A 115,343-nucleotide genomic window follows, 5' to 3' on the forward strand; every position below is an offset into this window, starting at 1 on the left:
CTGACCCGCACCCTGGCCGACACCGACGCCCTGCTGCGCAAGGCCGACGCGGCCCGCGCGGCGGCGGCCCCCGTACCGGCTGAAGCCCCCGCCGAGGGTGGGGAAGCGGCAACGCCACCGCCTAAGCCATAATGGCGCCGATGTCGAAACAGAACCCGCTGCCGTTCCCCGGCGAAGAATCCCAGTCGACGCCCGCCGATACGGTGCCGGCGTCCCCCTCGACCGGTACCGGCCCGAACCCGGTACCGCCGCCCGCGCACGCGCGTCCGGCTGGCCGCCGCCCGCTGTGGGCGCGGTTGCTGGGCCGCCTGGTCGAGCCGTGGCTGTCGCTGAAGATCGAGCCGGAAGACCCGGGCCAGTACAACGATGGCCGCCCGGTCATGTACGTGCTGGAAGACTACGGCCTGTCCAACGCGCTGATCCTGGACAAGGCCTGCCGCCAGGCAGGCCTGCCGTCGCCGCTGGTGCCGCTGGCCGGTGACCCGACCGGGCGCAAGCGCGCTTACCTGGCACTGTCGCGCCGCAGCTCCAGCAATTCGCTGATCCCCGAGCAGCGTGGTGCCAAGACCCACTCCGATTCGCTGGCCAAGGTGCTGCAGGCCCATCGCGTGCGCGATGACCTGGACGTGCACCTGGTGCCGGTGTCGATCTTCGTCGGCCGCGCGCCGGACAAGCAGAGCGGCTGGTTCGCGGTGCTGTTCTCGGAAAACTGGGCGCTGGTCGGCCGCTTCCGCCGCCTGCTGGCGGTGCTGCTGAATGGTCGCAGCACCATCGTCCGCTTCGCGCCGCCGATTTCGCTGCGCAACACCGTCGACGAAGGCCTGGAGCCGGAACGCACGGTGCGCAAGCTGCAGCGCGTGCTGCGTACCCATTTCCGCCGCATCCGTGAATCGGTGATCGGCCCTGACCTGTCGACCCGGCGCCTGCTGGTGGACCAGGTGCTGGCCGCCGAACCGGTGCGCGAAGCGATCGCCGCGCAGGCCAAGCGCGACAACTCGAAGCCGGCCGATGCCTGGAAGAAGGCACACGCCTACGCCTGGGAAATCGCCGCGGACTACTCCAGCCCGGTGGTGCGCTCGGCCAGCTTCATGCTCAGCCACGTGTGGAACCGCATCTATGCGGGCGTGCTGGTGCACCACCTGGACAAGTTCAAGGCTGCCGCGCCGGGCCACGAAGTGGTCTACGTGCCCAGCCACCGCAGCCACATGGACTACCTGCTGCTGTCCTACCTGCTGTACGACCGTGGCATCGTGCCGCCGCACATCGTGGCCGGCATCAACCTGAACCTGCCGGTGGTCGGCACCCTGCTGCGCAAGGGCGGTGCGTTCTTCATCCGCCGCTCGATCCGTGGCAACGCGCTGTACTCGGCGGTGCTCAGTGAATACGTCGCGCAGCTGGTTGCCGGTGGCTACTCGCTGGAGTACTTCGTCGAAGGTGGCCGTTCGCGCACCGGCCGCCTGCTGCAGCCCAAGGGCGGCATGATTTCGATGACGCTGCGTGCGTTCCTGCGCCAGCCGCGCAAGCCAGTGCTGTTCCAGCCCATCTACATCGGCTACGAGAAGCTGATGGAGGGCGGCAGCTACCTGGACGAACTGTCCGGCCGGCCGAAGGAAAAGGAATCGATCTGGTCGCTGCTGTGGGGCATCCCCAAGGTGCTCAAGCAGAACTATGGCCAGGTGGTGGTGAACTTCGGCGAGCCGATCGCGCTGAACGACGTGCTGGCCGAGAAGGCGCCGGAGTGGAAGGGCGAGGCGGTGTCCGAGGACGAGAAGCCGGCCTGGCTGTCGACCACGGTGGATACGCTGGCCGAGCGTATCCAGGTGCGCATCAACGGTGCTGCCGACGTCAACCCGATCAACCTGCTGGCGCTGGCCCTGCTGTCCACGCCGAAGCACGCGATGGGCGAGGCCGACCTGATCGCGCAGATCGAGTTGTGCAAGACCCTGCTGGTCGAGATGCCGTATTCGGACCGGGTGACGGTGACCCCGCACTCGCCGGAGCGGATCATCGCCCACGCCGAGGAAATCAACGTCCTCACCCGCGTCAAGCACCCGCTGGGCGATGTGCTCAGCGTCAGCGGCGATACCGCGGTGCTGCTGAGCTACTTCCGCAACAACGTGCTGCACCTGTTCACCGCCTCGTCGTGGGTGGCCTGCTGTTTCCAGAACAACCGCCGCATGAGCCGCACCGGCCTGGTCCAGCTGGGCCGCACGGTGTACCCGTTCCTGCAGGCCGAGCTGTTCCTGCCGTGGAGCGAGGACGAGTTCGCGCAGCGCATCGACCAGACCATCAACGTGTTCGTGCGCGAGGGCCTGCTGCAGAACGTCAACGATGACGACGGCGGCATCCTGGCGCGCAACACCGGGCAGACCGACGAGGTGTTCCGCCTGCGTGCGATCGGCCACTCGCTGCAGCAGGCGTTCGAGCGCTATTACATCGCCATCTCGGTGCTGGTGAAGAACGGCCCGGGCGTGCTGGGTGCGGCCGAGCTGGAAAGCCTGTGCCAGCAGGCGGCGCAGCGCTTGAGCCTGCTCTATGCACCGGCCGCGCCGGAGTTCTTCGACCGCACCCTGTTCCGCGGCTTCATCCAGAAGCTGCGCGAGCTGCGCCTGGTGTGGCCGGACGAGAACAGCAAGCTGCTGTTCGACGAGCGCCTGGATGCCTGGGCCAAGGACGCCAAGTTCATTCTCGGCCGCGAGCTGCGCCACACCATCGAACGGGTCAGCCCGGAAGCGGCACGCCCGGACGAGCCTGCGCCGCAGGATTGAAGGTAGCGCCGGGCCGTGCGGAGGGTGTGGACCTTGGACCACACCTTCCAGCCGTGCCAACCAAGGTTGGCACCTACCAGAGCAGTAGGCCAACCAAGGTTGGCACCCACCAGGACCGTCTTTAGGCCGGCTCGTCGGGAATCTGCAGGCTTTCCAGCTTGGCGATGCAGTCCTTCAACTGCAGCTTGCGCCGCTTCAGGCGTTTGGATTCCAGCTCGTCCTCGCCATTGGCGGCCATGCGGGTGATCTGTTCATCCAGCAGGCGATGCTCGGCGCGCAGGGCGGCGAGGCGTTCGACGATCTCGGCGGGGCTGTAGGTGTCCACAGCCTCCGAGCATACACAGCGATGATGACTGCCGGGAGAGGGGAATTCCGACCCCCGGCCGGGGCGGCTCCGAGCCGTTAGAATGGACCCCATGAGTGCCGTGATTTCCCTTCCCGATCCCCAGCCGCGCGCCGCCCGCGATCCGCGCGTGGCCGAGCGCGAGCAGCACAAGCTGGCCAAGCGCCTGCGTCGCCAGGTTGGCGAGGCGATCGCCGACTTCGGCATGATCGAGGCCGGCGACAAGGTCATGGTCTGCCTGTCCGGCGGCAAGGACAGCTACACCCTGCTGGACGTGCTGTTGCAGCTGCAGAAGAAGGCGCCGGTGCCGTTCGAGCTGGTGGCGGTGAACCTGGACCAGAAGCAGCCGGACTTCCCCGAGCACGTGCTGCCGGAGTACCTGGCCGGGCTGGGCGTGCCGTACCACATCATCGAGCAGGACACCTATTCGGTGGTCAGCCGGGTCATTCCGGAAGGAAAGACCATGTGTTCGCTGTGCTCGCGGCTGCGTCGTGGCGCGCTGTACAACTACGCCGAAACCCACGGTTTCACCAAGATCGCGCTGGGTCACCACCGCGACGACATGGTGGCCACGTTCTTCATGAACCTGTTCCACCATGCCAAGCTGTCGGGCATGCCGCCGAAGCTGCGCAGCGACGACGGCAGGCACGTGGTGATCCGGCCGCTGGCCTACGTACGCGAGAGCGACATCGTCGACTATGCGCAGGCGCGCCAGTTCCCGATCATTCCCTGCAACCTGTGCGGCAGCCAGGAGAACCTGCAGCGCCGCCAGGTCGGCCTGATGCTGAAGCAGTGGGAAAAGGACCACCCGGGCCGCATCGAGCAGATCGCGCGCGCCATGGGCGAAGTCCGGCCCTCGCAGCTGGCCGACACCACCCTGTTCGACTTCATGGCGCTGGGCCGTCGCGACGACGCGCCGCTGCCCGACGCCCATGCCTGGCTGGCCGGCTCACCGGCCGACGCCGACGCAGATCCCGAGACGCCCACCGTTTAAGGTCGGTCGCCCTTCCTCTTTGCCATCCGGAATTCCATGTTCTTTCGCAACCTGACGTTCTTCCGTTTCCCGACCACCACCGATTTTTCCGAAGTCGACACCCTGCTGCCGCACGCCCTGCTGAAGCCGGTCGGCGCGCTGGAAATGAATTCGCGCGGCTTCATCTCGCCGTTCGGCCGTGAGGAGAAGGAACTGCTCTCCCACCGCATCGCCGAACACCTGTGGCTGACCGTGGGCGGCGAGGACAAGATCCTGCCGGCGGCCGTGGTCAACGACCTGCTCGAGCGCAAGCTGGAGGAGATCGAGGAGAAGGAAGGCCGTCGGCCGGGTGGCCGCGAGCGCAAGCGCATGAAGGATGACCTGCTGCATGAACTGCTGCCGCGCGCCTTCGTGAAGTCCTCGCGCAACGACGCCTTCATCGACCTGCAGCACGGCTACGTCGCGGTGGATACCTCCAGCCGCAAGACCGGCGAGTACTTCATGTCCGACATCCGTGGCCTGCTCGGCAGCTTCCCGGCGATGCCACTGAACGCCGAAGTCGCACCGCGTTCGATCCTGACCGGCTGGATCGCCGGCGAGCCGCTGCCGACCGGACTGAGCCTGGGCGAAGAGTGCGAGATGAAGGACCCGGTGGAAGGCGGCGCGGTGGTCAAGTGCCAGCACCAGGAACTGCGCTGCGACGAGATCGACAAGCACCTCGACGCCGGCAAGCAGGTGACCAAGCTGGCGCTGATCTTCGAGGACAACCTGTCCTTCGTCATCGGCGACGACCTGATCGTGCGCAAGTTGAAGTTCCTCGACGGCGCCCTGGACCAGCTGGAGCACGCCGACGAAGACGGCCGCCGCGCCGAGTTCGACGCCCGCTTCGCCCTGCAGAGCGCCGAGATCCGCCGCCTGTTCCTGTTGCTGGAAGAAGCCTTCAAGCTCAGCAAGGCTGACTGAACAGGCAGCCCGACGGCCGCCGGTCATCCGGCGGCCCGAAGCGGCGCTATGCTGGGCGCATGAGCCGTCTGCTGCGCCGCCTGATCAGCCCGACCCCGCCCGCCACCGTACAGCGCGACACCGTTCGCCTGCGCCTGGAGGATGCCGAGATCGAGGTGCTGCGCGTGCGTGATCCACGTGCGCGCCGCATCAAGCTGAGCGTGGACGAACGCGGCGCACGCCTGACCCTGCCACCGCGGGCAAGCCTGGTGATGGGCGAACGCTTCCTGGAACAGCACCGCGACTGGCTGGCGCTGCAGCTGCGCCAGTACCAGGGGCAGGGCCTGCCGGCACCGCTGCAGCCCGGCGAAGACGGTGTGCTGCCACTACGCGGCGAACTGTTGCCGCTGCGCTGGCAGGAAGGCCGCTACGCGCGGCTGGAGATCGACGAACACGGCGCCTGCGTGCAGTGGCCGACCCGAGGCGGCGATGCCACCCTGCGCCGCCTGCTGCGCGAGTTCTACGAAGCCCAGACCCGCGCCGACGTCGGCCGCTGGTTGCCGAAGTACCTGCCTTCCCTGCCACGCGCACCCAGCCGCCTGCGACTGAAGGTGATGTCCTCGCAATGGGGCTCACTGGCCCCCGACGGCAGCATGGCACTGGACCTGGCCCTGGTGCTCGGCCGATCCGAAGCGTTCGAGTACGTGCTGGTGCATGAACTCTGCCACCTGATCCAGCCCAACCACTCGCCCGCGTTCTGGCACGAAGTGGAACAACGTTTCCCCGCCTGGCGCGAGCAGCGCGATTACTTCCAGCTGGAAGGGCGCCGACTGAAGGCGATGCTCCGCCAGCTTCTGTAACGGTAGAGCCGAGCCCACGCTCGGCTCTACAGAAGCACGCGCAGCGCGCGACCCGCTCCTGCTCTTTTTTCTTTCTTCCGTGGTGGGCACACCGGAATCTGTCCGTGGCCGGGCGGGGTGGGTTGCGCAGGGGCGTGAGCCGCATGGATGCGGCGACCGAGCTTACAAGGACGTACTTGCAGCGACCCCTGCGCAATCCACCCCGCCCGGCCAAGCACGGCTTTGCCTTCGGATACCACCCACCACGAGGGGCTCAGCCGTTGGCCGACACCATCAAACCGCCGCCCGCATCGCCGCCGCCGTCGCCCACCGCGCCGCCACCCGCGGTGCCGTAATGCACACCGCCTGGTCGGTCACCGTCGTCACCGCCCGCTCCAGCAGCTGGATATCCGCCTCGTGCTGGCGCGCCACGTGCGGATCCTCGAAGAAGATCGCGCGCTGGCAGCGTCCTTCCAGCACCCGGTCTGCAATCTGCGCGTCGCCGCCCATCGGGCCGCTCTGGTAGCGCGTCACCCAGGGTGTATCGCTGGGCCAGCCACGGCTCCAGGCCAGCTCGTTCAAGCGCTGGCCGGTAGTCCCGGTTGCCACCCGCTCACCGAACCGGGCCAGCACCTCGAAGTGCTCGTCGGCGAAGGCCAGCATCGCCGGCTTCATCGCGTCGTGGGCGATCAGCGCCAGCGTCTGCCCCTCGAACGCATGCAGGTCGTCAGCCCCGGCATCGGCGGCCAGGCCGGCGTGGATGCGCTCCACCTCCACCCAGTCGCGCGCGGTGGCCACGGTGGAAATGAACGGCTTGCCGTGGATCACGCACTGCCGCTTCAGCGCCGTGGCTTCCGGAAACACGGAGGACGGATCGACCGGGTCGATCAGGTAGATCGCGCCATCCAGCGTCCGTTCCGGCCCCATCCCAACCACCTCGGCGACCAGCTTCATCAGGCCACCCTCACGACCGTAGGGATAGCGGTGCAGGCCTGCGTATCCGGTCAGGAATCCCTGTCGCTCGATCGCGTCATGGGTGCGGCCGACCGCGTGCAGCGACACGCCCAGCTCGCGCAGGCCGGGTTCGCTGACGCGCAGCCAGCGGAACAGGGCGGCGCGCGCGTCGAGGTGATGGAGACGGTTGGCAGCCAGGCCGATGCGCATTGAATGCTCCGCAGATACGGGTGAAAGCGGCAGTGTATGTCGGCATTCCCCTTGCTTGGTGGTTTTACAACTTTCTTCATTGCGCCTCGCCCACGTGTCGTTAGCGTGAGAGGCGGCGGTACCGCTGCGCGGCCGTTCATCTCCGCCCGCGAGAAAAGGATGCCCATGGTGAACGTCGCTGGCCTGCGTGCCGCCACTGCGGTCGTGGCCAGCCTGCTGTTGCCTGCCCTGGCCGCCGCTGCAGGTTGCAGGACGCCGCTGCGCATTGCCTGGCCCGCCGACCGCGCGCCGCTGTCCTCCAGCGAGCAGGGCCAGCCGGTCGGGCTCAGCGCGGAGTACCTGAAGCTGCTGGGCACGCAGCAGCCACTGCAGATGCGGCCATTGCCGGCCGCTGACATCGCCGAAGGAACGGTGCCGCCCGGCATCCAGGCGCTGCTGGGCTGGCCGCGCTCGCAGTTGCCAGCGGGCTGGGTGGCCAGTGCTCCCTACGTGCAGCTTCCACAGGTCATCGTCCGGCGCCGGGATGCATCGCCGGTGCTGGGCCTGGAAGCGCTGCGCGGACGCACCGTGGCCAGTCCCGACCCGCTGTCGCTGATGGTGGTGCTGACCGAACAGGCACCTGGCGTGCAGTTGCTGCCCCCCGCCCCCATCGACGACGCCTTGTCACTGCTGGGCACGGGTCTGGTCGATGCCGTGGTCGCCAATCTTGGCGAGGTCGAGGCCGCGTTCCGCCACTATCAGGGCGAGCCACTGGTGATCGCCGCGCCAGCCGGAATCGACGACGCGCCGGTGCTGGCCACGGTGCCGGCCTGCGCCGACGTCATCCCGCTGTTCGAGCAGGCCGTATCGCAGCTGTCCGCGAACGAACGCGCGACGATCCGCATGGCATGGCTGCCAGACCAGCCGCGACACCCGTCGTCGGCGTCCCCCTTGCGCTGGCTGGTGCCGGCCTCGCTGACCCTGCTGGCACTCGTACTGGTGTACGCCTTCGGCTACTGGCGCGTGCATCGCGAGAGCGAGCGTCGCCGCGTGGCCGCGCAACGCCTGCAGGAGGTGACCTCGAACCTGCCAGCGGTGGTCTATCAGGCGCGCCGCTCCGCCACCGGCCGTTACAGCTTTCCCCAGATCGCAGGCGATGTGCAGGCGTTGTTCGGAATCAGCGTGGAAACCGCCCTGATCGATCAACAGCGCCTGCTGGCAGCGGTTCATCCCGATGATCGCTCGCGGCTGATGGACACCGTCGACGCCGCTGCCCTGTCGCGGGGCGCGATCGACGTCATCTTCCGCACGCGCTCGCTACAGGGCTGGCGTTGGGTCCACTCGCATGGACGGCCGCTGTCCCTGGACAGCAGCGACGTCGAGTGGAGTGGCTACTGGATCGACGTAAGCGAAGTGCAGTCGCGCACCCATGCGTTGGCCGAGGCGCGCCATGCGGCCGAGCAGGCAGCGCTGGCCAAGACCCATTTCCTGGCAACCATGAGCCACGAGATCCGTACGCCGATGAGCACCCTGCTGGGCATGCTCGAGCGGTTGGCGGGCAGCGATCTGGATCATCGCCAGCGACAGGTGCTGGTGACCGTAGGTGATGCTGCCCAGATGCTGCGCCAGATCCTGGACGATGTGCTGCACAGCCAACGGCTGCAGGCACTGCCGCTGCAGCTGCGGCCCACGAGCGTGGCGGCACTGGTGCGTGCGGTGCAGCAGTTGCTGATGCCGGTGGCGGCCAGCCGGAGCCTGCATCTTCGCATCGAACTTGATCCGGAACTGCAGGCCGGATCGCTGGCCGATGGCCTGCGCCTGCGCCAGATCCTGTTCAACCTTGCCGGCAACGCGCTCAAGTTCACCGAGCATGGCGGCGTGGACCTGCAGGTGCAGGTACTGCAGCAGCGCGATGGCGGCCAACGCCTTCGCCTGCAGGTAAGTGACAGCGGTGTGGGCATCAGTCCGGAACGGCAACAGGCGGTGTTCGCTGCCTACACGCAGGCCGAGGCATCGACAACGCGCCGTTTCGGCGGCAGCGGCCTGGGCCTGGCGATCTGCCGTGAACTGGCCGCATCGATGGAAGCAGAACTTTGCCTGCGCAGCACGCCAGGCAAGGGCACCACCGTGTGGCTGGAACTGGATCTGGACGCCTGTGAGTTGACTGCGGAGGCGTTTCCGCTTCCGGCAGAGGCGGCGCGGCCACTGTCGCCGGCCCGGGTGCTGGTGGCTGAAGATCATCCCACCAACCTGCATCTGCTGGAGCAGCGGCTGCACGATCTGGGCCTGCAGGTGCACGCCTGCGCCGATGGTCGCCAGGCCTTCGAGGCCTGGCAGGCGCGGGCGTTCGATCTGGTCATCACCGACTGCCACATGCCGCACATGGATGGCTTCGCCTTGGCACGGGCCATCCGTGCCGACGCCTGTGCGGTTCGCGCGCAGGTCCCGATCATCGCGCTCACGGCCAGCGTGCTGGACCGCACCCGCGAGGCCTGCCGCGAAGCGGGCATCGATCATTTCCTGGCCAAGCCGGTAGAGGCGCAGGAACTGCGTGGCTTGCTGGCCGTGCTGCTGGTGCCGGAATCAATGCGCCAGTAGGCGGATGATGCTGGCGGCGGCGTCGCGGCCTTCGGCCACGGCAGTCACCACCAGGTCGGCGCCACGCACTGCGTCGCCACCGGCAAACAGACGTGGGTGCGCGGTCTGGAACGGCAGGCGGTCCTTGCCTCCAGCCACGATGCGGCCGTTGGACTGGCCTTCAACGCCGTGATCAGCCAGCCAGGCCGGCACGGTCGGAGAGAAGCCGAAGGCGATGATCACCACGTCCGCCTCCAGCAGCGATTCACTGCCGTCGATCGGCACCGCATTCTGGCGGCCGTTGGCATCCGGCTCGCCCAGGCGGGTCTCGACCACGGTCACACCGATCACTTCGTCATCGGCACCGGCTTCGATCGACAGCGGCTGGCGGTTGAACAGGAAGCGCACACCTTCCTCGCGCGCATTGGCGACTTCGCGCGCGCTGCCGGGCATGTTGGCCTCGTCGCGGCGGTAGGCACAGGTCACCTTGGCCGCACCCAGGCGCACGGCGCTGCGCACGCAGTCCATGCCGGTATCGCCACCGCCGAGCACGACCACGCGCTTGCCGTTGAGGTCGGGCAGGGCGATGGTGTCCTCCCAGCCGGCAATCGGCCGGCCCTTCGGATCATCACCACCGACGATGCGGCTGTTCTGCACCAGGAACGGCAGCGCAGGCAGCACGCCCTTCAGGTCCTGGCCGTCGAGGCCGCCATCGGTGTAGCGGTAGGCGCCGGTGCCGACGAACACCGCATCATGGGCATCCAGCAGCTGCTGCACGCTGAAGTCGCGGCCGATCTCCACACCGAGGCGGAACTGCACACCCATGCCCTCAAGCACTTCGCGGCGGCGGTGGATCACGTCCTTGTCCAGCTTGAAGCTGGGAATGCCGAACTGCAGCAGGCCGCCGATCTGCTCGTAGCGGTCGTAGACCACCGCGGCAATGCCGGCGCGCGCCAGGCGGTCGGCACAGGCCAGGCCGGCCGGGCCGGCACCGATCACCGCCACGCTGTGGCCGGTCGGCTGCACCGCGCCCAGGTCCGGGCGCCAGCCTGTGGCCAGTGCGGTGTCAACGATGTACTTCTCGACCGCGCCGATGGTGACCGCGCCGAATTCCTCCAGCGTGCAGCTGCCTTCGCACAGCCGGTCCTGCGGGCAGACCCGGCCGCACACTTCCGGCAGCGGGTTGGTGCTGTGGCACAGCGTGGCCGCCTCGTGGATGCGGTTCTCCTGCACCAGCTGCAGCCACTGCGGAATGGCGTTGTGCACCGGGCACTTCCAGCTGCAGTAGGGGTTGCCGCAGTCCAGGCAGCGGCCGGCCTGGTACTGCGCGTCTTCCTTGCCGAATTTTCCGTACAGCTCACCCCAGTCGCCGGAGGTGCGCAGTTCGACCGGAATGCGCTGCGGCATGGTGCGGGGCAGGTCGAGGAACTGGAAAGCGTGCTTGCGGCTCATGGCGGGCTCTGTGGTGTTTTGCGGTTGCCGGCCAGCGGCCGGCACTACGTGATCCTGGGATGCCGGCCAGCGGCCGGCACTACCGTTACGCAGCGCGTCGCAGGGTTTCGGTCAGCGACTCGATGCTGGCGGCCTTCGGTTTGACCAGCCAGAACTTGCCGATGTAGTCGCGGAACTCGTCGAGAATCTGTTGCGCCCAGATGCTGCTGGTCAGCTCGCGATGGCGGCCGATCAGGCGGTGCAGGTGCTGGCGGTAGTTCTCGAAGCCCTCGGCCGATACGCGGTGGATGTCGATCAGCTCGTGGTTGTAGCGGTCGACGAAGTCGCGGTCGACGTCCAGCACGTAGGCCAGGCCACCGGTGAAGCCGGCGCCGAAGTTCAGGCCGACCTTGCCCAGCACCAGCACCACGCCGTCGGTCATGTACTCGCAGCAGTGATCGCCGGCACCTTCCACCACCGCCAGCGCGCCGGAATTGCGCACCGCGAAGCGCTCGCCCGCGCGGCCGGCGGCAAACAGCTCGCCCCCGGTGGCGCCGTACAGGCAGGTGTTGCCGATGATGGCGGTGCTGCGGGCCTCGAAGCGCGCGCCACGCGGCGGACGCACCACCAGGCGGCCGCCGGCCATGCCCTTGCCGACGTAGTCATTGGCTTCGCCTTCCACTTCCAGGTGCAGGCCGCCGACGTTGAAGGCACCAAAGCTCTGCCCGGCGCTGCCGCGGAAGCGCAGTTCCAGCGGCGCCTCGGCCATGCCCTGGTTGCCGTGCGCACGCGCCACCGCGCCGGCCAGGCGGGTGCCGATGCTGCGGTCGGTGTTGTGGATCAGGAAGCGATGCTCGCCACCGCGCTTGTGCTCGATGGCTGCGGCCAGCAGGCCGTCCATCTGCGTGGCCAGGCTGTCCGGCGATTCGTACAGGCGCTGCGCCGCGCAGTGGCTGCCCTCGTAGCGGCTGTCGGCCAGCAGGCGCGACAGGTCCACGCGCACGCCGTCGCGCGGCGCGGCTTCGATCTGCCGCAGCAGGTCGGTGCGGCCGACGATTTCTTCCAGCGAACGTGCGCCCAGGTAGGACAGCCAGCCACGCACTTCCTCGGCCAGCAGGCGGAAGAAGTTCTCCACGCGCTCGGGCTGGCCGGTGAAGTGGTTCTCGCGCAGGCGCTCGTCCTGGGTGGCCACGCCGGTGGCGCAGTTGTTGAGGTGGCAGATGCGCAGGTACTTGCAGCCCAGCACGATCATCGGCGCGGTGCCGAAGCCGAAGCTGTCCGCGCCCAGCAGCGCCGCCTTGACCACGTCCAGGCCGGTCTTCAGGCCGCCGTCGGTCTGAAGCAGGGTGCGCCCGCGCAGGTCGTTGGCCAGCAGTGCCTGGTGCGCTTCTGCCACGCCCAGTTCCCACGGCACGCCGGCATAGCGGATCGAGCTGACCGGCGAGGCGCCGGTACCGCCGTCATGGCCGGAAATGGTGATCAGGTCCGCACCGGCCTTGACCACGCCGGCGGCAATCGTGCCCACGCCGGCATGGCTGACCAGCTTCACCGACACCAGTGCGGTCGGGTTGACCTGCTTGAGGTCGTAGATCAGCTGCGCCAGGTCTTCGATCGAATAGATGTCGTGGTGCGGGGGCGGCGAGATCAGGCCGATGCCCGGGCGCGCGTAGCGCAGGCGTGCGATCAGTTCGTTGACCTTGTGCCCGGGCAGCTGGCCGCCCTCGCCGGGCTTGGCGCCCTGCGCGACCTTGATCTGCAGCACCTCGGCATTGACCAGATATTCGGCGGTGACGCCGAAGCGGCCCGAGGCCACCTGCTTGATCTTGCTGCGCTTTGCGGTGCCATAGCGTGCCGGGTCTTCGCCACCTTCGCCGGAATTGCTGCGGCCGCCGAGGCGGTTCATGGCGATGGCCAGCGCTTCATGCGCCTCCGGCGACAGTGCGCCGAGGCTGATGGCGGCGGTATCGAAGCGCGGGAACAGTTCGCTGGCCGGGGCCACCTCGTCCAGCGGTACCGGCGTGGCCGCCGGCACCAGTTCGAGCAGGTCGCGCAGTGCCGACGGCGGCCGTGCATGCACCGCATCGCAGTACTGCTGCCACGCACGCGGGTCAGCGCTGCGCGCGGCGCGCTGCAGGGTGGTCACCACGTCCGGGTTGTACATGTGGTACTCGCCGCCGTGCACGTACTTCAGCAGGCCGCCCACGTCCACGTCCTGCTGCGCGTCCCACGCCTGCGCGCACAGTTCGCGTGCGTCGGCATCCAGACGCGCGAAGCCGGCGCCACCGATGCGCGAGGCGGTATCCGGGAAGCACAGATCGACCACTTCCGGTTCCAGGCCGATGATCTCGAACAGCTGCGCACCGCGGTAGCTGGCCACGGTACAGATGCCCATCTTCGAGATGATCTTCGACAGGCCCTTGTAGACGCCCTTGCGGTAGCGGCGGCCGATCTGCGACTGCTCGCCACCCTTGCTGAGCTTGAGGATGCCACGGCGGCCCAGGTCGAACAGGGTCTGGTAGGCCAGGTACGGGTACACCGCAGTGGCGCCGAAGCCGAGCAGGCAGGCCATGTGGTGCGGATCGCGCGCGGTGCCGGTCTCGACGATCAGGTTGACGTCGCAGCGCAGGCCCAGGTGGGAGAGGTGGTGGTGGATGGCGCTGGTGGCCAGCAGGGCATGCACCATCGGCCGCCCGGCCACCGGGTAGCGGTCGGACAGCAGCAGCATCACCATGCCCTCGCGCGCGGCCTGTTCGGCCTCGGCACAGATGCGCTCGATGCCGGCACGCAGGCCCTCGTCTTCGCTGTAGGACAGGTCGAGCAGGCGGTTGGCCTGCACGTACTGGTCCATCTTCAGCAGCTGGCGCAGCTTGCGCTGGCTGAGCACCGGCGAATTGAGGATGACGTGGTTCACCGTCTCCGGGCCGGCATGGAAGATGTTGGTCTCCCTGCCGAGCTGGGTGGACAGCGACATCGCGCAGTCTTCGCGCAGCGGATCGATCGGCGGGTTGGTGACCTGCGCGAACGCCTGGCGGAAATAGTCGTACAGCGGGCGGCTGCGCTGGCTCAGCACCGCCATCGGCGTGTCATCGCCCATCGAGCCGGTGGCTTCCTGCTCGGTCTCGGCCAGCGGCCGCAGCACCTGCTCCACTTCCTCGCTGCTGAGCTGGTACAGCTTGTGGTAGCTGCGCAGGGTGCCCTCGTCGAAGGGTTCTTCCACCAGCGACGGGTCGATCAGTTCGGTCTGCAGGTAGGTCACGCCCTGCTGCAGCCACTGCTTGTACGGTGCGCGGCCACGGTTGATGCGGTCCACCGCGTCGGAGTCGAGCAGGTCGCCACGCTTGAGGTCGATGGCCACCATCTCGCCCGGGCCCAGCTTGCCCTTGCGCACCACACGCTCGGTCGGCACTTCCCACACGCCCGCTTCGGAGGCGACCAGGAAGTGGCGGTCGGCGGTCAGCATCCAGCGCGCCGGGCGCAGACCGTTGCGGTCCAGCGTACACACCGCATAACGGCTGTCGCAGGCGACGATGCCGGCCGGGCCATCCCACGGCTCGCTGTTCAGGCCGTGGAACTCGTAGAACGCCGCCAAGTCCGGGTCCTTGAATTCCAGTGATTGCGTAGCCGGCGGCACCAGGATGCGCAGCGCCTGGATCAGCTCCATGCCACCGGCGACCATCAGCTCCAGCATGTTGTCCAGGCTCTGCGAATCCGAACCGTGCATGGAGATGACCGGGTCGAATTCACCGATATCGAAGCGCGGCGTCTTCCACACCTTGCTGCGCGCCTGCGCCCAGCGACGGTTGCCTTCGATGGTGTTGATCTCGCCGTTGTGGGCGAGCATGCGGAACGGGTGCGCCAGCGGCCAGCGCGGCAGCGTGTTGGTGGAGAAGCGCTGATGGAACACGATGGCGCTGGAGGCCAGTTCGCGGCGTTGCAGGTCCGGGAAGAAGCGGCTGAGCTTGTCCGGCAGCACCATGCCCTTGTAGCTGATCGCATCCGGGGTGAGGGTGGTGACGTAGAAGTCGGCGTGGTCGCGCAGCTGCTGTTCGCTGCGGCGACGGGCCAGGAACAGCGCCAGCGCGAAGCCGGCTTCATCCTGGCCGACGCCTGCATCGACGAATACCTGTTCGATACGCGGCAGGGTATCGCGCGCCAGCTGGCCGCAGACGCTGTCGTCGGTCGGTACCTCGCGCCAGCCGGCAACCTTGCAGCCCACCGCTTCCACCTGCGCCTGCAGTTGTGCGCGGCAGGCCTGCGCCGCGTCGGCCCCGTGCGGCAGGAACACCAGGCCGGCGGCGAAGCGTGCGGAGACCGCGATGTCGGCTTCGCTGGCCAGCAGCTTCAGGAACGCATCGGGGCGGCGCAGCAGCAGGCCGCAGCCATCACCGGTCAGGCCATCGGCGGCGACGCCACCACGGTGGGTCATGCGCGAAAGCGCGGCGATGGCGGTATCAACCAACAGGCGTGATGGTTGATCGTCGAGCTGGGCGACCATGCCAAATCCACAGGCATCGCGCTCGGAGCGCGGGTCGTAAAGCCCTTGGCGGTTGCGGGGGGCCATCTCTACCTCGATGCGGGATGAATTGAACGGGGACACTCAAGCCCGCCCAATCCCTGGAGCGCATCGTGAGGCCACCGGATGCCTCGACTAGATCACAGGTTGCTGCAGCGCCGCAATACACGGTTGCAGGTGCAACAGAACGCGCCGGCAACCCAGTGCCGGCGCGGGGCCGGACTCAGCCGCAGCGCGCGCCGCTGACTGCGCCCTTGTCGTCCACTTCGATGTTCAGGCGGTCGCCGAGGAACTCCATCGTGGCCACATCATTGGGCTTGAGCACGCGCACCTGGCTGGCGCCGGCATCTTCCTGGGCCTGCTTGCCAAGGGCATCGGTGTACGCCTGGCCGACCAGGCTCTGCACCTGGCTGGCATCGCAGGTGCCGACCGGCGGTGCCTCGGTGGCCTTGCCGGCGTCGTCGGCCGGTGCCTTGGCGGCCTCGGCGGCCTGCTGGGCATGGGCCGTGGCCGAATCCTGTTCATCCAGCGCCGGTGCCTGGCAGGCGGTCAGGGCCAGCACGGCCGGCAGCAACAGGACGGAGAGCGAACGGGCGCGAATCGGAAACGACATCATGACTCCGGAAGGGGTTGTGAAAGCCCGAGCATAGCGGCGAACCGACCCTCACGTGTTTGTCTTGTGTTATCGACAGGATCGCTGCGCCGCACCGGTGACACTGGCGGACATGCCAACACCCGCCACTCCGGAACAACAGGCCGCGCGCGCTGCGGGCCTGCGCTATGTCGATGACACCCAGCCCGGCATCAGCCGCCGCCGCGCTGGAAAGGGCTTCAGCTACCGCGATGCCGATGGCCACGCGCTGCGCGATGCCACCACTCTGCAACGCATCCGTGCGCTGGCGATTCCGCCGGCCTACACCGCGGTGTGGATCTGCGCCCATGCCAATGGCCACCTGCAGGCGACCGGCCGCGATGCGCGCGGACGCAAGCAGTACCGCTACCACGCCGACTGGGCCAAGGAGCGCGACGCCGGCAAGTTCGACCGCATCATTGCCTTTGGTGAGGCCCTGCCTGCACTGCGGCGGCGGTTGTCGCGCGATCTCAAGCGGCCCGGCTTCCCGAAAGAGAAGGTGCTGGCCATGGTGGTCGCGCTGCTGGCCGACACGCTGGTGCGGGTCGGCAATGAAACCTATGCGCAGCAGAACCGTTCGTTCGGTCTGACCACACTGCGCAACCGCCATCTGGAACTGCTGCGCGGCGGCCGGGTGCGCATGCGCTTCCGCGGCAAGTCCGGGCAGCTGCAGGAAGTGACCGTGGGCGATCGCAGGCTGGGGCTGCTGGTACGCCGCCTGCAGCAGCTGCCGGGGCAGGCGCTGTTCCAGTACCGCGATGACGACGGCGCACCGCAGCCGGTGGATTCGGGGGCGGTGAACGACTACCTGCGCGAGGTGATGGGCGAGGACTTCACCGCCAAGGATTTCCGCACCTGGGGCGGCACCGTGGCGGCGGTGCAGGCGTTTGCCGCCACCGAGCTGCCGGAACCGGCCAGCCAGCGCGCGCTGGCGCAGGCACAGCGTGCGGTGGTGTGCGAGGTGGCAGCGCTGCTGGGCAACACGCCTGCGGTATGCCGCAAGGCCTACATCGACCCGTGCGTGTTCGCCGGCTGGGAGCGCGGCGAACTGGCCAAGCTGGCCGGCCTGCGCGGGCCGCGCCAGTGGGAACAGGCCACCCTGCGCGTGCTGCGCAGGGCGCGCAGGCTCAGCCGCAGTAGATCGCGGTGATGTTGTTGGTGCGGCCCTTCTCGATGGTCAGGCGGTCGCCGCCTTCGTGGGCCGGTGGCACCCGCGGGCCGTCGTGGCGCAGCACCCGCACGTGCAGGCTGTCGCTGTCCACGCGTGCCCGCGCCACGGTGGCGTCCGAAGCGGCCAGGCCGAGTGCGCCGCGCACCATGTCGCTGTGGCACTGCCCGGAAATCACGCCGTCGATCGGCTGCACCTGGGCCATCGGCGTGCTGCTGCAGGCGGCGAGGGCAAAGCAGACGGCGGCGGTGGCGATGGCATGTTTCATGGAGGCGTTCCTTGTGTGGTTGCGTGCAGCGTGCGACGCCGCACGTGGTGGCGGAATGAATACCGTGCACATCGTGGACACGATGCGCTCACTGCCACCAACAGCATAGGCAGAGACACTGCAGGCGCGGCGGATGCCGCCCCCGGTACTGCGGCGCATGCGCCCGGTAGTGCCGGCCGCTGGCCGGCAACCCCCTTCCACTCCGAGGAGACCTGCATGGCCACCACCAGGAAAACCCCCGTCCGCCGCAAAGCCTCGCCCAAGGTGCGCAAAGGCAGCACTGCGACGAAGACCGCAGCCGACCCCGCTCGACCGCGGGTGGTGAAGACCGCAACGCGCCAGGCGGCCGCCAGCGATCCACGGGCAGCGCGCGTCGCCGCCCGGCAGCGGCGCCTGCAGGACCAGGAAAAGGCCAAGGATGTGCGCGCGGCAAAGAAGGCCACAAGGAAGACTGCGACCCAGGCAGGCGCACGCCGTCAGCCGGAGGCGATGCCGGCGCAGCAGCTGGCCAAGCCCGGGCATGAACACGAACTGGAGCTGGCGCCGCGTTTCCTCGCACCCGATTACACCGGCAGCGGCAAGCTGCAGGGCATGCGCGCGATCATCACTGGCGGCGATTCCGGCATCGGCCGTGCGGTGGCGGTGCTGTTCGCACGCGAAGGCGCGGATGTGGCGGTACTGCACCTGGACGAGGCCGAGGACGCGGACATCACCCGCCAGCACGTGGAGCGCGAAGGCGGCCGCTGCGTGGTGATCGCCGGTGATGTGCGCGATCCGCGCTTCTGCAACAAGGCGGTCAAGCAGGTAGCCAAGGCGTTCGGCGGCATCGACATCCTGGTCAACAACGCCGCGTTCCAGCTGCATTGCGAGCGGCTGGAAGATCTGGAAGACGCGCATCTGCAGGAGACGCTGCAGACCAACATCGGCGGTTACATCCAGATGGCACGCGCGGTGTTGCCGCATCTGGGCGTGGGCGCCAGCATCATCAACACCGGTTCGGAAACGGGAATCTTCGGCAGCAAGGCGCTGATCGATTACTCGGCCACCAAGGGCGCGATCCATGCGTTCACCAAGTCGCTGGCCAGCCAGCTGCTGCCGCGCGGAATCCGCGTCAACTGCGTGGCGCCTGGGCCGGTGTGGACGCCGTTGAACCCCGCCGACAAGGCGGCGCAGGACGTCGCTGAATTCGGCAAGGACAGTGACATGGGCCGGCCCGCACAACCCGAAGAACTGTCGCCGGCCTACGTATTCCTGGCCTCGCCGGTCTGTGCCAGCTACATCAGCGGGGTGATCCTGCCGGTGATGGGTGGGCCGCGAGGCTGAACAACCCTGTTGCGTGGGATCTGCTGAATGGGGCTTCGCGCAGGTGTGTGGCGTGTGTCAAGGGCTGCGCCGGTGTGGTGGGGTAGGCTGGACGCCCACACCGATCACGTTCAAGGAAAGATCATGCCGGAGATGGATATCAACGCAGCGGCCGATGAAGTCGTCGCCCTGTTGCGGCAGAACGACGCCCGTGGCGCGGCCGCGCGCCTGGAGGCCCTTCACAACGGCCAGAGTGCGGTGGTGCAGGAATCGCTGGATCGCTACATCGCGGCGCGGGGTGCCACCGAGCTTGAGGCGCTGCGACGGAGCGGTGGCGTATCCGCTGCGGATGCGGCCACGGTCAACCCGATGCTGGAGCGCCTGGGTGAGGCGACGCGCCCTCCGCGCATGCCCGATGCAGCAGAGACCGCGGGCCTGAGCCAGGCCCAGCAGTATGACGTGTATGGCAGCATCGTGGCCCAGCGCGGCAACGCTGCGGCGAACGATGCGATGGCCACCCAGGATCGCGTGGTGCTGGGGTTGCGTGATGAGAACCGCACCACCGAGGCGCGCGGGCGTGGTGTCTACGACGACCGCATCGTGGTGCTGTGGAAGGATGCGCAGGGCCACGGCCATGTACGCGAGTTCAACCAGGCCACGACAGAGCCGACGGCCCAGTACGACGGTCACGCCAAGACCACGCCACGCAGCCCCGGCTTCGGCAACGTGGCACCGCGCACCAAGACCGAGGGCGAGGACGTCAACGGCGACCGGGTCAAGGATCTTGGACGGTTGGGCGAAGGCACCACCGAGATGCGCGCGACCACCCATCCGCGCAACGGCCATCCCGATGAGTTCGCGTTGCGCCCTTCGCAGGCGGCCATCACCGCCGGCGCTGGCCGGGTGGAGCGCGACAGCAATGGTGATGGCTGGTTCGATGCCCGCGATACCCAGGGCGTGCAGGACCTCAACGACACCTTCAAGATCCATCGTGGCAGCCGGTCCAACACCGATTCGGCGGGCTGCCAGACCATCGGCGGCGGCGAGTACGACGACTTCGTGGCGACGGTACGCGGCACCTCTGGGCAGAACCGTTGGCAGTATGTCCTGACCTCGGTTGCGCCGGGCCAGTCGCGCGAGCTGGGACAGGACGCGCCGCTCGCGGCCAATGACGATCCCCGGCAGCCGCAGCATCGCGACCATGCCCTGCAGCAGCAGATCAGCACGCACCTGCAGGCCTTGGGCGGACGCTACGCCGAGCACGCCGATGAATACAGTCTGGTGATGCTGCGCGAAGCGAAGGCCGCAGGCATCACCCGGGTCGACCAGATCGTGGCCAGCAATCCCAGTGGTGGCCGTGCTGCGGGCGAGACACTATTCCTGGTGCAGGGCAGTCCGGGCGATCCCGCGGCAGTGCGCGCAGGTGTCAATGCGGCCGAGGTGCGCGAGACTGCGGTGGAAACCAGCCTGCGCCAGCTGCAGCAGCAAGCGCGCGAACAGGGGGCACCGGCGCCTGCGGCTGCACAGCAGCAGGAAGCGCCGGCAATGGGAGGGCGCTGATCGATGGTCCGTTTACCATTGATGTCCGGTCTGCCGTTGGTGTTGCTGCTGGCCTGCAGCGCCTGTGCGCCCGCGGGGGAGCGCACCGCTGCAGCCCCAGTTGCCACGCCCGCAGCGGCGCCAACCGCGCAACCTTCTTCGCCCGATCGTGGCCTGCCCGGGTTGCCGGAAGCATCCGGCAGCGCGCATGCCGGAGGCCGTCACGGCGCGCTGCCCGAGCCCGCCCTTCGAGTACTGCAGCAGTTGAAGTGCGACGTCGCCGGCGCGCACGACGCGCTGGTGGTTTCGATTCCAGGGCAGCAGGGCGGGGCCGACGTCATGGTGACCGACCAGAGTGGACCGCGCTTCCGCTACTGGTTGCGCTCGTTCTCCGGCGGTGGCGGGAAAACCGGCTATCTGGTGCAGTTGAAGGGCTGCCCGGCCATCACCACCGGCATGCGTGCCTATATCGCTGAGGGAACCGGACCGCTGCAGGACGTCACCGACGCACTGCTGGCGCAGGCCAGCCTGCCGGATGCCACGGCATTGGCGGCCTACCAGGACAAGGGCGCGGGTGAACTGTTTGCTTTCACCGGGCAGCTGGACAAGGTGCCGGTGCTGCGCTGGGTGCTCGAAGCTGATCCAGAACAGCCGCTGGGCGAGGATGCACGCACCTTCGACCATGGCAACGCCGTGCACGCCGGATTCCTGCGCTGGAACCAGGATCATTTCGAGGTGACGCAGACCCTCCCTGCAGCGCTATGGCCGTGCAACGATGGACCGTTGCTGCCATGCACGGGCGACCGCTTTGTCATCGGCCGCTGAGGCAGCACTGGCATGGAAGTCGGCGATACGTGGAATGAAGCGCTGCGGATTGGCGCCGACCAGGTTGGTCAGCACCACCACCGCCACGCCGCGCCCGGGATAGACCACGAACGCCGAGCGCGCGCCGCCGATGCCGGCCACCTGCAGGTCGGGCGCTGCCTGCAGCACTGGCCAGCCGCCCGCCCACGGACCAGCGCGGCCGTCGGCCAGGCGCTCGGCCGACCACATGCGTGCACGCGCGGCGTCACCCAGCAGGCGGCCTTCGGTCAACGCGACCAGCCAGCGTGCGGTGTCGTCGGCGGTGGTGAGGATGCCGCCGCCGGCCCACAGTGAGGGCGGTATGTCGTAGAACCAGTGCGACAGACGTGGTGGCGTGTCGGCCGCATCGGTCGCGCGCGGCGCCAGGCTGTACATCGTCGCGGCATCCGGAATCAGGTCGTAGCTGTCACCGAAGGTGGTGCGCGCCATGCGTGCACTGCTGAACTGGGCGGTGGCGAGGAACCGCTCGTAGGGCATGCCTGATTGCCGCGCGATGATCCGCGCCAGCAGCACGTAGTTGGTCTGGTTGTAGGCAAAGCGCTGCCCGGGTGCGGCTTCGACTGGTCGCGCAGTTACCTCCGTCCATGCCTGCGCTTCGGAACCACCACCCAGCAGTCCCTTCGCATCGAGGATGTCCGGAAGGCCGGAGGTGTGGGCCAGCAGCTGGCGCAGGCCCACGTCCTTCCATGCAGCAGGAAGATCATCCAGGTAGCGCGAGGCCGGCGCGTCCAGATCCAATCGCCCCTGTTCTGCCAGTTGTGCGATGGCCACCCCGGTAAAAGCCTTGGTGGCGGAGTTGAGCGGGAAGCGGGTGTCACGCGAGGCGAGCACGCCGTTTTCTACGTTGGCCAGCCCGTAGGCTTCGGACAACACGATCTGGCCGTCCTTGACCACTGCGATCTGCAGCCCGGGAATGCGCTCATCGCGCATGATCTGCCGGATCAGGCGGCGGGTCTGGTCGTTGGCCTGATCCTGGCTGGCGGACACGGCCGGCAAGGGCGGGGCGGGCAAGGACAGGGCGGCGAACGGCAGGGCGCTGATGAGCATGAGCACGACTCGAAGCGTTGGGCGGAACATGCGGAATTCCGGCGGGCGTCGAGGATCGGATGCAGTGGGCGCGGAAAAGGTTTAAGCGGAACCTGCGTCGCGCGGTCAGGTTCAGGGCTGGCACGCAGGGCGTGCACGCGGCTAGCGGATGCGGGAGGGCGACCGTCCGAACTGCCGCTTGAACGCGGCACTGAAGCTGCTGGTATGGGCGTACCCGGCAAGGCTGGCCGCCACGTCCACCGATACCCGCCGCTGCAGCAGCGCATCGTGTGCCCGTTGCAGGCGCAGTGCACGCAGCCAGGCCGCGATGCTGCTGCCGTGCAGCTGCTGGAAGGTGCTTTGCAGGTCGACGGCGTTGGTCCCCAGCCTGCGCGCCATCTGGTTGATGGTCAGGCCATCGGCCTCGCCGCTCTGCAGCCACTGCTGCAACTGGTCCACGCAACGCCGCGGATGCGTGCTGGGGCCAGGTGCGTCGCGCTCGGCGACCACGGAACGGACAACGCTGGCTGCGACCTCCAGCGCAAAACTCTCGCGCTGCAGGCTGGCCAGCAGAGGCGGCTCCGCCGCTTCCGTCCCGAACAACGCAGCAGCTCGCCGCAGCAGCGGCGCAGGCGGCTGCCACGCCTGGTTGCGCGCGTGGCTCAGCCGCAGGCGGCTGAGACCGGCCGAGGCAATGCCATCGAGCTGGCGCGACAGCCAGTCCCGGCTGAGGTGCAGGCTGACCTTGGTTTCCTCACGACCCGCCTGCCAGTGGCGCTGGAACGCTTCCTCCTCGCGAAGGTGGACCAGCATCGCCGGGCTCCCGGCCCGGCGGCTGTCCATCTGCAGGCGCTGGTTGGCGATGACCACTTCGGCCTGTCCCTGCAGCAGGAAACTGGCGGTGAGCCCCGCAGGCAGGCAGTTCTGGCTGCGGCCGCCGACCATGTCCTGGCTGCGGCTGAGATAGAGCACCAGGCCGCTGTCCATCGACTGCACCTTCTGCCAGCCGGCCAGCACCGGCAGCGCATCGGGAAGGCCCGATTCAAAGTCGACCCGGCCGCCCAGCGCGTGGGCGGCGCTCATCAGTTCGGCGCAGGAATAGACCTGCATGCAAGGCACCCACGAATGCTGTCGTGCCTAAATTTTCTTTCGTCGCGCCTAAACTTGCAATCGTATTGCAAATTATTCTCATTTGCGGGGCTGGGCCACTGCCCCTTTCCCCTGTTCAGCAAGAAGGTCGATGGCAATGGGTCTGGTGATCAACGAGGCGGTGGTGCTGCGTGCCGTCTTCCATGGCGCGGTGGATGCGGACCAGATCCGGTACTGGCTGGACCGCGTGCAGGCGCTGATCGAGGCCCACCGTCCCTTCTACTTCATTGCCAGCACCGCGCCCGGTGCCACCTTCTGCGACGATTACCGTGCCCTGCAGGCGGTCTGGTACAAGCAGTACAAGGCCGCCTTCCGGCAGTACTGCCGGGGCCTGGTACGCATCGCCAGCGATGCCGCCGAGCGGCAGCGGCTGGGCACCCCGGCGCTGCACGCGGCCTGGGCCGTGCCTTACTTCGTCACCACCGATGCCGGCGCGGGCATGCGCTGGATTGGCGAGCACCTGGAGCAGGCCGATGCGCACTGAGCGCGCCGCCGCTTCGCCATTCGGCCTGGGGGTGATTGTCGCGCTGTACATGGCGCATGCGCTGCCCCTGTATTTCTACAACGTGGCGGTGCCCGCCATCCTGCGCAGCCAGGGCGTGGACCTGCGCTGGATCGGCATGCTGTCGCTGCTGTACCTGCCGTGGGCGCTGAAGTTCCTGTGGGCACCGCTGGTGGACCGTTGGCACCTGCCCGCCCTCGGCCGCCGCCGCAGCTGGCTGTGGCTGACGCAACTGTTGCTGCTGGCCGGCATCCTGGTGCTGGCGTTCACTGGCCTGGATCATGGCCTGGTCGTGTTCGTGCTGGTCGGCATGTGGATCTCGAGCATTGCCGCCACCCAGGACATCGCCATCGACGGTTACACCGTGGAGGCGCTGGCGCCGGCCGAGCACCGGTTGGGCAGCATGGCGCAGAGCGTGGGCGTGGCCCTGGGCAGCATGATTGGTGGCGCCGGCGTGCTGTGGCTGTATGAAACCCGCGGCTGGACCGTGGCCCTGCTGAGCCTGGCCGCGATGAGCGCACTGACCCTGCTGGCAGTGCAGCAGATCAATGAAACGCCGGCCAGGCCCGACGCGCCGCGGCCGAGCATCCTGCGCGCGCTGCGCCGTCGCGAACTGCGCTGGGCGCTGCTGCTGATCGTGCTTTACCGGTTGGTGGAAGCGCCGGCCATGGCGATGATCAACCCGCTGCTGGTCGACCAGCAGTTCAGCCTGACCGAGATCGGGTTGCTGATCTCGGTGGGCGGTGCCGGCACCGGCATGCTGGCAGCCGTGGGCGCCGCCTGGCTGCTAAAGCAGCACCGGGCCGAGCAGCTGTTGATGCATGCCGGCTGGTGGCGCACGGCGCTGTACGTGCTGCTGGCATTGATGCTGTACAGCGGCGCGCTTGCGACCTCGCGGCTTGGCCTGGGCGCGCTGGTGATCGCTCTTCTGCCGCTGCGCTATGTGGCGATGACCAGCCTGTATGCCTTGTTCATGCGGGTCAGCTCGCGTGCGCAGGCCGGCACCGACTTCACCCTGCTGGTGTGCTTCGAGCTGCTGGTCAATTTCATCGGCGGCGCATTGTCCGGCTTCCTCGCCAAGGGCATGGGCTACCCCACCTACTACATCGCGCTGGCCACGGTTTCGGCGCTTGGACTGCTGTTGTGCCGGCCGCTGATGCGCCGCTTCGCAGCACCCACGAACTCCCCCTGATACGCAACGAGGACACCATGCGGCATACCGCAGCAACCCTTCCGCTGGCTGTGCTGGCGATGGCCATCAGTGGCCAGCTGGCGGCGCAGAATGCGTCTGCTACGTCCGGCACCCGGCAACTGGATGCGGTGAGTGTCACCGCCGTGCGAGGTGCACGCAGCGTGGCTGAGATCGCCGGCACCGTGTATGCCATCGAGCACGAACAGATTGCCCAGCAGATCACCGCCGGGCGCAGCACCGCCGACATCCTCGGCCAGCTGGTGCCGTCGCTGGCGCCGGCCAGCGGTACCACCAGCAACTACGGCATGACCATGCGTGGCCGCAGCGTGCAGGTGATGATCGATGGCGTGCCGTTGACCGGCGCACGCGATGGGTCGCGCCAGCTCAACAGCATCTCGCCGACCATGATCGAGCGCATCGAGGTGATCTCCGGCGCCACCGCGCTGTATGGCGCCGGTGCCAGTGGCGGCATCATCAACATCATCACCCTGCAGCCCGGCGAGCAGCCGGTGCAGCTGGCCAGCCAGTTCGGCCTGCGCAGTCCCTCGCATCTGTCCAGTGACACGCTGGCCTGGAACGCCGCGCAGACCATGACCGTGCGCGGCGATCAGTTCAGTGGCGCGTTCGGCTTCGCCTATGGCCGGCAGGGCGCATCGCTGGATGCGCATGGCCGTCGCATCGGCCCGGAGATCGCGCAGACCGATCGGCAGGACACCGAGACCCGCGAACTCAATGCGCGCTTGGACTGGACCCCGACGGACAGCCAGCGGTTGAGCGTCGGCGTACGCTGGTTCGACGATCAGCAGGACAGTGATCACGGCCCTGACTATGGCCCGCGCCTGGCCGCGCTGTTCAACCCTGCATTCACGCCCAGCCACCAGGCGCTGCCCGGCCTGCAGCTGGAGGCGCAGCCGCGGACCCGGCACCAGGGAGTGAATGTGCAGTATCGCAACCGCGACCTGCCGGGTGGGCAGGAACTGAGCGTGGAAGCCTATTACCGCAACGAGCAGGGGCGCTGGTTCCCGTCGGTGTCGACCCTGGTGCACCCGGCGCTGCGTGGTGGCTTCGCCTATGTGGCGATGCAGTCCAACACCGACATTGATGTCTGGGGCCTGCGCAGCGCGCTGCACAAGGATTTCCAGGTCGGTGGCCGCAGCCTGCAGCTGTCGTATGGCGTGGACCATGAACGCGAGCAGGATCGCCAGCGCGGGCAGATGTATGACATCAACCGCTTCATCGCCAGCAATGGTCTCGACTACCAGCCCACCGCGCAGTACGCGATGGGGCCGGACGTGCGCGTGGATACCACCGGCCTGTTCCTGCAGGCCGATCATTCGCTGGGTGAGCGCTTCAGCGTGCAGGCCGGCGTGCGCCACCAGATCCTGCGCAACCGCGTAGAAGACTCGCTTCCCTACACCGAAGCGATCACCGCCGATGCCGTTGCCGGGTACCAGCCGCGCTTGCTGCAGGGTGGCCGCGTGCGCCACTCGCAGACCCTGTTCAATGCCGGCGTGGTGTACCGGCTGGATGCATCGCAACAGCTGTTCGCCAACGTCTCGCAGGGCTTCAGCCTGCCCGACACCCAGCGCATGCTGCGCGATGTACCGGCAAGCTTCGTCATCGACAGCCGCAATATTGGCCCGATCAAGGTCGACAGCTACGAGCTGGGCTGGCGCCGCAGCGATGCATTGCTGCAGAGCGCAGTGACCGCGTTCTACAACCGCTCGGACAAGACCGTGCAGTTCAACCGCGACTACAGCGTGTCGGTGGCCGACACCGACGAGCGGGTGTGGGGCGTGGAGGCCAACCTGCGTTACACGCCGACCGCACCGCTGGAGCTGGGCGCCAGCCTTGCCAGCACCCGTGGCCAGTACCGCGACGCTGCCGGACGCTGGCGTGAGCTCAATGCGTTCCGCGTTTCACCCTTGAAGGCGGGTGTGCACGGGCAGTGGCGCTTCGCCAACGACAGCCTGCTGCGACTGCAGGGGCAGGTCGTCGGTGGGACCGATCGCGCCTGGCGTGATGCACCGGCTGCTGCGATCAGCCCGAGCATCCGCGCAACCCCGGCCGCGAAGATCCACGGCTATGCGGTGTTCGACCTGATCGGCGAAGTACCGCTGGCCGGAGGTCGTTTCAGCGTGGGCGTCTACAACCTGGCCGATCGTGACTACCGCACGGTCTATGGCCAGCAGGCCGAGGCGACCTACGGAAAGATGTCCAGCCTGCCGGCGGCGGGGCGGACCTTCTCGATCGGGTACCGGGTGGAGTACTGAGGGAGGCGACCACCGCCCTACCGTTCGTCGGCCCATGACTTCCGGGGGGTTGACTACAGTTGTCGTCACGCAGACAGTGGCGACACGTGTAGTCAAGGGAGTGGTGTCATGCGTGGCAAGACGATCGGGGACCAGGAGCTGGCCCTGCTGCAGTACATCGATGAACATGCGCCGGCCAGCGTCGGCGAAGTCGCCAATGGCTACGGGGAGGCCCGTGGCCTGGCCCGTTCCACCGTGCTGACGATGATGGAGCGGCTGCGGGCGAAGGGGTATCTTCAGCGCCAGCAGCAGGACGGCGTCTACCGCTACCAGGCCACCCGTGGCCCGCAGAGCGTGCTGCAGGGTGCCGTGGCCCAGTTTGTCGACAACACCCTGCAGGGCTCGGTGTCGCCGTTCGTGGCCTACCTGTCGCAGCGCCAGCAGGTCAGCGACAACGAGCTGGCCGAGCTGGAAGCGCTGGTCGCCCAACTCCAATCGCGTCGCCACGAGGGCTGAGCCATGGACACCACGATGCTGATCCCGATGTTGGAACGGCTGGGCTGGACCAGCCTGCAGACCGTGCTGCTGGTGGCCCTGGTATACGGCCTGTGCCGCGCGCTGCCGTCGCTGTCGGCGGCTACCCGCTGCCGCCTGTGGTGGCTGGTGTCGCTGCAGGCCGTGCTCGGCCTGTTCTGGAGCCAGCCGTTGCAGTTGGCCTGGCTGCCGGCCCCCCAGGCCGTGGCGATGACCGCCACCGACGTTGCCGCCGATCTGGTCTATCCGCTGGCGCCGGAGGCCTCGGCGCAGCTGCTGGCGACGATGCCGATGCCTGCAGCGGACGTGCCGTCGGTGGCGTGGTGGGCCGTTGCACTGGCCGCGCTGTGGGCGTCCGGCGTGCTGCTGATGGCCGTGCGAACCTTCGGTGAGTGGCGCCGTTGCCGCGCGCTGCTGGCCGCCGCCTATCCCTGCGAGGACGAGGCGCTGGTGCAGGCCCTGCAGCTGGCCTCCGATGCGCACGGCGTGCGCCCTGCACCGCGGCTTTGGATGAGCACGCAGGTGGACTCGCCGCAGCTGGTCGGGCCGTTCCGCCCGGTGCTGCTGCTGCCGGCCGGCGACAATGCCCTGCAGGGTGACGCGCTGGACCTCGCACTGACCCACGAACTGCAGCACCTGCAGCGGCGTGACCTGCAATGGGGCCTGCTGCCCGCACTGGCCCAGCACCTGTTCTTCTTCCACCCGCTGTTGCGCCTGTCGGTGCGCGAATACGCCCAGGCCCGCGAGGAAGCCGTGGATGCGGCGGTGGTCGGCCAGCACGGCGCCAGCCGCCAGGCCTATGGCCGCCTGTTGCTGCAGCTGGGCGTGGCCCCGCAGCCGCATCTGGGCGTGGCCAGCGCCGCACCGAGCACCACCAGTCTCAAGCGTCGCCTGCTCTCGCTGCAGTCGCACCGGTCCTGCCCGCGCATCCTGGCGATGGCGCTGACCGCTGTGGTGGTGCTGGTGGGCGTGGCGCCGATGCGACTGGTCGCAGCGCCGGTGCCGCCGGCTCCGCCCGCACCACCGGCCGCCCCGAAGGCCGTGGTGCCGCCGCCGCCGAAGGCCCCGGAAGCACCGCCCGCACCGCCCTCGGCCGCGCGCGTTCCGGCCGTGCCGGTGGCTCCCGCACCGCCCGCCGAACCAGCCGATATGGAAGAACCGTCCGGTCCTGACGATGCCGACGTGGCCTACGTCGACGATGCCGCTGGCATGGATGAGGACCATGACGGCACGACCACCACGACCTCCATCACGACCTACGGTCGCCTCGATCTGGGCAAGTCGCCCCGGGAGGCCTTCGTGCTGGTCGATGGTGATTCGACCTTCGCCAACGGAGGCATGGACGACGTGACGGTGGCCCGCAGGCAGCTCGGCAAGGGCCCCGCACTGTGGTTCCGTCAGGGTGACAAGCGTTACGTGGTGCGCGACCCGATGTTGATCCAGTCGCTGCAGCGCGCCTATGCCGGTGCGGCGGACCTCGGTCGCCAGCAGAGCGAACTGGGCCGCCAGCAGAGTGCGCTGGGCCGCCAGCAGAGCGACCTCGGCAAGCAGATGGGTGAGATGGGGCGTCTGCAGGGTGAAGAGGCGCGCCGCATCGCACTGGCCGCCGCCGAGGCAGCACGCAATGCGATGGCCGCCCACGACATCAACCGTGAGGCGGCTGCGGAAGCGGCGAAGGCAGCGCGCGGTGCGACCCGCGATGTGGCCGTTGCGCGAGAGGCTGCACGCGAGGCTGCCGCCGAGGCACGTCGTGCGATGCAGGAAGCCCGCAGCGAGGCCGCGCAATCCGGCCGCACCCGTGACATGCAGCGCCTGGCCAGCCAGCAGTCTGAACTGGCCAGCCGTCAGGCGGCACTGGGCAGCCAGCAGGCCGCGTTGGGCGAGGGCCAGGCACGTGTGCATGCGCAGGCATCGCAGCAGGCACAGCAGGTGATCGCGCGCGCACTGGCCAGTGGCAAGGCCGAGCGCCTCTGATCGGTAGTGCCGGCCGCGGGCCGGCAATGTGGGGTGCCGGCCAGCGGCCGGCACTACCCTGGGGCGATCAACCGCAGCTGGCGCGCTCGATACGGTTCTGCGCATCCACCTGCACGGTCACGCGATCCTGGCGGAAGTCCATGGTCACCGCCATGCCGGGCTTGACCACCCGTGCACCGCGTGCGCCGCTGGCGCTGACCAGCTGCTTCACCGTGGCTTCGTCGGCGGTCTTGCCGGTGAATGCTTCAAGCTTGTCGGGCTGGCACTCATGCGGGCCATCGGCCGCCGGTGGCGGCGTGGTCTCATGCGCGGTACTGCTGCCGGCATGGCTGCAGGCAGCCAGTGGCAGAATGGCGAGCAGGACCAGGGGATTGAGGCGCATCGTCGGGCTCCAGGCGTGGATGGTGGCGGCAGTGTCGCCGCTGCCACCGTCAGGCCGCGTCAACGCCTACTGCCCGACCAGCGCCAGCGTCTCGCGCTCGCGCTGTTCCTCGTGCACCAACCGCTGCAGCAGCAGGGCCAGGGTTACCACATCCTGGTGGTTGTGGTCGGCCACCCGGCGCAGGTTCACCGCATCGCCCCCGCGCAGGAAGCGCAGCCAAGCGCCCGGTGCTTCAGAACCGGGCAGATCGTCCTCGCGCACCACGCGCAGCAGCTGGCGTTCGATGGTGGACAGCTTGCAGTTCTCCCACGTGCCGCGATAGCGGCGGCGGGTCGGATAGAGCAGGTCGACGTGATCCAGTGCGCTGATCGGGCAACGCTGGCGTGCCAGCCGGTAGCGGGCCTTCAGCAGCGGCGCATCGTAGCTGCGGCCGTTGTAACTGCAGAACACGGTGGAGGGCTGCAGCCAGCGGGCGAAGGTGGCCAGCATCGCGTCCTCGGCGGCCATCGTCGACATCAGCAGCTGGCGGATGCGCAGGCCTTCACCACGTTGCGGACACACGTGCCAGTCGGCCGCGCCGATCATGAAGGCACGGGTGCCGGTGCCGCCGGCCAGGCCGGTGGTCTCGGTATCGAAGAACAGCAGATCGCGTGCGGCCACGTGCTGGTCCTCGCGCTTGGCGAAGGCCAGCGACAGCGGGGCGGTGGGGATCGGTTGCGGCTGCAGCGATTCGATCAGGAACAGGCCCGGCTCGATTTCCTCACCGGGCAGCTGGCGATCCTGTGCACTGGCGCGTGCCGGCGCGGCTCCACCGCGCGAACGCAGGCCGAGCAGGCGATGCAGGCTGCCTACTTCCGGCCGCCGCAGCGTCGCCGGTGTGGAGGCCGCAGCGCCGGTCGGCTTGTGGCGGATTTCCTGTTCGACCCAGGCGAACACCGAACGCTCGGCCGGTGGTTGCCGCGCATCGTTGGCGGCCACGGGTGCCGGAGGTGCAGGAGGCACGTCCGGCGCGGCCGGTGTACTCGCCTTCGGGTCGCCGGCCTGCCTGCGCAGCAGGCGCAGCTTGTCCAGGCTCAGGCTCACGGGGCCAGCAGCTCCATCGGATCGCGCGTGGTCACCACCACGTCGGGCACATGCTGGCAGGCGTCGGCATCGAACAGGTCGAGCACGCGCAGCGCCAGCGCACGCGGCGAAGTCTCATCTTCTTCCTGAGCGGCCAGCACGGGGCCCACGCAGGCCGGGCAGCCGGCCTTGCAGTCGCAGCGCTGCACCAGTTCGCGCGCGCGCTGCACCAGCTCGGCCTGGCGTTGCCACAGCGGCTCGCTGAGGCCGACGCCACCGGGGAAGTTGTCGTACAGGTACACGGTGGGCACGAACTCCTGCAGCAGCTCCACCACACCGGGATCGCCCTCGCTGCCGCGCAGCTGGCCACGGCCGCTCTGGTCGGCGATCGCGAACCAGGAGCCATCGCCGTTGCCCACCGACTTCTGCAGGTCGCGTGCATCGGCCATCACCGCCACGGTGGCGACGATGTGCAGCGCGTACGCCGCGCCGAGGAATCCATCCAGCGCATCCTGCTTGCTGGCGAACGCGCGAAGCAGCAGCGCCTGCGGCAGCTGCCACCACACCGCAGTGGTGTGCAGTTCCTGGTCGGGCAGGTTCACCGGGCCGTAGCCGATGTTCTCGTGCGTGTAGTAGCGGATCTTCTTGTAGCCCGCCACGCGGCGCACCACGTGCACTTCGCCATGGTGCGAATCGCCACGCCCGGCCACGCCGCCATCGAAGCGGTCCAGCACCTTGAGCTTGGTAAAGTCGATGCTGTCGGTGTAGTAATCCACGTGGGTGCGCGTGACGTAGGCCTTGCGGCCTTCCCAGTCCAGCGTTTCCACCTGGTAGGGCGTGGACTGCACCATGTGGATCGCGCCTTCGTACAACGTGAGCGCGGCCGCGGAATAGTCGACCTCGGCGATGATCTGCTGGCGGCCATCGCTGCGGTCGACCACCACGAAGTTGCCATCGGCCACCGCACGCAGGCTGACCGCGTTGGCCGGGTAGCTGTCGGCGATCCATTCCCAGCGCTCGCCCTCGCGGTGGATGACTTCGGTTTCGGCCAGCGCTTCCAAAAACACTTCCGGATCGATCGGGCCGAAGCCATCGCCGACCCGGAACGGCAGCTCGAAGGCCGCGCAGCGGATGTGGTCGAACAGAATCAGCGGCTGGTCCGGCGCGATGCGCGCGTGTTCGGGCGAGGCCTCGGCGAAGAAATCCGGATGGCGTACCACGTACTGGTCCAGCGGCTGCGAGCTGGCCACCATCACCCCCAGCGCGGGCTGCTGGCGGCGACCGGCGCGGCCGAAGCGCTGCCAAGTGGCAGCGACGCTGCCGGGGTAGCCATTGAGGATGACCACGTCGAGGCTGCCGATATCCACGCCCAGCTCCAGCGCCGAGGTGCTGACGATGCCGTCGATGTTGCCGGCGCGCATCGCACGTTCGGTCTCGCGGCGTTCGGTGGGCAGGTAGCCACCGCGGTAGGCGCGGATGCGGGGCGGCTTGCGCGGGTCGTGGTCGAAGATGTCCTTCAGGTACTTGGTCAGCACTTCCACCATCAAGCGTGTCTGCGCGAACACAAGTGTCTTCAGCCCGGACTTGATCGCGATGCGCGCGATGCGGTTGCTCTGCGAGCGTGCCGAGGCGCGCAGACCCAGGTCCGGGTTGATCACCGGTGGGTTCCACAGCAGCACTTGTTTCGGCCCGCTGGGCGCGCCGGATTCGGTGATGGCGGTGACCGGTGCCTCGATCAACGCCTCGGCATGCGCCTGCGGATTGCCGATGGTGGCCGAGCACAGGATGAACTGCGGTTGCACGCCGTAGAACGCGCAGATGCGCTTGAGCCGGCGCAGCACGTTGGTGACGTGGCTGCCGAACACGCCGCGGTAGGTGTGTACCTCGTCGATGACGATGTAGCGCAGGTTCTCGAAGAACTGCGCCCACTTGGTGTGATGCGGCAGGATGGCCTGGTGCAGCATGTCCGGGTTGGACACCACGATGTCGCCGTGCAGGCGGATCGCCTGCCGCGCATCGCCGGGGGTGTCGCCATCGAAGGTGAAGGCCTTTACGCCCAGGTCGCCGGCACGGTTGAGTTCCAGCAGCTCGGCCACCTGGTCCTGGGCCAGCGCCTTGGTCGGGAACAGGTACAGCGCCTTGGCCTTGTCCTGCATCGCGGCGCTGACCACCGGCAGGGTGTAGCACAGCGACTTGCCGCTGGCGGTGGGGGTGACGATGGCCACGTGCTCGCCGCGCTGGCTGGCCTCCCACGCTTCGGCCTGGTGGCTGTAGAGCTGCTCGATGCCACGCGCCTTCAGTGCTGCGGCCAGTGCCGGTGGCACCGTGTCGGGAATGGCGGCGTAGCGGCCCTCGCGGCCGGGAATGGCGAAGCTGCCGGTGATGCGGTCCTGGTAGCGGCGCTGCAGGCGTGCACTGAGCAGGGCGCCGTCGCGGGCGGGCAGGCCATCGCGGGTGGCGAGCTTCTGCTCGGCATCGGCGGTGCGCTTGGCGAGTTCGTAAGCCATGGAAGATGGAGCCGGGACGGATTGCGAGGAGTCACATGGCACCACACTCACGTCTCAGGATGTGAGACACCGCACACGGAGGGCGTGAACCGTTCAGTGCCCGTGTCCCATGGCATCGCCGCATCGTCGCATCTCCCTGGGCTGAACAGCCGCCGGTGCGGCAACGAAATCTGAAGCCGGCATCCGTATCCTTGGGCGCTGGACGCAACCAATAGGGTGGATGGCTGTGGCACGACGTGGAACGCAGGGAGCACTCCTGGCCAGCATGCTGCTGGCGGGCATCGCACAGGCACAGCAGGCCGCGCCGGTGGCGGTGCCCGATCCTGCACCCGTTCCCCCTGCTGATGCCCCGACAGCAGCCACCGCGCCGATTTCCACCGCCTTGCCGCAGGACAACGTCACCACCCTCGGCGAAGTGCGTGCGCTCAAGCCGGAAGACGAGCCGCTGGATCTGTACCGCTTCAAGAATCCGGTGAAGTTCGGCGACAACCGCTTCAGCCGCGACTGGAGCGAACCGCCATCGCCGGAGCAGGTCAGCATGGGCGGCGGCTACATCATGATGGGCGTGGTCAAGGGCGTGCTGGCGGCGGGCCGGGGTCTGAACAAGCTCACCGGCGGCCCCGACCAGATCCAGTCCGCCATTGCACGGCCACCGCCGGAGCTGAGCGCCGAGCAGCAGCGGCGCGCGTTGCAGTTCTGCCAGGAGCAGGAAGGCTGCGGCGCGCCGCCGGTGAAGTAGGCCGGTATATCCTGCCGGTTCCTCAACCGGTAGCGCTGCCATGTTCCTGCGTTCGTTCTGCCTGCTGGCTGCATTGCTGCCTGCGTCCGCCTTCGCTGCCGGCATCGCCGGTGATGGCGCGTGCCGCAATGGCGCGTTCCCCTCCGAACAGAGCCAGTTCGCGCTGGCGCGGGTGGTCGATGCACAGCGCCTGTATCTGCTCGGCGACATGGACGGTTGCCCGGCCAAGGGCGAACCGGCCTGCCGCCAGCGCAGCTATGTGGTCAACGGCGATACCGTGGTGACCGGTCGCGACCTTGGCCGCTACCGCTGCGCGTTCTTCCCGAACAAGGTGGGTGGCAGCGCCGGTTGGGTCGACCGCAGCAAGCTGCAGCCGTTGCCGGTGGCCGTGCCAACGCTGCAGGACTGGGCGGGCGACTGGAAGGACGGCGACAACGGCCTGCGCATCACCGTGCAGGGCGGGCAACTGCATGTGGAGGGTGACGCCTACTGGCCCTCTGCCAACCCCACGCCGGAGCAGCGTCCCTACGGGCCGAACATGGGCCAGGTGGAAGCGCGCGCCGCGCCGCGTGGTGCCGATGTCGAGTTCGTCGAGGACACCTGCAAGGTGCGCGTCCGTTCGCTGGGTGAGGTGCTGATCGTGGCCGACAACAGCGAGTGCGGAGGCATGAACGTGCGCTTCAATGGCGTGTACCTGCGCGCGGGCACGCGCTGACCCCGTCGAAAGGCAACCGGTCAGTAGATCCACGCCATGCGTGGATGCGGTTCGCGGACCCATCGGCGGGGCCAGAGCCCTTTTGCGGGCGAAAGGGATCCGACCCCGAAGTTACCGCCGCCGTTCCAGCCACCACAGCAGCGATGCGCACAACACGAACGCCAACCACCACGGCCAGCGTGAGCCCGCCACGGGTTGCGTCACTGACGCATCCGGCGGCGTGCTGGCAGCCAACGCCTGCGTGGTCGCATCGATCATCACCTGCCGATGCAGCGTCGGTGCATCCTTCGGGTCGAACACATAGCGCCAGACAACGCTGTCGCCATGCTGCAGGCGCTGCCAGCCTGCCTCACGGGGCCACCAGCCGGCGCAGCGCAGTGCCGACGTCGCGCCATCGATGATCAGGGGTATATCGTCGCCGCGCTTGTTGAAGACCTGCAGCGGCGCCTGCACGCCGCACAGCATCTGCCGTTCGCCTGCCCAGCTGATCGGCTGCGGTGACCACAGTGCATCACCGCTGCCCTGTGCGCGTGCCAGGGTGGCCACCACACTGCTCCACAGTTCGCCGTGGCGATCATCGCGACCGGCCAGCACCCAGCGCCAGCTGTCGGTGAGTGGCAGCAGGCCGACGCGCCCCTTGCCGGCCGCGCGCCAGCCGCCGACGGCCTTGCCGCCCCGATCGTGCAGCAGTGCGTTGCTGCCCGGTGCCTGCAACGCCAGTGCTTCCAGCGAAGGCAGCGCAGCGCTGTGCGAGCTGCGGTCGGCTTCTTCGCCGTAGCCGGTTGGCAGTGTGCCGGCGGCAAGCGGGCCACGCCGTGCGGCGAGGATCGCGCTTTCGCCATCACCGGGAAGTGCGAGGGTGTGGCTGCTGCCATCGCCCTGCACTGGCAGGCCAAGATCGAGCAGGCGCTGGCGCGCACTGGCCGAAGGTGCCCCGGCACTTCGTACCAGTACACCCAGACCCTCGCGCAGCGCATGGCGCACGACGGCCAGCTGGCCTGCACTCAGGGCCGCCAGGCTGCGTTCGTCCAGCAGCAGCAGGTCGCTGCGCGCCAGCGTTGCAGCATCGATCGAGACCACGCCATCGCCCACGCTGAGCCCGGCCCCGGTATCGGCCTGCACCTGCATGCGGAGGCCGGCATCGGCGGCCCAGCGGCGCAGGTACTTCAGTTCCGGGCCGGGTGCGCTGGCACGCACCAACAGGCGCAAGGGCGTTGCCGGCAAGGTCTGCTGCGGCACCGGTACGGTATCCACCACATGGCCTTCGGTGTCGAGCAGGCGCAGCCGGAACACGCTGCGGCCTTCGGCACGGGCGATGCCGGTGAGCTGGACGCGACCGTCGTCGGCAACGTCCATGCGATCGACCACGCTGTCGGCCGGGTCCAGCAGCTCGGCCTTCGCCTTTGCCGCGCCACGCGCCTGCGCCTGTACCTCGAAGCGTCCGCCGGGAGCGACGTCGGCCGGTGGCTGCAGCGCGACCCAGCCGCGCGGTGCGGGTGCTGCCTGCCAACGCACGTCGCCCGGCAACGCCGCGTCGCGATCGCGTGCGACCAGTCCGGCGCCAACGAGCGTGAGCGTGGAGGCCGGGTGTTGGCGCAGCGCGGTGGCCAGGTCGGGAACGCGCTGTGCGCCGGGCACATCGGCAGCTTCCGGCAACAGCAACAGCGGGCCTTCGCTGGCCGGAAGTGCGCCGGCCTTGCCGGCATCGATTCCGAGCACGACCAGCCCGCCTGCGGGTTGCTGGCGGGTGGGTGGCACCAGGCAGAAATACAGCAGCGTGGCGACGACGATCTGCAGTGCGATCACGCTCCACCGGCGGCCCGGGTGCGCGGTGCTTCCACGCAACTGGCGCACGCTGGCGATGACCACGACCACAGCGAGTGCCAGCGCAATCCACAGGTTCAGGCTGGAGGCGTTCATGGCTGCGCCTCCAGCGCATCGAGGTAGCGCTGGCCCATCGCATCGGCCGCACTGCGCCGCATCGCCTGCGGCAGTGGACGCTGCAGCGCCCGCCACAGCTGCGCGCGCAGGCGCTGACGACAGTCGCCGCAGTCGGGCTCGATGCGCAGCTGCTCGATGGCCGCGGCCAGATCCAGTGCATCGGGCAGGTAGGCCGCGTTGCGTTGCTGCCAGGCCGCGAGCGCATCGAGATCCGGTGCGCCGTTGTCATCACCGAGGCGTTGCCAGGCTTCAACGATGGCCGGATCTGGCGGAGTGCGCGCAGTCAACGGCAGTTCACGACTGGCCAGCCCGGCGCGATCACCGCCGAGGCGACGGCCTTCATCGATCGGCGGCAGCTCCGGCCCAACCCGGGCCAGATAGATGCGTTCGGCCTGCTGTACCTGCTTGATGAAGCCCAACGCCTTGTAGGCGAAGGGCAATGCCTGTTCCGGACGGCCCTGGCGCAGCTCGCCTTCGGCCGACCACATCTGGTCCAGCGCGGCCTTCAACGTGGCGCGGGTCTGCGGATCGAGCAGGGTGGCCGCTTCGGCGTGGTCATGGGTGTGTCCGTATTCGGAGAGCACGTCGGTGTCGCTGCCGAATACCGGCGGCGTATCGCGGTTGTCCGCCTTGCCGCCGTGATCATGGCCATGCGCGTCGTGCGCCCCACCATCGGCGCCATGGTCGTGATCGTGATCGTGATCGCTGTCGTGATCGTCTGCGGCCGGCGTATCGCTGGTGGGCAGGTCGCTGGTCGGCGGCGGCTTCGGCGCACCTTCGCTTTCCTCGCCCAGGAACTGGCCGTAGCGCAGGCGCAGGATGCGCTGGTCGACACCGATCGCATCGCTGCGCTTCACGAAGTCCTCGGCGGCCAGGCTGCGTCGCTGGCGGATCAGCGCTTCGGCATCGATGATGATCTGCCGCTGGCTGCGGAAGTACGCAGGCAGGGTTTTCCTGATTCGGCCTTCCAGCTCTGCACCGAGCGCGACTTCGGCGCTGGGCAGGCGCAGGATCACGCTGCTGCTGCGCCCGGTCTGCGGCGTGGGTGCATGGTTGTCGCGTACCTCCAGCTGGGCGATCACATCGTTGCCGGGCTGCGCGCCCAGCGCAGCCAGATCAAGGGTGTGGGCGAAGCGCCGCGCGGTGGCTTCGCCGCTGCCGGCAAGCGTGACGCTGCGCTTCACGAAGGTGATGTTCTCACCGCTGCCCTGGGTGGTGGTGATCGACAGCGTTGCCTGCGCCGCGACACCGTAATCGTCGCTGGCCTCGAAGCGCAGCGCCCACTGCCGTTGCCCCGGCGTGCCCAGCACCAGGCTGGCCGTGGGCTCCAGTACGCGCACGCTGGGTGCACGGTCGGCCACCACATCCAGCCGATGCAGGCGGGTCTCTGCCAGTGCCGGTTCGCTCACCACGCGGTACAGCACTGGCGTGCGTGCCACATCCTGCGCCTGCCACTGTCCTTCGTGCTCGCTCAGTGGCAACCGGCGACCATCGTGGAACTGCAGCCATGCCTTGTCCGGGGCGCGGTCGAAGCGCAGGGACCAGGACAGCCGGCTGTCGGCGGCGACCTTGGCGTCCAGTGCATTCCGGGTAAGCGTGGCCTGGCCGGTATAGGCCGGCGCGTCGATGCGCAGGCGGGTGGACTGCAGGCGCAGCGGGCCTGCGGCAGCCGTGCTGCCAGGTGCCGACGTGTGGGCAGGCGCGGAACCGGGGTTCGAACGCGGCCAGCCGAGTGTCAGCACAACAATGGCCAGGCCTGCGATCCAGCACAGCGCCAATGCCCCGCGCGGCCAGCGCGGACGCAGCTCCGGCATCGCGCGTTCCAGCGTGGCCAGCACATGCGCACGCTGGCGCTGCTGCAGCGGATTGAGCGTGGCGGCATCGGCGAACAGCAGGTCGGCACTGTCCTCGCTGGCACCGCTGCCATCGAGCTGGCGCTGCAGCCATTGCCGGTCCAGCTGGCGGGCATGCGCGGTGGCGAAGGCCGCACACACGAGCAGGCTGACCGTACCGACGACGCAGGCGATATCGAAGCCTGCCAGACGCAGGGCCAGCACCGCCGCAGCCAGTGCCCATGGCAGGCCCAGCAGCAGGGTGATGAGCGCACGGCGACGGCGTGCGCGTTGCCAGGCGTGCTGCAGGGTGTTCATGCGCCCACCCTGCGCTGGGCACTGCTGGCCATCCAGCGTTCCAGCGCGAACAGCAGCACGATGGCCAGCAACAGCCAAGGTGTCGGCTCACGCAGCGGCGGTGTTGCAGCAGGCAATACGGCCCGGCGCGGTGCGTGGTCACGTGCGTCGCCCAGGCGCGGGGCCGTGGGCGGCTGCAACGCCAGCAGCAGGGCACGTGGCAGGCGCGGATCGCGCAGCGCAGCGTTGCTGGCGGCATTCCAGTCGCCCGGCAGCGCCAGCAGAGAGCCGTGGCCGATGCGTTGCTGCCACAGCAGCGGTGCGCCCTCGGCGTCGCGCAGCAGGATGCGGGCGCTGGCAGCAGGCTTGCCGGCGGTTACGATACGACCGCCGTCGCGCAACCACGCCTGCCAGTTTGCTGGCAGTGCATCGCTGCGGCTCCACACGCCGATCTCGCCGCGTTCGGGCAGGGCATCCCCCGCCAAGGGCGAGGGCAGTGCCTGCACGCCCCACGCGCGCTGCAGTGCGTTCAACCAGTGCTGGGCAGTGGCGGATGCCTCGCCGTGTACGCGTAGCCGCGGCAGTGCCGCTGCAATCTGCGGCGGGGTGACCGGCATCGGCTGCGTGTGCCATCGCACCTCGCGCGACAGCTGCAGGCGGGCGCCATCCAGGCCGGGCAGGGGATCGGGAACGTGCACGGCCAACGCGGTGCCCGCTGGCAGCTGCGCGTCCAGTTCGCGCAACAGGCTGGGCAGGGACGCGCTGGACGCAGGCGGTGCTTGGTCGATGGCGGGGAAGCCGGGTGCCAGCCAGTGCCAGGTGCGGTCCGCAGCGGAACCACGCAGTGCAGCGGCGTCCAGCCCAGGGGCCACCACCGTCCACGCATCGGGGGCGGGAGCGGGGCCGGTCAGCGCAGGTCGTGCCAACAGCAAGGCCAATGCAGCCAGCAGCAACAGGCGCACCAGCAGCAACGGCCAGTCATCGAAGCGGATGCGTTGGCGCGGCCGGATCTGTGCACGCAGCCAGCGCAGCGCGGCGAAATCCAGTGGCGTATACGGATGGCGGCGGGCGAGGTGGATCAGCAGCGGCAGCAGCCCTGCGGCGAGCGCGGCGAGGCCGAGCGGGAACAGCAGGGTCATGCACCGCCCCCACGGCCGAACAGCGCCTGCAGCGCCTGGTCCAGAGGCTGGTCGAGCCAGCCGGTGGCACTGGCGATGCCGCTGGCCTGCAGGCGCGCATGCAATGCGCTGCGTGCATCAGCGAAGCGCTGCAGGTAGTCGGCGCGGATCGCCGCGCCGTCGCCCAACAGTTCCTCGCCGGTTTCCGGGTCGCGGAAGCGATGGCCGGCGTCGAACGGGAAGTCGCGCTCGTCGGCGGTCAGGATCTGCAGCAGTGCCACTTCGCGGCGTGCGCTGGCCAGTTGTTCCAGCAGCACGATGCCGGCATCGTCGAAGCCGTCGCCGATCGCCAGCAACAGGTCGCCCGGGCGCACGCGCTCCCACAGCGGCCGAAGGCGATCGGCCGCAGGCCAGGCGCCGCGCGCCTGCAAGGAATGCAGTTGCAGATGCACGCGATCACGCTGGCGTGCGCCATTCGCCGCGGGGACCAGCTGCAGGCCATCGCCATTGATCGCCAGCAGGCCGAAACGGTCACCCTGCTGCAGGGCCAGCTCAACCACGCAGGCGGCCACGCCGCGCATATGGTCCAGACGTGTGCGCGGCGGTGCCGCGCGATCCGCCTGGTTGGCCGAAGCGGTGGCGTCGAGCAGCAGCCAGACCGTGATCGGGCTTTCGCGTTCGGACTCGCGCACGAAGAAGCGGTCCGAGCGGGCGTACAGCTTCCAGTCGATCTGGCGCAGTTCGTCGCCGGGCTCGTAGGCACGGTACTGGGCGAATTCGAGACCGGCACCGCGGCTGCGGCTGGCGTGCTGGCCGATGCCACTGGCACCGCTGGCCAGGCGCGGCCGCAACCGCAGCAGGCGCAGGCGCGCACGCAGTTCCGGTGGCAAGGTCAGCGGGGTACCGGCGTTCACGCGTGGATCAACCCGGGAACGGCACGGCCTGCAGGAGGGCGGCGACCACGTCGTCGGCACGCTTCTGCTCGGCCTCGGCGGCGAATGACAGCAGCAGGCGATGGCGCATCACCGGCGCGGCCAGTGCCTGCACATCCTCGCGGGTGGCGGCGAACCGGCCCTGCAGCAGCGCACGTGCTTTCGCAGCGAGCACCAGCGACTGCCCGGCACGTGGACCAGCGCCCCATTTCACCCACTGGTTGATCGCCGCCGGCGCGCCGGCGCCCGGACGGCTGGCACGCACCAGGCGGGTGATCCAGGCCAGCACGTCCGGGCTGACATGCACTTGGCGCACCGCGGCCTGCAGAGCGATCACGGACTCGGCATCCATCACCTTCGGCACCGCGTCGGTGGCACCGCCGGTGGTCTGTTCCAGGATCTGCCGCTCTTCGTCTTCGCTCGGGTAATCCACCAGAACGTGCAGCAGGAAGCGGTCCAGCTGTGCTTCCGGCAGCGGGTAGGTGCCGGCCTGCTCGATCGGGTTCTGCGTGGCCAGCACGAAGAACGGCGCGGGCAGCGCATAGGTGATGCCGGCGTAGCTGACCGTGCGCTCCTGCATGGCTTCCAGCAGTGCGGCCTGGGTCTTGGGCGGGGTACGGTTGAGTTCGTCGGCCAGCAGCAGGTTGGTGAAGATCGGGCCTTGCTGGAAACGGAAATGGCGATGGCCGGTGCCGTGGTCTTCCTCCAGCAGCTCGGTGCCGAGGATGTCGCTGGGCATCAGGTCCGGGGTGAACTGCACGCGCCGGAACTGCAGCTCCAGCGCCTGGCCGAGTGAGCGCACCAGCAGGGTCTTGCCGAGGCCCGGCGCCCCTTCCAGCAGGCAGTGGCCGCCGGCCAGCAGGCCGATCAGCAGCTGTTCGACCACGGTGTTCTGGCCCACCACGGCGCGTGCGAGCGCAGCGCGCAGATCGTGCAGGCGCGGCAGCAGGGAATCGAGGTCGGGGGCGGTCATGGGCGTGCAGGTCCTATCAATTGTTCAACGCGTACATCACGATGTTGACGCCGAAGCGGGTGTTGTCTTCGGCCAGGAAACGCTTGTTGCGCCAGTCGTAGTCCCACTCGCAGCCATAGTCCTTGTTGCTGTAGAGCAGGCCCAGGCGGCCACCGACCTCGATGCCCTTCAGGTAGTCGTGCACCAGGTCGTCGCCCCAGCCGTTGAGTTCGAAGCTGGTGGCGGGCGGGCCATCCGGGAAGCGGAAGAAGCTGCGGTACAGCGCGTGGCTGTTGGGCAGCTTCTGCAATGCCTTCGGGCCGAACAGGCGGCCCATCTGCGCCTCGAACGAGGTGGCGAACAGGCCGTCGATGTCATGGTTGCAGTCGTCGACGAAGACGAAGCCGCCATTGCGCACGTAGCGCACGAAGTTCTGCCGTTCGGCAGCGTTGAACTCCACCAGCGTATGCCCGGCCAGGTAGCAGAAAGGCGCCTCCAGCATGCGCGGGTCGGCCAGCGCCACCACGTGCTCCTGCGGATCCACGCGCAGCGAGGTGTAGTCGATCAGCGAGGTGATCAGGTTGGACGGCATGCGCGCGTCCACGTCCCAGTCACCGGAGTCGTACTGCAGGCGGGTGAACCAGAAGTCGTAACGCGAACTGCGCGGGCCTGCCTGCGCCCAGGCCGGCAGTGCCGCCGCCGAAGCGGCAGCGGCCAACCAGCGCAGGCAGGCCCGGCGATCCATCAGACAGCGTCGGACAGCGAGGTGAAGGTGAAATCGCGCAGCTTCATCGGCGGGATCATCATCACGTAGCTGGATTCATCACCGGCCACGCGCACCGGCTTGCCCAGCTCTTCGATGTTGTTGAGCATGATCACCGGCGATTCGTTGAAGCGGAAGTTCTTCACCGGATGCTTGATCTGGCCGTTCTCGATGTAGAAGGTGCCGTCGCGGGTCAGGCCGGTCAGCAGCACGGTCTGCGGATCGACCATGCGGATATACCAGGTGCGGGTGACCAGGATGCCCTTCTGGGTGCCGCGCACCAGCTCGGCGGTGCTCTTGTCGCCACCGCTCATCAGCAGGTTGCCCGGCGAGGCCTTGGCGGTCTTGCCCTGCTTCTGTGCCCAGAAGCGCGAGTAGTCCAGGTTGGCGATCTTGCCGTTCTCGATGATGGCGATGCGCTCGCGCGGCAGGCCCTCGTTGTCCCACGGCAGCACCGGTGCATCCGGATGCCACGGGTCGGCGATCATGGTCACGCGCGGGTCGTAGACCTGCTCGCCCAGCTTGTTGCCGCCGCCCTTCTTGGACAGGAAGCTGCGGCCTTCATCGGCCGAGCGTGCGCTGAAGAAGTTCATCATGAAGCTGATCAGGCCCGCCGCCGCAGCCGGCTCCAGGATCACCGTGTACTTGCCCGGCTCCAGCGCCTTGGCTTCGGCCGATTCAGTGGCCTTGCGCATGGCGATGCGGATGTCCTGGTCCGCCTTGAAGTCCGCCGCGTCCTTCAGGTTGCGGCCGACCCAGCCCGAACCACGGCCATCTTCAGTGCGCACGGTGCAGGTGTAATCGAAGTTGGTGGTGCGCTGGTAGGCGAAGTTGCCGTTGCTGTTGGCGGTGGCCTGGAAGCCCTGGCCGTCCTCGAGGAAGCCGGCGGCGATCAGGCCGTGGCCACGGCACGGGGCGATCGAATCGGCGGCGACCTTGGCACGGAAGGCCGGATCGATCGCGGCGGTGGATTCGCTGAAGGTCGGGCTGGCGCGGTAGCTCTGCTTGCCGATGGCCGGCATGAACTCCGGGTTCTCCGGGGCCAGGCGGGCCAGGTCTTCGGCGCGGCGTACCACGCGCTCCAGCGCGGCATCGTCGAACTCGTTGATCGAGGCGGTGCCCACGCGCTTGCCGAAGGCGACGGTGACCGCCAGTTCGGTGTTGTCGACGATGCCGCTGGTGGAGACATTGTTCAGCGCGAAACGGATGTTGCCGCTGATCGCGCCAGCCAGCACGGCGGTGCATTCATCGGCCTTGGACAGGGCGATGACCTTGTCGAGGATGGCCTTGGCCTGGGCTTCGGTGAAGATACTCATGGTGTAAGGGCTCCTGACCGATCAGCCGAGGCTGCGTGCGGTGTTGATGACGTTGATGCCGTTGAAGCGCGCGGTGGACGAGCCGTGCGAGACCGCCGAGACCTGCCCCGGCTGGCCCTTGCCGTCGAAGAACGAACCGCCCAGGCGGTAGTCGCGCTCGTCGGCCACGGCGGTGCAGGCGTTCCAGAACTCCGGCGTGCGGATCTGGTAGGCCACGTCTTCCAGCATGCGGGTGATCTGGCCGTTCTTGATCTCGTAGAACAGCTGGCCGCCGAACTGCGCGTTGTAGCGCTGCTGGTCGATCGAGAACGAACCATCACCGATGATGTAGATGCCGTTCTCCACGTCCTTGATCAGGTCCGGCACGCTCAGTGGCTTCTTGCCCGGCGCCATCGACACGTTGGCCATGCGCTGGAACTGCACGCTGGACCACGAATCGGCATAGCAGCAACCGTCGGACTCGGTCTTGCCGAGGATGTGGGCCTGGTCGCGGATGGTCTGGTAGTCCACCAGCTTGCCGTTGCTGATCAGATCCCAGCGCTTGCACTTCACGCCTTCATCGTCGTACGCCACCGCGCCGAGGCTGCCCGGCTGGGTCTTGTCGGCGAAGATGTTGACCAGCTCGCTGCCGTACTGGAAATGCTGCTCGCGCTTGTCCAGGGTGGCGAAGCTGGTACCGGCGTAGTTGGCTTCGTAGCCGAGCACGCGGTCCAGTTCCAGCGGGTGGCCGATCGACTCGTGGATGGTCAGCCAGGTGTGTGACGGGTCCAGCACCAGGTCGTACTTGCCTGGCTTCACCGACGGCGCCTTCAGCTTCTCCTGCGCCTGCCTGGCGGCGGCGATGGCGTCCTCCTTCATGTCGTAGGAGGAGCTGTAATTGACCACGCCATTGGGGCCGACCACCTTGCCGGCGGCGGCGCCATCCAGGTACTCGTAGCCCAGGCCCATCGGCGAGGACAGGCCCGAACGGGTACGGAACTTGCCGCTGGACTTGTCGATGGCGGTGACCGTCATCGGGGCCCAGATGCGGTGCACGTCCTGGTCGATGTAGGAACCGTCCGTGGAGGCGAAGTACTTCTGCTCGTTGACCAGGAACAGCATCGAATTGACGAAGCTGGCACCGGCACCCATCGCCGCAGCGTTGACGTCCAGCAGCAGGCCGACCTTGTCCTTGATCGGCACCTCCATCGCGTTCTTGCGGATCGGCGTGCGCCAGCTCACCTCGCCCACGCCTGGCGCCTTGGCCAGCTGCACCGGCGCGGTCTGCACGCCGGCGTTGGCCTTGGCGATTGCTGCCGCCTGCTGTGCGGCCTTGGCCACATCGGCAGTGCCCAACGCGTTGGTGGCGGCGAAGCCCCACGCACCGTTGACGATCACACGGATGCCCACGCCGGTGGACTCGGTGTTCACCACGTTCTGCACCTTGTCCTCGCGGGTGATCACGAACTGCCGCAGGTAGCGGCCGATGCGCACGTCGCAGTAGGTGGCGCCAGCGCTGCGTGCGGCCTGCAGGGCGGCGTCGGCCAGGCGCTTCTTGAGCGCCGGGTCGAGGCTGGACTGCAGCTGCTCGGCGGCGATCACCTTGCCGAAGAAGGAGGGCACGATCAGCCCGCCCGCGGTAAGCCCGGTCAGGGCCAGGAAGTCACGTCTTTGCAAGGCTGCTCTCCATGTCGAAGGATGGGTGGCTCAAGCGCCGAGACTGCGCGCGGTGTTGATGATGTTGATGCCGTTGAAGCGGGTGGTGGACGAACCGTGCGAGACCGCCGAGACCTGGCCGGGCTGGCCCTTGCCGTCGAAGAACGAACCGCCGAGACGGAAGTCACGCTCGTCGCAGATGGCGGAGCAGGCGTTCCAGAACTCCGGCGTACGGATCTGGTAGGCCGCATCCTCGACCATGCCGGCGATCTTTCCGTCCTTGATCTGGTAGTACAGCTGGCCACCAAACTGCGCGTTGTAGCGCTGCTGGTCGATCGAGTACGAGCCCCGGCCGTGGATGTAGATGCCGTTCTCCACGTCCTTGATCATGTCTTCGACGCTGAGTGGCTGCTTGCCCGGTGCCAGCGAGACATTGGCCATGCGCTGGAACTGCACGCTGGACCACGAATCGGCATAGCTGCAGCCATGCGATGCATCGCGGCCGAGGATGTGTGCTTCATCACGGGTGGCCTGGTAATCGACCAGCACGCCGTCGCGCACCAGGTCCCAGCGCTGGGTCTTCACCCCTTCATCGTCGTAGCCGACCGCACCGAGGCTGCCCGGCTGGGTCTTGTCGGCGAAGAAGGTGACGATGTCGCTGCCCCAGCGGAAGCCGGCATCGCGCTTGTCCAGCGTAGCGAAGCTGGTGCCGGCGTAGTTGGCCTCGTAGCCGAGCACGCGGTCCAGCTCCAGCGGGTGGCCGACGTTCTCGTGGATGGTCAGGAACAGGTTGGACGGGTCCAGCACCAGGTCGTACTTGCCGGGCTTCACCGACGGCGCCTTCAGTTTCTCGCGGGCGTGGCGGGCGGCGGCGATGGCGTCCTCGACCGGGTCGTAGGAATCGCGGTAGGCGGTGATGCCACCGGGCAGCTGCACCTTGCCGCGTGCATCGCCATCAAGGAACTCATAGCCCATGCCCATCGGCGACGACAGGCCGGCGCGGGTGCGGAACCTGCCGCTTGCCTTGTCGATGGCGGTGGCGGTGAACGGCAACCAGATGCGGTGGATGTCCTGGTCGATGAACGAGCCGTCGCTGGATGCGAAGTACTTCTGTTCGTTGACCAGGAACAGGGTGGAATTGATGTAGTCGGCGCCCGCATTCAGCGCGGCGGCATTGAGTGCCAGCAGCAGCTCGACCTTGTCCTGGATCGGCACTGCCATCGCATTGCGGCGCACCGGCGTCTGCCAGCGTACCTCGCCGACCGAAGGCGTCGGTGCCAGCTGTACCGGCCGGGTCTGGATGGCGGCATTGGCGCGCGCGATCGCGACGGCCTGCTCGACCGCGGCGCGCACCGCGGCTTCGGTCTGTTGATGGGTTGCCGCAAAGCCCCAGGCGCCGTTGACGATCACCCGCACGCCCACACCGGACGACTCGCGGTTGGTCACATTGCCGACCTGGTGCTCGCGGGTGATGACCGACTGGTTGAGGTAGCGGCCAATGCGCACATCGCAGTAGCTGGCCTTGGCGGTGCGTGCGGCTGTCAGCGCGACCTCGGCCAGGCGCCGCCGCTGGGCGGTATCAACCGGCGCCAGCAGCTGCTCGGCAGCGATGGCACGGGAATGCGGCAGCAGCAGGCCCGCCAGGCCCAGACCGGAAAAAGCCAGGAACTCACGTCGTTGCACAGCGTTTCTCTCTCTCGCTTGCGTGCGGTTGGCAACGGGCCGGACCGATCACGTCAACTGCCCGACTTTCGCCAGCGCGGCGGCTTCGGGCAAGTGACTGCAGTCATGGTTGGGGAGGGTTTCGGCAGGGCTGCGCCCTGCACCTGCTCAATGCAACGGCAACGGCCAAAGCCAGAGCCAGAGCGGCATTCCGTGGGATGGCGGGGCGGTGTGGGTGGGCAGGACACGCCGTAAACCCGTCCATGGGGGCTCGATGGCGCCATTCATGGCGCCAACGGTCCTGCCCACCCACACCGCCCCACCTTCGACAGATCTCCGCGGCTGTTGGTAGGTGTCGACCTTGGTCGACGCAATCTGTCAGATATCGAAATGAATCCGGGGTCAGATCCGTTTTCCTGCGGAAAACGGATCTGACCCCAAGAGCCGTTCCAACCGACCGCAGAAAACTGTCGAAGGCGGGGTGGGTCCGGTTGCGGGGGTGTCCGCGGCATGGATGCCGCGGCCAAGGCTACATGGAGGTACTTGCGCCGTCCCCCGCAATCGGACCCACCCCGCCATCCCCCAGGAAGCCCGCTGTTGCTGTTGCTTTGGCTGTTGCTTTGGCTGTTGCCGTTGCTCCGGCTTCTGCGGGTGCAGGGCGCAGCCCTGCTCAGAACACCCCCCTCGTGCACAATGGGGCCGACCCCGCCTGGACCCCGTCCTGATGTCGAGCAAGCCGTATTCAGAAGCCTGCGAGCGCAACCGCGAACCGATCGCCGCCGCACTCGACCCGTGGATGGGCGACCGTCATCGGCTGCTGGAAATCGGCAGCGGCACCGGCCAGCACGCGGCCTTCTTCGCCGAGCGCTGGCCGTGGCTGCGCTGGCAGCCCAGCGACCACCCGGACCACCTGCCCGGCATCGAGGCCTGGCGCGCGGAGGCGGCGCTGCTCAACCTGTTGCCGCCCGTGGCGCTGCAGGTGGAACTGCCGCCGGCACCGGGCCTGACCCTGCCCGAGGGCAGCACCTTCGATGCGGCGTTCACTGCCAATACCCTGCACATCATGGGCTGGGAGCACGTGCAGGCGTTGTTCGCCGCGCTGCCGCCGCTGCTGCGCCACGGCGCGCTGCTGGCGGTCTACGGCCCGTTCAACTACGGCGGCCGCTACACCAGCGACAGCAACGCGCAGTTCGATGCCTGGCTGAAGGCGCGTGACCCGCGCAGCGGCATCCGCGACGTGGAAGCTGTGCAGGCGCTGGCCGAGGACAACGGCTTCACCCGCCTGCGCGACGTGGCGATGCCGGCCAACAACCGCTTGCTGCTGTGGCGGTTGGGGTGATCAGGCCTCGGGGGCCATGCTGGAAAGGCGTGCTGCCGCAGCACGAAGTCCGTCGAAAATCGGTTCGGACACGGTTGAGGGGAAATCATCCGGGAGCTGACGGGTGACCTGCTGGATGGCGGGTTCGACGGCCGCGATCAATGTCTTGATCCATGGTTCTGCACCATCGGCAACGCCGCAGGCGCGCGCGGTTTCATTCCAGTGCCGCCGTCGCACAAGGTGCAGTTTCCGGTGGCGGTTCTTGCCATGTACGGCCATGGCGAGCTGTGCATTTCGTGGATCGAGTTGATTGGGTCCCCTGCCGAGGATGGGATATACCGACAGTACGTCGTAGACGGGCGTCAGGCGGAAGCGTCCACCGGCTTCCAGGTGAACACTGAAATTCTTGGCATGACCGTCGGTTGCGGCCAACATCCAGAAAAGAATCTGCGTCTTGAAGAAGATCGCGCGATCCTCGGGGTGTTCGGACTGTCGAAGCAGATCCATGATCGGAACGATGCCCGGGCCGCCATCGGATTCATACTTTCTGGCAGCCGGCAGACCAAAGACCTGGCACATGTCTTCCTGTGGCAGTCGCAGCCACCACCGGCGGTCGACAGACAGGCGACGGTCAAACCGCTCGACAATGAGGGCACGTTGGTCGTCGAAGCGACCCATCTGCGTCTCGGCCACGGGGATATCAAAGGCGGAAAGCAGATGCATGCACAGCCATTCATTCTCCACGGACTGATGCATGTCTGCGCGCATGTTGCCAACGATGCCAAGCGGCAGCTTGAAGATGTGCGTGGACGGTGTGCTGCCGGTAGGAATGCACCATTGGCCAGCATGCAGCAGAAGACCGGTTTTTTCCTGCGCACCGGCGATGGAAATACGGAATGCGTCATCACGGCTGGGTGCGCCAGGCAGGTTCCCTGTCGTTACCTGACGCAGGATCGTAGCGACACCTGCTTCATCCAACACCTCGCACGTAATCTGCTGGACGTCTTCGGGTGGATACGCAGGCGGCAACAGCTGCACTGCGCCAACACAATCTCGTCCAATGGCTTCAAGAAGATCGAACGTATCGCTACCGCGCGTGGCAAACCGGTCGCGGATCCGGTTGCGTATGGTGACGTTATCGGGAAGAAGGTTATCGAAGTAGTCGTTGACGACGTTGCCCCGATGGCTCTCGCCATCTGGGAGCAGGGGTAGCGAGAGCGACAACGGCCGGGATTGGGGCGAGCTGATCCACTGGCTGACGTACGACAACCGGGATGACCCGTTCCGGACATCATCCCAACGTGCGACCTCCACACCATTCATCCAGACCCGCAGCGTACCCATGGTTCACCACTCCAATGACGACGTGTTCTCCTGGTGACTTCGTTGCTGAAGGCTGACCTCCAGACCCAGCACAGCCCAGACCCGCATCAGGCGTTCAAAGCTTGCCGACGCAGGGTCGCGTTCCAGCGCGCCCACTGCTTGGCGGCTGATCCCGAGTTGCTCCGCCAACTGAGCCTGGCTCAGGCCCGCCTGGCGCCGGAAAGCACGCATCAGGGGCGTAAGTTGTTGGGCTGTCCTCACTGTGTGCAGCGGCCTGTCCATACCGGCAGTCCCCAAGGAAAGATGACCGTACGACAACGCGTACGCAAAGGATAGGTTGCTTTACGACAAGCAACCTATCGCTTTCCCGTTGAGGAGGCAACCTTTCGGTTGCCATTTCACTATGCAACCTATAGGTTGCCTTTCCGTTGCGCCGCGCCGCTTCAAGCCACCTGCACGATGTGCAGCGCCTTCGGGTTGCGCCACTGCGCCAGCAGCGTGGCTTCGCGCGCCTTGGCCTGCGCGAAATGCGCTTCCTTGACGTGGCCGAAGCCGCGGATGTGCTCGGGGACGCTGGCAATCTCCACCGCCAGCGCCAGGCGGTCGTCATCCAGGCCATCCAGCAGCAGCTGCACGGTGGCTTCGTAGTCGCCGATCAGCTTGCGCTCCATGCGGCGCTCCTCGGTACGGCCGAACACATCAAAGCGGCCGCCGCGCAGGAACTTCAGCTTCGCCAGCAGGCCGAAGGCCTTGAACATCCACGGGCCGTATTCCTTCTTCAGCAACCGGCCCTGCTCGTCCTTCTTCGCGAACAGCGGCGGCGCCAGGTGGAAGCGCAGCTGGTAGTCGCCCTCGAACTGCTGTTGCAGGCGGCGCTGGAAGTCGCCGCTGGTGTACAGGCGCGCCACTTCGTACTCGTCCTTGTAGGCCATCAGCTTGAACAGGTAGCGGGCCACAGTCTCGGTCAGCGCGGTGGAACCGCCGATGCGATCGGCCTCGGTGGCGCGTACGCGTGCCACCAGATCACGGTAACGCTTGGCGTAGGCGGCATCCTGGTATTCGACCAGGAAGGCGGCACGGCGCTCGATCATTTCATCCAGCGAGCGCGACAGGCGCGCGTCGTCCAGCGGCAGGAAGGCGACGTCGCCGCCATGCGAGGGCAGGCCGCGCAGCTCGCGTTCGTCAGCGGTGTTGCGCGGTGCCGCAGTTGCACCCCATTCGTTGCCTTCCCACTCGCCCGGCGGCAGCGGGTGCAGCGGGCCCGGGGTGGATTCGGTATCGGTGTGGCGGTTGCGCACCAGGCCGGCGGCCTGCTGCACGGCCTGCGGATCGACGGCGGCCAGGCGGCCCCAGGCGAACGCCTGCTGGTTCATCGCCACGGCCGCGCCATTCAACTCGATGGCGCGCATCAGCGATTCGAACGACAGCGGCACCAGGCCCTGCTGCCAGGCGTAGCCGAGGATGAACAGGTTGGCGGCGATGGCATCGCCCAGCAGCGCAGTGGCCAGCTGGGTAGCATCCAGCAGCAGCGGCTCCTGGCCGCCCAGGGCCACGCGCACACCGGCGACGATGTCGGCGGCGGGGAACTGCATGTCCGGACGGGTGGTGAACGTGCCCGGCATCGCTTCGTAGGTGTTCAGCACCACCTGCGAACGTCCGGCGCGCACCTTCGACAGGGCCCAGTAGTCATTGACTACCACCATGTCGCAGCCCAGCACCAGGTCGGCCTCACCGGCGGCGATGCGCACGGCGTGGATGTCATCCGGGCGGCGGGCGATGCGGATGTGCGTGGTCACCGCGCCACCCTTCTGCGCCAGGCCGGTCTGGTCCAGCACGGTCGCACCCTTGCCTTCCAGGTGACCGGCCATGCCCAGCAGCGCGCCGATGGTCACCACGCCGGTACCGCCGACGCCGGTGATCAGGATGTTCCAGGGCTGTTCCAGGGTGCCGCGGATGGTCGGTGCCGGCAGGTTGTCCAGCAGGGTGGAGGCATCGCGCTTGCTGCCCTTGCGCGGCTGGCCACCGTGCACGGTGACGAAGCTCGGGCAGAAGCCATTCACGCAGGAATAGTCCTTGTTGCAGTTGGACTGGTCGATCTCGCGCTTGCGCCCGAACTCGGTTTCCTTCGGCAGCACCGACACGCAGAAGCTCTTCTTGCCGCAGTCGCCGCAGCCTTCGCAGACCAGTGAATTGATCAGCACGCGCTTCTGCGGGTCTTCCAGCTTGCCGCGCTTGCGGCGGCGGCGCTTCTCGGTGGCGCAGGTCTGTTCGTAGATCAGGATCGAAACACCCTTCACTTCGCGCAGGCGCTTCTGCACCTCCTCCAGCTCGCTGCGGTCATGGAACTCCACGTCGCTGGGGAAGTGTTCGCGCTGGCCGGTCCACTTGCCGATGTTGTCCGACAGCACCACGATGGTGTGGATGCCTTCGGCGCGCATCTGCCTGGCGATGTCGGGCACGCTCAGCGGGCCGTCCACCGGCTGGCCGCCGGTCATCGCCACCGCATCGTTGTAGAGGATCTTGTAGGTGATGTTGACGCCAGCCGCGACCGCCTGGCGGATCGCCAGCGAGCCGCTGTGGAAATAGGTGCCGTCACCCAGGTTCTGGAATACGTGCGGGGTGTCGGTGAACGGCGCCTGCCCGGCCCAGGTCACGCCTTCGCCGCCCATGTGGGTGAAGGTGTCGGTGCTGCGGTCCATCCAGGTCACCATGTAATGGCAACCGATGCCGGCCAGCGCACGCGAGCCTTCCGGCACCTGGGTGGAGGTGTTGTGCGGGCAGCCGGAGCAGTAGTGCGGCACGCGCGGGAAGCTGGCGCGCGGCAATGCAAGCTCGGCTTCCTTCTCCTGCATCCACTGCAGGCGCTGCTCGATCGACTCGTTGTTGAAGAACTTCTGGATGCGGCGGCCGATCACGCCGGCGATGGTGGCCGGGGTCAGTTCACCGGTGGACGGCAGGATCCATTCGCCGCTCTCGTCGTACTTGCCGACGATGGACGGGCGCTGGCCCCAGCTGGCCGGCCAGTTGAAGAACTGTTCCTTCATCTGGCGCTCGATGAAGGCGCGCTTCTCCTCCACCACGATGATGTCTTCCAGACCCTGCGCGAAGCGTGCGATACCCTGCGGTTCCAGCGGCCAGGTCATACCGACCTTGTACACGCGGATGCCGATGTCGGCGCATGCGGCTTCATCCAGGCCCAGGTATTCCAGCGCCTGCAGCACATCCAGATAGCTCTTGCCGGTGGTGACGATGCCCAGCCGCGCGCGCGGCGCATCCATCACCACCTTGTCGATGCCGTTGGCGCGGGCAAACGCCTGCGCGGCTTTCACCGCATAGCGGTGCAGGCGCATTTCCTGGTCCAGCGGCGGGTCCGGCCAGCGGATGTTGAGGCCAGCCGACGGCATCTCGAAGTCTTCCGGCAGCACGATGCGGCGCGCCATCGGATCGACCTCGACCGAGGCCGACGACTCCACCGTCTCGGCAATGGTCTTGAAGCCGACCCAGCGGCCGGTATAGCGGCTCATGGCCCAGCCGAGCAGGCCCATGTCCAGGATGTCCTGCACGCCGGCCGGGTTCAGCACCGGCATCATCGCGCTGACGAACTCGTCCTCGCTGCCATGCGGCAGGGTCGAACTGCGGCAGGCATGGTCATCGGCGGCCAGCGCCAGCACGCCGCCGTAGCGCGAGGTACCCGCAGCATTGGCATGCTTGAACACATCGCCGCAGCGGTCCACGCCCGGGCCCTTGCCGTACCACATGCCGAACACGCCCTGCACGTTGGCGCCGGGGAACAGGTTGGTCTGCTGCGTGCCCCAGACCATGGTGGCGCCCAGGTCCTCGTTCAGGCCCGGGGTGAACTTCACCTTGGCTGCTTCAAGATGCTTGCGCGCGCGCCACAGTTCCAGGTCGAAGCCACCCAGCGGGCTGCCACGGTAGCCGCTGACGAAGCCGGCGCTGTCGATGCCTTCGGCGGCGTCGCGCAGGCGCTGCATCAGCGGCAGCCGCACCAGCGCCTGCACGCCACTCAGGTAGATCCGCCCCTCACTGCGGGTGTACTTGTGGTCGAGCGTGTAATCACGGTCGAGCAGGTCGGCGGAAGAGGGCGAAGTGAGTTGCGCGGTACTGGTCATGGCTGGCCCGGTAGGATCGGCTGGCACCGGCCGCGTGCGGGCACGCGGCGGGAAAGGCGCGAATTGTAGCAGCGGGGCCGTGGTGGTCCCGGCACTCGCGCCCGCGCCGCTGCTGGGGTTAGGATCGGAGGCGAGAGAGGGAGGCTGCGGTTGTGCAGCCTGGGGAGAAGGGATGTCAGTTCCAGGAAAGATCCTGGCCAGCGTGCTGCTGGCCTCGGGAGCGGCCACGGCGTGGGCCGCGCCGGCCATGCCGGCACCACAGGAGTTCTACTTCGACAGCGACCTGGCGGCGGCACCGATGGTGGCGATGCAGGGCGAGGGCGATGAGCTGGTCAGCCAGCTGGTGAGGCTGCGCGAGCGCGGCCGGCGCGCGGTGGAAGCCACCGTGCAGCTGGCTTCGTTGGCCAGCACCCAGGGCCGTGCCGAGCTGGCCGACCAGCTGTACGGCGAGGCTTTGAAGGAGGCGCCGGCACAGAGCAGCGCGGGCCGCAGCGTGCGCTGGAACTATGGCTGGGACCTGCTGCGCCAGGGCAAGCCGGAGGCAGCGCTGGAGCAATGGCTGTCATCGGCCGGCAATGCGCGCAGCAAGCCCAGCTGGGTGCCACCGACCTATGCACTGGCGCTGTGGCGGATGGGGCAGAAACAGGAAGCGGTGCAGTGGTATGCCGCAGCGGTGCGCACCGAGCCGTCGCAATGGAGCGCCAGCGCCAACTACGCGCAGCTGCTGCCGCAATGGCGCGAGGACGAGCGTGCGTCGTTGGCCGAAGTGCAGCAGGCGTGGGTGGCCGCACCGCCTGCCTGGCCCTGAGGGAGGGGGTCCGGCCGGGTTGCACCCGGCACCCGCAGAGGCAACGGCCGAAGCAACAGCCGGAGCAACAGCGGGCAATCTGCGGGATGGCGGGGCGGTGTGGGTTGGCAGGACACGCCGTAAACCCGTCCCTGGGGGCTCGATGGCGCCATCCATGGCGCCAACGGTCCTGCCAACCCACACCGCCCCACCTCTGACGGTTCGACGCTGCTGTTGGTAGGTGTCGACCTTGGTCGACACGGTAGATCCACGCCATGCGTGGATGAATCTGCATCGGAATCGACTATTCGATATCTGATCGAAAGGCAGCCGAGCGTGGGCTCGGCTCTACAAAGAGCGGCCAGCCAAGCGATTTTGCTTTTGCTTCTGCTTTTCTTCTTTCTTTTCCGTGGCGGACGCAGTCGGAAATTGTCAGAGGCCGGGCGGGGTGGGATCGCGGGGGTGTCCGCGGCATGGATGCCGCGGCCAAGCCCCCATGGACGGGTTCACGGCGTCCCCCGCGAATCCATCCCGCCCGGCCAAGCGCGGCTTTTGATGTTCACAGCCAACCAGCCGCCACGAGGGGCTGCGCCGTTCGCTGGAAACCGCTCAGTCGTCCGCGGACACCGTCCGCCCCGACGCCCACGCCCGCAGCGCCTCGACCTGCTCGGCCATCAGTACCGACAGCGGTCGCGTCGCACGGATCTCGTTCATCAGCAGCTCGGTATCCAGTGGCCGGCCCTCGGCATGCGCCGCATACAGCCCGGCCACGATCGCCTGCTCGATCTCGGCACCGGAGAACCCGTTGGCGGCAGCCGCCAGCGCGGGCAGTGCGAAGTCGTCGGCGTTGAGCTGGCGCCGGCCCAGGTGCAGCCGCAGCAGCTCCACGCGCACTTCAGGCGAGGGCAGGTCGACGAAGAAGATCTCGTCGAAACGGCCCTTGCGCAGCAGTTCGGCAGGCAGCTCATGTACCTGGTTGGCAGTGGCCACAATGAACACCGGTGCCTTGCGCTCGGCCATCCAGGTCAGCAGATGGCCGAGCACGCGGCGCGACACGCCGCCGTCTTTGCCACCGCTGGCCAGGCCCTTCTCGATTTCGTCCATCCACAGCACGCAGGGCGCCAGCTGCTCGGCCGAGGCCAGGGCCTGGCGCAGGTTGGCCTCGGTCTCGCCGTGGTACTTGTTGTACAGCGCGCCGACGTCCAGGCGCAGCAGCGGCACACCAAAGCCGGCAGCGGTGGCCTTGGCCAGCATCGATTTGCCGCAGCCCTGTACGCCCAGCAGCAACATGCCGCGCGGCGGGTCCAGCCCGGCCGGTGCCGAGCCAGCGATGAACGCCACACGCCGCTGGTTGATCCAGCGCTTGAGCCGGTTGGCGCCGGCCACGTCGCCGAAGCGCGCGCTGTCATGCTCGAAGAACAGGTGGCCGCTGCGGTTGAGCAGCTCGAACTTCAGCCGTGCCAGCTGCGGCAGGTCGTCATCGCGCAGCGCGCCATCGGCGTAGATCAGCTGGCGCGCGATGCGCCGGGCATCGACCAGGCTCAGCCCCTGCAGATTCTTCAGGATCTTCTTGACCGCTTCGCTGTCCACTTCCACCCGGCGGCCGCCATGCTCGCGGGCGTAGGCATCGGCCTCTTCGCGCAGCATCTTCAGCAGGGCGTTGGCGTCGGGCAGGCGCGGGTTGAAGCGTACCGCCAGCGCTTCCAGCTCGGCCGGCAGTTCGACCTTGGCGCCGATCAGAACCAGCACGTGCGGTTCGCTGTGGCGGCGCTGGATCAGGTCGCGCAGGGCGCGCTGGTGGCTGGCATAGCCCAGGTAGGGGTGGAAATCGAGGAGCAGGTAGACCCCGCGCTGCTCGGCCTGGCGGATCATCTGCAGGGCCGCGCTGGCATCGGGCGGCCCGACCGGTGGATCTTCGCTGTCCAGGTCGATGCGGCGCAGGCCTTCGGTGATCGACCAGCGGTGCAGCGCCCGCCACACGTGCATCAGCGTCTGCCGGAACAGATCGACGATGCGGCCCTCGTCCTGGGTCTCGATCACGATCAGGGGGGTGTTGGCGCGGATCAGTGCGCTCAGGTCCTGCAGCTCGCTCATGCCGGTTCGATCCTTCGGGGGCGCCACGATAGCAAAGGCGATGGCCACAGGTTCAGCGCAGTGCTACCTCCCGTCACCACCGCCGGTGTACGCTCGGGGCACGTACCCGGAAGCGAGGCTGGCATGAAGACGATCCTGGTGGCCGGTTCCAAGGGTGGGGTGGGCAAGACCACCGTCGCCACCCACCTGGCCGCGTACGCGGCATTGCAGGGCAAGGCCACGGTGATCGCCGATGCCGACCCGCAGGGCTCCAGCACCCGCTGGGCGCAACGGCGTGCCGGGCTGGAAAGCGCGGTGCTTCCCATTGATGTGTATCGAAAGAAGCAGTGGGCACAGAAGCTGCCCGACGGCACCGAAACCGTCATCATCGATGCACCGGCCGGTGCGTTGGCCGACGATATCCCCCATTTCCTTGACGCTGCCGACGCGGTGGTGGTGCCGGTGTTGCCCTCGGCGCTGGACATCGAAGCCATCGTCGGCTTCCTCAACAGCCTGGCCCAGAACCCGCGGGTGCACAGCCGCAAGCTGCCGGTCGGGCTGGTCCTGAACCGCACCAAGCCCTGGACCCAGACTTCGCAGCAGGCGTTGCAGATGCTGGCCGAATGGCCGTACCCGGTGGTCGCGCAGCTGCGTGACAGCCAGAGCTATGTGGTCATGACCGGCCTCGGCCGCAGCCTGTTCGACTACCGCTCGGCCCAGGTGCGCGAGCATCAGGCCGACTGGGAGCCGCTGCTGTCCTGGCTCAAGCTTTGATCCCTGCGTCACTCTTTCTGCTGCATCCTCTTCTTCATGGAAACCCGCGATGCGTGAATTGATACTGCTGCGCCATGCCCATGCCGAACCGGCTACCCCCGGCCAGGCCGACCTCGACCGGCCGTTGTCGCCGGTGGGGCTGGCTGAAGCCGAAGCCGCCGGCAAGTGGCTGAAGGAAAACAACCTGCTGCCGGACTGCGTGCTGTGTTCACCGGCGCGGCGTACCCGCGAAACCCTGGAAGCCGTGCTCGGCACCATCGGTTACGTGGAAAAGCGCCTGGAAGACCGCATCTACGAAGCCACTCCCGGCACCCTGGCGGCATTGGTGGACGACCGCCGTGATCTCGACCGGGTGCTGATCGTCGGCCACAACCCGGGCCTGGAGCGGCTGGTGGCGTTGATGACCGAGGGCACCAGCAGCGACTACCGCGGCATGCCGCCGGCAGGGATCGCCGTGCTCGGCTTCCCGCGTGAGGCCTCGATCGAGCCGGGCGTGGCCAGCCTGAACGCATTCTGGTGGCCGTGATCCGATGAGCCTGGCGCGGCGCAGCCGCTATCTGCTGCCCGCGCTGCTGGCACTTGGCCCGGCCTGGGCCGCCGTGCCCACGCCGACCACCCTGCCACCGGTGGTCGCCGAGGCGCACAGGGTCATGCGCCTGGATACCCAGCGTTCGCAGATCGGCTTCGAGGTGCGCACACGCTTCGGGCAGCGTATCGAAGGCCTGTTCCCGCACTTCGAGGGGCGCATCGAGATCCTCTCCGACGGCCGCCACCAGGTGCACCTGAAGATGTTCACGCGCTCGGTCGAGATTCCCGGCAAATCACGCTACACCGGCTGGATGCGCGGCGAGGAGTTCTTCGATGCCGGCCGCCATCCGGTGGTCGAGTTCGACTCGCTGCCGTACTGGCCGGAAACCGTGGAGAGCGGTGGCGACATCAACGGCCGGCTGACCCTGCGCGGGATCAGCCACCCCGAGACACTGAAGGTCGAGAAGGCGGAGTGTGCCCGACCCGGCTATGATTGCGACGTCGTCAGCCGCGGTACCGTGCAGCGAGGCCGGTACGGCATGGACAGCTGGCAGCTTGCCTTGAGTGACCGAGTGACTTTCGTACTGCGTGCGCGCCTGAGCGAGGCGCCGAAACCGTGAACCTCCTGCTGCGTGTACTGGCGCTGGCAACCGTGTTGCTGGGCAGTGGTTGTGCATCGCTGTCGAATGCCGAGCGTGACCGCGCCGAGGCAATCGCCGTGCAGGCACGTTCGACCGTGGTGGATTGCCAGCGTCCCGACCGCTGTGCACAGGACTCGCCGCTGCGTGCGCTGGCCGGCCGGGCGTTCACCGAATCCACCCCGGAACGACCGCGCCACTACGCCACCCTGCTCGATGAGGGCGAGGGCGCCCTGGTGGCGCGCCTGAACCTGCTGCGCAGTGCCACCCGCAGCATCGACCTGCAGACCTACATCTTCGACAAGGACGACAGCGCCCGCCTGGTCATCGACGAACTGCTGGCCGCATCGCGCCGCGGGGTGAAGGTACGGCTGCTGATCGACCAGCTCTCGGCGATCTCCGACCTGCAGATCCTCGGCGCCCTGTCCGGTGCCCACCAGAATTTCCAGCTTCGGGTCTACAACCCGACCTTCGGCAAGGCCCGGCTGAACTACTTCGACTATGCCGGCAGCGTGCTGTGCTGCTTCCGCCGCTTCAACCAGCGCATGCACAACAAGCTGCTGGTGATCGACGATGCGATCGGCGTGGTCGGTGGCCGCAACTACCAGGACGATTATTACGACTGGGACCGTGAGTACAACTTCCGCGACCGCGATGTGCTGATCGCCGGCCCCGAAGCACGTGCGATGGCGGCCAACTTCGACGCGTTCTGGCGCGCCCACCGCAGCGTGCCGGCCGAGCGCCTCAACGACGTGGGCCGCACCCTGCTGCGCGAAGGCGTGCCAACGCTGCCACCGGCCACCTTCCGGCGCCCGGAACGGGTACAGCGGGTCAGCGCCGAAGCCAACGACACCGAGTTCGTCACCCGTTCCTTCGTGGATACCGCGCTACCGGTGGCATCGGTGCGCTACGTGGCCGACCTGCCACGCAAGCATCGCCGCGAGAAGGCCGATGCCCCGCTGGCCGGCCAGCATGTGACCGAGCCACAGCTGGATGCGCTGATCGCCAGTGCGCAGAAGGAAGTGATCCTGCAGACGCCGTACCTGGTGTTGTCCAAGCCGGCGCAGAAGCTGTTCCGTGAACTGCGCAAGCGCCCGCAGCCACCCCGCGTGGTGGTGTCCAGCAACAGCCTGGCGGCGACCGACAACCCGATCGTGTATGCGCTGTCGTACAAGTACAAGCGGCGCAACATGCGCGAACTGGGCTTCAACATCTTCGAATACAAGCCGTTCCCGCTGGATGCGCCGGTCGACTACCGCAACCTGCTGCCGGACCCGATCGCCGCCCCCGGGGGTGAAGACGAGGGCGACCGCAATCCGCTGATCGGCGGCAGTGCCGCCGGCAGCAACGCACGCAGTGGCAGCAGCAGTGGTTCGGATGCTGGCAGCAAGCAGGGCCCGTTGAACCATCGCCACAGCGATGGTGCCTACGACAACGCACGCGCACGCCGTCGCGCCGCCGGCAGCGAGGTGGAAACGCGCCTGTTGCGCACCGAGACGCGGCCGTCGTTCCTTGGCAGCAAGGCGGTCAACAAGCCGTTGCCGGTCACCCGCAAGGGCGCGCGCATGGGCCTGCATGCCAAGTCGCTGGTGGTCGACCGCCGCATCGGCGTGGTCGGCACCCACAACTTCGATCCGCGCAGCGAGAACTACAACACCGAAGGCGCGGTGATCATCGATGACCCTGTTTTTGCCGAGGAACTGGCGCAGAGCATCCTGCGTGATACCCACCCGCAGAACTCCTGGACGGTGGCGCCACGGGCCAAGCCACCGGTGCTGTCGGGGCTGAACTACAGCGTCGGCAAGGCCTCCGAAGCGCTGCCCATCCTTGATTTCTGGCCGTGGCGCTACGCCACCGACTACGAGTTCAAGCCCGGCCCCGAGTGCCCGCGGCCGCTGCCACGGCAGGATCCTGATTTCCATCGCTGCTACGTCGCCGTCGGCGACTTCCCCGAAGTCAACGTCGGCCCGAAGTGGCTGCTGGTGCGCATGCTGACAGCATTCGGCGCCGGTCTCGTTCCCATCCTCTGAAGGTACCCGCATGACCCAGGTGTTCCGCGAAGCCGTTTCCATCGAGCAGCTCAACGCGCTCAGCCGCGACACGGCGATTGAATCCCTGGGCATCGTCTTCAGCGCCGCCGGCGAGGACTGGCTGCAGGCCACCATGCCGGTGGATGAGCGCACCCGCCAGCCCTACGGCATCCTGCATGGTGGTGCCTCGGTGGTGCTGGCCGAGACCCTGGGCAGCAGCGCCGGCAACCTGTGCGTGGATACCGGCAAGCAGATCTGCGTGGGCCTGGAGATCAACGCCAACCACGTGCGCGCCGTGCGCTCGGGCACGGTCACCGGCACCGCCCGCGCGCTGCACGTCGGCCGCAGCACCCAGCTGTGGGAGATCCGCATCGAGGACGAGCAGGGCCGCCTGGTATGCATCTCGCGGCTGACCCTGGCGGTGGTGGCTGCCGGCCACGGCTGAGCTCCGCGGGGCTCGTTGACGGCGGCGGAACCCAGCGTTCCCCGCCGATTGCCCCGGTCGATGGCTGTTATGGCCTAAATCGGCTGGCAGCGATGACGGCCCTCCGGTATCGTGCGCGGATGACTTCCCCCACTCCGGCCCCCCGTGGCGGCGTGGCGCGTGTGTGCCGTTACCTGTACCGCGTACCGCTGCTGTTGGTCCACATCATCGTGTTCCTGCCGCTCATCCTGATCGGCATGCTTCCGCCGTGGGGCGAGCTGCGCGTGGGCGAGGCGACCTTCGGCGCCAAGGTGGTCAACTGGTGGCAGGGTGGGCTGATGTGGATCTTCGGCTTCCGCCTGACGCAGATCGGCGCGCCACTGCCCGGTGCCGTGCTGTTCGTGGCCAACCATGTCAGCTGGGTCGATATCTGCATCCTGCACAGCCAGCGCATGATGGGCTTCGTCGCCAAGCGCGAGATTGCCAGCTGGCCGCTGGTGGGTTGGCTTGCCGCGCGCGGCCAGACCATCTTCCACCAGCGAGGCAACACCGAATCGCTCGGTGGCGTGATGCAGGTGATGGCCGACCGCCTGCGCGAGGGCAAGGCCGTGGGCGTGTTCCCGGAAGGGCGGACCCGCGGCGGTCACGAAGTGGGCCCGTTCCACGCCCGCATCTTCCAGGCCGCGGTCGAGACCGGCGTGCCGGTGCAGCCGGTGGCACTGGTATACGGGGTGAAGGGCGACGCGCAGACCATCGTCGCGTTCGGCCCGAACGAAAGCTTTTTCGCCAATTTCCTGCGCCTGCTCGGCGAGCCGGCGCGACGTGCGGAAGTGCACTTCCTGGCACCGATCGGCGCACAGGACCTGGAAGGCCGTCGGCGCATCGCGGAAACCTCGCGCGCGCGCATCGTGGCGGCCATGAGCACCGGGTGAGGCTGCGGTGGCCCTGATTCCGCCACCTGTCCTGGACGCCGGTACGCCGACGCTGCATGCGGCTGACTACCAGCCACCGCGCTGGCTGCGCAATCCCCACCTGCAGTCGATGCTCAGCTCCAGTCGCATGCGCCTCCAGCGTGGCCTGCTGCTGCTGGCCGCCACCGGTGCGGTCAGCGAGGAGCTGATCCTGGATGGCGGCGATGGCGTTCGCCTGCAGGGCTGGCACAGCCATGTCGAAGGCCGGGAGCCAAAGGGCATCGCGCTGCTGCTGCATGGCTGGGAAGGCAGTGCCGAATCCAGCTACATGCGGATGGCGGCCGCGCGCATGCTGGAACAGGGCTTCGACGTGGTGCGACTGAACTTCCGCGACCACGGCAACACCCATCACCTCAACCCCGGCATCTTCCACTCCAACCTGATCGACGAAGTGGTGCATGTCGCGGGTGACGTCGCCCAGCGCTGGCCGCAGCTGCCGCTGGTGGCCGCCGGCTACTCGCTGGGCGGCAACTTCGTGCTGCGCCTGGCCCTGCGTGCACCGGCCGCCGGCGTGCCGCTGCAGCGCGTGGCCTCGGTGTGCCCGGTGCTGGACCCGGCGCTGACCATGGAAAGCATCGAGAACGGACCGGCGATGTACGACTGGTACTTCCGCCGCAAGTGGGCCGGTTCGCTGCGCCGCAAGCGCGACCTGTTCCCCGAGCTGAGCGACTGCGACGACCGCGTGCTGAAGCTGGACATCCGCGCGCTGACCGCCTGGCTGGTCGAGCGCCACACCAGCTTCGGTTCGCTGCAGGCCTATTTCGACGGCTACTCGATTGCCGGCGATCGCCTGTCGACCCTGCAGGTACCGGCCGACATCCTGATGGCGCAGGATGACCCGGTGATCCCATATGCCACCTTCAACAACTGGCAGCTGCCGCGCCAGGCGCACCTGGAAACCGCCTGCTGGGGCGGCCACTGCGGTTTCATCGAGAACTGGCGTGGCGACGGTTTCTCCGAGCGCTGGGTGGCGCAGCGCCTGCGGCGGGTTCTGCGGGCCTGAACCGGCGGCAGCGCGCAGCCCGCTACAATGCGGGTTTGCACTTGAACCGGACTGCCATGCAAGACCAGATCATCCAAGCGTTGCGCCAGAACCAGGCCGACCAGGCCGTGCAGCTGGCCCAGGCGTGGACCCATGACGAACCCGGCCAGGCCAACGCCCACCGCTGGCTGGCGCTTGCGCTGCAGCAGCAGGGCAACGCCGAGGAGGCGATGGAGGCCCTGCAGCAGGCGCTGCGGCTGGCCCCGGACGACGCCCAGCTGCACCTGCAGCATGCCGGCCTGCTGCTGGCACTGCGCCAGTTCGAGGGTGCCGACGAAGCACTGGTGCGCACCACCGGCCTCGATCCGAACTCGTTCTCCGCCTATCTGATGCAGGCGCACCTGGCGATCGGCCGCAATGACTTCGACGAAGCGCAGCGCATCTCGACCCTGGCCGCGCGCGTGGAGCCGGACCATCCGGAGCTGCTGACCATCGACGGCATGGTTGCACTGCGCCGCGGTGATGCCGACCGCGCACTGGCGCTGCTGTCGGCTGCCAGCAAGGCACTGCCGGACGATACCCGCGTGCTGTACGCGCTGGGCTTCGCCTACCTGGGCAAGGACATGCTGGCGTTTGCAGAGCAGTCGTTCCGCCGCGTGCTGGAACTCAATCCGTCGCTGTCCTCGCTGCACGGCCTGGTGGTGCAGCTGGCACTGCGCCAGGGCAACGTGCCGGCCGCCGCCGAAGCGATGCAGGTGGCGCTGCAGCAGCCGGAGATGGACGTACCGTCGATGCGCCGCCTGGCGGGTGAATTGTCGCTGCGCAATGGCCAGCCGCTGCAGGCCCTGGACTACCTGCTGCCGCTGCTGGAGACGCAGCCGGAAGACCGCCAGGTGCTGCAGCTGCTGCTGATGTCATGGCAGCGCCTGGGGCGAGAGGATGAAGCACGTGCACGCCTGGATGCGGTACTGGATGCCAATGACCAGCTGCACGACGTGTGGCTGGCACGCCTGGCCATCGAGCAGGTGGGCAGCGAAAGCGCCGTGACCGCGGTCGAGCGCTGGATGGCGGCGATGCCCGCGCATCTGCCGGCCCTGGAGGCGCGCCTGCGCCTGCATGACATGGTCGGCGAACACGCTCAGGCCGAAGCGATCGCCGAACGCATCGTCAGCCTGGAACCGGGCCGCGTCAGCGGCGAGACCCGCCTGGTCGAAGGCCTGCTGCAGCGCGATCCCGCCGCCGCCGTGGCCCGCGTGCAGGCGCTGATCGAGCTGGCGCCGGAAGACCATCGTGCCGACCTGCGGACGTGGATGGGCGAGATCCAGGACCGCGCCGGGCAGCCGCAGGACGCGCTGCGCACGTGGCTGTCGCTGCAGGCCGACCAGGCGTCGCAGCGCTTGCCACTGCCGCCGCAGGCCAAGTCCCCGCCGAGCTGGCCGGACAAGGGCAGCATCGACGGCGATGCCAGCTCCGCGCCGATCTTCCTCTGGGGCGCGCCGGGTTCGGGCGTGGAGCGCGTGGCAACCGGCCTGGCTGCTGCCAGCCCGGTGCTGCGCAGCGACCGCTACACCAACACGCCGCCCGATGACGCGTTCCAGAACTACAACACGCTGCAGGACCTGGCCTCGGGCGTGCTGACGCCGGAGCGGCTGGTGCAGCGCTGGCGTGAACAGCTGCCGGCACGTGGCCTGCAGAGCGACACCGTGATCGACTGGCTGCTGTGGTGGGATAACGCGCTGCTGTGGGCGCTGCGCCCGCAGCTGCCACAGGGCCGCCTGGTGCTGGTGCTGCGCGACCCGCGCGACATGCTGCTGGACTGGGTGGCCTACGGTGCCGCCGCGCCGCTGGCGATGACGTCGTTGGCCGAAGCCAGTGAATGGCTGACCCGCGCGCTGAACCAGATCGCCACGCTGCATGAGGACGACCTGTACCCGCACGTGCTGCTGCGCATCGACCAGATCGGCAATGATCCGCAGGCGATGGCCGAACTGCTGGGTCGCCTGTTCGAGCGGCCGATGCCGCCGGCGGCACAGCTGGGAGCCCCGCGCCTGCCTGCCGGTCATTGGCGCAACTACCGCGACGTGATGAGCGCCGCCTTCGCCCAGCTCACCCCGGTTGCGGTGCGCCTGGGTTACCCGGAAGAGTGAGGAGAGTCCGATGCAGTTGACCAGCCACAGCCTGACCAACGGCGCACCGATTGATCGTGAGTTCGCCGCGGGCGACGCAAGCGGTTTCGCCCCGGACCGCAACCCGCACCTGGCCTGGAGCGGGGCGCCGGCCGGCACCCGTTCGTTCCTGCTGGTGTGCGTGGACCCGGACGTACCGACCGTGCCGGAGACGGTTGGCCGCAGCGACATGAGCGTGCCGCGCGACCAGCCGCGCTGCGATTTCGTGCATTGGGTGATGGCCGATATCCCGGCCACGGTGCAGGAGATCGCCGCTGGCAGCTGCAGCGACGGCTTCGTGGTGAAGGGCAAGCCCGCACCCGCCGGCCCGGCCGGCAGCCGCCAGGGTCTGAACGACTTCACCGGCTGGTTCGCGGGCAACCCGGACATGGCCGGTGATTACCTGGGCTATGACGGCCCGTATCCGCCGTTCAACGACGAGCGCATGCACCGCTACTTCTTCCGGGTATTCGCGCTGGACGTGGCGTCACTGGACCTGCCGCAGCGCTTCACCGCCGCCGATGCGTACCGCGCCATGCACGGCCACGTGCTGGCCGAAGCCGCACTGCACGGCACCTACACGTTGAACCCGGCGCTGGGCTGAGCAGCACACCGGATAGAGCCGGCCGCTGGCCGGCTGCTGCAGGCAATGGCGGCAACACAGGGAAGATGCCGGCCAGCGGCCGGCTCTACCTTCCATCCGCTTGCAGCGCCACCGGTTCGAACACCGCGATGTCGCCCTGCGCATTGCGCAGCACCAGCACGCCGTGGTCATCCAACGCAAGCGTCGGCGCCGAATGTCCACCGCGCATCAGCATTCCCGCGCGTTCCTGCTGCATGGTCATGCTCTGATCGATGCACTGGGCCGTGGTCTGCACGCCGTTGCGCAGGATCAGCAGGTTGCCCTGCAGCCGGTACTCGTTGCTGACGTGGTTGCAGAGGTTCAATTCGCTCATGTAACCGGGCTGGAAGCGCAGCGTATAGGGCGCGTGGCCGCGGACGAACAAGGCATCGATGCGCCGGCCCTGCGCATCTGTGGCGCGCGCCAGTTGCCACAGGCGTGTTTCGAGCCGATCGGTACCGGGCGTGCTGGCAGCGGCCACATCCGCGGACATGGCCAGCAGCGCAGCAATGATGAGGACGGGGACGTGCTTCATGCCAATCTCCCGATGCATCCGGGTAGTGCCGGCCGCTGGCCGGCAACATCCGTGTGTTGGCGGTGCCCCGCAGGGCAGCCGGCCAGCGGCCGACTCTACCGACCATGAAGAAGGGCGGCCTCTCGGCCGCCCTTCCATCGTTTTATTTCTTCTCGATGGCCGACTCGACCACCATGTCCAGCACGTACGCCTGCGACGGCGCATCGGCCGGCGGGTTCTTCACCTCGTAGCGCTTTACGCGCACCACGTTGCGCACGCCGTCTTCGTGGGTGTAGCCCTCGATGTTGCCGTAGAAGTTCTCGAACTTGCCCGGCTCACCCTGCTTCAGGCCCTTGTCGTCGAACTTGACCTCACGCACCTGCAGGCACTGGTAGTCCGGGATCAGCGGGTGCGAGCACTTCTCGGTCTTGGCGGCCACTTCCAGGAACACGGTTTCGCCGGCGCCGCCGTAGCGGGTTTCAGCGGTCGGTTCCGGATTGAAGACCAGCTTGTCGCCCTTGGCGTTGGTCAGGGTCAGCTTGCCGTCGGCGTCCTGTTCGGCCTTCAGCTCGCCCTGCAGGCGGCTCGACACGGCTTCGTCCAGCGCCATCAGCGCCTTGTCGGTGCAGGCCATCATGGTCGAGGCCATCGCACTGACCGTCAGCTTGCCGTCGGCCAGGGTGTAGCCGCCACCCATGTGGTTGCAGGCGTTGCTGACCGACAGGCGGCCATCAGCGAAGTCCAGGGTGACCGGCTTGTCTTCGCGGGCGAACAGCGCGTCGATGCGCTTGCCGTCGGCGCCGGTGGCCTGCTGCAGCAGCCAGTGCTGGCTCTGCAGGCGCTGCGCGTCCAGGTGCGCCAGCGTCTGCTGGTCTGCTGCCTTGGCCGCGGCCGGGGCCACGTCGTCGCCACCGGTGCCGGCCGGGGCCGGGGTCTGGCTGCAGGCGGCCATCAGGGCCAGCGGGAGGAGCAGGGTGAGCTTGCGGTTCATGGTGATTCTCCTTGGGGAACCGTGGGGGAAACGGGGTGGGGCCGGCAACGGGGTTACAGTGCCCCGGCGCTGTTCAGCTGCCGGACGGCAACCACAGCAGCAGTGCTGCGCCCAGTGCGATGCGGTAGATGGCGAAGGCCGTGAACCTGTGCGACTTGATGTAGCCCATCAGCCACTTCACTACGACGAAGCCGGTGACGGCCGCGGCAAGGAAGGCCACGCCCACGTCGGTCCAGTCTTCGCTGCCCAGCTGCCCGGCCCTGGCCATCTCCAGGAAGGTGTAGGCGCTGGCGGCGAACATGGTGGGAATGCCGACCAGGAACACGAACTCGGCGGCGGCCGCGCGGCGGCTCAGGCCCAGCAGCATGGCCAGGAAGATCGCCGAGGCCGAGCGCGAGGTGCCGGGGAACACACCGGCCACCACCTGCGCCAGGCCGACGCCGATCGCCACCGTCCAGGTCACCTGGTCGCGGTCGGGCAGGCGCGCGGTATAGGCCTCCACCAGCAGCATCCAGACGCCACCGATGATCAGCGCCCAGGCCACCGGGCTGACCGTCTCCGGCAGCGACCAGCCGGCCTTGCGCACCACCAGGCCGACCACGGCAGTGACCAGGAAGGCGGCGCCCAGCTTGAACACGTACTCGCGGTTCTCACGCTGGTTGAAGCCGGTGGCCAGCTGCAGCAGGCGCTGGCGGAACACCAGCACCACCGCCACGATCGCACCGGCCTGGATGACGATGTTGAAGAAGTCCGAACGGGCGCCCAGCCAGTGCTGGGCGATGAGCAGGTGGCCGGTGCTGGAGATCGGCAGGAATTCGGTCAAGCCTTCGAGGATGCCCAGCAGCAGGGCGGAGAGCAGGTCGGACATGGACGGTGCGGGCACGCGCGGCAGGAAGGAAGAAGGTCGAGAGGATAGACGATCCCTGCTGCACCAAACGGGTGCGTCTGGTGCCGGGTGCACCCGTTTGGTGCGCGCCGTTCTGCACCGCCAAGGAGCGCCCTTTTTGAAATCAATGACTTGCGGTCAGCGAAAAGTTGGCACGGTCGTTGCTGTACCTCAGCAGGCATTCATCCCCATCCGAGGTCGTACCGATGTCCGTGGAAAACGTTGAGAAGCTGATCAAGGACAACCAGATCGAGTTCGTCGACCTGCGCTTTGTCGACATGCGTGGCGTCGAGCAGCATGTGACCTTCCCGGTCAGCATCGTCGAGCCGTCGTTGTTCGAAGAAGGCAAGATGTTCGATGGCAGCTCGATCGCCGGCTGGAAGGGCATCGCCGAATCGGACATGGTGCTGCTGCCGGATACCGCCAGCGCCTACGTCGACCCGTTCTACGCCGATCCGACCATCGTGATCAGCTGCGACATCCTCGATCCGGCCACCATGCAGCCGTACGGCCGCTGCCCGCGCGGCATCGCCAAGCGCGCCGAGGCCTACCTGAAGTCCTCTGGCATCGCCGAAACCGCGTTCTTCGGCCCGGAGCCGGAATTCTTCATCTTCGACTCGGTCCGCTTCGCCAATGAAATGGGCCACACCTTCTTCCAGGTCGACTCGGAAGAAGCGGCGTGGAACAGCGGCGCCAAGTACGACGGCGCCAACAGCGGTTACCGTCCGGGCGTGAAGGGCGGCTACTTCCCCGTCCCGCCGACCGACACCCTGCACGACCTGCGCGCCGAGATGTGCAAGACCCTGGAACAGGTCGGCATCGAAGTGGAAGTGCAGCATCACGAAGTGGCCACCGCCGGCCAGTGCGAGATCGGCACCAAGTTCAGCACCTTGGTGCAGAAGGCCGACGAACTGCTGCGCATGAAGTACGTGATCAAGAACGTCGCGCACCGCAACGGCAAGACTGTCACCTTCATGCCCAAGCCGATCGTCGGCGACAACGGCAGCGGCATGCACGTGCACCAGTCGCTGTCCAAGGGCGGCACCAACCTGTTCTCCGGTGACGGCTACGGCGGCCTGAGCCAGCTGGCGCTGTGGTACATCGGCGGCATCTTCAAGCATGCCAAGGCCATCAATGCCTTCGCCAACTCGGGCACCAACAGCTACAAGCGCCTGGTGCCGGGCTACGAAGCGCCGGTGATGCTGGCCTATTCGGCCCGCAACCGCTCGGCCTCGTGCCGCATTCCGTGGGTGTCCAACCCGAAGGCACGCCGCATTGAAATGCGCTTCCCGGATCCGATCCAGTCCGGCTACCTGACCTTCACCGCGCTGATGATGGCCGGCCTGGACGGCATCAAGAACCAGATCGACCCGGGCGCACCGAGCGACAAGGACCTGTACGACCTGCCGCCGGAAGAAGAGAAGCTGATCCCGCAGGTCTGCTCCTCGCTGGACCAGGCCCTGGAAGCGCTGGACAAGGACCGCGAGTTCCTGAAGGCCGGCGGCGTGATGAGCGATGACTTCATCGATGGCTACATCGCGCTGAAGATGCAGGAAGTGACCAAGTTCCGCGCGGCCACCCACCCGCTGGAGTACCAGCTGTACTACGCGAGCTGACCGGATGCGATGGCGGTGGGCTTCCCCCTCCCACCCGCCGCCATCGCTTCCGTTTTCGCGGCTGGGGAGCCGCGGTCAGATCGGGGTCGGATCCCGTTCGTCTACGAATGGGCTCTGACCCCTGATCCAGGGGCAAGAGAAAGACCGGATACGCGACCAGGGCCGCCCTCCCTCCCGCGTCGGTCGTGCAAGGAGAGAGGCACGGCCGTCCCGGTCCTGTACGTGTCCGGTGCAACTGCCACGGCCATCACCGTGATGGCCGCTGGTTGCCTGATGCCAACGCGCGCTGGCGCGCTGGCCCCATCCACCCTCGGGACATGCGCATGAAACTGATCTCCGCCATCATCCGGCCGTTCAAGCTCGACGAGGTCCGCGAGGCCCTGTCCGACGCGGGCGTGTCGGGCATCACCGTGACCGAAGTGAAAGGCTTCGGCCGCCAGAAGGGCCACACCGAGCTGTATCGCGGCGCCGAGTACGTCGTCGACTTCCTGCCCAAGATCAAGATCGAAACCGTGGTCACCGACGAGCGTGCCGATGCGGTGATCGAAGCGATCCAATCGTCGGCAGGCACCGGCAAGATCGGTGACGGCAAGATCTTCGTCACCGCCGTCGAACAGGTCATCCGCATCCGTACCGGCGAAATCGGTGCCGACGCGCTGTAACCCCCTTCCGGAGACTCCCCCATGAAGATGCGCCTTCTCACCGGGTGGCAAGCCCGGTTCCATATCGTGTGCCTGTTGATGCTGCTCAGCGCGCTGGCTGCCGGTGCCTGGCCGGGCAATGCCCACGCCCAGGCGCAGGTGTCGCCACTGCCGAGCGAAAGCGTGGCCGTTGAACCGCTGCAGGACCCTGCGGCTGCAGCTGCTGCACCGGCCGTGGCCGAAGCGGCCGCCGCCTATGATCATGGCGACGTGGCCTGGATGCTCACCTCCACCCTGCTGGTGCTGTTGATGGTGGTGCCGGGCCTGGCCCTGTTCTACGGCGGGCTGGTGCGCTCGAAGAACGTGCTGTCGGTGCTCAGCCAGATCCTGGTGGTGTTCTCGCTGGTGCTGCTGCTGTGGGTGGCCTACGGCTACAGCGCGGTGTTCAGTGCAGGCAACCCGTTCTTCGGCTCGTTCACCGAGTTCGCCTTCCTCAAGGGCTTCACCCCCGAGTCGGTGGGCAACACGCCGATCAAGGGACTGCCGGACTATCTGTTCGTCGCCTTCCAGTCGACCTTTGCCGGCATCACCACCGCGCTGATCGTCGGTGCTTTCGCCGAACGCATCAAGTTCCGCGCGGTGCTGCTGTTCTCGGCTCTGTGGTTCACCCTCAGCTACATCCCGATGGCGCACATCGTCTGGGGTGGCGGCTACCTGGGTGAGCTGGGTGCCATCGACTTCGCCGGCGGTACCGTGGTGCACATCAACGCAGGCGTTGCAGGCCTGGTTGCCGCGTGGTTCGTCGGCAAGCGCCTGGGCTATGGCCAGACCGCGCTGAAGCCGCACAACGTGCCGTTTACCTATATCGGCGCAATGCTGCTGTGGGTGGGCTGGTTCGGCTTCAACGCCGGCTCGGCGGCGGCGGCCGATACCGTGGCCTCGCTGGCCTTCCTCAACACCGTGCTGGCCACTGCCGCGGCCGTACTCGGCTGGACGCTGGTGGAAGCAATCAGCAAGGGCAAGCCGTCGGCACTGGGCGCGGCCTCGGGCGCGGTGGCCGGCCTGGTCGGCATCACCCCGGCCTGCGGCACCGTCGGCCCACTCGGCGCGATCATCATCGGCTTCGTCGCCGGCGTGGTCTGCGTCTGGGGCGTGACCGGCCTCAAGCGCCTGCTGAAGGTGGACGACACTGCCGACGTGTTCGGTGTGCATGGTGTCGGCGGCATCGTCGGCGCGATTCTCACCGGTGTGTTCAGTGCACAGTCGCTGGGTGGTACCAAGGCCGGTCTGGATATCGCCCACCAGGTGTGGGTGCAGGTGGTCAGCGTCGGCCTCACCGTGGTGTGGTCGGCGGTGGTGACCACGCTGATCCTGCTGGTGGTGCGCAGCGTGGTCGGCCTGCGCGTGACCGAGGAAGCCGAACGCACCGGTCTGGATGTCACCTCGCATGGTGAATCGGCTTACGAGGCCTGACCGGTTTCACGGTTTCAAGGGCGCCCCGCCACTGCTGCGCTGCACGCAGTGGCGGGCGTCAGGTACAGGTTTTCCTTGTGCCACCGGCATCAGTCGACGCACTGGCGGTGCTCTGCTGGTTCCAGTGTAGATCCAGGGCGCTGCCCGCTGGCGGAATGCCCTCCGTCGGACATCACACTTTGCCTTGAAGGCTTGCGCCAGCGCGGTTCTCTGGCGCTTTTTCCTGCCACACGATTCCCTTACAGTGCTGCCTCTTCCAGCCGCATCTTCTTCGGTCTGGCAGTCATCAGCAGGGAAAAGCATCGTGGAACAAGGACGTAAAGTACGCAGCCGGGTGTTGCAGTGGCGGTTGTCCGTGGGCGTGGCATTGGCCATCACTGGCCTCCAGGCGCCGGCATGGGCACAGACGGTGTCACCGGAGCAGGAACTGCTCCGGCAGCAGGAGCGCGAGCGCGCGCTGCGTGAGCAGCAGGAGTCCACGCCGGATGTCCGCCTGCAGCCGGCTACCGAAGACCTCGGCCACCTGCCGGTGGAAGAGTTCCCCTGCTTCACCATCAACACCATCGCGCTGCAGGGGGATCTAGCGGACCGCTTCCGCTGGGCGCTGGCGGCAGCCGATCCCCGCAGCGATCCCGCCACCGGGCGCTGCCTGGGTACGGCGGGCGTGGACATCGTGATGAAGCGCGTGCAGAACGCGATCATCGAGCGCGGCTACGTCACCACCCGCATCCTGGCCGCCCCGCAGGACCTGAAGACCGGCATCCTGACGCTCACTGTCGTGCCGGGCCGCGTCAATGCCATCCGCTTTGCCGACGGCGAAGGGCGTACCCCCGCCCTCTGGAACGCGGTGCGGGTGGCACGCGGCGAAGTACTGAACCTGCGTGACATCGAACAGGCGCTGGAAAACCTGCAGCGCGTGCCGACTGCGCAGGTGGACATCCAGGTCGCGCCCCCGGCCGATGGCGCGGCGGCCAAGCCGGGCGAGAGCGATCTGGTGATCAGCTGGCAGCAGGCGCGCCTGGTACGGGTCAACCTGACCCTGGACGATGCCGGCAGCCAGTCCACCGGCAAGATGCAGGCCGGCACCACGGTGTCGGTGGACAACGCGGCCGGCCTCAGCGACCTGTTCTACATCAACGTGGGCAAATCGGTGTTCAACGGCAGCGAGCGTGGCACCGACAGCTGGGCAGTGCATTACAGCGTGCCGCTGGGCGGATGGTTGCTGGGCGCCAACGCCAGCAACTTCGACTATGAGCAGACCGTTGCCGGCGCGTTCGAGAACTACGTCTACAGTGGCTCCAGCCGCAACGCCGAGCTGCGCCTGACACGCATGCTGTTCCGCAACGCGCGCGCCAAGACCAGCATGTACGCGCGCGGCTGGTACCGCGAATCGGACAACTTCATCAACGATACCGAGATTGAAGTGCAGCGCCGCCGCATGGCGGGCTGGGAACTGGGCCTGGGCCACCGGCACTTCATCGGCAAGGCGACGCTGGATGTGAACCTGGCGTACCGCAAGGGTACCGGTGCCTTCAACGCGTTGCGTGCGCCGGAAGAGGCGTTTGGCGAAGGCACGGCGCATGGCCGCATCTATACCGCGGACGCGCAGCTGGTCCTGCCGCTGCAGTGGGGCAAGCAGAGCCTGCGCTACATCGGCAGCTGGCGTGCGCAGTGGAACCGCTCGCCATTGGTGCCGCAGGACCGGTTCTCCATTGGTGGCCGCTACACCGTGCGTGGCTTTGATGGCGAAATGTCGCTGACCGGTGAGCGTGGCTGGTTGCTGCGCAATGAAGTGGGCGTGCCCCTGGGCGGCGGCGTGGAGGCCTACGTTGCCGTTGATCACGGGCGTGTCGCCGGCCCGTCCACGGCCCGATTGCTGGGCGACCGGCTCACCGGTACGGCCCTCGGGCTTCGCGGTGGCACCCCCCACATCAACTGGGATGCGTTCGTCGGCAGCCCGCTGTCCAAGCCGCGCGGCTTCCAGACCGCCTACACCACCTTCGGAATGAACCTGGGCGTCTCGTTCTGACGCCTGCACATGACCGGCCTGCGCAGTCCCCTGCGCGGCCCACACGATGCGGTACCGCGCAGCCTGCTGCGCATACAACCCAACAGCACCGAAAGGAATCAGCGCCGTGAACAAAGTCTACCGTCTGGTCTTCAACCGTACGCTCGGCGTCATGCAGGTCGCCTCCGAGCTGGTCAACGCTGCGCACGGCGGGGTAGACCACCGTGGCGGCAACACCGTCGGTACCCTGCGGCCGATCAGTTTCGCGCTCTGGCTGGTGCTGGGCTGGGTGGGATGGGTGCAGCCGCTGTCCGCGCAGCAGGCGCCGGCCGATCCTGGCCGTATTGCCGCCGACCCCGGCGCACCGGCAAACCAGCGCCCGACGGTGATCACCTCGGCCAACGGCACGCCGCAGGTGAACATCACCACGCCCAGCGCCGGTGGCGTATCGCGCAACACCTACCAGCAGTTCGACGTCGGCCAGCAGGGTGTCATCCTCAACAACTCGCGCGGCGACGTGCAGACCCAGCTGGGTGGCTGGGTGCAGGGCAATCCGTGGCTGGCCACCGGTACCGCGCGCGTCATCCTCAACGAGGTCAACAGCAGCAACCCCAGCCACCTCAACGGCTACGTGGAGGTCGCGGGTGCGCGGGCGCAGGTGGTCATCGCCAACCCGGCCGGGATCCAGGTCAATGGCGCGGGCTTCCTCAACGCCAGCCGGGTGACCCTGACCACCGGCACGCCGATCGTCAGCAATGGCGTGCTGGAAGGCTATCGCGTCGAAGGTGGCAGCATCGGCGTCGGTGGCGCGGGCCTGGATACCAGCCGCGCCGACTACACCGACATCATCACCCGCTCGCTGCAGGTCAATGCCGGCATCTGGGCCAACCAGCTGCAGGCGAGCCTGGGCAGCAACGTGGTCAGTGCCGACCACAGCAGCGTGCAGCAGCAGAAGCCTGCGTCCGCCGCGCCCACCTTCGCGCTGGATGTGGGCGCGCTGGGCGGCATGTATGCCAACCGCATCTGGCTGGTCGGCAACGAACATGGCGTGGGCGTAAGCAATGCCGGCAAGATCGGTGCCCAGGCCGGCGAGCTGGTGGTCACCGCCGACGGCCGGCTGCAGAACACTGGTGCGATGCATGCGCAGCAGGACCTGCGCATCGACGCCAGCGCGGGCATCTCCAATGCCGGCACGCTCAGTGCCGAGCGCGAGCTGCGCGTGCAGACCCCGGCAGATGTCGACAATAGTGGCGGCACGCTCAATGCGCGACGCATCGAAGTGAATGCCGATGCGCTGCGCAACCGCGGCGGCAGCATCGAACAGCTCGGAACGCAGGCGCTGCAGCTGCAGGCGGCCGACGTCAGCAACCTGCAGGGCCGCATCGGCAACGTGGCCAGTGTTTCGCCAGGCACCGGTACCGGCGGCACCGGCACCCCGCCGGGTACGGGTACGCCAGGCACGGGTACGCCAGGTACCGGCACCCCGGGCACTGGCACTCCCGGCACCGGCGGCGGCACCCCGCCGGTCACGCCGCTTCCGCCGCTGGCGGCCGGTGTGCTCAACATCGCAGGAACGCTGGGCAACGATGGCGGCCGCATTGAAGCCAGCGGTGACCTGCAGCTCAGCGCCCGCAACAGCCTGGACAACAGCGACGGCACGCTGGGTGCAAGCACCCTGCAGGTGCAGGGAGAAGCGCTGCGCAACATGCGTGGCACCCTGCAGGTCCAGGGCGCGGCCAGCGCGCAGGTGCAACAGCTGGACAACAGCGGCGGCCGCATGACCTTCGCCCGTGGTTTCGAGTTGAAGGCACAGTCGGCGATCAATCGCGGCGGCAGCCTTGCCCACGGTGGCAGCGCCGAGACGACCTGGACGATCGGCCAGCTCGACAACAGCGAGGGCAGCATCTCCAGCAATGCCACGCGGCTCGGCCTCGACATCGGTACCCTGGTCAACACCCGGGGCAGCATCAACCACGCCGGCAGCGAGGGCCTGCTGCTGCGTGCGGAGGTACTGGATGGCGTGCAGGGCAGCATCGCCACCGCCGGCGCGGCAGACCTGCAGCTGGGCCGCGCCGACCACCGTGGTGCGCAGCTGGTCGCCCGCCAGCTGGGCCTGAGCGCACAGGACTTCGACAACCGCGGCGGCCGCGTGCTGTCCACGGGGCTGCAGGCCAGCACGCTCAACGTCCGCAATCACCTGGACAACAGCGACGGTGGCCTGCTGGCCAGCAATGCCGACCTGCAGATCGATGCAGCGTACTTCGGCAATGCCGGCGGCACCGTGCAGCAGGCGGGCACCGGCAACCTGCGCATCACCACCGCCAGCCTGCAGGGCCAGGGCGGCACCGTTCTCAGCAACGGCACCCTGCAGCTGCACGGCGATACCCTGAACCTGCGCAATGGCACCACCGCCGCGCAGCGCATCGATGTGCGCGCCGGCGACCTGACCACCGCCGGCGGCACGCTGACCTCGACCGGCGGCGATGCCCTGCAGCTGCAGGTATCGCGCACCCTGGACAATAGCGGCGGGACCGTGGGCGCCAATGGTGCGCTGGACATCAACAGCGGCATCCTCATCAACGACGGCGGCAAGCTGATCGCCGCAGGCACCGGCACCAGCCACATCCACGCCAGCCAGCGGCTGCAGAACCAGCGCGGCCTGCTGTCCGGCAATGGCGATCTGCAGATCAAGACCGATGGCCTGCTGAACGAGAGCGGCAGCATCGATCATGCCGGCACCGGCACGCTGCAGATCGACGCGACCACCGTGCAGGGAGCTGCTGGCAGCATCGCCAGCAATGGCCTGCTGCAGTTGAGTGGGCAGCAGCTGGACCTGCAGAAGGGCACCACCCGCGCCCGTGACGTGAAGATCACGGCCACCGGCCTGGACACCAGCGGCGGCAGCCTGTTGTCACTGGGAAACAACGCGATGCAGCTGCAGGTGCAGGGCCTGCTGCGCAACGACGGCGGCAGCATCAGCGCCAATGGCGCGCAGCAGATCCAGGCCGGTGCGCTGTCCAACCGCGGCGGTGCGCTCAGTTCGGCGGGAACGGCAGCTTCGCAGATCAGGGTCGACGGCACGCTCGACAACAGTGGCGGCAGCATCGCCAGCAATGCCGCCCACCTGCAGCTGAAGAGCGGCGCGCTGGTCAATGCCGGCGGTACCCTCAGCCATGCGGGCAGCGACGGCCTGGTCATCGACAGCGGGCGCCTGGACGGAGCAAAGGGGCAGATCGCCACTGCCGGTGCCCTGCAGCTTACTGCGGCCGAGGTCGATCACCAGGGTGCGTCGCTGGCTGCCGCGCAGCTGGACATCACGGCGACCGGGTTCGACAACCGCGGCGGGCGCATCATCGCCACCGGCACCGGTGGCAATACGCTGCGCGTGCAGGGCGCGCTGGACAACGGCAATGGCGGCACCCTGGCCAGCAATGGCAACCTGGATATCCACGCGCGTACCTTCGGCAATGCTGGCGGAACCGTGCAGCAGGCCGGGTCCGGCAGCCTGGTCATCACCACGCAGGACCTGACCGGCGCCGGTGGCACCCTGCTCAGCAACGGTTCGCTGGACCTGCAGGGCGACACCCTCGATCTGCGCAACGGCACCACCACCGCGCAGCGCATCAGCATCGACGGCGACACCGTGATCACCGCCGGCGGCCAGTTGAGTGCGCTTGGCACCCAGGCGCTCCAGTTGCAGGCCCGCAGCCTGCTCGACAATACCGGCGGAACGCTGGGCAGCAATGGTGCGGTCGACGTGCACGCAGGCCGCTTCGTCAACGACCATGGCAAGTTGATTGCCGCCGGTGATGCTGCGTCCGCAATCCGCGCCGCGCAGCTGGAGAACCGCAGCGGCGCGATCTCCGCCAACGGCAACCTGCGCATCGAGGCGCAAACGCTGTCGGGCCAGGGCGGCAGCATCGGTGCCGCCCGCGCGCTGTCACTGCAGGGCGGGTCATTGGATCTCCGCGGCGGCAGCGTGGCGGCCGAGCAGCTCGATATCGTGGCCGACAGCCTGGACAACAGCGCAGGCGCGCTGCGCGCAACCGGCAGCGGGACGCTGGCACTGCAGGTAAGCGGCCGCTTGGCCAACGACGCGGGCACCATCGCCAGCAACGGTGCGCAGCGTATCGAAGCCGGCGAACTCTCCAACCGTGGCGGCACGCTCAGTTCGGCAGGCAGCGCCACTACCGAGCTGCACGTAGCGGGCCTGTTCGACAACAGCAACGGCGTGCTTGCCAGCAACGGCGCCGCGCTGAAGATCGATGCCGGCCACATGGCCAACGTGAAGGGCACGCTCAGCCATGCCGGCACCCAGGGCCTGCTGCTGCGTACCGGGCAACTGGACGGCCAGGGTGGCAGCATCGCCAGCGCAGGCGGCATCACCCTGCAGGCGGGCAGCGTGGACCATCGCGGAGCCACCCTGCAGGCCGAGCGCATCGCACTGGACGCACAGTCCTTCGACAACCGTGCCGGCAAGGTCATCGCGACCGGTGCCGAGGGCAGCACGATCAACGTGGTCGGCACGCTGGACAACGGCGAGGGTGGCCTGCTGGCCAGCAACGGCGACCTTGGCATCCAGGCGGCGGTGTTCGGCAATGCCGGCGGCACCGTGCAGCACGCCGGTGAAGGCGTGCTGTCGATCGACGCCGGCACGCTCAACGGCACCGGCGGCACGCTGGTCAGCAATGGCAGCCTGTTGCTCAAGGGCACCACCACCGACCTGCGTGCGGGTGTCACCTCCGCCAAGCGGATCGAGATCGACACCGGCTCGCTGATCACCGCCGGCGGCACGCTCACCGCCACCGGCAATGACATGCTGCGGCTGAGCGCGCGCGAACGCATCGACAACAGCGGCGGTACCGTGTCCAGCAATGGCGGGCTGGACCTGCGCAGTGCCGCGCTGGTCAACGCGGGCGGCACGCTGCAGTCGGCGGGTACAGCGGCGAGCCAGCTGATCATCGGCCAGGACATCAACAACCGCGGCGGCCGCATCCTGGCCAACGGTGGGCTTGGCATCAGCTCCGGCAGCATCGACAACCAGGGTGGCACGCTGCACAGCGCCGCACGGCTGGTGGTCAAGGCCGATGGCCTGCTCGACAACAGCAACAAGGGCGTCATCGCCAGCGGCGCGGGCATGCAGGTTGCGGCGGCTTCGCTGGACAACCGCAGCGGCAGCATCGAGCAGGCCGGTGACGGCCTGCTGCAGATCGATGCCACCACGCTGCAGGGCCACGCCGGCCGCATCGTCAGCAACGGCGAGCTGCAGCTGAAGGGCGAGACCCTGGATCTCAGCGCAGGCACCACCGCCGCGCAGCAGGTCAGCATCGAGGCCGGCCAGCTGGACAACACGGCCGGTACGCTGAACGCCACCGGCAACCAGGCGATGTCGCTGCAGGTGCGCGGTGCGCTCGGCAATGACGGCGGCACCATCGCCGCCAACGGCGCACAGCAGATCAACGCCGGTTCGCTGTCGAACGCAGGCGGCACCTTGAGTTCGGCAGGGACCTCCGACAGCCGGATCACGGTCACGGGCCGCTTCAACAACGGCGGTGGCACCCTCGCCAGCAATGCTGGCAACCTGCGCCTGGACGCCGCGCAGCTGGTCAATGCCGCAGGCAGCATCGTCCATGCCGGCAAGGGTACGCTGACCGTGAAGGCTACCCAGCTGGACGGGGCCGGCGGCAGCATCGCCACGGCAGGCGCATTGCAGCTGGATGCGGTGAGCGTGGACCATCGCGGTGCCACGCTCAATGCCGATCACTTCACCGTCAACGCCGACCGCTTCGACAACCAGAACGGCAAGCTGCTGGCGACGGGCACGCAGGCCAGCACCGTGCAGGCCACCACCTCGCTGGATAACGGCGGCAACGGCCTGATCGCCAGCAATGGCGACCTGACCCTGACCAGCGCACTGTTCGGCAATGCCGGCGGTACCGTGCAGCAGGCCGGCACCGGCACGCTGGCGATCAACGCGCACACCGTGAATGGCCAGGGCGGCAAGCTGCTCAGCAATGGCGCCCTGCAGCTGACCGGCGAAACCACCGACCTGCGCGACGGCACGCTGGCCGCGGCCCGCATCGCCGTGGATACCGGCACGCTGCTCAACGCGGGCGGATCGATCATCGCCTCCGGCACCGATACGTTGAAGGTGTCCGCGCGCGACCGGCTGGACAACAGCGGGGGCACGCTGGCCGGCAACGGCTCGCTGGATCTGCGCAGCGCGCAGCTGATCAACAATCTGGGTACCCTCCAGGCCGCCGGCAGCGGCAGCAGCACCCTGGCGATCACCCATGCGCTGGAGAATCGCGGGGGTCGCATCCTGACCACGGGCGACGCAGGCCTCAGCGCCGGCACGCTCGACAATCGCGGCGGCACCGTGCACAGCGATGGCAACAGCGCGCTGACCGTGCGCGTGGACGGCCTGCTCGACAACAGCGACAAGGGCACCCTGTCTGCGGGGGGCGCGCTGCTGGCCGAGGCACAGGCCATCAACAACAGCGGCGGTACCGTGGCTGCGGGGCAGGATCTGCAGCTGACCAGCACCGATCTGCTGCGCAATGGCGGCGGCCTGGTCCAGGCCGGCAAGCACCTGCAGGTCTCGGCCGGCGGCCTGAACAACACCAGTGGCCGAATCATCGCCAACGACCTGCAGCTGGATACCCGCGGCCAGGCGCTGGACAACCGCAGCGGCATCATTGCCAGTCTTTCCGGAAATGCAGCGCTGCGCAGTGGTGCGCTGGACAACACCGGTGGCCTGCTGCAGTCGGCGGCAGCGCTCAGCATCGACACCTCCGGACAGCGGCTGACCAATGCCGCTTCCAATGGCAACGGCATCGTCAGCAGTGGCACGCTGCAGATCCGCAGTGGCGATCTGGACAATCGAGGTGGCTCGGTGTTCGCCAAGGCCGGCGCCGACGTGCAGGCCGTCAACATCGACAACAGTGGCGGCGGCTCGCTGGTGAGTGCAGCCGACCTGCTGCTGCGCGCGCAGCAGCTGGCCAACAGCGGTGGCAGCGTGACCGCCGGTGGCAATGCCGACATCGGTTTGCAGGGCGCCCTGCTCAACAGTGGCGGCCTGGTGGCGGCAACCGGCCGCCTCGACCTGCAGGCCGGTTACATCGACAACCGCAATACGCTCAGCCAGGCCAATGGCCCTGCGCTGGGCTTGCAGGGCAAGAACCTGCAGGTGACCACCGGCAACCTGGACAACCAGAACGGCCAGGTGATTGCCGACAACCTGCTGCTGCAGGTGAACCAGCGCCTGGACAACAGCGGTGGCCAGGTGTCGGCGGCGCTGACCTCCGATGTCCGCGCCGATACCCTGGTCAACAGCGGTGGCACCCTGGTGGCCGGCAGGCAGCAGACGCTCCGCACCCGCGAGATCATCGGTGATGGCCGGCTGATGTCGCAGGGTGACATGACCCTGGAGCTGGGCCAGAGCCACACCAACCGTGGCGAAATGGTGGCCAACGGCACACTGAGCCTGTCCATCCAGGGCAACCTGGACAACAGCGGCAAGCTGGCGGGTGCCAACGTCAACATCAATGCCGGCAACATCACCAACGCTTCCACTGGCGAGATCAGCAGCATCGGCCTGACCCGCCTGGCAGCGGGGGGCGCACTGGTCAACTACGGCCTGCTGGACGGCAACGTCACCCACATCACCGCAGCGAGCGTCGACAACATCGGCAGCGGCCGCATCTACGGTGACCGTGTCGCCATCCAGGCGGGCTCGCTCAACAACCTCGCCGCCAACATCGGCGGCGTGGACCGTGCAGGCACCATCGCCGCGCGCCAGCGTCTGGACCTGGGCGTCGGCACGCTGACCAACAGCGGCAAGAGCCTGATCTTCAGTGATGGCGACGCCGCCATCGGCGGGGCGCTGAACGGGCTGGCCGCGGTCGGCAGCGCGCAGCGGGTGGACAACATCGGCTCCACCATCGAGGTCAGCGGCAACCTGGACCTGTCCGCACTGGCGGTGAACAACATCCGCGAGAACGTGGTCGTGGAGAAGGTCACCACCGTGCATGCGCCGGTCCGGCTGGAGCAGCCTGGCTGGTTCAAGAACGCCACCAACAACAACCGTGATTTCCGCGCAACGTCGAACTACCAGCCGTACGAGATCTACTACCTCGATCCGTCCGACATCCTCGAAGACACCCCCTATGTCACCCCGGATGGCCAGCAGATCCGCAAGGCGGTCATCCGGCTGACCAGCAACACCAGTGCCTACGCCTTCGCCCGCGGTGGCGCGTACGGCGCGCGCGCGTCGCGCGAACGCCTGAACGTGCAGGACGGTACGGTCACGGTCTACTACGTTGGCCGTGCCGACAACCGCAACAATCCCGATCAGCTCGGTGCGGGGGCGGAAGATCCCTTCCGCGACCTGTCCGTCCGCGGGGCCGGTTCGCCGCCGATCGAGTACGTGACCGACACCCTCAGGTACAACAACGCCTACGGCACCTGCACCACCACCTGCGTGCAGATCATCACCTATCCGGACTACGACAACCCGGAATCGACGCTGATCAACATGCAGCGCCACCCGCAGGACACCAGCGGCAACGAGAAGACCCGCATCGCTACCCGTACCACCGTGGAAGACGTGGTGGTATCGGCAGGCAACAATGCGGTGATCAATGCCGGCGGCAACATGCGGATCAGCACCGATCGGCTGGAGAACCGTTTCGCCAACATCGCCGCGGGCCGCGACCTGGCCATTGTCGGCCTGAACCGTGACCGCTCCGAGGTGATCAATGCAGCCGAGCAGCTGACCCGCACCAGCACGTTCGACAACGTGTCCATCACCTACGGTGGCTCGTCCAGCCGCTGGAAGGCGGCCCCCATCACCGAGAAGACCGGTGCGCTGGGTTCGTCGATAACGGCCGGCGGCAAGCTCACCATCGATGTCGGCAACCTGCGCAACGACAACACCGGTGGCAGCAATCCCAACGCCGGTGGCGGCAAGGGCACGGCGCAGTTGGATACCGCTGGCCACGGCACAGGCGCGGTCGGTCCGGGGGCCGGCAACGTGCAGGGGCCTGGCCAGAGCAGCGGCCAGGGTGCGGACAGCGTGGATGCGCGGGGACCGGGCACGGCCGGTGCGGCACAGGGGGCCAGTGGCGGCCATCAGCAGGCGGTCGCCCAGGCCGATGGCGTGCGCGCAGATGCGGCAGGCGCACAGGGGCCCGGTCAGGCCGGCAACGCCGGCACCGGTGCCGGCACCGCGCAGGACATCACGGCGGCGCAGGCCGGGCAGGCCAACGCCAATGGCCCGGCCACGGTCCGTGCCGGTGAGCACGCCGGCAGTGGTGGCAACACCGCGGTGGCGGGCAAGCAGGCCACGACGACCACCAGTACCGACCCGCGCGTGGTGGTCACCACCAGCCCGAATGCCAGTGCGCCCACGGCCAGCCTGTTCAACGTGGACGCCAACCGTGGCAATCACATCGTGGAAACCGATCCGCGTTTTGCCAGCTACCGCGATTGGCTCAGCTCGGATTACCTGCTGCAGCGCGCGGGCTTTGAGCCCTCGCAGACGCAGAAGCGCCTGGGTGACGGCTTCTATGAGCAGAAGCTGGTACGCGAGCAGATCGGCGAGCTCACCGGCCGCCGCTTCCTTACCGGCCATGCCAGCGACGAGGAGCAGTACCGCGCGCTGCTGGAGGCCGGTGCCACGGTCGCAAGCGAATGGGGCCTGCGACCGGGCGTGGCGCTCACCGCCGAGCAGATGGCACGGCTGACCAGCGACATTGTCTGGCTGGTGGAAAAGGACGTCACCCTGGCCGATGGCTCGGTGGTCCGTGCGCTGGTCCCGCAGGTCTACCTACGGGTGATGCCGGGCGACCTCGGCAACGATGGCGCATTGCTGGCCGGCGCGGAGGTGGACGTCAAGCTGCGCGGTGACCTCGTCAACAGCGGCACGATTGCCGGTCGCCAGCTGGTCAGCATCGATGCCGGCAACATCCGCAACCTGGCCGGCGGCCAGATCAGCGGTGCCCAGGTGGGCCTGTCGGCGCGGCAGGACATCGACATCATCGGCAGTACCGTCAAGGCCACCGATGCGCTCGCACTGAAGGCCGGCGGCAACATCACCGTGGCCTCGACCACCACGGAATGGAAGGACCAGGGCGATCGCCTGTCGCAGCAGAAGACCACGCTGGATCGCGTGGCGGGCCTGTATGTCACCAATCCTGGTGGCGAAGGCGTGCTGTCGGTGGTGGCCGGCGGTGACATCGGCCTGAAGGCGGCGGAGATCCGCAATGCCGGCAAGAATGGCATCACCCAGCTGGCTGCCGGTGGCAACATCGACCTCGGCGCGCAGACGCTGGGCCAGAGCAGTGCGCTGAACCACGACAGCCGCAACCACACCAGCAACAGCCAGACCACGCACGCGGTGTCTTCGATTGAAGGCGCGGGCGATGTGGTGCTGGCCGCGGGCAAGGACATCAACCTGGCCGCAACCCGCATCAAGGCCGATGGCGGCATGGCCCTGCAGGCCGGTGGTGACATCAACAGCCAGGTGCTGGTGGACAGCCGCAGCAGTGATTTCAGTGCCGGTGGCAAGCGCAGCTCGCTGCAGATCAGCCAGAGCGATGAGACCGTGCGCGGCAGCCAGTTGCAGGCTGGCGACAATGTAGTGCTGAGGGCGAACCGCGATATCAATCTGACTGCAACCCAGGTCGCCAGCTCGGATGGCACGCTGAGCGTGGCGGCCGGACGCGACGTCAACCTGCTCTCGGCCAGCGAAACGCATGACTTCAGTCTGGACAGCTACGACAAGAAAAAGAAAACCCTGTCGAGCACCACCACCACCCGCCACGCCGAGAGCAGTGACAGCTATGCGATTGGCACCGGCTTGATGGGCGAGAGCGTGAGCGTCACCGCCGGCCGCGATCTGACCGCCGTAGGCGCGGTGGTTGATGCCACCGGCGCAGTGGTCCTCGGTGCGGGCAACAATGTGCTGATCACTTCTGCGGAAGACCATCACAGCAGCGAGTCCAGCGAAAGCAGGAAGAAGTCCGGCTTCACCGGTGGCTTCTCCAATGGAACCGCTTCGATCGGCTATGGCAGTTCGAAGAACAGCAGCAGTTCTGCCGAGCAGTCGACCACCCAGGTCGGCTCTGCGATCGCTTCGCGCGAAGGCAACGTGCTGATCAACGCCGGCAACCAGCTGACGATCGCGGCGTCCGACGTGGCCGCAGGCAAGGATCTGACCCTGGTTGGCAAGGACATCAACCTGATTGCGCGCCAGGATACGGTGGATACCCAGTCCAGTCAGTCGAGCAAATCCAGCGGCTTCTCGGTGGGCGTCACCTACGACCCAGCCAAGGCGTACCGCACCGCACGCGACAACGCCACCGAAGGCATGGCCGACAGCGGCACGATGATGGGCCGGATCACGCGTACCGCTGAAGGCGTAGCGGCTGGCGTGTCGGCGGCCGTGCTGCCGGCAATCACCGCCGGCAGCCAGCGCTCGAACAGCAACCAGAGCCACTCCACCAGTGAGGCCCGGGTCAGCAACCTCAATGCAGGCGGAAATCTCTCGCTGATCGCCAACGGCGGCTCGATCACCAGCCAGGGTGCGCAGATGACGGCCGAGGGCAATGCTGTCCTGCTGGCCACCAAGGACATCGTCTTCGATGTCGCGCACAACACAGAGCGCAGTGAAAGCGACAGCCGTGGCAAGGGTTGGGGTATCGCCACCAACTCGGCAGGCCTGCCGTTCGGCACCAACAACTCACGCAGCGATGGCGTCGGACAGAGCGACACCATCACCGGTACCCAGCTGTCGGTTGGGGGCGGCGTGCGCATGGCCACCACCGAGGGTGACATCCGCCTGACCGCCGCCAACATCGCCGCAGAGAAGGACGTCAACATCCGCGCTGCGGGCGACCTGACGATCCGTAGCGGGCAGGACACGGTCAGCAATGCCAACCGCTCAGACAGCAAGGCGATCGGCACCGTGCAGATCTCCGATACCGAGAAGTTCTCCGGCTGGCATCGCGAGCAGCATCGCGATGACAGCGCGCAGGTCTCGCAGGTGGCCAGCACCGTTGGCAGTCTCGGCGGCAACGTCAACCTCACCGCCGGTGGCAAGTACACGCAGAGTGCCAGCAATGTGGTGGCGGCCAAGGACGTGAACATCACCGCTGCCGAGATCGAGCTGCTGACCGCCGACGAAAGTGGCCACTACTCGCAGAGCGACAAGGACCTGAAGATCGGTGCCTTCGCGCGGGTGAAGTCGCCGTTGATCGATCTGCTCAACAATGTCGATGCCGCCCGCAAGTCCGACGACCGCCTGCAGAAGATGCAGGGCCTTGCCGCTGGTGCCAATGCCTATCAGGCCGCCAGTGCCATCTCCAGCATGGCCGGCAAGGGCGGAGGCGGGGCACTCCTCAGTGCCGAGGCCGGCGTCGGTTTCAAGACCTCCAGCAGCAGTGCCGATGGCAGCAGCCAGGTCTCGCGCGGCTCCACCATCCAGGGCGGTGGAAACGTCAACCTGACCAGTACCGCTGGCGACATCCACGTGGTGCAAGGCAATCTGAGCGCGGGCAACACGCTCAGTCTGGATTCGGCCGGTGACATCCTGCTGGAAGCCGGCAAGGCGCATGTGGCCGACCGTAGCAAGAGCAGCAATGCCGGCGCCGAAGTCGGCGTGGGCGTTGCGGTGGGTGCGCAGACCGGTGTGTATGTCTACGCCGAAGCGAGTGTGGGCAGCAGCAAGTCCAATGCCGAGAGCAGCACCTGGCAGAACACCACGCTGACCGGCAAGAACATCTCGATGAAGGCCGAGGGCGATACCACCCTCCGCGGCGCGACCGCCACCGCCGACCGCATCGACGTCAAGACCGGTGGCACGCTGACCATCGAATCGCTGCAGGACATCGCCGAGAGCATGTCCAAGAACAGCCAGGTGGGTGGCCGCGTGCAGGTGTCGTTCGGCACCGCGTGGAACGCCGACGGCTACGCCAGCGGAGGCAAGGCCAACGGCAGCTATCAGGGCGTCGGCCAGCAGAGTGGCCTGTTCGCAGGTGATGGCGGTTATCACGTTGATGCCGGCCAGGTGAACCTGGTAGGCGGCGCGATCGCCAGCACGAATGCGGGCAACAGTGAACTGACTGCTGATTCGCTGACGTTCACCGACCTGCAGAACCATATGGACTACAAGGCCAGCTCGGGCAGCATCAGTGGTGGCTTCGGTAACGGGGGCAAGGGACCGGCCGGCAAGGGCGTGGGGGCCGGCGAGCAGCTGAAGGGCATTGGCACGAGCATCGTGACCGGCGAGTTGGGGCGGCCGACGGGTGTCTCGATAGGTGGTGGGCTGCCCATGCATGAGAGCGGCAGCGACAGCTCCAGCACGCGTGCGACGCTGACCGAGGGCAACATCACCATCGGCGGCAGGAAGACCACCGCGGCCGAGCTGGGCGTCAACACCGATGCAGCCGCTGCACACCGCGCGCTGGAAGCGATGCCTGATGCGAACAAACTGCTGGCTGACCAGCAGGCAATGGCGAACGCAGCCAGCACGGTGCTTGCCACCAGCAAGCAGGTCTCAGTGGATGTGCAGGCCTATCAGAGCAACAAGGCGACCCAGGCGTACTACGACGGCCTGTCGCCGGAACAGAAGAACGAATTCAACGCGCTAAGCGCGGAACAACGCGATGCGGTGCTGACGGCAAACAGCCCGGCCTACGAAAATGCCAAGAAGTGGGGCACGGGCGGTGAATACAACCGCGCATTGAACGCAGTGACGACCGCCCTTGTGGGAGGCGCAGCGGGACAAGGTGCTGGTCAGGTCGCCTCCAATGCACTGGCGCCATATGCCGCCTACTTCATCGGCAGCACGCTTGACCCGAACCATGGCAGTGACCCGAACGCAACGCTGCAATTGCTGTCGCATGCGGTGCTGGGTGCGCTGCTGGCCGAAGCCAATGGTGGCAATGCGGGGACCGGTGCCGTATCGGCGGCCGGCGGCGAGTTGGCAGCGAAGGTGCTGACCGATACGTTGACCGGGGGCGATCCTTCCAGGCTGAGCCCGGAACAGAAGGAGATGGTGCTGGCGCTGTCGCAGGCGGTGGGTGCACTGGCGGGTGGCCTGTCGGGGCAGGATCTGGCTGGGATCGCGTTGAATGCGGGGATTGCCAAGAACTCGGTTGAGAACAACTTCCTTGCCGAGGATCAGGCTCGAGTAATGAAGCAGCAACTCGACGAGTGCGGCAGCGACACGTCATGTCAGAAGATGGTGCGTGACGTTGCCAAGCAACTGTCGGAGCGAATGGACTATGAGCTGCTCTCGGTTTGTACAGCGAACTCGGCGAGCCCTGCGTGTCAGGCGTTTGTGAATGCGGCCGTTTCCTACAAGTATGGCTCGTGGCCCGGAGAGCTTGGACTGTTCGATGATCTCGGCCGTAGCAGCGAGGCGCTTTCCTCGTTCGCTCACTCCATGAATGGACGTGCCTATCGCGAGCTGATTTTTGAGAACGGGGGGCTCCAGCCCGTCTATATCCTGCCTCAGGAATATACGGTGGCCGCGCTGGCGCAGTGGACCGCCGGTGTCGACACTTCCATCGATCAATATGGGCTGTGGTCCAAGGAGACTGCAGGCGAAGTAGGCCTTGGGCTGGCACAGTTGCTGGCACGACGCTATGGAATGGTCAATATAGTCGGCGGCAACGGAGGCTTTGGGAGCGGACGGAGTGATGGGACACCGAATACCTCAAGCGGGACGCAAGTGGATGCGGAGAAGTCCGCACTGGAGAGAATCGCAGGTCGCCCGGCAGGGCCCGATTTGTCTCTCAAACAACCTGAATCCGTTCTTCAGGCGTACTCGCAAAAGCGAATTGATGACCTCGCACACCAATACAATAGCAAGTCATTGGATCCTAAGGATTTTCAGCTGAATCTTGGTTCAAAGGTCTTGAAGGCCGATGCTCAAGTCAGTACGGGTGCTCCGGTTTATATTGGTGCAAGCACATCCGATGTCATGCTGTATTTCAGACAGCTGACTGGAACTGATCGCATGCCTGTCGCGAAGGTCGTACCTGGAAAGGGTCTTCTTTATACGGCAACCACGAGCTCTGGTGCAAAGATAACTCTTAGAGATTTTTCAACGAGCGCGCAGAAGACTGGTGCGAGTTGGACAATTGATGTGCAGGATAAATCCATAAATAATGGAAAGCGAGTAGAGGTGAAGTTCAAATGAAAGATGGGATTTATTGTGCAGTGGTGATTTCTTCGTTTGGGTTATCAATGGGTACCGTCTGGCAGCACATGACGATGGAAATGGGAGGTGTTGGGATCTCAGAAAGAAAAGACGCGTTCTTCGAGTTGATGGGTCGTTTGTTGAGGGAAGGGAAAGTGAGGCTTGCAACGGACGGGGTGTTCTTGCAAGGCGACTGGAGGGAGCAGCTGACGCTAATCTCAAACGCTTGGCCCGAAAATCCTGGTGAAGATGATATCGATGGATTCGGCCTCTGGTTCTTGACCGATGCTCCGGCGGGTCTGGTTTGGATCGGCGCAGATGGCCGTGAACACTGGACGTAGTAGTCCGATTCATGTCGGTGGCGCCACGATGATCCTGACGAATGGGTCAGGGCTTGTAACGACACCGAGCTTTGATGAAGCTTGCTTGAGAAGTGTTTTGCGCTCAGTACTTGCCGTGAACTGCAGGGGTGGGATGATCTATTCTCGGATATGAAGAAAATGGTCGCCTGTCATCCAAGTTTGAATCAGCTTTCAATGGAAGCATTGGCCTCGCTATTCAATTGGAGCAATCGATAGGTCAGAGGCATCACCCCCAGCAGATCCAAGAAATGTCTGGCGTAATCAGGAATGTTCTTCATTACTCTTATGGCTACTCCATGGGAGTTCTATGGAGAAATATGAACATGGAGTTTGATGCGGGGAGTGTCGCTTTTGAGCAGCAGACGGAAGAGTTCTTCTCGATGCTTAGGATGTTGATGCAGGAAGGGAAGCTGAAGCTTGCCTCGGATGGTGTCTTCGCCGATGGCGATATCGATGCGCAACTGGATGTTTTGCGTCACGCTTGGCCTGCTACAAGAGATCAGGAAGATCTCGATGAGGATGGATTCTGGTTTCTTACGGATGCACCGTTTGGATTGGTTTGGACCGCGCCTGAGGGAGACGTCTGGACCTGATTTGAGTGTGGAATTCATCGGATGAAGCGGGGATGGCTTTTTGAAGCTGAAGTCCTCTCTCGTGAGTAATTTTTCGAGATTCCGTATCGCAATGCCTCGGTGATCGAAGTCGCCGGGTGATATATGTATCTACTGTCGAAGGATGATTACTATCCACATGCGCTGTTGGGAGCCCTCGCAGAGGAAGGGGCACAAATAGCAGTTGATGCCGAAGTCGGCGAATGAAGCAATCTACAACGAAGCAATCATCAGGTCGGCTGCAGATCTATGGATGAAAGAATTAGAAAGCTCTGCGGCGAGATCTCTGCAATGGACGCTGCGGCCGCATCGGAGTGGTTGATGAACTACGCCGCCTTGAGGTCGGACAATTATCGGGATGCATTTGTTCTGATGAAGTGCCGTTCCTGGCCCAGGGCAGAGCAGAAAAAGTTGGCCAACTACTATTTGCAGGCTGTTCCTTATGCGAGCTCATATCCCTACGAGGTCTTTCTTTCGTTCATGTCGGTAAGGTCCTTCTTGAGTTGTCTTGATGCTTTTATTCCAGAGGCCGGTGCCTATCGTGACCTTCTCGCCTACCATCTTGGTCCAGTTCTGGATCGAGTGGGGAAGAATGATTCTGATCGGATGTTGATTGCGGAGTTCATGGGTGAGCTCAGCGGGTAGAGGGATCATTACGTCCGAATGCCCTGTACGCGGATGAGAACGCTCTGCCGTAGCATAAGACCTTTGACGATGGCGCCGCTGTAAAGGTTCGACGATGAGTATTTCGCTGTTTCTTGAAGTCGAGGTTGGTTCCAAACTCGAAGCCGTGCAACGAGCCTTGGATTCGATCCAGGCCGAGTATTCCGATGGTCTGGACAAGCTGCAGGGGTATCTTCCAGCGTCCAACACGGGGTTCGGGTTCCGCATCGTTGAGCCGCCGGAGGCTGTCGTCGCAGAAGGGCTGGAGGCCGAGTGGCGCGTGGGGCTGCTGGGTTCGTTCCATTTCCGCGCAAGCGGATTTGAATGCGCTTGAGAAGAAATCTGCCGTTTCATCAAGCGCTATGCTGCGGGATGTGAATCGCGCTTCGTGCTTTCCTTCCAGTTCGAGAGCATCTATGCCGCAAGATTGGGGCAGGATCTGATCTTTGCGGGCCCTGCTGCCCCATACTGCCGCTTCGCTCTTTTCATGTGATCCGCTACATCTTAATGATCAGGCACTGCCACCAGCACGTGGACTGCGGGTCATCGGCGATGTCGTTCGGCACGCTGCGTCGAACCACGGCTGCGGTCCGTGGTTACAATCTGCCCATGATCAGCCCCCGCCTTCTGGTTTCCGCACTGCTGGCGCTGGCCCTTTCGGCCTGCACGGCTACCGCGCCCGTGCAGCACAACCCGCTCGCCACCTGGGTGCCGTCACCCAACCAGAACGCGCGCACCCCGGTCATCATCGTGCTGCACCATACCGAGCAGAAGTCGGTGCAGCAGAGCTTGCATACGCTGCGCACCGCCAATAGCGGTGGCCCGGTCAGCGCGCACTACCTGATCGGCGCCGATGGCCATCGCTACCAGCTGGTGGCCGATGAGCGCCGTGCCTGGCATGCCGGTGCCGGACGCTGGGGCACCATCACTGATCTCAACTCGGCCTCGATCGGCATCGAGCTCGACAACGACGGCCGCAGCCCCTTCAGCCCGGCGCAGATCGAATCGCTGATCGTGCTGCTGCGCGACCTCACCACCCGCCTGAACATCCCGCCGCGCCAGGTGATCGGCCATGCCGACCTGGCGCCGACGCGCAAGCAGGATCCGAGCCGGTTCTTCCCCTGGCAGCAGTTGGCCGAGGCTGGCTTCGGGGTATGGCCGCGCGCCGCTGACGGCGCGGCACCGGAAGGCTTCGACGCGTGGAATGCGCTGGCCCGCTTCGGTTATCCGCTGGACAACCGCGAGGCCACCGTAGCCGCGTTCCACCGCCGCTTCCGCGGCCGCGACGACCTGCCGAAGACGCTGGATGCCGAAGATGCCCGCATCCTGCACTCGTTGCTGCTGCAGATGCCGTGACCCCGCGCATGAACGCTTGGCCCCGCGTTGGGTTGCCGCCCAGCGGCCGGCACTCCACCATGGCGGCATGATCGATTCCGCTACCTTCTTCAAGCGCAAGCACTGGACCCTGTTGGCAGCGGCCGTGCTCGCCGGCTGCTCCACCACCGCTCCCCGTACCGGATCCGAAGTGCCGACGCCGGCCACACCGCCCGCGGCCACCTACGCCAAGGCTGCATGGAGCGCACTGCCGCCGGTTTCCGACAGCGATCTGCAGGCCGGTTTCGTTGCCTGGCGCAGCAGCTGCAGCCGCCTCAAGAACGATGCGGTCTGGGCCAAGCCCTGCGCCACCGCCGCCGCGGTATCAGACAAGGACCCGGCCGCGATCCGCCAGTTCCTGCAGCGCGACCTTGATGTCTATGCGCTGCGTGCCGGCGGCCACCAGGCCGACGGGCTGATTACCGGCTACTACGAGCCGATCTACGCCGGCAGCCTGACCCGCACCGACAAGGCGACGGTGCCGGTGTACGGCACGCCGGATGATCTGGTGGTGGTGCAGCTGGAGAGCCTCTACCCGGAACTGAAAGGCAAGCGCCTGCGCGGGCGCGTCGAAGGCAAGGTGCTCAAGCCCTATGACGACGCTGGCACCATCGCGGCCAAGGGCGCCAAGGCCCCGGTGTTGGCCTGGCTGACCGACCCGATGGATCTGCAGCTGCTGCAGATCCAGGGGTCCGGCCGGGTGCGCCTGGCTGATGGCAAGCAGGTGCGGCTGGCCTATGCGGAACAGAACGGCCACCCGTACCGTGCCATCGGCCGCTGGCTGGTCGACCAGGGCCAGCTGAAGAAGGAAGACGTCACCATGGACGCCATCCGTGCCTGGGCACGGGCCAACCCCGCGCGCGTGCCGGAACTGCTGCGCAGCAACCCCAGCTACGTGTTCTTCGTGCGCAACCCGGACAGCCCGGAGGGTCCACGTGGTTCACTGAACGTGCCGCTCACCGCCGGCTACAGCGTGGCGGTGGACCGCACCGTGGTGCCGCTGGGCAGCCTGCTGTGGCTGTCGACCACGCGCCCCGATGGCACGCCCGTGGTGCGCCCGGTGGCCGCGCAGGACACCGGCGGCGCCATCGCCGGTGAAGTGCGCGCGGACCTCTACTGGGGCAGCGGCGATGCTGCTGGCAAGCTGGCCGGCGACATGAAGCAGAAGGGCAATATCTGGATGCTGTGGCCGAAGAGCGTGGCGCTGCCGCGGTAGGTTGCCCCCCGGATGCCTGATAATGGCGCCATTCCGAACTTTCCGGCCGCGCCTGCGGCCAGGACCCCTGCAATGACCTACGCAAAGCACAACGCAAAACCCGGCGCGAAGTCCGCCGCAAAGAAGTACTACAAGCACTGGGCCGAATCGGGCCTGGGCAAGGGCAACGTGCTGATGGAAGCGCGCGGCGAGAAGATCGTGCGCCAAGTGGAAATCTACGGCACCAAGATGGTCTGGGCCGACGAGCATGCCCACAGCGATGACCGCTTCCTGCTGGCCGACCAGCCGGTGTCGTTCCTGGATTTCGACGAGGACGACGAAATTTCCGCACGCGAATTCGAAAGCGCCTGGAAGAAGGCCAGGGAAGCCACCGGCTACCCGGTGTAACGCTGCCCGGCCGGGGTCAGAGCCCTTTCCTCACGGAAAGAGCTCTGACCCCGAACCCCGCGTTTTGCACTACATTGGTGCAATGTCCGACCCCGCACCCCCGCCGTCCCTCGATGCCCTGGGCACGCCGCTGGCCTGGGCCGGGGCCGATGGCTGCATCGCCGGCTGCAATCCGGCCTTCGCACGCTGGCTGGGCGTCAGCGTCCGGCGCCTGCTGGGGCGGCCGCTGGCTGCACTGGAAGTGCAGGGCGAGGCACTGGCCCATTTCCTGGCCCGCGATGAGCGCGACAGCCTGCGCCTGAACCGGCTGGCGCTGGCGGTGCCCGGCGAGGCGCCGCGCTTCGCCGAGGGCTGGATGAGCCGCCGCGACGATGGCGGCTGGCTGCTGGAGGCGCATCCGGTCGATGAATTCCCCGGGCTCGACCCGACCCAGGCCCTGCCCAGCGCGCTCAGTGCAGCGCTGAAGGGGCTGGCCCACGAGCTGCGCAACCCGCTGGCCGGGCTGAAGGGCGCGGCCCAGCTGCTGGCCCGCCGCGCGGCCCAGCGCGACGCCAGCGAACGCGAGCTGATCGAACTGATCGGCTCGGAGATCGAGCGCCTCAACGGCCTGCTCGACCAGTTGCTGTCGCCGGCCCCGGCCGCGCCGCATGCCGAACTGAACATCCATGCGGCGCTGGAGCGCGTGCTGCGCCTGGCCGAGAGCGAAGCCGGCTGGGCGGTACGGCTGCAGCGCGACTACGACCCCAGCATTCCCGAATTCCATGGCGACGCCGACCGCCTCACCCAGGCGGTCTGGAACCTGGTGCGCAACGCGATCCAGGCCGGCGCCGGCAGCATCACCCTGCGCACCCGCGTGGAGCATGGCGTGCGCATTGCCGAGCAGCTGCACACGCTGGCGTTGCGCCTGGAAATCGCCGACGACGGCCGTGGCGTGCCCGAGGAACTGGCCGAACACCTGTTCCTGCCGCTGGTCAGTGGCCGCGCCGAGGGCACCGGGCTGGGCCTGGCGCTGGCCCAGCAGGTGGCGCGCGAACACCGCGGCACGCTGACCTACCGCTCGCGCCCGGGCCATACCGTGTTCACCCTGCTGCTGCCGATCGTCAGCAGCGCCGCCCCGGCCGAGGAGGCCCCGCGCGATGTCTGAGTCTTCTTCGTCCCCGCAGCGCATCTGGGTGGTCGATGACGATCGTGCCGTGCGCTTCGTGCTGTGCACCGCGCTGCGCGAGGCGGGCTACCAGGTCGTCGATTTCGACAGCGCCACGCCCGCGTTGCAGGCCTTGAGCGAAGGCCCGCCACCGGCGTTGCTGTTCACCGATGTACGCATGCCCGGCGACGACGGCCTGGTGCTGCTGGACAAGCTCAAGGCCGCATTGCCGCAGCTGCCGGTGGTGGTGATGTCGGCCTATACCGATGTGGCCAGCACCGCCGGTGCGTTCCGCGGTGGCGCGCATGAATTCCTGTCCAAGCCGTTCGACCTGGACGATGCCGTGGCGCTGGCGCAGCGTGTGCTGCCGGCGGTGGCGCCGGCGCTGGCCGCGTCCAGCCCCGCCGCCGAAACGCCCAGCGACCAGCCGCCGCAACTGGTGGGTGATACGCCGCCGATGCGCGCGCTGTTCCGCGCCATCGGCCGCTTGGCGCAGGCACCACTGGCGGTGCTGATCACCGGCGAGACCGGTACCGGCAAGGAACTGGTGGCGAATGCGCTGCATCGCGAATCACCACGCGCGCACGGTCCGTTCGTTGCACTCAACACTGCCGCAATCCCGGCCGAGCTGCTGGAAAGCGAGCTGTTCGGCCACGAGGCCGGCGCCTTCACCGGTGCGCAGCGCCGCCATATCGGCCGCTTCGAGCAGGCCGATGGCGGCACGCTGTTCCTGGATGAGATCGGCGACATGCCGCTGCCGCTGCAGACCCGCCTGCTGCGCGTGCTGGCGCAGGGCGAGTTCTTCCGTGTCGGTGGCCGTGAACTGATCCGCGTCGATGTGCGCGTGATCGCCGCCACCCACCAGGATCTGGAAGGTCTGGTTGCACAGGGGAAGTTCCGCGCCGACCTGCTGCATCGCCTGGATGTGGTGCGCCTGCAGCTGCCGCCGCTGCGCGAGCGCCGCGAGGACATCGCGCAACTGGCCAGCACCTTCCTGGCCGCCGCCGCGCGCAAGCTGGACACGCCACCGAAGCGCCTGACCGCTGCCGCCCTGCAGGCGCTGCGGGAACACGACTGGCCGGGCAACGTGCGCGAACTGGAAAACGTGTGCTGGCGGATGGCGGCGTTGGCCGCCGCCGACACCATCGGCGTGGCCGACGTCGATACCGCGCTCAACCGTACGCGCGGTCGCCGCAGCAGCACCACCAGCGCCGATCCGGGGCAGTGGGAAGCGCTGCTGGCCGAATGGGCACGCCGTCAGCTGGCCGAAGGCGTGGAAGGGCTGCACGCGCAGGTGCGCGAGCGGGTCGACCATGCCCTGCTGGAGGCCGCGCTGCAGATCACCCATGGCCGCCGAGCCGAAGCCGCTGCCCGCCTGGGCCTCGGCCGCAATACCCTTACCCGCAAGCTGGGCGCCGGGCGCCGCCGCGGGGGCCATTGAACGGTCCCTGCACGCGATCCTCGCGCCCGCTTGCCGAACCGTTGATCGTTCATGGACGATGCCGTCCGTAGTGTCACCTGCAAGGAGTCTTCGATGCGTCTGTCCTTTGCCATCCTGCCGTTGTCCGCCGCCGTGCTGCTGTCTGCCTGTGGCAGTGCGCCGAAGAAGGCCGAGCCCACCCCGCCACCGCCGACCGTGGTCAGCGCCGCGAAACAGGGCGAGGCCAATCTGTCGCCGGCTTCGGCCAGCATCGTCAGTGGCCGCATCGCGCTGATGGTGGAGCCCGGTGGCATCCACATCACCGGCCTGATCGGTGGCCTGCAGCCGATGCAGCAGGCCGGCTTCCACATCCACGAGCGCGGCGACTGCAGCGCGGTGGATGCCAGCAGTGCCGGCAATCACTTCAATCCCGGTGGCGCTGCGCATGGTCGCGCCGGCACCGGCAAGCACCACCTGGGCGACATGGACAATCTGCGTGCCGACGCCCAGGGCCGCGCCAACGTCGATATCCACCTCAAGGGCGTTACCCTTGGCGGAGGCGCCGCCACCGATATCGCCGGACGTGCACTGGTCGTGCATGCCAACGCCGACGACTATCGCAGCCAGCCCGCCGGCAATGCCGGCGTCCGCATCGCCTGTGGCGTGATCCGGGTTGTCCGCTGATCACTGCAGGCACCATCCAGGGAGAGATTCCATGCGTTTGATCCACACTTCGCTGTTCGCGGCCATTGCTGCACTGGGCCTGGCGGCCTGCAACCAGCAGCCGGCCGCGCCGCAGGCTGAAACCCCGCCGGCCGCGCCGGCCGACGGCGCCACCACCGAACCGGCTGTGACGCCGGCCCCGGCGGCTGCACCGGCTGCCGACGCCTCGGCCAGCGCCGAGCTGGCACCGACCCAGGGCAACGAGACCAAGGGCAGCGTCACCTTCAAGGTGGTTGACGGCAAGGTCCATGTGACCGGCCAGATCAGTGGCCTGAAGCCGGGTAGCGAACACGGCTTCCACATCCACGAGAAGGGCGACTGCAGTGCCCCGGACGGCATGAGCGCCGGTGGCCACTTCAATCCGGGCAAGCAGGATCACGGCAGCGTGGCCACCGATCCGCACCACGGCGGTGACATGCCCAACATCAAGGCCGACGACAAGGGCGTGGCCACCATCGACGGCCCGGTGTCGAGCAACGTCAACATCGGCAAGGGTGATGACTTCGACATCATCGGCCGCGGCTTGATCGTCCACGCCGATGCGGACGACTACAAGACCCAGCCGACCGGCAACGCCGGCGCGCGCCTGGCGTGTGCGGTGATCCAGAAGGCCCCGTAAGGCCGATCGTGCTGGGAACAGAAAACGCCGGCGCAAGCCGGCGTTTTTCCTGATCGGTAGTGCCGGCCGCTGGCCGGCAATCGCAGATCCGGAGGTTGCCGGCCAGCGGCCGGCACTACCGGCCTTCAGCGCGCCAGCAGCTCGCGCGCGTCCTGGCCGGCCTCGCAGTGCACGAACAGCACCGGCACGCCGTGCGCTTCCAGCACTGCGGCCATCTGCCGCTGGCGCATCAGGAACTGCTCGTAGATCCCCTTCAGGCGGTCACAGTCGTTCTTGCCGTGGTTGTAGTGCGCGCACCAGCCGGCCGGGTCGAACAGCGCCATGCGCGCTTCGCCATGCGTATAGCGCAGCAGCGGCTCGGGCGCGGCGTTGAGCCACTCGTCCTCGCCCGGCGCCATGATCGCGGTCTCGATCAGCGGCCACAGCGCCGCCAGGCCCTGGTTGTCGTACTGCATCGACATCATCGCGGCCAGATCATTCACGGTGAAGTAGCGCGCGTGCTCGATGCGGGCACCGAAGGTGTTCTGCGCCATCAACGCGGTATCGGCATGCGCCATGCCGTTGGCCAGCAGTGTTTCTTCCAGCGCGTTGGCGACGGTGTTGGTGGTGGCTACGTCGCTGCCGGTCAACAGGAACGGCACCACGCGCAGGCCACCGCCCACCAGGCTGGCATCGGCCTGGAAGGGCAGGGGCACGTCACCCTGGGCATCGGTGCCGAAGGCGAGCAGGCGCGGGCCCTGGTTGCGGCCCGGGGCGCGCATCTGCAGTTCTTCCAGGCGGCGATGGATCGGCCAGCCCGGGCGCAGCACTTCGGCCGGGTCGAAATGGGCGGCGGCGAACACCAGGTCCAGCTCGGCCACCTGCGGCACCAGCTTGGACAGGTCGCGGCCGACGCGATCGGCCAGTTCACCGGCTTGTTCAGCGCTGAGCACCGCCTGGCGGGGGACTTCACCGCCGGCCAGTTCCAGGGCCAGCACGCCAAGGGCATTCATCGCGGGGTCGGGTTTGCTCATGGTTCCACGGTTGGCCCATCACAGGGCGGCAGCTACACTTGGCTCCATTATGCCTGCTCCGTCGTGCAGGCCATGTTGCAGACACCCTCATCCATGCCAGGTATCTCCATGCCCAACGCTCGTCCCGTCGCCATCCTCGGTGGCGTCCGCATTCCGTTCTGCCGCCAGAACACCGCGTATTCGGATGTCGGCAACCTCGGCATGTCGGTCCGTACGCTGGGCGCGCTGGTCGAACGGTTCGGCCTGCACGGCCAGCAGCTGGGTGAAGTGGCGATGGGTGCGGTGATCAAGCACTCCAGCGACTGGAACCTGGGCCGCGAAGCCACGCTGTCCTCCGGCCTGTCGCCGTTGACCCCCGGCATCACCCTGCAGCGCGCCTGCGGTACTTCGCTGGACAGCATCATCACTGTCGCCAACAAGATCGCGCTGGGCCAGATCGAATCCGGCATCGGCGGCGGTTCGGACACCACCTCCGACGTGCCGATCGTCTACGGCAAGAAGCTGCGCGCGCGCCTGCTGGCCGCCAACCGTGCCAAGAGCACCGGCGACAAGATCCGCGCGCTCACCGCTGGCTTCAAGTTCTCCGAGCTCAAGCCCGAGTTCCCGGGCGTGGCCGAGCCGCGCACCGGCAAGAGCATGGGCGACCACTGCGAGGACATGGCCAAGGAATGGAACATCTCGCGCGACTCGCAGGACGAGTGGGCGGTGTCGTCGCACAAGAAGCTCGCTGCCGCTTATGAGCGTGGCTTCTTCAACGACCTGATCGCACCGTTCCGTGGCGTCGAGCGCGACAACATCCTGCGCCCGGATACCTCGCTGGAAAAGCTCGCCACGCTGAAGCCGGCCTTCGACAAGGTCTCCGGCCGTGGCACGCTCACGGCTGCCAACTCGACGCCGCTGACCGACGGGGCCGCCGCGGTGCTGCTGGCCAGTGAGGAATGGGCTCGTGCGCATGGCCATGAGCCGCAGGCGTATCTGCGTGATGCCCACGTGTCGGCCGTTGATTTCGTGCATGGCGAAGGCCTGCTGATGGCGCCGACGGTGGCCGTGCCGGAGATGCTCAAGCGCAACGGCCTGACCCTGCAGGACTTCGACATCTACGAGATCCACGAAGCCTTCGCCGCGCAGGTGCTGTGCACCCTGCGTGCGTGGGAGAGCGAGGATTACTGCCGCAACCGCCTGGGCCTGGACGCACCGCTGGGTCGCATCGACCCGGACAAGATCAACCTGCTGGGCTCGTCGCTGGCCACCGGCCACCCGTTCGCCGCCACCGGCGCACGTGTGATTGCTACCGCAGCCAAGCAGCTGGCAGAACGCGGCGGTGGCCGCGCGCTGGTGTCGATCTGCACCGCCGGCGGCATGGGCGTGGTCGCGATCGTCGAACGCTGATCGCGCGACGTTCCACACATGAAAACGCCGCCCAATGGGCGGCGTTTTTTTGTTGCTCCGGTGGGTGCCGACCGTTGGTCGGCACGCTTCACGGCAACCGCGGGTTGCCGAATTCGTCGCGCTCTTCGTTGGCGTCATACACCGGCGGCTGCACCGCGATCGGCTGCTCTTCCACCGTGGCCCGCGACGGCGCTTCAATGCTGCGCACCAGCTCCACGCTGTCCTCGCCGCGCTGCAGGCGCAGCGCATTGGACAGGCACTGCGCGGCCAGTGCGTGCTCGCCACGCTGCGTGAACAGTTCTCCCAGTGCTTCCCAGGCCGGTGCACCGGCGCCCGCGGCGATGGCCTCGTGCAGGAACGCATCGGCGGCATCCCACTGCTGCTGGCCCAGTGCCACGCGGCCCTGTGCCAGGCGCAGCGCGGCCGAGCTGTCGTGCACGTTGCGCCAGCGCGCGAGGTTGGCTTGTCGCGTGGCCAGGCGCTCGGCCGGCAGGCGGCCATACAGCGCCACCAGTTCGTCGTCCCAGCGATGGTCCAGAGCCTGTTCCAGCGCCAGCAGCGCGGGCTCGTCCCAGTTCAGTGCCACCGCGCGGCTGGCATAGGCGCCGACCACGTCCGGAGTGGGGCGCAGCGCCTTCGGCGTGGCTTCCCACTGCGCGGCCAGCGCATTGACGTCGGCTGCTTCCAGCAGCGCCTGTGCGGCCAGGCGTGCCTCCAGTTCGCTGTTCGATTCGGCCGGCAGCACCTTGCTCTGGCGCAGCGCACCCAGCTGGCCATAGGCCTCGTGTGCGCGCCCGGCACGCGCCAGCGCTTCGGTGCGCAGCCACAGGCCACGCGGCGGCAGTGGCTGGATCGCCGCCACGTCCAATGCGTTGATGGCGTCCACCGGCAGATCGCGCGCCAGCAGCTGTTCCGCACGCAGCAGCGCCTGCAACGTGGCATCGCTTTCGCCCAGGCGCTGCAGCAGCGCCTCGCCCGCGGGGCCATCGGCACGCGCCTGTGCGCTGCGCACGGCATTGGCCAGCGCCACCGCACTCACTTCCGGATCCTTGGCCGCGCCGTCCAGCAGCTTTTCGGCACGCTGCCACTGGCCGTGTTCGTAGGCCTGCAGGCCATCGATCAGGCGTACCCGGCCCTGCTTGCGGCGGTAGCGGCCCCAGGCACGGAACGGTGCGGCAATCAGGCTCCACAGCAGCCACAGCACCAGCACCGCGATCACCGACAGCAGCGCCACCTTCGGCAGGTTGCTGTGGTAGTCGTAGCCGCCGTAGCGCAGCGTCACTTCGCCGAAGCGGTTGAGGTCATCGGCGCCGAGCCATTGCGCGGCGACCACGCCGATGGCCACGGCCAGCAACAGCACGACCAGGGATTGCAGGGGTTTCATGCGGGATTACCTCCGGTCGGTCTGGGTGCGCAGTTGCTGCAGGGTGCTGCCAAGAACGGCGTTGCTGGCCTGCAGCGGAAGCTCGCGCAAGGCCTTCAGTTCAGCACGTTGCGCGCGCAGGGCCGGTGAATCCGGCCAGCGTCGCTGTGCCCAGTGCTCCACGCGTGCCAACGCGGTATCGCGGCCGGCGCGGTCGCCACGTTCGATCGCGGCGCGCGCCAGGGTCAGTTCCAGTTGCAGTGCATCGTCGGCATTGCGGCGTTCGGCAGCGGTCAGCGGGCCGTTCTGGCGGCTCGGTGTGATGTCCACGAACGGGGCCAGCGTCGATTGCCACCACGGTCTTGCGGTGTCGGTCGCAGCGTTGCCGGTTACCTGCGAGGGCAACCCCTGCAGTGCCCTGGCCAAGGCATCCAGCCGCTGCAGCGACTGCACGCGCGGGCCGGCGCCCAGCGCATCGAGCGCATCGCGCTCCTGCACCAGCGCCTGGCGCAGGTTCAGGCCCTCGCTGTCGGGCAGATCGGCCAGTGCGGTGGCAGCCTGCGCGTACAGACGGCGCGCGCCGTCCACGTCGTCGGCGTAGTTGAGGCGCTGCGCGGCCTGGGTCAGCAGCAGCTCGGCCTCATCGCGCTGTACCGCCTGGCGGCCCTGGTTGGCGCTGTCGGCCAGCTTGGCCAGGTTCTCTTCCAGTAGTGCACTGCGCTGCGAGAGGCCCAGCATCTCGTCGCGCAGCACGCGGTTGGTGGCCGCCGCATCCTGCAGGCGCTGGCTGGTCGCGCGCTGGTCACGACGCAGCGCGTCCAGCGTGGCTTCCAGGCCCTGCAGCTGCACGGCGGTGGTCTGCGCCTGCGCGTGCTGTTCTTCCTGTTGCTGCTGCCAGAAGTACCAGCCGGCATAGCCGCCCGCACCAAGCACGACCACCCCGGCCAGCGGCAGCAGCCAGCGCACGGGTCGATGGGGTGGAGCAGCGGGCGGAGTGTCGTTCATCGGGCTTCCTTGTCGGCTGTGTTGCCAGTCGGTTCCGGCAGGCCGCGTTGTGCACAGCATCACTGTTGCCGACGGCAGCGGCAAGCGTGACGCACGTCCCTGTTCAGGTCGCTGCCGGGCCGGTGAGTGTGGCGTGTGCAGCGGCGACCAACTGTTCAGTGGTCGGACCGGCACTGCGCACGACCCGGTGCAGGCCCAGGTCGCGAGCCTGTTCACCGAGCCGGTCGCTGGCGACCACGATGCTGGCGTGTGCCCGCAGACGCTGCTGCAAGGCAGCCGGAATCTGCCGCCAGAAATGCTGAAGCGCTTCGCCACTGCTGACCGCAAGCACCCAGGGAGACGCTGAACGCGCCAGTCGGGCCAACACGCGTGGCTGCAGGCCCAGCAGGCAGCGCTGGTAGACGTCTGCGCGTTCGAGGGTGGCGCCGGCCGCCTGCAGCTGCGCGGCAATCAGGCCGCGTCCACCGGGAGCGGTGACCAGGCCGATGCGCAGGCCCTGCACCTGCGCCAGAACCGGCAGGGCGAGCAGGCCTTCGCTGTCCATCCGCTGCGGTGCATGCACCTGGTCAATGCCCTGCGCCCGCAACGCGCGCGCGGAGCCTTCGCCCACCGTCAGCCAGGGACTGCGCTGCGCGTCGGCCAGCGGCAGCAGCGCGGCGGCTGCGGCCACCGCAGCCGGGCTGGTGAACACCACCCGATCGCAGTTCAGCGCGCGTTGCAGCTGGCGCACCACTGGCGTGCCCTGCAGGCGTTGCAAGCGCCAGGGCGGCAGGGCCACTACATGCCCGCCCAGCCCAGCAACGGCGCGGCGCAGCGCCGCATTCTGGCCCCGCGGGCGCAGCGAAATGAAGGTCCAGCCCGCCTCGGAACCGGCAGCGCCAGTGGGTATCGTATGGTCGGCCATTGCCTGCATTATGCGGGCCCTTCGTTGTCGTGGTCGCTGCTCCGATGTCCGTTGATGCCCTGACTTCCTCGTTGGCCGCCCTGCAGGACGTGCTGGACTGCATGCCGGCGGTCCGCGCCATGCAGATCCAGCTCGACGGCTATGCCGACGGCGTGCTGCGCATCACCGCGCCGCTGGCCGCCAACGTCAACGACAAGGGCAATGCCTTCGGTGGCAGCCTGGCCTCGGTGCTGACCCTGTCGGGCTGGGCACTGGTCAGCCTGCGCCTGCGCCTTGCCGGCCACGATGCCGAGGTCTACGTGGCCGACAGCAACCTGCGCTACCTGGCCCCGGTCTACGAAGACCTGCATGCCCATGCCGAAGCGGCCGAAGCCACCGGCTGGGATGCCTTCCTGAACACCTTCCGCCAGCGCCGCAAGGCCCGCATCAGCATCATCGCCACCCAGCCCGGTGCCGATGGCAAGCCGGCCGCCGAGTTCAGCGGTCGCTTTGTTGCCTTCGCCAAAGGGTAGGATGGCAGGCTGACGTTCTGGGGAAACCACCGATGCGCCGCCTGATCCAGTTCCTGATCTGCTCCCTGCTGCTGGCCAGCGCCGCAGCCTCGGCCGACGACCTCAGCCGCAAGCAGCGAAAGCTGCTGGAAGAGACCCAGATCGCTTACGGGGCGACCATCCGCTGGGGCAGCATGGACGATGCCATCGGCTACCTCGACCCCAAGCAGCGCAAGGAAAAGCCGCCCACCGAGTTCGAGCTCAACCGCTACGCGCAGCTGCGCGTGTCGTCCTACCGCGAGCGCAGCAGCGCGGCGCTGGAAGGCGGCCTGGTCGAGCGCCGGGTCGAAATCGGGGTGATCAACCAGAACACCCAGGCCGAACGCACCGTGATGGTGGTCGAGCGCTGGCGCTGGGATCCGGAGGCCAAGCGCTGGTGGCAGACCGCCGGCCTGCCGGACCTGTGGAAGGGGCAGTGACGGGCCGCGTCCGGCTTGTGCGACAATCGGCGCCCGCTTAATCGACCCGTGACCTGAGTGAATTACGAAGAGTTGCTGGCCTTTGCAGGCCGAAACCCGATGCTGTCCGCGGCCCTGGTCGGCCTGACCGTGGCCATCATCGTCACCGAGATCCGCCGCCTGTTCCGGGGCTTCAAGGGCATCAAGCCCGCCGAACTGACCCAGCTGATGAACGCGGGCGGCACGGTGGTGGTCGACCTGTCGGCCAGCGGTGACTTCGAGAAGGGTCACATTGCCGGCAGCCGCAACGCCCAGGCCAGTGCCTTCGGCCCGGACAACAAGCTGGTGGCCAATGCCAAGCAGTCGCCGGTGGTGCTGGTATGCCGCAGCGGCAACGCCTCGGAAACCGCCGCCAAGGCACTGAAGAAGGCCGGCTTCGAGAAGGTCTACGTGCTCGACGGCGGCATTCCCGCCTGGCAGCAGGCCGAGCTGCCGCTGGTCAAGGGCCGCAACTGATTGCCGCAGGTGGCGGATCCGGCCTTGTATGGGCCTGATCCCGCCCCCATCGCAGTAGTTCGACCATCGTTTTCATTGCATTCATTGGAGTTACTGGAAATGTCCGAAGAGATCACCAACGGCGCCGCTGCGCCGGTCGATGCCGCTACCGGCCCTGCTTTCACCGTCGAGAAGATCTACGTCAAGGACGTCTCCTTCGAGTCGCCGAATGCTCCGACCATCTTCAACGACCAGGTGCAGCCGGAGCTGCAGCTGAACCTGAACCAGCAGGTGCAGCGCCTGGGTGAGAACGCCTTCGAAGTCGTGCTGGCCGTGACCCTGACCTGCCAGGCCGGTGAGCGCACCGCCTACGTGGCCGAAGTGAAGCAGGCCGGCGTGTTCGGCCTGGTCGGCCTGGACCCGCAGTCGATCGACGTGCTGCTCGGCACCCAGTGCCCGAACATCCTGTTCCCCTACGTGCGCCAGCTGGTCAGCGACCTGATCCAGGCCGGCGGCTTCCCGCCGTTCTTCCTGCAGCCGATCAACTTCGAAGGCCTGTACGCAGAAACCCTGCGCCAGCGCCAGGAGCAGGGCGACGCACCGTCGCTGGCTGACTCCGAGCCGGCTGGCAACGCCTGATTCCTGCCGCGACGTCACGGATGAGCACTACCGCTGACAAGATCGCCGTGCTGGGCGCCGGTTCCTGGGGAACCGCGCTGGCCAGCCTGCTCGCACGGCACGGTCATCCGACCGTGCTGTGGGGGCGCGATGCTGCCGTGGTCGAAGCCATCGACCAGCGCCACGAGAATCCGCGTTACCTGCCGGGCATCCCGCTGCCGGACAGCCTGCGTGCCACCACCGACCTGGCGTCGGCGGTGGAGGGCGCGGCCTGGATCCTGGTGGTGACCCCGTCGCATGCCTTCGGTGAAACCGTGCGTGCGCTGGCGCCGCTGCGTCCGGCCGGTGCCGGCGTGGCCTGGGCCACCAAGGGCTTCGAACCCGGATCAGGCCGCTTCCTGCATGAAGTGGCGCGCGAAGTGCTGGGTGAGGACGTGCCGCTGGCCGTTGTCACCGGGCCGTCGTTCGCCAAGGAAGTGACCCAGGGCCTGCCGACTGCGATCACCGTGCACGGCGACGTGCCCGAGTTCGCGCAGACGGTGGCCGAGGCGATGCATGGCCCGGCGTTCCGCGCCTATACCGGCGACGACATGGTCGGCGCCGAGCTGGGCGGCGCGATGAAGAACGTGCTGGCCGTGGCCACCGGCGTGGCCGATGGCATGCAGCTGGGCCTCAACGCCCGCGCCGGCCTGATCACCCGTGGCCTCAACGAGATGCTGCGCTTGGCTGCTGCGATCGGTGCCAAGCCGGAAACGCTGATGGGCCTGGCGGGCCTGGGCGATCTGGTGCTGACCTGCACCGGCGACCTGTCGCGCAACCGCCGCCTGGGCCTGGCCCTGGGCCGCGGCCAGACGCTGCAGGATGCCGTGCGCGAAATCGGCCAGGTGGTCGAGTCGGTGCAGACCGCCGACGAAGTGATGCGACAGGCACGCCGTCATGGCATCGACCTGCCGATCTCCGACCGCGTGCGTGCGGTGCTGCACGGCGAGCAGACGCCGGAAGAAGGCCTGCGCGCATTGCTGGCGCGGGAACAGAAACCGGAATACCCGGACACGCTGTTCAAGTGAATCGAAAAACCCCGGCTACGTGCCGGGGTTTTTTTGTGCGCGCCCCATCCACGGATGGCGTGGATCTACGACGGAACCCGCCTCTGGTAGCCGCCAACCTTGGTTGGCGCCCGATAGCGCCGGGCCATGCCCGGCGGCATTCATCACCGCGCCCGCGGCGGCGCGTTGCCGTTGTCCATGTCCGAGAAGATCAGCCACGGCCCGTCACCCACGCGCTTCAACGTGAGCGTGAATTTGCCGGTATCGCCCGCGTTGTTACCGTAGCCGTAGGCACCGATGATGTAACCCGTATTCCGCTCCACCGCATACGCCAAGGCACGCAGCCGTAACGGGCTGCTGCCCTGGCCGGTATACGCGGCCTCGATCGCGCTGCGCCCGCGCACCGGCGGCTGGTTGCTCTGCAGTACAAAGCCATCCTCGGTGAACAGCGCCGCCAGTGTCTTGGCATCACCTGTGCGCCACGCCTGTTCGTAGTCGCGCAGTACACGGTCCAGCGGTGCGGGCAGGGCTGGATCCGGGAGAGGCTGTGCACGCTTCACGCCTTCTGCATCGTGGGCAATTGCCGGCGATGCCAGCAGCAGGGCACTGGAGAAAATCATGGCGAGTCGTGTGCGGCGCATGCGTCCAGGCCCTGGCGATGGTGGGAAGGCTTCAGACGCATCCTAGCGCGCCGCTGGTTAGAATCTCGCAGGCGCCCGCGCGGCTGCATGCACCGCAGATCAGACAAGGACACGGAATGAAGATTCGAATCACAGGGATGGCGATGATGGTCGCACTGCTGGCGGCCTGCGGACAGGCACCGGCACCGGATGCAGCACCGGCCGCACCGGCACCGGCCACCGAAGCACCGGCCGCCACAGCGACGGTGGTCGAAAAGGAACCGTCCGTCGAAGACGGCGTGGACCCCTCGGTGTGGGACAACGAAGGCGAACCGGAAGACCCGAGCGCCGGCGGCGAACTCACCTGTGCGGACAACCCGCTGGCGACCCATTTCTTCACCCTGGTGGGCGGCAACACCGTGGACGACTGCGGCCGCAAGGACCCGAAGGTGCTGGCCGCGTTCAACGCCCTGATGAAGAACACGGCCGCGGCCGAATCCGCCGACAAGGAGATTCCGTCGCTGCGCGAACGCCTGTTGAGCGGGCCCAGCGGACCTGGCGAGCTGGTGGTGCTGCAGGGCGAGCCGTGGTGGTTCTACACCGCCTGCCAGGCCCACGACTGCCCCGGCACCGCGTTGGCGATGCTGTATTCGCCGACGGAAGCGAAGATGGTCGGCCGTCTTACCGCGCGCTGCCGTGTGTGGTGGCTGGGCGAGCCGACGGCGGAACAACGCGCGCAGATCGAACAGCGCCAGCCACTGCAGGATGCCGCGTTGAAGGAAGACAGCGCGCTCTGCGAGTGATGTGGCGGGCGGGCTCTGTGCCGTTCGTCCTGTTCTTTCGCCCGGAAACCGGCTGCTAAGATTTCACACCAGCCCGTTGCCCATCGGCCTCCCTGCATGGCTTTCTGGACCGTCGTCTTCGCCATTGGCGCCGCACAGGCCGCGCTGCTGGCGTTGGCCCTGTGGCGCCGCCCGGTCAATGCCGGGGCGAACCGTGTGCTGGCGGTGTGGATCGCACTGATCGGCATCGATCTTGCGGTGAAGGCAGTCTACTGGGATCCGTCCTACCCCACGGCCGGCAAGGCGCTGCGGTTCGTCGGCCTGTTCCCATTCCTGTACGGCAGCCTGTTCTATGTCTACGTCAGTGTCCTCACCGAGGCGCGGACCGCACGCTGCCGCGACAGTGTGCATCTATCCGGGTTCATCATCGTGCTGGCCCTGCACGCAGGTTTCTTCCTGCGGGGGCTGGTATCGGCTGAAGGCATCCATGCGCGCTTGCTGACGGGCATCGCGGACCTGGAATGGATGCGGCTGAACATCGTGCTGTACGCGTACAGCCTTTCCTATGTGATTGCCGGTCTGCTGCGTGTCTGGCGTTACCGGCGCGGTTTGCTGCAGCGACGTTCGGATGCGGACCGGATGTCGCTGCACTGGATCGACGCGATGGCGATCTCGCAGATTGCCATCTGGTTCGTTGCCACCCTGCAGTGGCTGGTGCGGATCCCCTGGATCGACTATCCGCTGATCTACGGCCTGGTGGCGGCCTGGGTTTTCCTGATGGGGTATTTCAGCCTCACCCAGGTGGCCGTGGTGGTGGAGTCGGTCATTGAACCCCCGCCAGCGCAGCCCGACACGGCGTCGAGCGCTGACGCCCCGCGCTTTGTCGATGTCGAGGTGCGCCTGTCGCAGCTGATGACCGATCAGCAGCTGTACCGCGAACCGGCGCTCACCATCGGCCAGCTGGCCAAACGCTGCGGCTACCCCGAATACCTGGTCTCGGTGGTCATCAACCGCCGCTTCGGCGAGAACTTCTGCGACTACATCAACCGCCAGCGGATTGAAGCCGCCGCTGCCCATCTGGCCGATGGTGCTGACGCCCGGACCATTCTGGATATCGCCTATGCCTGCGGCTTTACCTCGAAATCGACGTTCAACGCGGCGTTCAAGCGCCGGCTGGATGAAACACCCAGCGTCTTCCGCAAGCGCCATGCGATGTCTGGCGCCCCGGAATCACCGAGCCGCTGACAACGCCGTGGCCGATGAGCGCCGCGGCCATCGCAATACCAGTTCGCAGACCGTCAGGTTGAACAACCAGCAGCCCCAGGCGGCGGCCAGATAGACCGGGGCGAAGGGTAGATGCAGCACGCCCAGCCCGATGCCCAGGATCAGCCGGAACGATATCGCCGACGCGGTAAGAGCGATGCTGCGCCACATCCATTGCCGGTGCCTGGCCAGGTTGCCGGCCAGCGCGTGGCCGACGCCGATGCCGGTTGTGGCCAACCATGCCACGGCAAGCAGGCCAAAGGCGATGCCGGTAGGCGCTCCACCTTCGGCGTGGAATGCCAGGGAGAGGCCGGCCAGCCCGGCAATCAGCACCCCGCCCGCATACAGCCCGCCACTCAGCCGATGCAGGCGGGGGACGTACCGCTGGATCCATCCGTTCATCTGCAACGGCGCCAGCAACAGGGCCAGCCCGCCGCCGAAGAGGTGGGCGGGAACATCCAGGCCGGATGCTGCGAACTTCATCTGCAGGGGATTGTCCGCGTGTGGCTGGCCGTACAGCACGGCGAAGGCGTAGGCCGCCACGGCGGCGCAGAGCAGGGTGAAGACCAGCCCGGCCGTCCAGCGGGCGGCCTTGGGAAAGCGGTGTGGCATCTCGGAACCTCCTTGGGGAAATGGAGGCCCGAGCATGGGTACGACGAGGCGAAAAATCGTCCAGATCGGCGGAGTCGTACATGGGACCGGTGGAGGAGTACGGCCAGGGTGACCCGTTGACAGTGGCAACGGTGGCTGGCTGTGCTCGTTCGCTGTTTCAGATGGTCAGGCCCGGGGACCGGTTGGAAGCTATGATCAGCCAACACCGGAGCATGGAAGGACTGTCGAGCCCATGAAGATCGAGTCCATCTCTCCCATCCTTTCAGTAGACCATCTCGCGGAGTCGATAGCGTTCTACCGCAGCGTGCTCGGATTCGAACTGGCATGGTCGTGGGGCGATCCAGCGGACATTGCCGCCGTCTGCCGCGACGGGGTGGAGATCACCCTCACGCAACAGGCCGATAGCAAGCCTGCAGGCGCGGCACATGTCTATCTGGGCATATCCGGTATCGACGACTATTACGAAACGCTTGCGGGCTCGAACGTCACGATCATCGTCCCCATCGGGGACAGGCCCTACGGCATGCGCGATTTCCGCATAGCGGACCCAAGTGGCAATGAGCTCAGCATCGGGCAAGTCATGGAGAACAGGGACAACGCCCGTTAGCGTGCATTGCCCATTACTTGCTCGCGCGCCGCGCGCCTTTCTCGTCTTCGTCCTTTGCATCCCCACGGCTCTGCGCGAACTCCGGGAACGTCTTCGCGATCGAATCCTTGTCCGGCAGGATGTAGAACACACCACCCTTCTCGAACGTGGACTGCACGATCTGCTCGTAGAACGCAGGTGTGACGTTGATGCAGCCGTGCGTAACGCGGTTGTCGTCCGGCGAAGGTGATGCCAGCCGTTCGGCGCGCTTCTCTTTCGGGGTGCCTGGCGGAAGCGGGTGCATCGAGACGGCGGAATCGTAGTCCACCCACAGCACGCGACCGGCATCGTCGGAGGGGCCGTAGCCACCAATGAAACGGCCCGCCGGGGTGGTGCGGTCATGGCCTGGAATCGCACTCAACGCGAGCTTGGCAACGCCGGGGGCCGAGTGATCGCCGATGGCCGAACCGAACAGCGCCGGCGCCGCGCCACGCAGTTTGCCGTCTCCACCGAAGACCAGTACCTGCGCGGCCGCCTTGTCCATGATTGCGAACGGATAACCCTGGTTGTCCTTGCTGGCGACCACCCAGCCGGCCAGCTCGATCACTGTCTCGGAGACGCCCTGGTCAGCGGGAAGTTCATCGACTGCGGCCACCGGAGGTGCAGGTGCGTCCTTGTCCCTGGCATTGGCTACGCCGCTGCACGCAACGACCAGTGCCATGGCCAGTGCGGCATGGAGGGCGCGGCGTGCAGGGGAGGAGGAAGTGCGAATGGGACGGCTCCTTGCAATGCAATCTTGGTGGAAGGATGCCAGTGGCCGGCGAAGGCCACTGGTTCCCGATACAGAGGTGGATCAATTCAAACGGTGAGGGAGCGATTAACCGCGCGGCTTGCGGCCGGCGGGTGCCCTTTCAAGCTGCTGCACGCGGCCTTCGATCTGGTCCAGACGCTGGTTGGCCTGCTGCGCCGACTGGTTGGCGGACTCGGCACTCTGGGCGGCGCCCTGCACCTTTACATCGAGCTGGTCGAGACGCGAGTTGATCGTTGCAAACTCGTTCTTGTAAGAGGCGCAAGCGCCAAGGCTCACGGTGGCGATGAGCGCCACGCTGAGTGCACGGGCCATCTTCATGTGTTGCGAGGTCAGTTTCATTCCACTCCCTCCTTCGTCTGGGGAAGCTGGAATATAGCGGCGTTTGTTCCCGGCGCTACCAAGCGCTTTCAGCTGGAATTTGAGTACGTGGATGGGCTGTGAAGGCCTGTAAATCAACAAACCTTAACAAGCGGGATCAAGCGAGCTGATCTGCATCGGCGTATCGCCTTGTGCCTGTTAAACATCACCCATTCACCTGCATGAAGCCGGCATCACGGCATGCGCGTCTGCGTGCTTTCGCCTGCTCCGCACGCAGGTTGCCATCCACTTGCTTCCAACAGCGCTGCAGCGTTTCCAGGCTGGACATCCAGCAGTTCGGCGATGGCGTTGCGCGTGTCGGGCGCGCGCGCAACATAGGCATGGGCGATGCGGTAGCCGATCCAGTAGCCGAGATCTCCGCGGCGCGCGTCGTCGCCGGGGCCGTTGTACAGCCACCTCGAAAGATCGGTACCCATGCTGTCCTGCAGGAAGGCGCGCTCCAGCGCACACTCGCGACCCTGCGTCCAACGCTGCAGATGTGCGTTGGCCGGTTGCCCGGAGATCCGTTCGGCCACGTATTCGGCACCGCCTTCCAGCAGCGTCTGATAGAGCAGGGTGGGCTGCTCGACGTCCACACGTGCACCGGGCTGTTGCACGTGCACGTACTCATGGGCGATCAGGTGCACGAAGCGGTCACTTACATCGGCCTGCATCCAGTCGGCGTTGCACAGCGCTTCCAGTCCGATGACCACACCTGCTTCGGTGGTCACGCCACCACTGTTGCCGCGGCCCACCAGTACGGTGACCGGGGGAAAGCGCGCAGATGGCAACAGGGCGCCCAGTTGATCGACGGCAGCGGCGACGCGCGTGCGGATCGATGGCAATGCTCTCGCGCAGGTTCTCGCTTTCGCAAACAATGCCGGCTTGTCCTGGATGGCCCTGGCCAGCCGCTCCATCGAGCCGATACGGCTGTCGGTGAAGCTGCGCAGGGCATCCGTACCCGGATCCAGATAGCCGTGTTGCAGATCATCGGCGCTTGGGCGCCCGTGGTTGGCGTCCAACACCTTGAAGAAGCGCGTGACATCGTCTGTCTGTACGACGATGTACCCGGCAGCAACGACGTGATCAGCTGCCTGTGCCTGCAGCAGCGCGACCGGCGAGGCGATCAGGATCAGTGCCCGCATCAGGCATCGAGCGTGGTGAGCGTTAGAAGCCGACAGCAATGCCATGCGGAGTTCCCTGAACGCCAGCCTTATTTATACACCAGTCAGTTCAATATTCAGGGTTGATTAGACCCCCTAACGGATAATTCACACCTGTCGACCGCCTCCTCTCTCTCCCCCTCCCGGGAGGCGGTCGACGAAACCAAAATAATTAAAGGTGTGTCCCGATGAACAAGAATTCGCTGCTTGCCCTGGGTCTTCTGGCTGCTCTGCCGTTCGCTGCATCGGCAACCGATGGCCTGTCGTACAACTACGTTGAAGGCGGCTACGTGAACACCGATGCCAAGGGCGGCGACGCCGATGGCTGGAAGGTGAAGGGTTCCGTGGCGGTGCACCCGAACTTCCACATCTTCGGCGACTACAGCGCGCAGGAGACCGACAAGTTCAAGAATGACGTCGACCAGTGGCGCATCGGCGCCGGCTACAACTACGGCATCGCACCGAACACCGACCTGGTGGCTCGCGTTGCGTACCAGAAGTACGACATGAAGCATGGCCTGGACTTCAACGGCTACTCCACCGAGGTTGGCGTGCGCACCGCGTTCAACCCGTACGTGGAAGGCTACGTGATGGCCGGCTACGAGGACTACACCAAGAAGCACGGCATCAACCCGGACGGCGAGTTCTACGGCCGTGTCGGCGCCACCGCCAAGTTCAACCAGAACTGGGGCCTGAGTGGCGAAGTGAAGCTGGCCAAGGCCGGCGACCGCGAGTGGTTCGTGGGCCCGCGCTTCACCTGGTAACAAACGCCTGTCGTTAGTGCGTGTTGTGCTGGCGTGTGACTCTCTCTCTCCCACACGCCAACCGAAGCCCGGCCTCGCGCCGGGCTTCACTTTTTCCGGGACCCCTGAGGCATCGGTAATGCGCGGGCATACTGTCAGCCCACCGGATGGCGGATCCCGCATGCAGACCTCCCTTTGCGCATACGTGCAGCAGGCCGATGGCAACACCGTGCAGGTGGTGCTTGTGGATACCGCCGCGCAGCCGGCGCTGGGTGCGCTTGGTTTTCAGGGCGTGCCGCCGATCCTGCATGCCTCTGTCGCCGACGATGCCGCCAAGGCCCGCATGTTCGTCGCATTGCGCGATCTGGGCGTGGCCTTCTCGGCGGGGCGCGAGTGGTGCCCGGGCGAGGTGTTTGCCTGGCTGCGCGAGCGCGGCCTGCTGGAAGGCACGTACCTGCGCATCGCCTGGACGGGCACGCAGCAGTTCCAGTTGACCCGGGCGTAGTGCGGCGCTGCTGGCAGCGGAACGAGAACCGCTCCGGCCGCGCGCGGGTGGTTCGGCTATGATCGCCCGCACATCGCCACGCGATGCGCCCGCCTCAAGCCAGCAGGAACCGCCGTGAACTCCCAGCCCGCACCGATCACCGCCCTCAATCACACGCTCGACAACGAGCCGCAGCAGATCACTGCGCCGCTCACCCATTCGGCGGCATTCCTGGTGCTGAAGGTGAAGGATGACGAGGCGTCGATCGCCAAGGCACGCGAGGTGCTGGCCAGCACCGATGATCTGATCAAGAACACCGCCATCCGCGAGATCGAGCGCACCTTCACCTGCAACGTGGCCATCGGCCACCGCGTGTGGCAGCCGCTGGTGGGTACCACACCGCCGCGCGAGCTGAAGCCGTTCCGCGAGATCAAGGGTGCGACCCACACGGCCGTGTCCACACCCGGTGACCTGCTGTACCACGTCCGTGCACGCACGATGGACCTGATCGTGGCGTTCGAGCGCAACCTGCTGATGGCCTTTGGTGATGCGGTGGAAACGGTCGATGACGTGGCCGGCTTCCGCTACTTCGATGGCCGCGACCTGCTCGATTTCGTTGACGGCACCGCCAACCCGGAAGGGCTGTCGCTGCCGGAAGCCACCATCGTGGGCGAGGAAGACCCGGAGCATGCCGGTGGCAGCTACGTGGTGGTGCAGAAGTACCTGCACAACCTCG

The 115,343-nt window shown here is 67.3% G+C and carries 92 protein-coding genes (2 of these 92 running past the window's edge); 56 read left to right on the forward strand and 36 right to left on the reverse strand.

Annotated features, from left to right (window positions below):
• Positions 1-132, forward strand: partial view of a hypothetical protein gene (locus ACZK4H_RS00255; protein WP_099552794.1) — the end only. The gene continues 822 nt to the left of window position 1, outside the view; 132 of the gene's 954 nt are visible here — the last part of the coding sequence; its start codon lies off the left edge, out of view; the stop codon is at positions 130-132.
• Positions 132-2,768 (forward strand): glycerol-3-phosphate 1-O-acyltransferase PlsB, encoded by a 2,637-nt coding sequence (plsB, locus tag ACZK4H_RS00260; protein WP_099552793.1) that lies wholly within the window; start codon positions 132-134, stop codon positions 2,766-2,768. The genes ACZK4H_RS00255 and plsB overlap by 1 nt, the downstream gene beginning before the upstream one ends.
• A 121-nt stretch (positions 2,769-2,889) precedes the next feature.
• Here the strand turns inward: plsB and ACZK4H_RS00265 are convergent, their stop codons facing one another.
• Positions 2,890-3,093, reverse strand: a complete 204-nt coding sequence (locus ACZK4H_RS00265) for a YdcH family protein (protein ID WP_049430910.1) — start codon at positions 3,091-3,093, stop codon at positions 2,890-2,892.
• Positions 3,094-3,184: 91 nt separating this feature from the next.
• Between ACZK4H_RS00265 and ttcA the strand changes: the two genes are divergently transcribed.
• From ttcA to ACZK4H_RS00280, 3 genes are read left to right on the forward strand one after another with little or no spacing between them, the layout of a single operon-like run.
• Positions 3,185-4,105 carry a tRNA 2-thiocytidine(32) synthetase TtcA gene (gene ttcA / locus ACZK4H_RS00270; RefSeq protein ID WP_185959204.1) on the forward strand — a complete coding sequence of 307 codons (921 nt, stop codon included), beginning with the start codon at positions 3,185-3,187 and terminating at the stop codon, positions 4,103-4,105.
• Positions 4,106-4,141: 36 nt separating this feature from the next.
• A complete protein-coding gene (locus ACZK4H_RS00275; RefSeq protein ID WP_005411825.1) occupies positions 4,142-5,047 on the forward strand; it encodes a recombination-associated protein RdgC in 906 nt (301 codons plus the stop codon).
• Positions 5,048-5,106: 59 nt separating this feature from the next.
• Entirely contained in the window at positions 5,107-5,886 is a 780-nt protein-coding gene (locus ACZK4H_RS00280) for a M48 family metallopeptidase (protein WP_099552791.1), read from the forward strand.
• 273 nt (positions 5,887-6,159) lie between these two features.
• On the opposite strand, the gene ACZK4H_RS00285 is transcribed toward ACZK4H_RS00280, so the two are convergent.
• Positions 6,160-7,029 (reverse strand): methylglyoxal synthase, encoded by an 870-nt coding sequence (locus tag ACZK4H_RS00285; RefSeq protein WP_099552790.1) that lies wholly within the window; start codon positions 7,027-7,029, stop codon positions 6,160-6,162.
• Between the two features lie 168 nt (positions 7,030-7,197).
• Between ACZK4H_RS00285 and ACZK4H_RS00290 the strand changes: the two genes are divergently transcribed.
• The gene (locus ACZK4H_RS00290) at positions 7,198-9,606 is read left to right on the forward strand and encodes an ATP-binding protein (protein ID WP_099552807.1); all 2,409 of its coding nucleotides are present in this window, start codon (positions 7,198-7,200) and stop codon (positions 9,604-9,606) included.
• On the opposite strand, the gene ACZK4H_RS00295 is transcribed toward ACZK4H_RS00290, so the two are convergent.
• The 3 genes from ACZK4H_RS00295 to ACZK4H_RS00305 form a co-directional block, all read right to left on the reverse strand.
• Complete coding sequence (locus ACZK4H_RS00295) at positions 9,592-11,037, reverse strand: FAD-dependent oxidoreductase (RefSeq protein WP_099552789.1); 1,446 nt, start codon at positions 11,035-11,037, stop codon at positions 9,592-9,594. The genes ACZK4H_RS00290 and ACZK4H_RS00295 overlap by 15 nt on opposite strands.
• 85 nt (positions 11,038-11,122) lie before the next feature.
• On the reverse strand, positions 11,123-15,577 hold the full coding sequence (gltB, locus tag ACZK4H_RS00300) for a glutamate synthase large subunit (RefSeq protein WP_099552788.1): 4,455 nt from the start codon (positions 15,575-15,577) through the stop codon (positions 11,123-11,125).
• A gap of 175 nt (positions 15,578-15,752) precedes the next feature.
• Positions 15,753-16,142 (reverse strand): I78 family peptidase inhibitor, encoded by a 390-nt coding sequence (locus ACZK4H_RS00305; protein ID WP_099552806.1) that lies wholly within the window; start codon positions 16,140-16,142, stop codon positions 15,753-15,755.
• 112 nt (positions 16,143-16,254) lie between these two features.
• On the opposite strand from ACZK4H_RS00305, the gene ACZK4H_RS00310 reads away from it, so the two are divergent.
• Positions 16,255-17,310: a DNA topoisomerase IB gene (locus ACZK4H_RS00310; protein WP_099552787.1), complete on the forward strand. Its 1,056-nt coding sequence runs from the start codon at positions 16,255-16,257 to the stop codon at positions 17,308-17,310.
• Here ACZK4H_RS00310 and ACZK4H_RS00315 read toward each other — a convergent pair.
• On the reverse strand, positions 17,288-17,596 hold the full coding sequence (locus tag ACZK4H_RS00315; RefSeq protein WP_099552786.1) for a putative periplasmic lipoprotein: 309 nt from the start codon (positions 17,594-17,596) through the stop codon (positions 17,288-17,290). The genes ACZK4H_RS00310 and ACZK4H_RS00315 overlap by 23 nt on opposite strands.
• Positions 17,597-17,812: 216 nt before the next feature.
• Here ACZK4H_RS00315 and ACZK4H_RS00320 point away from each other — a divergent pair, with 216 nt between their 5' ends.
• The 3 genes from ACZK4H_RS00320 (at position 17,813) to ACZK4H_RS00330 (ending at position 21,262) form a co-directional block, all read left to right on the forward strand.
• A complete protein-coding gene (locus ACZK4H_RS00320) occupies positions 17,813-18,919 on the forward strand; it encodes an SDR family oxidoreductase (protein ID WP_099552785.1) in 1,107 nt (368 codons plus the stop codon).
• 123 nt (positions 18,920-19,042) lie between these two features.
• Positions 19,043-20,458: an XVIPCD domain-containing protein gene (locus ACZK4H_RS00325; RefSeq protein WP_099552784.1), complete on the forward strand. Its 1,416-nt coding sequence runs from the start codon at positions 19,043-19,045 to the stop codon at positions 20,456-20,458.
• 21 nt (positions 20,459-20,479) lie between these two features.
• Positions 20,480-21,262, forward strand: a complete 783-nt coding sequence (locus ACZK4H_RS00330; protein WP_239503810.1) for a hypothetical protein — start codon at positions 20,480-20,482, stop codon at positions 21,260-21,262.
• Here ACZK4H_RS00330 and ACZK4H_RS00335 read toward each other — a convergent pair.
• Entirely contained in the window at positions 21,197-22,348 is a 1,152-nt protein-coding gene (locus ACZK4H_RS00335; RefSeq protein ID WP_099552805.1) for a serine hydrolase domain-containing protein, read from the reverse strand. The two genes, ACZK4H_RS00330 and ACZK4H_RS00335, sit on opposite strands and share 66 nt — an antisense overlap.
• A gap of 141 nt (positions 22,349-22,489) precedes the next feature.
• Complete coding sequence (locus ACZK4H_RS00340) at positions 22,490-23,437, reverse strand: helix-turn-helix transcriptional regulator (protein ID WP_478473036.1); 948 nt, start codon at positions 23,435-23,437, stop codon at positions 22,490-22,492.
• 130 nt (positions 23,438-23,567) lie between these two features.
• Here ACZK4H_RS00340 and ACZK4H_RS00345 point away from each other — a divergent pair, with 130 nt between their 5' ends.
• The 5 genes from ACZK4H_RS00345 to ACZK4H_RS00365 all read left to right on the forward strand — a co-directional run bounded on the left by ACZK4H_RS00345 (position 23,568) and on the right by ACZK4H_RS00365 (position 29,930).
• Positions 23,568-23,960 carry a hypothetical protein gene (locus ACZK4H_RS00345; RefSeq protein WP_239503809.1) on the forward strand — a complete coding sequence of 131 codons (393 nt, stop codon included), beginning with the start codon at positions 23,568-23,570 and terminating at the stop codon, positions 23,958-23,960.
• On the forward strand, positions 23,950-25,170 hold the full coding sequence (locus tag ACZK4H_RS00350; RefSeq protein WP_099552781.1) for an MFS transporter: 1,221 nt from the start codon (positions 23,950-23,952) through the stop codon (positions 25,168-25,170). The genes ACZK4H_RS00345 and ACZK4H_RS00350 overlap by 11 nt, the downstream gene beginning before the upstream one ends.
• A gap of 17 nt (positions 25,171-25,187) precedes the next feature.
• Positions 25,188-27,443, forward strand: coding sequence for a TonB-dependent receptor (locus ACZK4H_RS00355; protein ID WP_099552803.1), 2,256 nt, complete (start codon positions 25,188-25,190; stop codon positions 27,441-27,443).
• Positions 27,444-27,551: 108 nt separating this feature from the next.
• On the forward strand, positions 27,552-27,938 hold the full coding sequence (locus ACZK4H_RS00360; protein WP_099552780.1) for a BlaI/MecI/CopY family transcriptional regulator: 387 nt from the start codon (positions 27,552-27,554) through the stop codon (positions 27,936-27,938).
• A 3-nt stretch (positions 27,939-27,941) separates the two neighbouring features.
• Positions 27,942-29,930 (forward strand): M56 family metallopeptidase, encoded by a 1,989-nt coding sequence (locus tag ACZK4H_RS00365; protein ID WP_099552779.1) that lies wholly within the window; start codon positions 27,942-27,944, stop codon positions 29,928-29,930.
• A gap of 67 nt (positions 29,931-29,997) precedes the next feature.
• Here ACZK4H_RS00365 and ACZK4H_RS00370 read toward each other — a convergent pair whose 3' ends face one another.
• The 3 genes from ACZK4H_RS00370 to ACZK4H_RS00380 form a co-directional block, all read right to left on the reverse strand.
• Positions 29,998-30,312 carry an I78 family peptidase inhibitor gene (locus ACZK4H_RS00370; protein ID WP_099552778.1) on the reverse strand — a complete coding sequence of 105 codons (315 nt, stop codon included), beginning with the start codon at positions 30,310-30,312 and terminating at the stop codon, positions 29,998-30,000.
• A 66-nt stretch (positions 30,313-30,378) separates the two neighbouring features.
• Complete coding sequence (locus ACZK4H_RS00375; RefSeq protein WP_099552777.1) at positions 30,379-31,395, reverse strand: ribonuclease H-like domain-containing protein; 1,017 nt, start codon at positions 31,393-31,395, stop codon at positions 30,379-30,381.
• Positions 31,392-33,881, reverse strand: a complete 2,490-nt coding sequence (locus ACZK4H_RS00380) for a DEAD/DEAH box helicase (protein ID WP_099552776.1) — start codon at positions 33,879-33,881, stop codon at positions 31,392-31,394. The genes ACZK4H_RS00375 and ACZK4H_RS00380 overlap by 4 nt, the downstream gene beginning before the upstream one ends.
• Positions 33,882-34,101: 220 nt before the next feature.
• Here ACZK4H_RS00380 and ACZK4H_RS00385 point away from each other — a divergent pair, with 220 nt between their 5' ends.
• Together ACZK4H_RS00385 and ACZK4H_RS00390 are read left to right on the forward strand one after the other, a co-directional pair.
• Positions 34,102-34,620 carry a hypothetical protein gene (locus tag ACZK4H_RS00385; protein WP_099552775.1) on the forward strand — a complete coding sequence of 173 codons (519 nt, stop codon included), beginning with the start codon at positions 34,102-34,104 and terminating at the stop codon, positions 34,618-34,620.
• 40 nt (positions 34,621-34,660) lie between these two features.
• Positions 34,661-35,335: a hypothetical protein gene (locus ACZK4H_RS00390; RefSeq protein ID WP_099552774.1), complete on the forward strand. Its 675-nt coding sequence runs from the start codon at positions 34,661-34,663 to the stop codon at positions 35,333-35,335.
• Between the two features lie 111 nt (positions 35,336-35,446).
• Here ACZK4H_RS00390 and ACZK4H_RS00395 read toward each other — a convergent pair whose 3' ends face one another.
• Genes ACZK4H_RS00395 through ACZK4H_RS00435 form a run of 9 tightly spaced genes read right to left on the reverse strand, consistent with a single transcriptional unit; the run spans position 35,447 to position 47,804 of the window.
• Positions 35,447-37,255 carry a hypothetical protein gene (locus ACZK4H_RS00395; protein WP_478473037.1) on the reverse strand — a complete coding sequence of 603 codons (1,809 nt, stop codon included), beginning with the start codon at positions 37,253-37,255 and terminating at the stop codon, positions 35,447-35,449.
• The gene (locus ACZK4H_RS00400; protein WP_099552772.1) at positions 37,252-39,426 is read right to left on the reverse strand and encodes a hypothetical protein; all 2,175 of its coding nucleotides are present in this window, start codon (positions 39,424-39,426) and stop codon (positions 37,252-37,254) included. The genes ACZK4H_RS00395 and ACZK4H_RS00400 overlap by 4 nt, the downstream gene beginning before the upstream one ends.
• The gene (locus ACZK4H_RS00405) at positions 39,423-40,544 is read right to left on the reverse strand and encodes a BatA domain-containing protein (RefSeq protein ID WP_099552771.1); all 1,122 of its coding nucleotides are present in this window, start codon (positions 40,542-40,544) and stop codon (positions 39,423-39,425) included. Before ACZK4H_RS00405 ends, ACZK4H_RS00400 begins: the two co-directional genes overlap by 4 nt.
• A complete protein-coding gene (locus tag ACZK4H_RS00410) occupies positions 40,541-41,437 on the reverse strand; it encodes a DUF58 domain-containing protein (protein WP_099552770.1) in 897 nt (298 codons plus the stop codon). Before ACZK4H_RS00410 ends, ACZK4H_RS00405 begins: the two co-directional genes overlap by 4 nt.
• A gap of 7 nt (positions 41,438-41,444) precedes the next feature.
• Positions 41,445-42,428 carry an AAA family ATPase gene (locus ACZK4H_RS00415; protein WP_099552769.1) on the reverse strand — a complete coding sequence of 328 codons (984 nt, stop codon included), beginning with the start codon at positions 42,426-42,428 and terminating at the stop codon, positions 41,445-41,447.
• A 16-nt stretch (positions 42,429-42,444) separates the two neighbouring features.
• Positions 42,445-43,152 carry a DUF4159 domain-containing protein gene (locus ACZK4H_RS00420; RefSeq protein WP_099552768.1) on the reverse strand — a complete coding sequence of 236 codons (708 nt, stop codon included), beginning with the start codon at positions 43,150-43,152 and terminating at the stop codon, positions 42,445-42,447.
• Positions 43,152-44,486 carry a TldD/PmbA family protein gene (locus ACZK4H_RS00425; RefSeq protein WP_099552767.1) on the reverse strand — a complete coding sequence of 445 codons (1,335 nt, stop codon included), beginning with the start codon at positions 44,484-44,486 and terminating at the stop codon, positions 43,152-43,154. Before ACZK4H_RS00425 ends, ACZK4H_RS00420 begins: the two co-directional genes overlap by 1 nt.
• A 21-nt stretch (positions 44,487-44,507) precedes the next feature.
• Entirely contained in the window at positions 44,508-46,142 is a 1,635-nt protein-coding gene (locus ACZK4H_RS00430; protein ID WP_099552766.1) for a TldD/PmbA family protein, read from the reverse strand.
• Between the two features lie 30 nt (positions 46,143-46,172).
• A complete protein-coding gene (locus ACZK4H_RS00435; RefSeq protein WP_164145964.1) occupies positions 46,173-47,804 on the reverse strand; it encodes a TldD/PmbA family protein in 1,632 nt (543 codons plus the stop codon).
• Between the two features lie 703 nt (positions 47,805-48,507).
• On the opposite strand from ACZK4H_RS00435, the gene ACZK4H_RS00440 reads away from it, so the two are divergent.
• The gene (locus ACZK4H_RS00440) at positions 48,508-49,122 is read left to right on the forward strand and encodes a DUF938 domain-containing protein (RefSeq protein ID WP_099552529.1); all 615 of its coding nucleotides are present in this window, start codon (positions 48,508-48,510) and stop codon (positions 49,120-49,122) included.
• On the opposite strand, the gene ACZK4H_RS00445 is transcribed toward ACZK4H_RS00440, so the two are convergent.
• From ACZK4H_RS00445 to ACZK4H_RS00455, 3 genes are all read right to left on the reverse strand, one after another.
• Positions 49,123-50,445 (reverse strand): type II toxin-antitoxin system HipA family toxin, encoded by a 1,323-nt coding sequence (locus ACZK4H_RS00445; protein WP_099552528.1) that lies wholly within the window; start codon positions 50,443-50,445, stop codon positions 49,123-49,125.
• Between the two features lie 3 nt (positions 50,446-50,448).
• Positions 50,449-50,706, reverse strand: a complete 258-nt coding sequence (locus ACZK4H_RS00450) for a helix-turn-helix domain-containing protein (protein ID WP_099552530.1) — start codon at positions 50,704-50,706, stop codon at positions 50,449-50,451.
• A gap of 161 nt (positions 50,707-50,867) precedes the next feature.
• On the reverse strand, positions 50,868-54,554 hold the full coding sequence (locus tag ACZK4H_RS00455) for an indolepyruvate ferredoxin oxidoreductase family protein (protein WP_099552527.1): 3,687 nt from the start codon (positions 54,552-54,554) through the stop codon (positions 50,868-50,870).
• Between the two features lie 172 nt (positions 54,555-54,726).
• Between ACZK4H_RS00455 and ACZK4H_RS00460 the strand changes: the two genes are divergently transcribed.
• The gene (locus tag ACZK4H_RS00460) at positions 54,727-55,362 is read left to right on the forward strand and encodes a tetratricopeptide repeat protein (RefSeq protein ID WP_099552526.1); all 636 of its coding nucleotides are present in this window, start codon (positions 54,727-54,729) and stop codon (positions 55,360-55,362) included.
• Between the two features lie 588 nt (positions 55,363-55,950).
• On the opposite strand, the gene ACZK4H_RS00465 is transcribed toward ACZK4H_RS00460, so the two are convergent.
• Positions 55,951-57,435, reverse strand: coding sequence for an AAA family ATPase (locus ACZK4H_RS00465; protein WP_099552525.1), 1,485 nt, complete (start codon positions 57,433-57,435; stop codon positions 55,951-55,953).
• Between the two features lie 123 nt (positions 57,436-57,558).
• Between ACZK4H_RS00465 and ACZK4H_RS00470 the strand changes: the two genes are divergently transcribed.
• From ACZK4H_RS00470 to ACZK4H_RS00510, 9 genes are all read left to right on the forward strand, one after another.
• A complete protein-coding gene (locus ACZK4H_RS00470; protein ID WP_049446080.1) occupies positions 57,559-58,188 on the forward strand; it encodes a ParA family protein in 630 nt (209 codons plus the stop codon).
• Positions 58,189-58,237: 49 nt separating this feature from the next.
• Positions 58,238-58,714 carry a SixA phosphatase family protein gene (locus tag ACZK4H_RS00475; protein WP_005407539.1) on the forward strand — a complete coding sequence of 159 codons (477 nt, stop codon included), beginning with the start codon at positions 58,238-58,240 and terminating at the stop codon, positions 58,712-58,714.
• A gap of 4 nt (positions 58,715-58,718) precedes the next feature.
• Positions 58,719-59,336: a YceI family protein gene (locus ACZK4H_RS00480; protein WP_099552524.1), complete on the forward strand. Its 618-nt coding sequence runs from the start codon at positions 58,719-58,721 to the stop codon at positions 59,334-59,336.
• Complete coding sequence (locus ACZK4H_RS00485; RefSeq protein ID WP_099552523.1) at positions 59,333-61,384, forward strand: phospholipase D family protein; 2,052 nt, start codon at positions 59,333-59,335, stop codon at positions 61,382-61,384. The genes ACZK4H_RS00480 and ACZK4H_RS00485 overlap by 4 nt, the downstream gene beginning before the upstream one ends.
• Before the next feature lie 10 nt (positions 61,385-61,394).
• Complete coding sequence (locus ACZK4H_RS00490) at positions 61,395-61,829, forward strand: hotdog fold thioesterase (protein ID WP_099552522.1); 435 nt, start codon at positions 61,395-61,397, stop codon at positions 61,827-61,829.
• Between the two features lie 119 nt (positions 61,830-61,948).
• Positions 61,949-62,740, forward strand: coding sequence for a lysophospholipid acyltransferase family protein (locus tag ACZK4H_RS00495; RefSeq protein WP_099552521.1), 792 nt, complete (start codon positions 61,949-61,951; stop codon positions 62,738-62,740).
• A gap of 52 nt (positions 62,741-62,792) precedes the next feature.
• On the forward strand, positions 62,793-63,782 hold the full coding sequence (locus tag ACZK4H_RS00500; RefSeq protein ID WP_197577849.1) for a YheT family hydrolase: 990 nt from the start codon (positions 62,793-62,795) through the stop codon (positions 63,780-63,782).
• Positions 63,783-63,838: 56 nt separating this feature from the next.
• Positions 63,839-65,908, forward strand: a complete 2,070-nt coding sequence (locus tag ACZK4H_RS00505) for a tetratricopeptide repeat protein (protein WP_099552519.1) — start codon at positions 63,839-63,841, stop codon at positions 65,906-65,908.
• Positions 65,909-65,918: 10 nt separating this feature from the next.
• On the forward strand, positions 65,919-66,530 hold the full coding sequence (locus ACZK4H_RS00510; RefSeq protein WP_099552518.1) for a YbhB/YbcL family Raf kinase inhibitor-like protein: 612 nt from the start codon (positions 65,919-65,921) through the stop codon (positions 66,528-66,530).
• Between the two features lie 85 nt (positions 66,531-66,615).
• On the opposite strand, the gene ACZK4H_RS00515 is transcribed toward ACZK4H_RS00510, so the two are convergent.
• From ACZK4H_RS00515 to ACZK4H_RS00525, 3 genes are all read right to left on the reverse strand, one after another.
• Entirely contained in the window at positions 66,616-67,083 is a 468-nt protein-coding gene (locus ACZK4H_RS00515; protein WP_099552517.1) for an META domain-containing protein, read from the reverse strand.
• A gap of 142 nt (positions 67,084-67,225) precedes the next feature.
• On the reverse strand, positions 67,226-68,053 hold the full coding sequence (locus tag ACZK4H_RS00520) for an META and DUF4377 domain-containing protein (RefSeq protein ID WP_099552516.1): 828 nt from the start codon (positions 68,051-68,053) through the stop codon (positions 67,226-67,228).
• A 73-nt stretch (positions 68,054-68,126) separates the two neighbouring features.
• A complete protein-coding gene (locus tag ACZK4H_RS00525) occupies positions 68,127-68,921 on the reverse strand; it encodes an undecaprenyl-diphosphate phosphatase (protein ID WP_099551611.1) in 795 nt (264 codons plus the stop codon).
• 224 nt (positions 68,922-69,145) lie between these two features.
• Here ACZK4H_RS00525 and glnA point away from each other — a divergent pair, with 224 nt between their 5' ends.
• From glnA to ACZK4H_RS00605, 16 genes are all read left to right on the forward strand, one after another.
• Positions 69,146-70,555 (forward strand): type I glutamate--ammonia ligase, encoded by a 1,410-nt coding sequence (gene glnA / locus ACZK4H_RS00530; protein ID WP_004153533.1) that lies wholly within the window; start codon positions 69,146-69,148, stop codon positions 70,553-70,555.
• A 323-nt stretch (positions 70,556-70,878) separates the two neighbouring features.
• Entirely contained in the window at positions 70,879-71,217 is a 339-nt protein-coding gene (locus ACZK4H_RS00535; RefSeq protein WP_004134334.1) for a P-II family nitrogen regulator, read from the forward strand.
• 21 nt (positions 71,218-71,238) lie between these two features.
• Entirely contained in the window at positions 71,239-72,669 is a 1,431-nt protein-coding gene (locus tag ACZK4H_RS00540) for an ammonium transporter (protein WP_099551610.1), read from the forward strand.
• 304 nt (positions 72,670-72,973) lie between these two features.
• The gene (locus ACZK4H_RS00545) at positions 72,974-74,698 is read left to right on the forward strand and encodes a ShlB/FhaC/HecB family hemolysin secretion/activation protein (RefSeq protein ID WP_099551609.1); all 1,725 of its coding nucleotides are present in this window, start codon (positions 72,974-72,976) and stop codon (positions 74,696-74,698) included.
• 106 nt (positions 74,699-74,804) lie between these two features.
• Entirely contained in the window at positions 74,805-89,885 is a 15,081-nt protein-coding gene (locus ACZK4H_RS00550) for a hemagglutinin repeat-containing protein (protein WP_158230202.1), read from the forward strand.
• Positions 89,882-90,226 carry a DUF596 domain-containing protein gene (locus tag ACZK4H_RS00555; RefSeq protein ID WP_099551608.1) on the forward strand — a complete coding sequence of 115 codons (345 nt, stop codon included), beginning with the start codon at positions 89,882-89,884 and terminating at the stop codon, positions 90,224-90,226. The genes ACZK4H_RS00550 and ACZK4H_RS00555 overlap by 4 nt, the downstream gene beginning before the upstream one ends.
• A gap of 338 nt (positions 90,227-90,564) precedes the next feature.
• Positions 90,565-90,840, forward strand: coding sequence for a DUF596 domain-containing protein (locus ACZK4H_RS00560; RefSeq protein WP_158230201.1), 276 nt, complete (start codon positions 90,565-90,567; stop codon positions 90,838-90,840).
• Positions 90,841-91,179: 339 nt separating this feature from the next.
• A complete protein-coding gene (locus ACZK4H_RS00565) occupies positions 91,180-91,503 on the forward strand; it encodes a hypothetical protein (RefSeq protein ID WP_142807956.1) in 324 nt (107 codons plus the stop codon).
• Between the two features lie 94 nt (positions 91,504-91,597).
• Positions 91,598-91,855 (forward strand): hypothetical protein, encoded by a 258-nt coding sequence (locus ACZK4H_RS00570; protein ID WP_239503794.1) that lies wholly within the window; start codon positions 91,598-91,600, stop codon positions 91,853-91,855.
• 275 nt (positions 91,856-92,130) lie between these two features.
• A complete protein-coding gene (locus ACZK4H_RS00575; RefSeq protein WP_099551618.1) occupies positions 92,131-92,877 on the forward strand; it encodes an N-acetylmuramoyl-L-alanine amidase in 747 nt (248 codons plus the stop codon).
• A gap of 67 nt (positions 92,878-92,944) precedes the next feature.
• Positions 92,945-94,111 carry a murein transglycosylase A gene (gene mltA, locus ACZK4H_RS00580; RefSeq protein ID WP_099551617.1) on the forward strand — a complete coding sequence of 389 codons (1,167 nt, stop codon included), beginning with the start codon at positions 92,945-92,947 and terminating at the stop codon, positions 94,109-94,111.
• Between the two features lie 72 nt (positions 94,112-94,183).
• Positions 94,184-94,498, forward strand: a complete 315-nt coding sequence (locus ACZK4H_RS00585; RefSeq protein ID WP_032130155.1) for a hypothetical protein — start codon at positions 94,184-94,186, stop codon at positions 94,496-94,498.
• 82 nt (positions 94,499-94,580) lie between these two features.
• The gene (locus ACZK4H_RS00590) at positions 94,581-95,642 is read left to right on the forward strand and encodes a two-component system sensor histidine kinase NtrB (protein ID WP_099551616.1); all 1,062 of its coding nucleotides are present in this window, start codon (positions 94,581-94,583) and stop codon (positions 95,640-95,642) included.
• Positions 95,635-97,083, forward strand: coding sequence for a nitrogen regulation protein NR(I) (gene ntrC, locus ACZK4H_RS00595; RefSeq protein ID WP_099551605.1), 1,449 nt, complete (start codon positions 95,635-95,637; stop codon positions 97,081-97,083). The genes ACZK4H_RS00590 and ntrC overlap by 8 nt, the downstream gene beginning before the upstream one ends.
• Positions 97,084-97,176: 93 nt before the next feature.
• Positions 97,177-97,746 carry a superoxide dismutase family protein gene (locus ACZK4H_RS00600; RefSeq protein ID WP_014645498.1) on the forward strand — a complete coding sequence of 190 codons (570 nt, stop codon included), beginning with the start codon at positions 97,177-97,179 and terminating at the stop codon, positions 97,744-97,746.
• Between the two features lie 31 nt (positions 97,747-97,777).
• Entirely contained in the window at positions 97,778-98,404 is a 627-nt protein-coding gene (locus tag ACZK4H_RS00605) for a superoxide dismutase family protein (protein ID WP_099551604.1), read from the forward strand.
• A gap of 125 nt (positions 98,405-98,529) precedes the next feature.
• On the opposite strand, the gene ACZK4H_RS00610 is transcribed toward ACZK4H_RS00605, so the two are convergent.
• Complete coding sequence (locus ACZK4H_RS00610) at positions 98,530-99,417, reverse strand: hypothetical protein (RefSeq protein WP_099551603.1); 888 nt, start codon at positions 99,415-99,417, stop codon at positions 98,530-98,532.
• A 93-nt stretch (positions 99,418-99,510) separates the two neighbouring features.
• On the opposite strand from ACZK4H_RS00610, the gene ACZK4H_RS00615 reads away from it, so the two are divergent.
• Complete coding sequence (locus tag ACZK4H_RS00615; RefSeq protein ID WP_099551602.1) at positions 99,511-100,806, forward strand: acetyl-CoA C-acetyltransferase; 1,296 nt, start codon at positions 99,511-99,513, stop codon at positions 100,804-100,806.
• 88 nt (positions 100,807-100,894) lie between these two features.
• On the opposite strand, the gene ACZK4H_RS00620 is transcribed toward ACZK4H_RS00615, so the two are convergent.
• The 3 genes from ACZK4H_RS00620 to ACZK4H_RS00630 form a co-directional block, all read right to left on the reverse strand.
• Complete coding sequence (locus ACZK4H_RS00620) at positions 100,895-102,190, reverse strand: heme biosynthesis HemY N-terminal domain-containing protein (protein WP_099551601.1); 1,296 nt, start codon at positions 102,188-102,190, stop codon at positions 100,895-100,897.
• Between the two features lie 6 nt (positions 102,191-102,196).
• Positions 102,197-103,174, reverse strand: a complete 978-nt coding sequence (locus ACZK4H_RS00625) for a uroporphyrinogen-III C-methyltransferase (protein ID WP_099551600.1) — start codon at positions 103,172-103,174, stop codon at positions 102,197-102,199.
• 103 nt (positions 103,175-103,277) lie between these two features.
• Positions 103,278-104,087 carry a uroporphyrinogen-III synthase gene (locus ACZK4H_RS00630; RefSeq protein WP_099551599.1) on the reverse strand — a complete coding sequence of 270 codons (810 nt, stop codon included), beginning with the start codon at positions 104,085-104,087 and terminating at the stop codon, positions 103,278-103,280.
• A gap of 35 nt (positions 104,088-104,122) precedes the next feature.
• On the opposite strand from ACZK4H_RS00630, the gene ACZK4H_RS00635 reads away from it, so the two are divergent.
• The 5 genes from ACZK4H_RS00635 to ACZK4H_RS00655 all read left to right on the forward strand — a co-directional run bounded on the left by ACZK4H_RS00635 (position 104,123) and on the right by ACZK4H_RS00655 (position 107,207).
• A complete protein-coding gene (locus ACZK4H_RS00635) occupies positions 104,123-104,590 on the forward strand; it encodes a YiiD C-terminal domain-containing protein (RefSeq protein ID WP_005407593.1) in 468 nt (155 codons plus the stop codon).
• A gap of 32 nt (positions 104,591-104,622) precedes the next feature.
• Positions 104,623-105,048 (forward strand): hypothetical protein, encoded by a 426-nt coding sequence (locus ACZK4H_RS00640; protein WP_049429838.1) that lies wholly within the window; start codon positions 104,623-104,625, stop codon positions 105,046-105,048.
• 57 nt (positions 105,049-105,105) lie between these two features.
• On the forward strand, positions 105,106-105,543 hold the full coding sequence (locus tag ACZK4H_RS00645; protein WP_004153552.1) for a rhodanese-like domain-containing protein: 438 nt from the start codon (positions 105,106-105,108) through the stop codon (positions 105,541-105,543).
• A gap of 99 nt (positions 105,544-105,642) precedes the next feature.
• Positions 105,643-106,161, forward strand: a complete 519-nt coding sequence (gene secB, locus ACZK4H_RS00650; protein ID WP_004153553.1) for a protein-export chaperone SecB — start codon at positions 105,643-105,645, stop codon at positions 106,159-106,161.
• A gap of 20 nt (positions 106,162-106,181) precedes the next feature.
• A complete protein-coding gene (locus ACZK4H_RS00655) occupies positions 106,182-107,207 on the forward strand; it encodes an NAD(P)H-dependent glycerol-3-phosphate dehydrogenase (protein ID WP_005407597.1) in 1,026 nt (341 codons plus the stop codon).
• Between the two features lie 143 nt (positions 107,208-107,350).
• Here ACZK4H_RS00655 and ACZK4H_RS00660 read toward each other — a convergent pair whose 3' ends face one another.
• Positions 107,351-107,806: a YybH family protein gene (locus ACZK4H_RS00660; protein ID WP_099551598.1), complete on the reverse strand. Its 456-nt coding sequence runs from the start codon at positions 107,804-107,806 to the stop codon at positions 107,351-107,353.
• A gap of 137 nt (positions 107,807-107,943) precedes the next feature.
• Between ACZK4H_RS00660 and ACZK4H_RS00665 the strand changes: the two genes are divergently transcribed.
• Together ACZK4H_RS00665 and ACZK4H_RS00670 are read left to right on the forward strand one after the other, a co-directional pair.
• On the forward strand, positions 107,944-108,609 hold the full coding sequence (locus ACZK4H_RS00665; RefSeq protein ID WP_099551597.1) for an Ivy family c-type lysozyme inhibitor: 666 nt from the start codon (positions 107,944-107,946) through the stop codon (positions 108,607-108,609).
• 96 nt (positions 108,610-108,705) lie between these two features.
• Complete coding sequence (locus tag ACZK4H_RS00670; protein WP_099551596.1) at positions 108,706-109,833, forward strand: helix-turn-helix domain-containing protein; 1,128 nt, start codon at positions 108,706-108,708, stop codon at positions 109,831-109,833.
• Here the strand turns inward: ACZK4H_RS00670 and ACZK4H_RS00675 are convergent.
• Positions 109,819-110,499, reverse strand: a complete 681-nt coding sequence (locus tag ACZK4H_RS00675; RefSeq protein ID WP_099551595.1) for a DUF2306 domain-containing protein — start codon at positions 110,497-110,499, stop codon at positions 109,819-109,821. The genes ACZK4H_RS00670 and ACZK4H_RS00675 overlap by 15 nt on opposite strands.
• Positions 110,500-110,695: 196 nt before the next feature.
• On the opposite strand from ACZK4H_RS00675, the gene ACZK4H_RS00680 reads away from it, so the two are divergent.
• Positions 110,696-111,070: a glyoxalase superfamily protein gene (locus tag ACZK4H_RS00680; protein ID WP_099551594.1), complete on the forward strand. Its 375-nt coding sequence runs from the start codon at positions 110,696-110,698 to the stop codon at positions 111,068-111,070.
• 13 nt (positions 111,071-111,083) lie between these two features.
• Here ACZK4H_RS00680 and ACZK4H_RS00685 read toward each other — a convergent pair whose 3' ends face one another.
• The 3 genes from ACZK4H_RS00685 to ACZK4H_RS00695 all read right to left on the reverse strand — a co-directional run bounded on the left by ACZK4H_RS00685 (position 111,084) and on the right by ACZK4H_RS00695 (position 113,362).
• Entirely contained in the window at positions 111,084-111,770 is a 687-nt protein-coding gene (locus ACZK4H_RS00685) for a hypothetical protein (protein WP_099551593.1), read from the reverse strand.
• Positions 111,771-111,926: 156 nt separating this feature from the next.
• Positions 111,927-112,199 (reverse strand): hypothetical protein, encoded by a 273-nt coding sequence (locus tag ACZK4H_RS00690; RefSeq protein ID WP_012509703.1) that lies wholly within the window; start codon positions 112,197-112,199, stop codon positions 111,927-111,929.
• Positions 112,200-112,411: 212 nt separating this feature from the next.
• Positions 112,412-113,362, reverse strand: a complete 951-nt coding sequence (locus ACZK4H_RS00695) for a DUF2268 domain-containing putative Zn-dependent protease (RefSeq protein WP_478473039.1) — start codon at positions 113,360-113,362, stop codon at positions 112,412-112,414.
• 206 nt (positions 113,363-113,568) lie between these two features.
• On the opposite strand from ACZK4H_RS00695, the gene ACZK4H_RS00700 reads away from it, so the two are divergent.
• The 3 genes from ACZK4H_RS00700 to ACZK4H_RS00710 all read left to right on the forward strand — a co-directional run.
• Positions 113,569-114,144: an OmpO family porin gene (locus tag ACZK4H_RS00700; RefSeq protein WP_099551591.1), complete on the forward strand. Its 576-nt coding sequence runs from the start codon at positions 113,569-113,571 to the stop codon at positions 114,142-114,144.
• A 160-nt stretch (positions 114,145-114,304) separates the two neighbouring features.
• On the forward strand, positions 114,305-114,628 hold the full coding sequence (locus ACZK4H_RS00705; RefSeq protein WP_099551590.1) for a hypothetical protein: 324 nt from the start codon (positions 114,305-114,307) through the stop codon (positions 114,626-114,628).
• A 114-nt stretch (positions 114,629-114,742) separates the two neighbouring features.
• On the forward strand, positions 114,743-115,343 hold the 5' portion of the coding sequence (locus tag ACZK4H_RS00710; RefSeq protein WP_099551589.1) for a Dyp-type peroxidase. The gene runs 374 nt beyond the window's last position; the window shows 601 of its 975 coding nt (coding positions 1-601); the start codon lies at positions 114,743-114,745; its stop codon lies beyond the right edge, outside the window.

It is taken from the genome of Stenotrophomonas sp. 78350_Sma (assembly GCF_056482105.1).

Excerpts from the sequence above, each read along its gene's own strand:
- plsB (WP_099552793.1), top strand. The coding sequence starts at position 132 with ATGGCGCCGATGTCGAAACAGAACCCGCTGCCGTTCCCCGGCGAAGAA.
- ttcA (WP_185959204.1), top strand. The coding sequence starts at position 3,185 with ATGAGTGCCGTGATTTCCCTTCCCGATCCCCAGCCGCGCGCCGCCCGC.
- ACZK4H_RS00275 (WP_005411825.1), top strand. The coding sequence starts at position 4,142 with ATGTTCTTTCGCAACCTGACGTTCTTCCGTTTCCCGACCACCACCGAT.
- ACZK4H_RS00280 (WP_099552791.1), top strand. The coding sequence starts at position 5,107 with ATGAGCCGTCTGCTGCGCCGCCTGATCAGCCCGACCCCGCCCGCCACC.
- ACZK4H_RS00285 (WP_099552790.1), bottom strand. The coding sequence starts at position 7,029 with ATGCGCATCGGCCTGGCTGCCAACCGTCTCCATCACCTCGACGCGCGC.
- ACZK4H_RS00295 (WP_099552789.1), bottom strand. The coding sequence starts at position 11,037 with ATGAGCCGCAAGCACGCTTTCCAGTTCCTCGACCTGCCCCGCACCATG.
- gltB (WP_099552788.1), bottom strand. The coding sequence starts at position 15,577 with ATGGCCCCCCGCAACCGCCAAGGGCTTTACGACCCGCGCTCCGAGCGC.
- ACZK4H_RS00305 (WP_099552806.1), bottom strand. The coding sequence starts at position 16,142 with ATGTCGTTTCCGATTCGCGCCCGTTCGCTCTCCGTCCTGTTGCTGCCG.
- ACZK4H_RS00310 (WP_099552787.1), top strand. The coding sequence starts at position 16,255 with ATGCCAACACCCGCCACTCCGGAACAACAGGCCGCGCGCGCTGCGGGC.
- ACZK4H_RS00315 (WP_099552786.1), bottom strand. The coding sequence starts at position 17,596 with ATGAAACATGCCATCGCCACCGCCGCCGTCTGCTTTGCCCTCGCCGCC.
- ACZK4H_RS00320 (WP_099552785.1), top strand. The coding sequence starts at position 17,813 with ATGGCCACCACCAGGAAAACCCCCGTCCGCCGCAAAGCCTCGCCCAAG.
- ACZK4H_RS00325 (WP_099552784.1), top strand. The coding sequence starts at position 19,043 with ATGCCGGAGATGGATATCAACGCAGCGGCCGATGAAGTCGTCGCCCTG.
- ACZK4H_RS00330 (WP_239503810.1), top strand. The coding sequence starts at position 20,480 with ATGTCCGGTCTGCCGTTGGTGTTGCTGCTGGCCTGCAGCGCCTGTGCG.
- ACZK4H_RS00335 (WP_099552805.1), bottom strand. The coding sequence starts at position 22,348 with ATGCTCATCAGCGCCCTGCCGTTCGCCGCCCTGTCCTTGCCCGCCCCG.
- ACZK4H_RS00340 (WP_478473036.1), bottom strand. The coding sequence starts at position 23,437 with ATGCAGGTCTATTCCTGCGCCGAACTGATGAGCGCCGCCCACGCGCTG.
- ACZK4H_RS00345 (WP_239503809.1), top strand. The coding sequence starts at position 23,568 with ATGGCAATGGGTCTGGTGATCAACGAGGCGGTGGTGCTGCGTGCCGTC.
- ACZK4H_RS00350 (WP_099552781.1), top strand. The coding sequence starts at position 23,950 with ATGCGCACTGAGCGCGCCGCCGCTTCGCCATTCGGCCTGGGGGTGATT.
- ACZK4H_RS00355 (WP_099552803.1), top strand. The coding sequence starts at position 25,188 with ATGCGGCATACCGCAGCAACCCTTCCGCTGGCTGTGCTGGCGATGGCC.
- ACZK4H_RS00360 (WP_099552780.1), top strand. The coding sequence starts at position 27,552 with ATGCGTGGCAAGACGATCGGGGACCAGGAGCTGGCCCTGCTGCAGTAC.
- ACZK4H_RS00365 (WP_099552779.1), top strand. The coding sequence starts at position 27,942 with ATGGACACCACGATGCTGATCCCGATGTTGGAACGGCTGGGCTGGACC.
- ACZK4H_RS00370 (WP_099552778.1), bottom strand. The coding sequence starts at position 30,312 with ATGCGCCTCAATCCCCTGGTCCTGCTCGCCATTCTGCCACTGGCTGCC.
- ACZK4H_RS00380 (WP_099552776.1), bottom strand. The coding sequence starts at position 33,881 with ATGGCTTACGAACTCGCCAAGCGCACCGCCGATGCCGAGCAGAAGCTC.
- ACZK4H_RS00385 (WP_099552775.1), top strand. The coding sequence starts at position 34,102 with ATGGCTGTGGCACGACGTGGAACGCAGGGAGCACTCCTGGCCAGCATG.
- ACZK4H_RS00390 (WP_099552774.1), top strand. The coding sequence starts at position 34,661 with ATGTTCCTGCGTTCGTTCTGCCTGCTGGCTGCATTGCTGCCTGCGTCC.
- ACZK4H_RS00395 (WP_478473037.1), bottom strand. The coding sequence starts at position 37,255 with ATGAACGCCTCCAGCCTGAACCTGTGGATTGCGCTGGCACTCGCTGTG.
- ACZK4H_RS00400 (WP_099552772.1), bottom strand. The coding sequence starts at position 39,426 with ATGAACACCCTGCAGCACGCCTGGCAACGCGCACGCCGTCGCCGTGCG.
- ACZK4H_RS00405 (WP_099552771.1), bottom strand. The coding sequence starts at position 40,544 with ATGACCCTGCTGTTCCCGCTCGGCCTCGCCGCGCTCGCCGCAGGGCTG.
- ACZK4H_RS00415 (WP_099552769.1), bottom strand. The coding sequence starts at position 42,428 with ATGACCGCCCCCGACCTCGATTCCCTGCTGCCGCGCCTGCACGATCTG.
- ACZK4H_RS00420 (WP_099552768.1), bottom strand. The coding sequence starts at position 43,152 with ATGGATCGCCGGGCCTGCCTGCGCTGGTTGGCCGCTGCCGCTTCGGCG.
- ACZK4H_RS00425 (WP_099552767.1), bottom strand. The coding sequence starts at position 44,486 with ATGAGTATCTTCACCGAAGCCCAGGCCAAGGCCATCCTCGACAAGGTC.
- ACZK4H_RS00440 (WP_099552529.1), top strand. The coding sequence starts at position 48,508 with ATGTCGAGCAAGCCGTATTCAGAAGCCTGCGAGCGCAACCGCGAACCG.
- ACZK4H_RS00445 (WP_099552528.1), bottom strand. The coding sequence starts at position 50,445 with ATGGGTACGCTGCGGGTCTGGATGAATGGTGTGGAGGTCGCACGTTGG.
- ACZK4H_RS00450 (WP_099552530.1), bottom strand. The coding sequence starts at position 50,706 with ATGGACAGGCCGCTGCACACAGTGAGGACAGCCCAACAACTTACGCCC.
- ACZK4H_RS00455 (WP_099552527.1), bottom strand. The coding sequence starts at position 54,554 with ATGACCAGTACCGCGCAACTCACTTCGCCCTCTTCCGCCGACCTGCTC.
- ACZK4H_RS00460 (WP_099552526.1), top strand. The coding sequence starts at position 54,727 with ATGTCAGTTCCAGGAAAGATCCTGGCCAGCGTGCTGCTGGCCTCGGGA.
- ACZK4H_RS00465 (WP_099552525.1), bottom strand. The coding sequence starts at position 57,435 with ATGAGCGAGCTGCAGGACCTGAGCGCACTGATCCGCGCCAACACCCCC.
- ACZK4H_RS00470 (WP_049446080.1), top strand. The coding sequence starts at position 57,559 with ATGAAGACGATCCTGGTGGCCGGTTCCAAGGGTGGGGTGGGCAAGACC.
- ACZK4H_RS00475 (WP_005407539.1), top strand. The coding sequence starts at position 58,238 with ATGCGTGAATTGATACTGCTGCGCCATGCCCATGCCGAACCGGCTACC.
- ACZK4H_RS00480 (WP_099552524.1), top strand. The coding sequence starts at position 58,719 with ATGAGCCTGGCGCGGCGCAGCCGCTATCTGCTGCCCGCGCTGCTGGCA.
- ACZK4H_RS00490 (WP_099552522.1), top strand. The coding sequence starts at position 61,395 with ATGACCCAGGTGTTCCGCGAAGCCGTTTCCATCGAGCAGCTCAACGCG.
- ACZK4H_RS00495 (WP_099552521.1), top strand. The coding sequence starts at position 61,949 with ATGACTTCCCCCACTCCGGCCCCCCGTGGCGGCGTGGCGCGTGTGTGC.
- ACZK4H_RS00505 (WP_099552519.1), top strand. The coding sequence starts at position 63,839 with ATGCAAGACCAGATCATCCAAGCGTTGCGCCAGAACCAGGCCGACCAG.
- ACZK4H_RS00510 (WP_099552518.1), top strand. The coding sequence starts at position 65,919 with ATGCAGTTGACCAGCCACAGCCTGACCAACGGCGCACCGATTGATCGT.
- ACZK4H_RS00515 (WP_099552517.1), bottom strand. The coding sequence starts at position 67,083 with ATGAAGCACGTCCCCGTCCTCATCATTGCTGCGCTGCTGGCCATGTCC.
- ACZK4H_RS00520 (WP_099552516.1), bottom strand. The coding sequence starts at position 68,053 with ATGAACCGCAAGCTCACCCTGCTCCTCCCGCTGGCCCTGATGGCCGCC.
- ACZK4H_RS00525 (WP_099551611.1), bottom strand. The coding sequence starts at position 68,921 with ATGTCCGACCTGCTCTCCGCCCTGCTGCTGGGCATCCTCGAAGGCTTG.
- glnA (WP_004153533.1), top strand. The coding sequence starts at position 69,146 with ATGTCCGTGGAAAACGTTGAGAAGCTGATCAAGGACAACCAGATCGAG.
- ACZK4H_RS00535 (WP_004134334.1), top strand. The coding sequence starts at position 70,879 with ATGAAACTGATCTCCGCCATCATCCGGCCGTTCAAGCTCGACGAGGTC.
- ACZK4H_RS00540 (WP_099551610.1), top strand. The coding sequence starts at position 71,239 with ATGAAGATGCGCCTTCTCACCGGGTGGCAAGCCCGGTTCCATATCGTG.
- ACZK4H_RS00555 (WP_099551608.1), top strand. The coding sequence starts at position 89,882 with ATGAAAGATGGGATTTATTGTGCAGTGGTGATTTCTTCGTTTGGGTTA.
- ACZK4H_RS00560 (WP_158230201.1), top strand. The coding sequence starts at position 90,565 with ATGAACATGGAGTTTGATGCGGGGAGTGTCGCTTTTGAGCAGCAGACG.
- ACZK4H_RS00565 (WP_142807956.1), top strand. The coding sequence starts at position 91,180 with ATGAACTACGCCGCCTTGAGGTCGGACAATTATCGGGATGCATTTGTT.
- ACZK4H_RS00570 (WP_239503794.1), top strand. The coding sequence starts at position 91,598 with ATGAGTATTTCGCTGTTTCTTGAAGTCGAGGTTGGTTCCAAACTCGAA.
- ACZK4H_RS00575 (WP_099551618.1), top strand. The coding sequence starts at position 92,131 with ATGATCAGCCCCCGCCTTCTGGTTTCCGCACTGCTGGCGCTGGCCCTT.
- mltA (WP_099551617.1), top strand. The coding sequence starts at position 92,945 with ATGATCGATTCCGCTACCTTCTTCAAGCGCAAGCACTGGACCCTGTTG.
- ACZK4H_RS00585 (WP_032130155.1), top strand. The coding sequence starts at position 94,184 with ATGACCTACGCAAAGCACAACGCAAAACCCGGCGCGAAGTCCGCCGCA.
- ACZK4H_RS00590 (WP_099551616.1), top strand. The coding sequence starts at position 94,581 with ATGTCCGACCCCGCACCCCCGCCGTCCCTCGATGCCCTGGGCACGCCG.
- ntrC (WP_099551605.1), top strand. The coding sequence starts at position 95,635 with ATGTCTGAGTCTTCTTCGTCCCCGCAGCGCATCTGGGTGGTCGATGAC.
- ACZK4H_RS00600 (WP_014645498.1), top strand. The coding sequence starts at position 97,177 with ATGCGTCTGTCCTTTGCCATCCTGCCGTTGTCCGCCGCCGTGCTGCTG.
- ACZK4H_RS00605 (WP_099551604.1), top strand. The coding sequence starts at position 97,778 with ATGCGTTTGATCCACACTTCGCTGTTCGCGGCCATTGCTGCACTGGGC.
- ACZK4H_RS00610 (WP_099551603.1), bottom strand. The coding sequence starts at position 99,417 with ATGAGCAAACCCGACCCCGCGATGAATGCCCTTGGCGTGCTGGCCCTG.
- ACZK4H_RS00615 (WP_099551602.1), top strand. The coding sequence starts at position 99,511 with ATGCCAGGTATCTCCATGCCCAACGCTCGTCCCGTCGCCATCCTCGGT.
- ACZK4H_RS00620 (WP_099551601.1), bottom strand. The coding sequence starts at position 102,190 with ATGAAACCCCTGCAATCCCTGGTCGTGCTGTTGCTGGCCGTGGCCATC.
- ACZK4H_RS00625 (WP_099551600.1), bottom strand. The coding sequence starts at position 103,174 with ATGAACGACACTCCGCCCGCTGCTCCACCCCATCGACCCGTGCGCTGG.
- ACZK4H_RS00630 (WP_099551599.1), bottom strand. The coding sequence starts at position 104,087 with ATGCAGGCAATGGCCGACCATACGATACCCACTGGCGCTGCCGGTTCC.
- ACZK4H_RS00635 (WP_005407593.1), top strand. The coding sequence starts at position 104,123 with ATGTCCGTTGATGCCCTGACTTCCTCGTTGGCCGCCCTGCAGGACGTG.
- ACZK4H_RS00640 (WP_049429838.1), top strand. The coding sequence starts at position 104,623 with ATGCGCCGCCTGATCCAGTTCCTGATCTGCTCCCTGCTGCTGGCCAGC.
- secB (WP_004153553.1), top strand. The coding sequence starts at position 105,643 with ATGTCCGAAGAGATCACCAACGGCGCCGCTGCGCCGGTCGATGCCGCT.
- ACZK4H_RS00655 (WP_005407597.1), top strand. The coding sequence starts at position 106,182 with ATGAGCACTACCGCTGACAAGATCGCCGTGCTGGGCGCCGGTTCCTGG.
- ACZK4H_RS00660 (WP_099551598.1), bottom strand. The coding sequence starts at position 107,806 with ATGATTTTCTCCAGTGCCCTGCTGCTGGCATCGCCGGCAATTGCCCAC.
- ACZK4H_RS00665 (WP_099551597.1), top strand. The coding sequence starts at position 107,944 with ATGAAGATTCGAATCACAGGGATGGCGATGATGGTCGCACTGCTGGCG.
- ACZK4H_RS00670 (WP_099551596.1), top strand. The coding sequence starts at position 108,706 with ATGGCTTTCTGGACCGTCGTCTTCGCCATTGGCGCCGCACAGGCCGCG.
- ACZK4H_RS00675 (WP_099551595.1), bottom strand. The coding sequence starts at position 110,499 with ATGCTCGGGCCTCCATTTCCCCAAGGAGGTTCCGAGATGCCACACCGC.
- ACZK4H_RS00680 (WP_099551594.1), top strand. The coding sequence starts at position 110,696 with ATGAAGATCGAGTCCATCTCTCCCATCCTTTCAGTAGACCATCTCGCG.
- ACZK4H_RS00685 (WP_099551593.1), bottom strand. The coding sequence starts at position 111,770 with ATGGCACTGGTCGTTGCGTGCAGCGGCGTAGCCAATGCCAGGGACAAG.
- ACZK4H_RS00690 (WP_012509703.1), bottom strand. The coding sequence starts at position 112,199 with ATGAAACTGACCTCGCAACACATGAAGATGGCCCGTGCACTCAGCGTG.
- ACZK4H_RS00695 (WP_478473039.1), bottom strand. The coding sequence starts at position 113,362 with ATGCGGGCACTGATCCTGATCGCCTCGCCGGTCGCGCTGCTGCAGGCA.
- ACZK4H_RS00700 (WP_099551591.1), top strand. The coding sequence starts at position 113,569 with ATGAACAAGAATTCGCTGCTTGCCCTGGGTCTTCTGGCTGCTCTGCCG.
- ACZK4H_RS00705 (WP_099551590.1), top strand. The coding sequence starts at position 114,305 with ATGCAGACCTCCCTTTGCGCATACGTGCAGCAGGCCGATGGCAACACC.